Annotated in this window: 124 protein-coding genes and 2 pseudogenes; 63 read left to right on the forward strand and 63 right to left on the reverse strand. The window is 50.8% G+C overall.

Annotated features, from left to right (window positions below; all coding sequences use genetic code 11):
- Positions 1-50: 50 nt before the first annotated feature.
- On the reverse strand, positions 51-257 hold the full coding sequence (locus SIB58_RS09725) for a hypothetical protein (protein ID WP_369813444.1): 207 nt from the start codon (positions 255-257) through the stop codon (positions 51-53).
- On the opposite strand from SIB58_RS09725, the gene SIB58_RS09730 reads away from it, so the two are divergent.
- From SIB58_RS09730 to trxB, 3 genes are all read left to right on the forward strand, one after another.
- Positions 168-1,508 carry a DEAD/DEAH box helicase gene (locus SIB58_RS09730; protein WP_369813446.1) on the forward strand — a complete coding sequence of 447 codons (1,341 nt, stop codon included), beginning with the start codon at positions 168-170 and terminating at the stop codon, positions 1,506-1,508. The two genes, SIB58_RS09725 and SIB58_RS09730, sit on opposite strands and share 90 nt — an antisense overlap.
- A gap of 96 nt (positions 1,509-1,604) precedes the next feature.
- Positions 1,605-1,853, forward strand: a complete 249-nt coding sequence (locus tag SIB58_RS09735; protein WP_066910123.1) for a hypothetical protein — start codon at positions 1,605-1,607, stop codon at positions 1,851-1,853.
- A 161-nt stretch (positions 1,854-2,014) separates the two neighbouring features.
- The gene (gene trxB, locus SIB58_RS09740) at positions 2,015-3,376 is read left to right on the forward strand and encodes a thioredoxin-disulfide reductase (RefSeq protein WP_414494649.1); all 1,362 of its coding nucleotides are present in this window, start codon (positions 2,015-2,017) and stop codon (positions 3,374-3,376) included.
- Positions 3,377-3,379: 3 nt separating this feature from the next.
- Here trxB and infA read toward each other — a convergent pair whose 3' ends face one another.
- On the reverse strand, positions 3,380-3,649 hold the full coding sequence (gene infA, locus SIB58_RS09745) for a translation initiation factor IF-1 (protein ID WP_006041809.1): 270 nt from the start codon (positions 3,647-3,649) through the stop codon (positions 3,380-3,382).
- A gap of 228 nt (positions 3,650-3,877) precedes the next feature.
- Between infA and SIB58_RS09750 the strand changes: the two genes are divergently transcribed.
- Both SIB58_RS09750 and SIB58_RS09755 read left to right on the forward strand, forming a co-directional pair.
- A complete protein-coding gene (locus SIB58_RS09750; RefSeq protein ID WP_074159345.1) occupies positions 3,878-4,126 on the forward strand; it encodes a Nif11-like leader peptide family natural product precursor in 249 nt (82 codons plus the stop codon).
- The gene (locus SIB58_RS09755) at positions 4,105-4,740 is read left to right on the forward strand and encodes a pseudouridine synthase (RefSeq protein ID WP_074159346.1); all 636 of its coding nucleotides are present in this window, start codon (positions 4,105-4,107) and stop codon (positions 4,738-4,740) included. Before SIB58_RS09750 ends, SIB58_RS09755 begins: the two co-directional genes overlap by 22 nt.
- Here SIB58_RS09755 and SIB58_RS09760 read toward each other — a convergent pair.
- From SIB58_RS09760 to SIB58_RS09780, 5 genes are all read right to left on the reverse strand, one after another.
- Positions 4,715-5,494, reverse strand: a complete 780-nt coding sequence (locus SIB58_RS09760; RefSeq protein WP_066910049.1) for a methyltransferase domain-containing protein — start codon at positions 5,492-5,494, stop codon at positions 4,715-4,717. The two genes, SIB58_RS09755 and SIB58_RS09760, sit on opposite strands and share 26 nt — an antisense overlap.
- Complete coding sequence (locus SIB58_RS09765) at positions 5,494-5,709, reverse strand: hypothetical protein (protein ID WP_066910051.1); 216 nt, start codon at positions 5,707-5,709, stop codon at positions 5,494-5,496. Before SIB58_RS09765 ends, SIB58_RS09760 begins: the two co-directional genes overlap by 1 nt.
- 75 nt (positions 5,710-5,784) lie before the next feature.
- Positions 5,785-6,747 (reverse strand): NmrA family NAD(P)-binding protein, encoded by a 963-nt coding sequence (locus SIB58_RS09770; protein WP_066910053.1) that lies wholly within the window; start codon positions 6,745-6,747, stop codon positions 5,785-5,787.
- Positions 6,748-6,801: 54 nt separating this feature from the next.
- Complete coding sequence (gene petM / locus SIB58_RS09775) at positions 6,802-6,900, reverse strand: cytochrome b6-f complex subunit PetM (protein ID WP_011933540.1); 99 nt, start codon at positions 6,898-6,900, stop codon at positions 6,802-6,804.
- Positions 6,901-6,927: 27 nt separating this feature from the next.
- On the reverse strand, positions 6,928-8,163 hold the full coding sequence (locus SIB58_RS09780) for a N2,N2-dimethylguanosine tRNA methyltransferase (RefSeq protein ID WP_369818656.1): 1,236 nt from the start codon (positions 8,161-8,163) through the stop codon (positions 6,928-6,930).
- A gap of 16 nt (positions 8,164-8,179) precedes the next feature.
- Between SIB58_RS09780 and SIB58_RS09785 the strand changes: the two genes are divergently transcribed.
- Together SIB58_RS09785 and ilvN are read left to right on the forward strand one after the other, a co-directional pair.
- Complete coding sequence (locus SIB58_RS09785) at positions 8,180-9,085, forward strand: alpha/beta fold hydrolase (RefSeq protein WP_156486710.1); 906 nt, start codon at positions 8,180-8,182, stop codon at positions 9,083-9,085.
- A complete protein-coding gene (gene ilvN, locus SIB58_RS09790; RefSeq protein WP_066910056.1) occupies positions 9,082-9,612 on the forward strand; it encodes an acetolactate synthase small subunit in 531 nt (176 codons plus the stop codon). Before SIB58_RS09785 ends, ilvN begins: the two co-directional genes overlap by 4 nt.
- 14 nt (positions 9,613-9,626) lie before the next feature.
- Here the strand turns inward: ilvN and SIB58_RS09795 are convergent, their stop codons facing one another.
- Both SIB58_RS09795 and SIB58_RS09800 read right to left on the reverse strand, forming a co-directional pair.
- The gene (locus tag SIB58_RS09795; RefSeq protein ID WP_066910132.1) at positions 9,627-10,316 is read right to left on the reverse strand and encodes a peptidylprolyl isomerase; all 690 of its coding nucleotides are present in this window, start codon (positions 10,314-10,316) and stop codon (positions 9,627-9,629) included.
- A gap of 6 nt (positions 10,317-10,322) precedes the next feature.
- Positions 10,323-10,859 (reverse strand): photosystem I assembly protein Ycf4, encoded by a 537-nt coding sequence (locus SIB58_RS09800; RefSeq protein ID WP_067326691.1) that lies wholly within the window; start codon positions 10,857-10,859, stop codon positions 10,323-10,325.
- Between the two features lie 221 nt (positions 10,860-11,080).
- Here SIB58_RS09800 and psbD point away from each other — a divergent pair, with 221 nt between their 5' ends.
- Both psbD and psbC read left to right on the forward strand, forming a co-directional pair.
- Complete coding sequence (gene psbD / locus SIB58_RS09805; protein ID WP_186538906.1) at positions 11,081-12,136, forward strand: photosystem II D2 protein (photosystem q(a) protein); 1,056 nt, start codon at positions 11,081-11,083, stop codon at positions 12,134-12,136.
- Complete coding sequence (gene psbC, locus SIB58_RS09810; protein ID WP_066911539.1) at positions 12,120-13,508, forward strand: photosystem II reaction center protein CP43; 1,389 nt, start codon at positions 12,120-12,122, stop codon at positions 13,506-13,508. Before psbD ends, psbC begins: the two co-directional genes overlap by 17 nt.
- A gap of 198 nt (positions 13,509-13,706) precedes the next feature.
- Here the strand turns inward: psbC and SIB58_RS09815 are convergent, their stop codons facing one another.
- From SIB58_RS09815 to SIB58_RS09830, 4 genes are all read right to left on the reverse strand, one after another.
- On the reverse strand, positions 13,707-14,123 hold the full coding sequence (locus tag SIB58_RS09815) for a hypothetical protein (RefSeq protein ID WP_156487737.1): 417 nt from the start codon (positions 14,121-14,123) through the stop codon (positions 13,707-13,709).
- A 187-nt stretch (positions 14,124-14,310) separates the two neighbouring features.
- Complete coding sequence (locus SIB58_RS09820) at positions 14,311-14,601, reverse strand: hypothetical protein (RefSeq protein WP_156486797.1); 291 nt, start codon at positions 14,599-14,601, stop codon at positions 14,311-14,313.
- A 573-nt stretch (positions 14,602-15,174) separates the two neighbouring features.
- The gene (locus tag SIB58_RS09825) at positions 15,175-24,036 is read right to left on the reverse strand and encodes a YadA-like family protein (RefSeq protein WP_156486796.1); all 8,862 of its coding nucleotides are present in this window, start codon (positions 24,034-24,036) and stop codon (positions 15,175-15,177) included.
- Positions 24,037-24,098: 62 nt separating this feature from the next.
- A complete protein-coding gene (locus SIB58_RS09830) occupies positions 24,099-24,512 on the reverse strand; it encodes a hypothetical protein (protein ID WP_156486795.1) in 414 nt (137 codons plus the stop codon).
- A gap of 90 nt (positions 24,513-24,602) precedes the next feature.
- Between SIB58_RS09830 and SIB58_RS09835 the strand changes: the two genes are divergently transcribed.
- Both SIB58_RS09835 and SIB58_RS09840 read left to right on the forward strand, forming a co-directional pair.
- Positions 24,603-24,845 (forward strand): hypothetical protein, encoded by a 243-nt coding sequence (locus SIB58_RS09835; RefSeq protein ID WP_066911455.1) that lies wholly within the window; start codon positions 24,603-24,605, stop codon positions 24,843-24,845.
- 283 nt (positions 24,846-25,128) lie between these two features.
- Entirely contained in the window at positions 25,129-25,401 is a 273-nt protein-coding gene (locus SIB58_RS09840) for a hypothetical protein (RefSeq protein ID WP_369813455.1), read from the forward strand.
- Here the strand turns inward: SIB58_RS09840 and SIB58_RS09845 are convergent.
- Positions 25,302-25,592: a hypothetical protein gene (locus SIB58_RS09845; protein WP_156486794.1), complete on the reverse strand. Its 291-nt coding sequence runs from the start codon at positions 25,590-25,592 to the stop codon at positions 25,302-25,304. The two genes, SIB58_RS09840 and SIB58_RS09845, sit on opposite strands and share 100 nt — an antisense overlap.
- A 980-nt stretch (positions 25,593-26,572) precedes the next feature.
- Here SIB58_RS09845 and SIB58_RS09850 point away from each other — a divergent pair.
- Positions 26,573-26,890 (forward strand): hypothetical protein, encoded by a 318-nt coding sequence (locus SIB58_RS09850; RefSeq protein ID WP_156487739.1) that lies wholly within the window; start codon positions 26,573-26,575, stop codon positions 26,888-26,890.
- Here the strand turns inward: SIB58_RS09850 and SIB58_RS09855 are convergent.
- Complete coding sequence (locus SIB58_RS09855; RefSeq protein ID WP_066911467.1) at positions 26,850-27,422, reverse strand: Maf family protein; 573 nt, start codon at positions 27,420-27,422, stop codon at positions 26,850-26,852. The genes SIB58_RS09850 and SIB58_RS09855 overlap by 41 nt on opposite strands.
- 55 nt (positions 27,423-27,477) lie before the next feature.
- On the opposite strand from SIB58_RS09855, the gene SIB58_RS09860 reads away from it, so the two are divergent.
- Positions 27,478-27,858 (forward strand): Npun_F0494 family protein, encoded by a 381-nt coding sequence (locus SIB58_RS09860; protein ID WP_066911470.1) that lies wholly within the window; start codon positions 27,478-27,480, stop codon positions 27,856-27,858.
- A 611-nt stretch (positions 27,859-28,469) separates the two neighbouring features.
- Complete coding sequence (locus SIB58_RS09865; protein ID WP_066911473.1) at positions 28,470-29,525, forward strand: hypothetical protein; 1,056 nt, start codon at positions 28,470-28,472, stop codon at positions 29,523-29,525.
- Between the two features lie 227 nt (positions 29,526-29,752).
- Here SIB58_RS09865 and SIB58_RS09870 read toward each other — a convergent pair whose 3' ends face one another.
- The 6 genes from SIB58_RS09870 to SIB58_RS09895 all read right to left on the reverse strand — a co-directional run bounded on the left by SIB58_RS09870 (position 29,753) and on the right by SIB58_RS09895 (position 41,564).
- The gene (locus SIB58_RS09870) at positions 29,753-30,061 is read right to left on the reverse strand and encodes a Nif11-like leader peptide family natural product precursor (protein ID WP_231857178.1); all 309 of its coding nucleotides are present in this window, start codon (positions 30,059-30,061) and stop codon (positions 29,753-29,755) included.
- Positions 30,062-30,933: 872 nt separating this feature from the next.
- On the reverse strand, positions 30,934-34,278 hold the full coding sequence (locus SIB58_RS09875) for a type 2 lanthipeptide synthetase LanM family protein (protein WP_082823450.1): 3,345 nt from the start codon (positions 34,276-34,278) through the stop codon (positions 30,934-30,936).
- A gap of 45 nt (positions 34,279-34,323) precedes the next feature.
- Positions 34,324-36,312 carry an ATP-binding cassette domain-containing protein gene (locus tag SIB58_RS09880; protein ID WP_231857179.1) on the reverse strand — a complete coding sequence of 663 codons (1,989 nt, stop codon included), beginning with the start codon at positions 36,310-36,312 and terminating at the stop codon, positions 34,324-34,326.
- A 160-nt stretch (positions 36,313-36,472) separates the two neighbouring features.
- Positions 36,473-38,665 (reverse strand): ATP-binding cassette domain-containing protein, encoded by a 2,193-nt coding sequence (locus SIB58_RS09885; protein ID WP_066911485.1) that lies wholly within the window; start codon positions 38,663-38,665, stop codon positions 36,473-36,475.
- A complete protein-coding gene (locus tag SIB58_RS09890) occupies positions 38,665-40,062 on the reverse strand; it encodes a hypothetical protein (protein ID WP_066911488.1) in 1,398 nt (465 codons plus the stop codon). Before SIB58_RS09890 ends, SIB58_RS09885 begins: the two co-directional genes overlap by 1 nt.
- A complete protein-coding gene (locus tag SIB58_RS09895) occupies positions 40,059-41,564 on the reverse strand; it encodes a TolC family protein (RefSeq protein WP_156486792.1) in 1,506 nt (501 codons plus the stop codon). Before SIB58_RS09895 ends, SIB58_RS09890 begins: the two co-directional genes overlap by 4 nt.
- Before the next feature lie 282 nt (positions 41,565-41,846).
- Between SIB58_RS09895 and SIB58_RS09900 the strand changes: the two genes are divergently transcribed.
- The 13 genes from SIB58_RS09900 to SIB58_RS09960 all read left to right on the forward strand — a co-directional run bounded on the left by SIB58_RS09900 (position 41,847) and on the right by SIB58_RS09960 (position 51,588).
- The gene (locus SIB58_RS09900) at positions 41,847-43,328 is read left to right on the forward strand and encodes a cobyric acid synthase (RefSeq protein WP_066911494.1); all 1,482 of its coding nucleotides are present in this window, start codon (positions 41,847-41,849) and stop codon (positions 43,326-43,328) included.
- Positions 43,325-43,576: a 2Fe-2S iron-sulfur cluster-binding protein gene (locus SIB58_RS09905; protein ID WP_066911497.1), complete on the forward strand. Its 252-nt coding sequence runs from the start codon at positions 43,325-43,327 to the stop codon at positions 43,574-43,576. Before SIB58_RS09900 ends, SIB58_RS09905 begins: the two co-directional genes overlap by 4 nt.
- A 17-nt stretch (positions 43,577-43,593) precedes the next feature.
- Entirely contained in the window at positions 43,594-44,775 is a 1,182-nt protein-coding gene (locus SIB58_RS09910; RefSeq protein WP_066911542.1) for a chloride channel protein, read from the forward strand.
- Positions 44,776-45,648 carry a DMT family transporter gene (locus tag SIB58_RS09915; protein WP_066911500.1) on the forward strand — a complete coding sequence of 291 codons (873 nt, stop codon included), beginning with the start codon at positions 44,776-44,778 and terminating at the stop codon, positions 45,646-45,648. It begins immediately after the preceding gene.
- A 63-nt stretch (positions 45,649-45,711) separates the two neighbouring features.
- Complete coding sequence (locus tag SIB58_RS09920) at positions 45,712-46,455, forward strand: MBL fold metallo-hydrolase (RefSeq protein WP_066911545.1); 744 nt, start codon at positions 45,712-45,714, stop codon at positions 46,453-46,455.
- 24 nt (positions 46,456-46,479) lie between these two features.
- A complete protein-coding gene (locus tag SIB58_RS09925) occupies positions 46,480-47,142 on the forward strand; it encodes a secondary thiamine-phosphate synthase enzyme YjbQ (RefSeq protein ID WP_066911503.1) in 663 nt (220 codons plus the stop codon).
- A complete protein-coding gene (locus tag SIB58_RS09930; RefSeq protein ID WP_066911506.1) occupies positions 47,139-48,413 on the forward strand; it encodes an MFS transporter in 1,275 nt (424 codons plus the stop codon). The genes SIB58_RS09925 and SIB58_RS09930 overlap by 4 nt, the downstream gene beginning before the upstream one ends.
- A 156-nt stretch (positions 48,414-48,569) precedes the next feature.
- Positions 48,570-48,857 carry a hypothetical protein gene (locus SIB58_RS09935; RefSeq protein ID WP_066911509.1) on the forward strand — a complete coding sequence of 96 codons (288 nt, stop codon included), beginning with the start codon at positions 48,570-48,572 and terminating at the stop codon, positions 48,855-48,857.
- A gap of 383 nt (positions 48,858-49,240) precedes the next feature.
- Positions 49,241-49,483, forward strand: a complete 243-nt coding sequence (locus SIB58_RS09940) for a hypothetical protein (RefSeq protein ID WP_067327403.1) — start codon at positions 49,241-49,243, stop codon at positions 49,481-49,483.
- A 63-nt stretch (positions 49,484-49,546) separates the two neighbouring features.
- Positions 49,547-49,765 carry a hypothetical protein gene (locus SIB58_RS09945; protein WP_197461205.1) on the forward strand — a complete coding sequence of 73 codons (219 nt, stop codon included), beginning with the start codon at positions 49,547-49,549 and terminating at the stop codon, positions 49,763-49,765.
- Between the two features lie 158 nt (positions 49,766-49,923).
- Complete coding sequence (locus SIB58_RS09950; RefSeq protein ID WP_231857180.1) at positions 49,924-50,091, forward strand: chlorophyll a/b-binding protein; 168 nt, start codon at positions 49,924-49,926, stop codon at positions 50,089-50,091.
- A gap of 814 nt (positions 50,092-50,905) precedes the next feature.
- Positions 50,906-51,136 carry a hypothetical protein gene (locus SIB58_RS09955; RefSeq protein ID WP_156487740.1) on the forward strand — a complete coding sequence of 77 codons (231 nt, stop codon included), beginning with the start codon at positions 50,906-50,908 and terminating at the stop codon, positions 51,134-51,136.
- Positions 51,109-51,588, forward strand: a complete 480-nt coding sequence (locus SIB58_RS09960; protein ID WP_066911521.1) for a hypothetical protein — start codon at positions 51,109-51,111, stop codon at positions 51,586-51,588. Before SIB58_RS09955 ends, SIB58_RS09960 begins: the two co-directional genes overlap by 28 nt.
- An 859-nt stretch (positions 51,589-52,447) precedes the next feature.
- On the opposite strand, the gene SIB58_RS09965 is transcribed toward SIB58_RS09960, so the two are convergent.
- Entirely contained in the window at positions 52,448-54,559 is a 2,112-nt protein-coding gene (locus tag SIB58_RS09965; RefSeq protein WP_231857181.1) for a heavy metal translocating P-type ATPase, read from the reverse strand.
- Positions 54,560-54,702: 143 nt separating this feature from the next.
- Positions 54,703-55,125, reverse strand: a complete 423-nt coding sequence (locus tag SIB58_RS09970; RefSeq protein ID WP_231857182.1) for a YnfA family protein — start codon at positions 55,123-55,125, stop codon at positions 54,703-54,705.
- 290 nt (positions 55,126-55,415) lie between these two features.
- Between SIB58_RS09970 and SIB58_RS09975 the strand changes: the two genes are divergently transcribed.
- The gene (locus SIB58_RS09975) at positions 55,416-56,720 is read left to right on the forward strand and encodes an extracellular solute-binding protein (RefSeq protein ID WP_156486791.1); all 1,305 of its coding nucleotides are present in this window, start codon (positions 55,416-55,418) and stop codon (positions 56,718-56,720) included.
- Positions 56,717-58,057: a mechanosensitive ion channel family protein gene (locus tag SIB58_RS09980; RefSeq protein WP_067327400.1), complete on the forward strand. Its 1,341-nt coding sequence runs from the start codon at positions 56,717-56,719 to the stop codon at positions 58,055-58,057. The genes SIB58_RS09975 and SIB58_RS09980 overlap by 4 nt, the downstream gene beginning before the upstream one ends.
- A 143-nt stretch (positions 58,058-58,200) precedes the next feature.
- On the opposite strand, the gene SIB58_RS09985 is transcribed toward SIB58_RS09980, so the two are convergent.
- Positions 58,201-58,419: a hypothetical protein gene (locus tag SIB58_RS09985; RefSeq protein WP_066911533.1), complete on the reverse strand. Its 219-nt coding sequence runs from the start codon at positions 58,417-58,419 to the stop codon at positions 58,201-58,203.
- 203 nt (positions 58,420-58,622) lie between these two features.
- On the opposite strand from SIB58_RS09985, the gene SIB58_RS09990 reads away from it, so the two are divergent.
- From SIB58_RS09990 to SIB58_RS10025, 8 genes are all read left to right on the forward strand, one after another.
- Positions 58,623-58,829 (forward strand): DUF1651 domain-containing protein, encoded by a 207-nt coding sequence (locus SIB58_RS09990; RefSeq protein WP_255355657.1) that lies wholly within the window; start codon positions 58,623-58,625, stop codon positions 58,827-58,829.
- Positions 58,830-60,105: 1,276 nt separating this feature from the next.
- On the forward strand, positions 60,106-60,687 hold the full coding sequence (locus SIB58_RS09995) for a ferritin (RefSeq protein ID WP_414494650.1): 582 nt from the start codon (positions 60,106-60,108) through the stop codon (positions 60,685-60,687).
- A 158-nt stretch (positions 60,688-60,845) separates the two neighbouring features.
- Positions 60,846-61,379 (forward strand): NfeD family protein, encoded by a 534-nt coding sequence (locus SIB58_RS10000; RefSeq protein ID WP_066911557.1) that lies wholly within the window; start codon positions 60,846-60,848, stop codon positions 61,377-61,379.
- 39 nt (positions 61,380-61,418) lie between these two features.
- A complete protein-coding gene (locus SIB58_RS10005; protein ID WP_067327375.1) occupies positions 61,419-62,741 on the forward strand; it encodes a flotillin family protein in 1,323 nt (440 codons plus the stop codon).
- Complete coding sequence (locus tag SIB58_RS10010) at positions 62,741-64,000, forward strand: flotillin family protein (RefSeq protein ID WP_066911563.1); 1,260 nt, start codon at positions 62,741-62,743, stop codon at positions 63,998-64,000. The genes SIB58_RS10005 and SIB58_RS10010 overlap by 1 nt, the downstream gene beginning before the upstream one ends.
- Complete coding sequence (locus SIB58_RS10015; RefSeq protein WP_066911566.1) at positions 64,000-64,185, forward strand: hypothetical protein; 186 nt, start codon at positions 64,000-64,002, stop codon at positions 64,183-64,185. The genes SIB58_RS10010 and SIB58_RS10015 overlap by 1 nt, the downstream gene beginning before the upstream one ends.
- Positions 64,182-65,450, forward strand: a complete 1,269-nt coding sequence (locus SIB58_RS10020) for an MFS transporter (RefSeq protein ID WP_066911569.1) — start codon at positions 64,182-64,184, stop codon at positions 65,448-65,450. Before SIB58_RS10015 ends, SIB58_RS10020 begins: the two co-directional genes overlap by 4 nt.
- A 230-nt stretch (positions 65,451-65,680) precedes the next feature.
- Complete coding sequence (locus SIB58_RS10025; protein WP_066911572.1) at positions 65,681-65,998, forward strand: DUF3303 domain-containing protein; 318 nt, start codon at positions 65,681-65,683, stop codon at positions 65,996-65,998.
- Between the two features lie 979 nt (positions 65,999-66,977).
- Here SIB58_RS10025 and SIB58_RS10030 read toward each other — a convergent pair.
- The 3 genes from SIB58_RS10030 to SIB58_RS10040 all read right to left on the reverse strand — a co-directional run bounded on the left by SIB58_RS10030 (position 66,978) and on the right by SIB58_RS10040 (position 68,597).
- On the reverse strand, positions 66,978-67,175 hold the full coding sequence (locus tag SIB58_RS10030; RefSeq protein WP_074159383.1) for a hypothetical protein: 198 nt from the start codon (positions 67,173-67,175) through the stop codon (positions 66,978-66,980).
- Positions 67,176-67,245: 70 nt separating this feature from the next.
- Positions 67,246-68,082 (reverse strand): patatin-like phospholipase family protein, encoded by an 837-nt coding sequence (locus SIB58_RS10035; protein WP_369813456.1) that lies wholly within the window; start codon positions 68,080-68,082, stop codon positions 67,246-67,248.
- Positions 68,083-68,090: 8 nt separating this feature from the next.
- Positions 68,091-68,597 (reverse strand): patatin-like phospholipase family protein, encoded by a 507-nt coding sequence (locus tag SIB58_RS10040; RefSeq protein ID WP_197461199.1) that lies wholly within the window; start codon positions 68,595-68,597, stop codon positions 68,091-68,093.
- Positions 68,598-69,605: 1,008 nt separating this feature from the next.
- Here SIB58_RS10040 and SIB58_RS10045 point away from each other — a divergent pair.
- Complete coding sequence (locus tag SIB58_RS10045; protein ID WP_186538088.1) at positions 69,606-69,782, forward strand: hypothetical protein; 177 nt, start codon at positions 69,606-69,608, stop codon at positions 69,780-69,782.
- A 174-nt stretch (positions 69,783-69,956) separates the two neighbouring features.
- Positions 69,957-70,142 carry a hypothetical protein gene (locus SIB58_RS10050; protein ID WP_156486774.1) on the forward strand — a complete coding sequence of 62 codons (186 nt, stop codon included), beginning with the start codon at positions 69,957-69,959 and terminating at the stop codon, positions 70,140-70,142.
- Between the two features lie 1,084 nt (positions 70,143-71,226).
- Here the strand turns inward: SIB58_RS10050 and SIB58_RS10055 are convergent.
- Positions 71,227-71,355: a DUF805 domain-containing protein gene (locus SIB58_RS10055; protein WP_156486790.1), complete on the reverse strand. Its 129-nt coding sequence runs from the start codon at positions 71,353-71,355 to the stop codon at positions 71,227-71,229.
- Between the two features lie 635 nt (positions 71,356-71,990).
- Here SIB58_RS10055 and SIB58_RS10060 point away from each other — a divergent pair.
- Positions 71,991-72,263, forward strand: a complete 273-nt coding sequence (locus SIB58_RS10060; RefSeq protein WP_082823445.1) for a DUF1651 domain-containing protein — start codon at positions 71,991-71,993, stop codon at positions 72,261-72,263.
- A gap of 304 nt (positions 72,264-72,567) precedes the next feature.
- Positions 72,568-72,867 (forward strand): hypothetical protein, encoded by a 300-nt coding sequence (locus SIB58_RS10065; protein ID WP_156486775.1) that lies wholly within the window; start codon positions 72,568-72,570, stop codon positions 72,865-72,867.
- A 104-nt stretch (positions 72,868-72,971) separates the two neighbouring features.
- Here SIB58_RS10065 and SIB58_RS10070 read toward each other — a convergent pair whose 3' ends face one another.
- Positions 72,972-73,979, reverse strand: a complete 1,008-nt coding sequence (locus SIB58_RS10070; protein WP_156486776.1) for a carbamoyl-phosphate synthase subunit L — start codon at positions 73,977-73,979, stop codon at positions 72,972-72,974.
- Between the two features lie 25 nt (positions 73,980-74,004).
- Here SIB58_RS10070 and SIB58_RS10075 point away from each other — a divergent pair, with 25 nt between their 5' ends.
- From SIB58_RS10075 to SIB58_RS10085, 3 genes are all read left to right on the forward strand, one after another.
- On the forward strand, positions 74,005-74,472 hold the full coding sequence (locus tag SIB58_RS10075) for a hypothetical protein (protein ID WP_066911599.1): 468 nt from the start codon (positions 74,005-74,007) through the stop codon (positions 74,470-74,472).
- A gap of 2 nt (positions 74,473-74,474) precedes the next feature.
- Positions 74,475-74,642: a hypothetical protein gene (locus SIB58_RS10080; RefSeq protein WP_197461200.1), complete on the forward strand. Its 168-nt coding sequence runs from the start codon at positions 74,475-74,477 to the stop codon at positions 74,640-74,642.
- A gap of 236 nt (positions 74,643-74,878) precedes the next feature.
- Positions 74,879-75,472 (forward strand): hypothetical protein, encoded by a 594-nt coding sequence (locus SIB58_RS10085; RefSeq protein WP_156486777.1) that lies wholly within the window; start codon positions 74,879-74,881, stop codon positions 75,470-75,472.
- Between the two features lie 105 nt (positions 75,473-75,577).
- Here the strand turns inward: SIB58_RS10085 and SIB58_RS10090 are convergent, their stop codons facing one another.
- The 4 genes from SIB58_RS10090 to SIB58_RS10105 form a co-directional block, all read right to left on the reverse strand.
- Positions 75,578-75,838 carry a hypothetical protein gene (locus SIB58_RS10090; RefSeq protein ID WP_066911605.1) on the reverse strand — a complete coding sequence of 87 codons (261 nt, stop codon included), beginning with the start codon at positions 75,836-75,838 and terminating at the stop codon, positions 75,578-75,580.
- A gap of 105 nt (positions 75,839-75,943) precedes the next feature.
- Complete coding sequence (locus SIB58_RS10095; RefSeq protein ID WP_066911722.1) at positions 75,944-76,237, reverse strand: 2Fe-2S iron-sulfur cluster-binding protein; 294 nt, start codon at positions 76,235-76,237, stop codon at positions 75,944-75,946.
- Positions 76,238-76,780: 543 nt separating this feature from the next.
- The gene (locus SIB58_RS10100) at positions 76,781-77,542 is read right to left on the reverse strand and encodes a hypothetical protein (RefSeq protein WP_066911608.1); all 762 of its coding nucleotides are present in this window, start codon (positions 77,540-77,542) and stop codon (positions 76,781-76,783) included.
- A 753-nt stretch (positions 77,543-78,295) separates the two neighbouring features.
- The gene (locus tag SIB58_RS10105) at positions 78,296-78,559 is read right to left on the reverse strand and encodes a 2TM domain-containing protein (RefSeq protein ID WP_066911611.1); all 264 of its coding nucleotides are present in this window, start codon (positions 78,557-78,559) and stop codon (positions 78,296-78,298) included.
- 213 nt (positions 78,560-78,772) lie between these two features.
- Here SIB58_RS10105 and SIB58_RS10110 point away from each other — a divergent pair, with 213 nt between their 5' ends.
- Entirely contained in the window at positions 78,773-78,976 is a 204-nt protein-coding gene (locus tag SIB58_RS10110) for a hypothetical protein (RefSeq protein WP_074159387.1), read from the forward strand.
- Here the strand turns inward: SIB58_RS10110 and SIB58_RS10115 are convergent.
- Together SIB58_RS10115 and SIB58_RS10120 are read right to left on the reverse strand one after the other, a co-directional pair.
- The gene (locus SIB58_RS10115; RefSeq protein WP_066911614.1) at positions 78,969-79,319 is read right to left on the reverse strand and encodes a hypothetical protein; all 351 of its coding nucleotides are present in this window, start codon (positions 79,317-79,319) and stop codon (positions 78,969-78,971) included. The two genes, SIB58_RS10110 and SIB58_RS10115, sit on opposite strands and share 8 nt — an antisense overlap.
- Positions 79,319-79,534 carry a hypothetical protein gene (locus tag SIB58_RS10120; protein ID WP_066911617.1) on the reverse strand — a complete coding sequence of 72 codons (216 nt, stop codon included), beginning with the start codon at positions 79,532-79,534 and terminating at the stop codon, positions 79,319-79,321. The genes SIB58_RS10115 and SIB58_RS10120 overlap by 1 nt, the downstream gene beginning before the upstream one ends.
- 565 nt (positions 79,535-80,099) lie before the next feature.
- On the opposite strand from SIB58_RS10120, the gene SIB58_RS10125 reads away from it, so the two are divergent.
- Positions 80,100-80,243, forward strand: a complete 144-nt coding sequence (locus tag SIB58_RS10125; RefSeq protein WP_197461572.1) for a hypothetical protein — start codon at positions 80,100-80,102, stop codon at positions 80,241-80,243.
- Positions 80,244-81,330: 1,087 nt separating this feature from the next.
- Positions 81,331-81,591: a hypothetical protein gene (locus SIB58_RS10130; RefSeq protein ID WP_197461203.1), complete on the forward strand. Its 261-nt coding sequence runs from the start codon at positions 81,331-81,333 to the stop codon at positions 81,589-81,591.
- A gap of 54 nt (positions 81,592-81,645) precedes the next feature.
- Here the strand turns inward: SIB58_RS10130 and SIB58_RS10135 are convergent, their stop codons facing one another.
- From SIB58_RS10135 to SIB58_RS10145, 3 genes and pseudogenes are all read right to left on the reverse strand, one after another.
- On the reverse strand, positions 81,646-81,930 hold the full coding sequence (locus SIB58_RS10135) for a hypothetical protein (protein WP_156486780.1): 285 nt from the start codon (positions 81,928-81,930) through the stop codon (positions 81,646-81,648).
- 139 nt (positions 81,931-82,069) lie between these two features.
- Positions 82,070-82,558 (reverse strand): annotated as a pseudogene (locus tag SIB58_RS10140) (esterase/lipase family protein); the annotation flags it as partial.
- A gap of 15 nt (positions 82,559-82,573) precedes the next feature.
- A complete protein-coding gene (locus SIB58_RS10145) occupies positions 82,574-83,059 on the reverse strand; it encodes a hypothetical protein (RefSeq protein ID WP_156486781.1) in 486 nt (161 codons plus the stop codon).
- Between the two features lie 687 nt (positions 83,060-83,746).
- Here SIB58_RS10145 and SIB58_RS10150 point away from each other — a divergent pair.
- The 6 genes and pseudogenes from SIB58_RS10150 (at position 83,747) to SIB58_RS10175 (ending at position 88,480) form a co-directional block, all read left to right on the forward strand.
- Positions 83,747-84,133: a hypothetical protein gene (locus SIB58_RS10150; protein WP_231884220.1), complete on the forward strand. Its 387-nt coding sequence runs from the start codon at positions 83,747-83,749 to the stop codon at positions 84,131-84,133.
- 27 nt (positions 84,134-84,160) lie between these two features.
- Positions 84,161-85,039: pseudogene (locus SIB58_RS10155) on the forward strand (acyltransferase family protein); the annotation flags it as partial.
- A gap of 689 nt (positions 85,040-85,728) precedes the next feature.
- On the forward strand, positions 85,729-86,619 hold the full coding sequence (locus SIB58_RS10160) for an alpha/beta hydrolase (protein WP_197461571.1): 891 nt from the start codon (positions 85,729-85,731) through the stop codon (positions 86,617-86,619).
- Between the two features lie 801 nt (positions 86,620-87,420).
- Positions 87,421-87,678, forward strand: a complete 258-nt coding sequence (locus tag SIB58_RS10165; RefSeq protein WP_066911638.1) for a Nif11-like leader peptide family natural product precursor — start codon at positions 87,421-87,423, stop codon at positions 87,676-87,678.
- Between the two features lie 248 nt (positions 87,679-87,926).
- Positions 87,927-88,079 carry a hypothetical protein gene (locus tag SIB58_RS10170; RefSeq protein ID WP_231884222.1) on the forward strand — a complete coding sequence of 51 codons (153 nt, stop codon included), beginning with the start codon at positions 87,927-87,929 and terminating at the stop codon, positions 88,077-88,079.
- A gap of 95 nt (positions 88,080-88,174) precedes the next feature.
- Positions 88,175-88,480, forward strand: a complete 306-nt coding sequence (locus tag SIB58_RS10175; protein ID WP_066911641.1) for a hypothetical protein — start codon at positions 88,175-88,177, stop codon at positions 88,478-88,480.
- 419 nt (positions 88,481-88,899) lie between these two features.
- On the opposite strand, the gene SIB58_RS10180 is transcribed toward SIB58_RS10175, so the two are convergent.
- The 3 genes from SIB58_RS10180 to SIB58_RS10190 all read right to left on the reverse strand — a co-directional run bounded on the left by SIB58_RS10180 (position 88,900) and on the right by SIB58_RS10190 (position 91,369).
- Entirely contained in the window at positions 88,900-89,622 is a 723-nt protein-coding gene (locus SIB58_RS10180; RefSeq protein ID WP_066911644.1) for a Coq4 family protein, read from the reverse strand.
- A gap of 194 nt (positions 89,623-89,816) precedes the next feature.
- Positions 89,817-90,029, reverse strand: a complete 213-nt coding sequence (locus SIB58_RS10185; RefSeq protein ID WP_066911647.1) for a hypothetical protein — start codon at positions 90,027-90,029, stop codon at positions 89,817-89,819.
- Positions 90,030-90,787: 758 nt separating this feature from the next.
- On the reverse strand, positions 90,788-91,369 hold the full coding sequence (locus SIB58_RS10190) for a ferritin (protein WP_066911650.1): 582 nt from the start codon (positions 91,367-91,369) through the stop codon (positions 90,788-90,790).
- 265 nt (positions 91,370-91,634) lie between these two features.
- On the opposite strand from SIB58_RS10190, the gene SIB58_RS10195 reads away from it, so the two are divergent.
- Together SIB58_RS10195 and SIB58_RS10200 are read left to right on the forward strand one after the other, a co-directional pair.
- Positions 91,635-91,838 carry a hypothetical protein gene (locus SIB58_RS10195; RefSeq protein WP_074159389.1) on the forward strand — a complete coding sequence of 68 codons (204 nt, stop codon included), beginning with the start codon at positions 91,635-91,637 and terminating at the stop codon, positions 91,836-91,838.
- A 664-nt stretch (positions 91,839-92,502) separates the two neighbouring features.
- Positions 92,503-92,646 (forward strand): hypothetical protein, encoded by a 144-nt coding sequence (locus tag SIB58_RS10200; RefSeq protein WP_156486783.1) that lies wholly within the window; start codon positions 92,503-92,505, stop codon positions 92,644-92,646.
- Positions 92,647-93,240: 594 nt separating this feature from the next.
- Here SIB58_RS10200 and SIB58_RS10205 read toward each other — a convergent pair.
- Together SIB58_RS10205 and SIB58_RS10210 are read right to left on the reverse strand one after the other, a co-directional pair.
- Complete coding sequence (locus SIB58_RS10205) at positions 93,241-93,765, reverse strand: hypothetical protein (RefSeq protein WP_066911659.1); 525 nt, start codon at positions 93,763-93,765, stop codon at positions 93,241-93,243.
- A gap of 181 nt (positions 93,766-93,946) precedes the next feature.
- Positions 93,947-94,204 (reverse strand): hypothetical protein, encoded by a 258-nt coding sequence (locus tag SIB58_RS10210; protein WP_066911662.1) that lies wholly within the window; start codon positions 94,202-94,204, stop codon positions 93,947-93,949.
- A gap of 835 nt (positions 94,205-95,039) precedes the next feature.
- Between SIB58_RS10210 and SIB58_RS10215 the strand changes: the two genes are divergently transcribed.
- On the forward strand, positions 95,040-95,234 hold the full coding sequence (locus SIB58_RS10215) for a hypothetical protein (protein WP_066911665.1): 195 nt from the start codon (positions 95,040-95,042) through the stop codon (positions 95,232-95,234).
- A 54-nt stretch (positions 95,235-95,288) separates the two neighbouring features.
- On the forward strand, positions 95,289-95,819 hold the full coding sequence (locus SIB58_RS10220; RefSeq protein ID WP_066911668.1) for a WbuC family cupin fold metalloprotein: 531 nt from the start codon (positions 95,289-95,291) through the stop codon (positions 95,817-95,819).
- 100 nt (positions 95,820-95,919) lie between these two features.
- Here the strand turns inward: SIB58_RS10220 and SIB58_RS10225 are convergent, their stop codons facing one another.
- Together SIB58_RS10225 and SIB58_RS10230 are read right to left on the reverse strand one after the other, a co-directional pair.
- On the reverse strand, positions 95,920-96,282 hold the full coding sequence (locus tag SIB58_RS10225) for a hypothetical protein (protein WP_066911671.1): 363 nt from the start codon (positions 96,280-96,282) through the stop codon (positions 95,920-95,922).
- Between the two features lie 450 nt (positions 96,283-96,732).
- The gene (locus SIB58_RS10230; RefSeq protein ID WP_156486784.1) at positions 96,733-96,870 is read right to left on the reverse strand and encodes a hypothetical protein; all 138 of its coding nucleotides are present in this window, start codon (positions 96,868-96,870) and stop codon (positions 96,733-96,735) included.
- 294 nt (positions 96,871-97,164) lie between these two features.
- Between SIB58_RS10230 and SIB58_RS10235 the strand changes: the two genes are divergently transcribed.
- The 4 genes from SIB58_RS10235 to SIB58_RS10250 all read left to right on the forward strand — a co-directional run bounded on the left by SIB58_RS10235 (position 97,165) and on the right by SIB58_RS10250 (position 100,294).
- The gene (locus SIB58_RS10235; RefSeq protein ID WP_156486785.1) at positions 97,165-97,725 is read left to right on the forward strand and encodes a hypothetical protein; all 561 of its coding nucleotides are present in this window, start codon (positions 97,165-97,167) and stop codon (positions 97,723-97,725) included.
- A complete protein-coding gene (locus tag SIB58_RS10240) occupies positions 97,725-99,059 on the forward strand; it encodes a hypothetical protein (RefSeq protein WP_067327388.1) in 1,335 nt (444 codons plus the stop codon). Before SIB58_RS10235 ends, SIB58_RS10240 begins: the two co-directional genes overlap by 1 nt.
- A 396-nt stretch (positions 99,060-99,455) precedes the next feature.
- Positions 99,456-99,683 (forward strand): hypothetical protein, encoded by a 228-nt coding sequence (locus SIB58_RS10245; RefSeq protein ID WP_156486786.1) that lies wholly within the window; start codon positions 99,456-99,458, stop codon positions 99,681-99,683.
- On the forward strand, positions 99,680-100,294 hold the full coding sequence (locus tag SIB58_RS10250) for a hypothetical protein (RefSeq protein ID WP_156486787.1): 615 nt from the start codon (positions 99,680-99,682) through the stop codon (positions 100,292-100,294). The genes SIB58_RS10245 and SIB58_RS10250 overlap by 4 nt, the downstream gene beginning before the upstream one ends.
- A 517-nt stretch (positions 100,295-100,811) precedes the next feature.
- Here the strand turns inward: SIB58_RS10250 and SIB58_RS10255 are convergent.
- Positions 100,812-101,858: a carbamoyl-phosphate synthase gene (locus SIB58_RS10255; protein ID WP_231857188.1), complete on the reverse strand. Its 1,047-nt coding sequence runs from the start codon at positions 101,856-101,858 to the stop codon at positions 100,812-100,814.
- A 140-nt stretch (positions 101,859-101,998) separates the two neighbouring features.
- On the opposite strand from SIB58_RS10255, the gene SIB58_RS10260 reads away from it, so the two are divergent.
- The gene (locus SIB58_RS10260; protein ID WP_156486788.1) at positions 101,999-102,322 is read left to right on the forward strand and encodes a hypothetical protein; all 324 of its coding nucleotides are present in this window, start codon (positions 101,999-102,001) and stop codon (positions 102,320-102,322) included.
- A gap of 2 nt (positions 102,323-102,324) precedes the next feature.
- Here the strand turns inward: SIB58_RS10260 and SIB58_RS10265 are convergent, their stop codons facing one another.
- The 15 genes from SIB58_RS10265 to SIB58_RS10335 all read right to left on the reverse strand — a co-directional run bounded on the left by SIB58_RS10265 (position 102,325) and on the right by SIB58_RS10335 (position 109,918).
- On the reverse strand, positions 102,325-102,459 hold the full coding sequence (locus SIB58_RS10265) for a hypothetical protein (RefSeq protein ID WP_255355659.1): 135 nt from the start codon (positions 102,457-102,459) through the stop codon (positions 102,325-102,327).
- Positions 102,460-102,703: 244 nt separating this feature from the next.
- Positions 102,704-102,907, reverse strand: a complete 204-nt coding sequence (locus SIB58_RS10270) for a Nif11-like leader peptide family natural product precursor (RefSeq protein ID WP_066911695.1) — start codon at positions 102,905-102,907, stop codon at positions 102,704-102,706.
- A gap of 187 nt (positions 102,908-103,094) precedes the next feature.
- Positions 103,095-103,361 (reverse strand): Nif11-like leader peptide family natural product precursor, encoded by a 267-nt coding sequence (locus tag SIB58_RS10275; RefSeq protein ID WP_074159390.1) that lies wholly within the window; start codon positions 103,359-103,361, stop codon positions 103,095-103,097.
- 191 nt (positions 103,362-103,552) lie between these two features.
- Positions 103,553-103,825: a Nif11-like leader peptide family natural product precursor gene (locus tag SIB58_RS10280; protein WP_066911698.1), complete on the reverse strand. Its 273-nt coding sequence runs from the start codon at positions 103,823-103,825 to the stop codon at positions 103,553-103,555.
- Positions 103,826-104,033: 208 nt separating this feature from the next.
- Entirely contained in the window at positions 104,034-104,258 is a 225-nt protein-coding gene (locus SIB58_RS10285) for a Nif11-like leader peptide family natural product precursor (protein WP_066911701.1), read from the reverse strand.
- A 174-nt stretch (positions 104,259-104,432) separates the two neighbouring features.
- A complete protein-coding gene (locus SIB58_RS10290) occupies positions 104,433-104,726 on the reverse strand; it encodes a Nif11-like leader peptide family natural product precursor (protein ID WP_067327389.1) in 294 nt (97 codons plus the stop codon).
- Positions 104,727-104,891: 165 nt separating this feature from the next.
- Positions 104,892-105,152 (reverse strand): Nif11-like leader peptide family natural product precursor, encoded by a 261-nt coding sequence (locus tag SIB58_RS10295; protein ID WP_067327392.1) that lies wholly within the window; start codon positions 105,150-105,152, stop codon positions 104,892-104,894.
- A 207-nt stretch (positions 105,153-105,359) separates the two neighbouring features.
- Positions 105,360-105,626, reverse strand: coding sequence for a Nif11-like leader peptide family natural product precursor (locus tag SIB58_RS10300; RefSeq protein WP_066911710.1), 267 nt, complete (start codon positions 105,624-105,626; stop codon positions 105,360-105,362).
- Between the two features lie 180 nt (positions 105,627-105,806).
- The gene (locus SIB58_RS10305; RefSeq protein ID WP_066911713.1) at positions 105,807-106,091 is read right to left on the reverse strand and encodes a Nif11-like leader peptide family natural product precursor; all 285 of its coding nucleotides are present in this window, start codon (positions 106,089-106,091) and stop codon (positions 105,807-105,809) included.
- A 36-nt stretch (positions 106,092-106,127) separates the two neighbouring features.
- Positions 106,128-106,364: a Nif11-like leader peptide family natural product precursor gene (locus tag SIB58_RS10310; protein WP_066911716.1), complete on the reverse strand. Its 237-nt coding sequence runs from the start codon at positions 106,362-106,364 to the stop codon at positions 106,128-106,130.
- Positions 106,365-106,586: 222 nt separating this feature from the next.
- Positions 106,587-106,871 (reverse strand): Nif11-like leader peptide family natural product precursor, encoded by a 285-nt coding sequence (locus SIB58_RS10315; protein ID WP_082823446.1) that lies wholly within the window; start codon positions 106,869-106,871, stop codon positions 106,587-106,589.
- Positions 106,872-107,066: 195 nt separating this feature from the next.
- Entirely contained in the window at positions 107,067-107,318 is a 252-nt protein-coding gene (locus SIB58_RS10320; RefSeq protein WP_066911719.1) for a Nif11-like leader peptide family natural product precursor, read from the reverse strand.
- A gap of 169 nt (positions 107,319-107,487) precedes the next feature.
- The gene (locus SIB58_RS10325) at positions 107,488-107,754 is read right to left on the reverse strand and encodes a Nif11-like leader peptide family natural product precursor (protein WP_082823447.1); all 267 of its coding nucleotides are present in this window, start codon (positions 107,752-107,754) and stop codon (positions 107,488-107,490) included.
- A 176-nt stretch (positions 107,755-107,930) separates the two neighbouring features.
- Complete coding sequence (locus SIB58_RS10330; protein WP_082823448.1) at positions 107,931-108,248, reverse strand: Nif11-like leader peptide family natural product precursor; 318 nt, start codon at positions 108,246-108,248, stop codon at positions 107,931-107,933.
- Between the two features lie 110 nt (positions 108,249-108,358).
- Positions 108,359-109,918 (reverse strand): hypothetical protein, encoded by a 1,560-nt coding sequence (locus SIB58_RS10335; protein WP_414494651.1) that lies wholly within the window; start codon positions 109,916-109,918, stop codon positions 108,359-108,361.
- A gap of 64 nt (positions 109,919-109,982) precedes the next feature.
- Here SIB58_RS10335 and SIB58_RS10340 point away from each other — a divergent pair, with 64 nt between their 5' ends.
- The gene (locus SIB58_RS10340) at positions 109,983-110,204 is read left to right on the forward strand and encodes a hypothetical protein (RefSeq protein WP_066907134.1); all 222 of its coding nucleotides are present in this window, start codon (positions 109,983-109,985) and stop codon (positions 110,202-110,204) included.
- A 138-nt stretch (positions 110,205-110,342) separates the two neighbouring features.
- Here SIB58_RS10340 and SIB58_RS10345 read toward each other — a convergent pair whose 3' ends face one another.
- Positions 110,343-110,747: a hypothetical protein gene (locus SIB58_RS10345; protein ID WP_066907131.1), complete on the reverse strand. Its 405-nt coding sequence runs from the start codon at positions 110,745-110,747 to the stop codon at positions 110,343-110,345.
- Positions 110,748-111,163: 416 nt separating this feature from the next.
- The gene (locus SIB58_RS10350; RefSeq protein WP_066907127.1) at positions 111,164-113,344 is read right to left on the reverse strand and encodes an AAA family ATPase; all 2,181 of its coding nucleotides are present in this window, start codon (positions 113,342-113,344) and stop codon (positions 111,164-111,166) included.
- Positions 113,345-113,424 lie beyond the last annotated feature (80 nt).

Consider the following 113,424-nt stretch of genomic DNA (forward strand, 5'->3'; position numbering starts at 1 on the left):
GATGGTCGGAAGTTAAGGGTGGCGCAACCGATTGGAATGGTTAGAAAGACCTATCTTTCCCTGCCACCATCAACACACCGTCCTTCGCTCTTGGTGCCTCGCTTCCATCCCGGGCGATTCGGCCCAGGCAATGGCAGCAGCAGCTGATTCAGCTGCTGCGCAGACGGCTGGATCCAGGCACGGCCGCTGCACGTGATGTTCTGATTCATGCCGGTCCAGGCGCTGGCAAGACTCTTGGCGCCTTGCTGTCCTTCCAAGTGATGCAGTCGGAGGGCAGGCTTCAACGCGCTCTGATTTTCTGTCATCGCACCTCGATTCTCAGCCAGTGGCAGGGTGCTGCAGCCCTGCTGGGCCTGCAGCTTGAGCTCTGGAACGGGCCTAAGAGCGCCTCAGAAGCCGCCGACGGTTGGCTGCTCAGCTATCAGGGTGCAGGGCGTCAGCAGGAGTCTCTGAAAGCCGAACTCGAGCACTGGAACCAGGAACTGCTGCTGGCCATCGCCGACGAAGCGCATCACCTGGGAGTTGACCCCGATGAACCCGACGGACCTGTGTGGGGGCGAACGTTTCTTGAGCTCAGTAGCCATGCCCGTCTGCGACTCGGCTTAACAGGAACACCCTTCCGCGCCGACAACCTCGCGTTCTGTGCCGCCAGACGGGTGCGGGTGGAGGAAGCAGGCCAGCTCGTGGAGCAGATCCATCCGGATCTCTCGGTTGAACCGAGAGAACTGATCGAAGCTGGCGATGTTCGTCCGCTTGAATTTCGTTTCCAGGACGGCTGGGTGGAACACGGCCAGGAAGGACTGCCTGACCGGGAGATTTCCCCACTGTCAGCGGAACAGAGGGAAAGCTGGAGAGCACGGAATCTGCGCCGTGCGATTCGGCTTTCCGACAGCAGCAGCATTGCCCAGCTGCTGCTGCTGAGAGCCCGAACCAAGCTCACCAGCGTTCGCAAACGTCACCCACGTGCCGGCGGGCTGGTGATCGCCCGCGATATCGAGCACGCACGCAGCATCACCCTGCTGCTTGAGGAGGAAGGCGACCTGGTGGATCTGGTGCATTCCCAGGATCCAGGTGCATCAGAACGCCTCAATGGATTTCAGAGCGGTGATGCCGACTGGCTGGTGAGCATTGATATGTGTGCGGAAGGATTCGATGCCTCACGACTCAGGGTGGTCGCTTATCTGACCACGGTTGTGACACGCAGTCGTTTCGTTCAGGGCATCACGAGAGCCGTGCGCATGTGCGGGGAAAGGGCCTCACTGGAAGCGGTGCCACGAGAGCCGTCCTACGTGTTTGCTCCGGCGGATCCATTGCTGATGCAGTACGCCCGCAGCTGGTCCCTGTCTGAGCCCTACCGAATTGCAGCCCCGCAGAGCGCAGAGGACAGCGGCAGCGATTTGGGAGGTGACTGGCGAGGTCCGTCTCTGCCGATGGAAGCGATTGAGGACGGCGCAGGTGCTGTCATTCGCATGCGCACCCCGCAGTTACCCAGATTTTTGCAGCGTTGAAAACATTTTTTCCCAAGAAAAAATGCGACATTCTGCGAAATCCGGCCTGATTTGGACCCATCAACCATCAGCCTGGTCGCCATCTGGGAGACAGACATGGACGCAGCAATTGAACGTCGAGTCAGCGTTGCCACCTGCTGGGCAACAACCCGGATTGCAGTTCTGGACAGCGCAGAGCGCTATGAAGACAGCTATGCACTGACGCAGGAATTCAGAGAATGGATCACCTGCTTGGGGGAGCACCCTGAACTACTTGAAGACTCTGTGTTGAGCGTTCAGCGATCACAAGGCAAGCATCACCACCTGGAACTTGACGAAGCAACTGACGGAGCAATTGAAATCTGAAGAAAGACTTAAATTTGTAATGAATTCTTGAGTCTTTTTGTCCAATTTGTACATCTGGGGAGAACAAATTTCACTCAGATTGTTCGTCTGAGAGTTTCTGGAGCTCCCGCTGACACGACGTTGCGGAGATTAAAGTCAACTCATAGTCATTCCGGATAAGCATGGCGGTTGAAAATCTGGTGATCGTGGGGTCCGGCCCCGCCGGATATACCGCTGCGATCTATGCCGCCCGCGCCAATCTCAACCCCCTGCTGATCACAGGGTTTCAGAGGGGTGGAATCCCCGGTGGCCAGCTGATGACCACCACCCATGTTGAAAACTTTCCCGGATTTCCAGATGGTGTTCTCGGTCCAGACCTGATGGATCTGATGAAAGCCCAGGCCGCGCGCTGGGGTACGAGGCTGCTTGAAGCTGACGCCGATCGCATCGATCTCAGCCAGCGTCCCTACCGGATTGAAGTCGAAGGGCAGATTGTTGAATCACAATCGCTGATCATCGCCACAGGCGCCAGTGCCAATCGCCTCGGACTGCTGAATGAAGAACGCTTCTGGAGCAAGGGCATCAGCGCCTGCGCCATCTGCGATGGCGCCACTCCCCAGTTTCGCAACGAACAATTAGCCGTGGTGGGCGGTGGCGATTCAGCCTGCGAGGAAGCGGTTTATCTCACCAAATACGGCAGCCATGTGCATCTTCTGGTGCGCTCAGACCGTCTGCGCGCCAGTGCCGCCATGCGTGATCGCGTTCAGGCCAATCCTCAGATCAGCGTGCACTGGAACACTCAGGTCAGCGACGTTCAGGGTGACGAGTGGCTGAGCAGCCTCAAGCTGCATCGGCGTGACAGCGGCCTCGATGAAGAGCTGGCTGTGCGGGGCATGTTCTATGCCATCGGACACACACCCAATACAGAGCTGGTCCGTGACCAGCTCGACTGCGATCCAAACGGTTACCTGATCACCCAGCCTGGTCGCCCTGAGACCTCCATGGAAGGAGTTTTCGCGGCAGGCGACGTTGCTGATGGCGAGTGGCGTCAGGGGGTCACAGCCGCCGGCAGCGGCTGTCAGGCTGCCTTCGCCGCCGAACGCTGGCTCAGTCAAAACGATCTAGCCGCACTGATCAGCCGGGAACACGCCGAGCCCGCCAAGGCAGAAACTCCACAGACCACAGCTGAGACAACTGAAGCGACATACAACTCAGACGCGCTCTGGCAGAAGGGCAGCTACGCCTTGAGAAAGCTCTATCACGACAGCCGAAGGCCTCTGCTGGTGGTCTACACCTCTCCCAGTTGTGGCCCCTGCCACGTGCTCAAACCCCAGCTCAAGCGAGTGCTTGATGAACTCCACGGAGAAGCCCAGGGAATTGAAATCGACATCGAAGCCGATCAGGAGATTGCCCAGCAGGCCGGAGTCAAAGGCACACCAACTGTTCAGCTGTTTTTCGACAAGCAACTGAAGCAGCAGTGGCGAGGGGTGAAACAACGCAGTGAATTCATGGACTCAATCCGCTCGGTGCTTACCGAAGCCTGAGCCTCATCGGCGACGAGGGCCACCCGGACGGTTACCACCGGGACGACCTCCTGGCGCTCCCGCGTTGCGCTCCCTGTAGGTGATCCGACCACGAGTCAGGTCGTAAGGGCTGATCTCCACCAGCACTTTGTCTCCAGCCAGCAGTTTGATTCGGAACTTGGTGAGCTTGCCTGCTGCGCGGCAGAGGCACTGATGACCTGCGGGCTGTTCCAGGGTCACCAGGTAAAACCCGTTGCCCTGTTCCTTCTCGATCACACCCGAGGTTTCAATCATGCGCCGGCATTGACCCACAAAACGTTTCCGCATTTTAGAAGGCCGCCTGCTGCCTGAGCAGCCCCAAGGCGGATGACCTCTCCCTAAGGTCGGCTGATTCTGAAACGAGCCGATGATTCTCCCTCCCCTCTCCATGGATCTGGGGCTGCTGATGATTTCCATCGGTGCGGTGAACCTGTGGCGTGCCCGCCAGAAATCCACCTAACCTTTTGGAAACGCCAAATCGCCGTGTCCGAGTCCGCTCTCGCCTCTTTCGCAACCCTTACTCAGTCTGATTCCCAGGTCCGCGAACAGGTGCGTCAGGCCGCGACTCCCATGCATGTGGTGAACCTGGCCAAAGAAAAGGGGCACGTGTTCACCCAGGCCACCATGATGAAAATGCAGGCCGAAAAAATGAAGCACCTGCAGGATGACCACATCAACGATGCCTCCAGCTGGGGCGAAGCGCTGTTGATCTGCTTTGGCAACCACTCCTGACACTTCTGCTTCACAAGCCATACGGAGTCCTGAGCCAGTTCACACCAGAACCTGGCAGTCGTTGGGGCTGCCTATCCGACTGGGTGAATGTCCCTGATGTGTACCCAGCAGGTCGCCTGGACGCCGACAGCGAAGGTTTGCTGCTGCTGACCGCCAATGGTCGTCTGCAACAACGGCTAACAGACCCACGCTTCGGCCATTGGCGCACCTACTGGGTGCAGGTCGAAGGCAGTCCTGATCAAGCTCAGCTGGACGCTCTTCGCAATGGGGTGATGGTCAAGCAGCAGCTCACAAGACCGGCAAGGGCCCAACATCTTGCCGCCGAGCATCAGCAGACACTCACGCAACGCAACCCGCCAATCCGCACCAGGCTGAGCATTCCCACCACGTGGCTTGAACTGAGCCTGAGGGAAGGGCGCAACCGCCAGGTGCGTCACATGACAGCTGCCGTGGGACTCCCCACGCTGAGGCTGATCCGCCAAAGCATTGATCTGATGGATGGAGGTCAGCCTCTCAGCCTCAGCGGCCTCGCATCAGGTCAATGGCGTGAGCTAGCTGCAGGTGAGCATCGACGTCTGGTGACATTGCTCAACCGGCAGCCAAGACGCCGATGAGTGTGACAGCACGGAATTCAATGCCTTCGACAACACGCCAGGGCTGATCGGAGCGGTCGGCATAGCTCACATCTTCAAAACCAAGTGCCCGAAAATCGGCTAGAAAGGCCTGCTCTTCCCATGCACCACTGATACAGCCGCTCCAGAGCTCTGGATCTTGTTGAAGATGCTGTGGAACAGAGCGATCACACACAATGTCGCTGATCGCGACGCGGCCTGAAGGCCGAAGCACTCTGCGGATGTTGGAGAGCAGAGCCGCGCGTGCAGAAGGATTCACCAGATTGAGCACACAGTTGCTCAGCACCACATCGACACTGGCTGAGGGAATCAGCAGCTCACCCGTCGGGGTGGATGCATCCAGGGCTTCGATCGCACCCTCCAGAAACTGAACGTTGCTGAAACCAACTCTTTCAGCCACCACAGGAGCCGCATCGCGAGCAAGCTCCAACATGTCGGCATTGCGATCCACACCGATCACGGCGCCACCCGCCCCCACAACCTGGGCACAGATAAAGGCATTTTTGCCGCTGCCACTGCCCAGATCCAGCACGGTGTCCCCAGAACGAACCCAGCGCGTCGGGTCGCCGCAACCGTAATCACGCTCCACCACCTCTTCAGGAATGACCTCCAGCAAGGAGGCATCAAAACTGACTGGCGTACAAAGACAGGCTTCTTGCTCCAAGGCGGCTGCGCCGTAACGCTCTTCAACGGCCTGGGTCTGATCCAGTGCCGGTCCACAACATCCTTCACTCATCAGCCGAGGGCCTCCTGCAATTCGCGCACAGTCGACCATTGACCGTAGTAGTAATTGGCGCTCGCGCGGCGGTCATTGTCCTCAAGACTGTCGAAGGCATCGAATCCCACACTGCGCCAAAGATCGTGACCACAAGTGCGATCAAGCTCGGTCTCGGCTTCACGGGCGAGGTTCTCGAGACGTCGCTGCAGGTTTTTGACTTGAGCAACAGACATCTCAGAAAGAAAAAACTGGATTCAATATATCGAGACGATTAGTACATATCAACTACACCGGCAGGGGGTCCCTGGTCAGAACGGCAGTTTCTTCTTGGCATCCTTGTCGAGGTCGGCTTCCATCGCCCGTAGACTCTTGAGGATGGTTTCGTAGTACTCCTTGACGTAGTCCTCAAGATGAGTGATTTCGCCGGGGTCAATTCCAAAGCTCTGATAGGTCTTCTCCATCGGCGCATCCATGGAGACACCACCGCCGGATACCTCAGCGAAAGAGAGACGCTCCGCCACATTCACAGCGGGTTCAAAGAAAGAGCACATGCCCTCTGTGAATCGCATGATGAAGGAGGGCACTCGAAACACCCTCGCTGACTTGTCCGCAGCACGCTCACAGAGCTGAACAACCTCACCGCTGTTCCAGGCCTTGGGCCCGACAACAGGGAATGATTTGCGCACCGTCTGCTCGTGGTCGAGTGCAGCCACAGCAAAACGAGCCATGTCCTGCGTATTCATGTAGGCAATGGATGTGGGGCTTCCGCTCACCCAAACCGTCTGACTTTCCAGAACAGGAATGGCGAACTGACTGATCACGCCCTGCATGAAAGCCACTCCCTGAAGGATGGTGTAGTCGATCTCGGATTCCTTGAGAAGTTTTTCTGTGCAGTATTTAATATCCATCAACGGCACATCACGGTGCTGTTCGGAATTAAGTAGTGAGAGAAACACGAAACGGTTGACGCCGGCACGTTCACAAGCCCTCAGAAGATTGAGCTTGCCGTCCCAGTCCGTTTCGTAAACACTTCTGGGATCGTCGGGGCGGCTGGTGGCCGCATCGATCACGGCATCGACGCCATCGAGGGCGTAATCAAGGCTGGCGGAATTCAGCAGATCACCGCGAGTGAGTTCACATCCCCACTCCTGCAGGAAGGACGCTTTTCTTGGCGTTCGCACCATGCAGCGAACGTCATGACCTTGATCAAGAGCCCTGCGGGCGATTTGCCTGCCCAGGGTTCCTGTACCACCGACCACAAGAACCTGCATGGGGCGTTCAAAGTCCAGCGAGGAGCTTAGTTGGCGCTCCCTCGCATTGGTGGATCAGTCCTTCTGGAGCTTCAGCAACAAGGCTCCACCGGCCAGGCCCACGGGAATCAGCACCCAGAACACGGCTGCAATCCCGAAAATCTCCGAAGCCATCGAACAGCGCTGTGAATCAGCTCCTATTTAAGACTCTCCGGTTACGTGTTGAACGCATTGTTGTAATAACTCAGCCAAAGGAGCATCCGTGCGCAGCTGGCCGGTCATCACGGCGCTGGGGCAAGCCTGGTGCCCTGCTCGCAGGAGCGACCCAACCAGCTCATCCAGCGGAGGTGGTCCAGCGAGAGAAAGCCGACTGGCGAGCTCGGCGGTGGACCAGCAGCAGACCGGCAATCCGCAGTCCCTCTGCAGGCGTTGCAGTAGACGCCGCCCAGCAGAAGACAGGGTGATTGGCTGTAAGTCGGCAATGTTGAGCAATTGAACCAGAAGTGCGGGCTTCTGCAGATGACCGATCCAGAGCGGCCCTGTCACCGCCCACCTCCCCTGTCCGTCGCAGCAGCGACAGGACCTCCAGCCCGAGAGCCTCAGGAGGGGTTGCACCGCTTGATCACCACAGCGCTCGCAACGAGCCAGCAGGCCAAGCTGCAATTCCTCATCGGCGGAAACTCGCTGGCGCAGCCGTACCGCGAGCCGAAATGTGCGTCCTTCGCTGAAACAGGCCAGGGGTTCAAGCCCTCGTCCTAATTGCCAGGCTTCTCTGGCCAGCACGGCCAGCTGAAGTCGCAGAGCCAGCTCCCAACTGGCGGGATGTACTCGCGCCGCTGCACCGAAATGACGCACCGCCGCAGGGCGGTCATGGCCGGTGGGCGAACGTCCGTCAGTGCTGGCGAGGATCAGCAGACCGTCTAAGCGCAGTACCGCTAAGGCCGACTGCAACAAGGCGTTCGGACAACCGAAGGCATCGAGATCGATCAGATCGAAAAAGGTCTGATCGAGATAGGCCTGCCGCAGCAGACGCTCCGCCGCCGAACAGGCGGTGATCAAAGACAGACCGTGAACACTCTGTAACGGCTGAAGGTTCGACGCCAGCAAAGAGCTGCGGTCTGGATCGGCATCGTTGGACCACAGCTCCAGATTGGGTCTGGATTGGGGGAGAGCCTCGAGCCCCCAGCGCAGTCCACGAATGCCACAACCGGCCATCAGGTCAAGCCAGCGCAGTGGCCGTTGGGCCTCTGAAGCCTGGTGGGTCGCCAGCAGAACCGAAAGGTCCCTCGATGGTCGCGAATCCTTTCGAAAAAACCCGGATCCTGTCTGCAGGCAGACAGCTCCTTCGCGATAGTGAGAAACCGGTGTTTCCAGGCGCGTGCACGCAACCGCTCTCCAGCCTGCCTCCACCGGTGCCGACTGGGGAGAGGCCCACACATGGCATTGGATGAATATGAGTTGTCACTGGCGCGTTCTGGGGGATATATCAGCTGCACCGATCGTGCTGATTCACGGCTTCGGTGCCAGCAGCAGCCATTGGAGACATAACGCCGGAGCTCTTGCCGCAGCTGGCTACAGGGTGTTCAGTCTCGACCTGATCGGCTTCGGGCGCTCCGACCAGCCGGGCCTGAATCGGCACTTCTCACTCGACAACCAACTCTGGTCCAGGCAACTGGCGGCATTTCTCGAAGAGATCGTGCAGCAGCAAGCGGTGCTTGTGGGCAACTCACTGGGCGGCCTCACTGTTCTGACCACCGCAGCGCTGAGACCCGAGCTTGTGAAAGCGGCAGTTGCAGCACCTCTTCCGGACCCAACCCTGCTGAGGCCGCTGCCAGAACAGCAGTCCCGCTGGCTGAAGCGGTTGCGACGAGTCATCGTGACTGGAATCTGCCGCCTGCTGCCCCTGGAGCTGGTCGTACCTCTGATCGCGCGAACCCCGCTTCTGCGAGTTGGTCTGCAAGGTGCTTATCAGCGATCGATCCGTTGCGACCGGGAGCTGCAGGCCCTGATCGGCCAACCGGCTCGCAGGATCACAGCGGCCCGAAGCCTTCGCGCTATGAGCGTGGGCATGGCTCTGCGTCCCAGAGACGCCACTGCCCCACTGCTGCTGCACCGGCTGAAGAGCATGCGCAATGCCCCTCCGGTGCTGTTGCTCTGGGGGCGCCAGGATCGATTCGTGCCGTTGATGATCGGCGAATTGGTGAGATCCCAACATCCATGGGTGGAGCTCAAGGTGATCGAGAATGCCGGACATTGCCCCCACGACGAAACCCCCGAGCTCTTTCATCGTGAGCTGCTGCACTGGCTGGACCGTAATTTGGGAAGCGCAAGCGCACCAGGGATCGGACACCAGGCATGAAGCACACACTGTCGGTTCTGGTGGAGGACGAATCCGGCGCCCTCAGCCGCATTGCCGGCCTGTTCGCTCGCCGCGGCTTCAACATCGACAGCCTTGCGGTGGGTCCTGCTGAGGCTGTTGGTCGTTCCCGACTGACCATGGTGGTTGAGGGTGATGAGAACACCCTTCAGCAGATGACCAAACAGCTCGACAAGCTGGTCAACGTGCTGCAGGTGCTCGACCTCTCCCAGCGTCCTGCCGTTGAACGGGAACTGATGCTGATGAAGGTCTCTGCGCCGGCGTCTCAGCGCAGCGCGATCCTGGAATTGGTTCAGGTGTTCAGAGCCAAGGTGGTCGATGTGGCGGACGATGCTCTGACCCTGGAGGTCGTGGGTGATCCAGGCAAACTGGTTGCTCTGGAACGGCTGATGGCTCCGTATGGCATCGAGGAAATCGCCCGCACCGGCAAGGTCGCACTGGAAAGAGCTTCAGGGGTGAATACCGAATTGCTCAAGGCCTCAAACAGTGGCGGGCGCGTGCCCGCCTGAGCCTCTCCATCCCTTCAGAGGCCAGGTGTCAACACCTTGGCCGTCTTGATGATGTCGTCCTGACGGATGGCATCCACCACATCAAGGCCCTCAGTCACCCGCCCAAAAACGGCGTAGCGACCATCAAGCTCTGGAAGGGGCTTTAGTGCGATGTAGAACTGCGCACTGGCTGAATCAGGAGCCTGGGACCGAGCCATCGCCAGAGCACCACGTTCATGGCTGAGCTTCAGCTGCAGCAGCTCAGTGGGATTGCTGACGACCCGACCATAACGGGGCTGATCTTCGCCGTTGAAGGACAGCTCAAGAGGCACAAAACGTGCCTGGCCAGTGCTCGGATCCACGAAGCTGCCTTTTCCGTACTGCGCCTTCGGAGTCGCGGGATCGCTGGATGCAGGATCGCCGCCTTGAACCACAAATGGAACCGGGTCTCGCACCACTCGATGAAAAACGGTGTCGTTGTAAGCACCTCTTTTAACCAGATCCAGGAAATTTCCAGCCGTCACAGGGGCGGCGTCTCCATCGAGTTCCAGCGTGATCGAACCCTTGCTGGTGGTGAGCTCAACACTGGCTTTGCCCTGAAGGCAAGGGCTGCTGGCCTGCTCGCAACCAACCGGAATCGAGGCCGTTGTGCTGGATGCACAGCTCACCAGCAAAGGCAGACATAAGGCAAGTGTCAGAAGCGATTGAAGCGATTGACGAATCATGGTCATTCAGAGGCCTTCGAGATTCACATTCAGAAAGCGTGCAAGCTCAGCACCGTCCTGCTCGAGCTGAGCAAGAGGAAGAGGCTCACCCACTCTGGTCAGCGGCATGTCACGTCGACCCTGAACACGCAGAGAGACACGACGTCGGGTGTTGAAGCCATCACGAACCTCAACCTTGACAGCTTTGATGTCCTTGATCGGAATCTCGACACTGATGGGCTTGCGAAAGCCTCTGCGGGAAATGGTGACGACCCCTGATGATTTGTCGAAACGATTGATGCCGGCACCCACGTCAATGGCGATGACCGTCCAGAGATAGGTGGCCAGAAGCGCCGCAGCAATGCTGTAGAGCCCCATCACTAGTCCCTGAGGGATGAAAACAAGTCCTGCCGGGTGACCGAGAGGGAGCAGATCACGCCCGAGGTAACTAGAGAGTGAGGCGAACAGAAAGCCGACACCGCCGATGGTGACCATGCTGGCGACCAGGACATTGGACAGCCGCCGTGAACCGACGACAGGTTGTTCAAGCAGATCAGCGCCCATCACAGCCCGGAAGCAGCGCCCATTGTGACCTCTGAAGCGGCACGGGTGGCGACGTTCTGCGGCACTGCCACAAAGGCTGCGATCAAAGCGGAAGAAACCCCTAAGAAATGTTCCGATACAAGGGGTTTCAGGTGAATGGATTTCCCCCCGCAACCTTCGCTGAAATTGTTAAGGTCGCCTGGTATCCCACAGCCTGCGGATATCCGCACCCGTTCTCTCTCATGACGATCGCTGTAGGACGCGCGCCACAGCGGGGATGGTTTGACGTCCTCGATGACTGGCTCAAGCGCGACCGCTTCGTTTTTGTCGGCTGGTCCGGCATTCTTCTCTTTCCAACGGCCTATCTGGCCATCGGTGGCTGGCTCACAGGCACCACTTTTGTCACCTCTTGGTACACCCACGGCATTGCCTCCTCGTACCTGGAAGGTTGCAACTTCCTCACAGCTGCTGTGTCCACCCCCGCTGATGCGATGGGTCACAGCCTGCTGCTGCTCTGGGGCCCTGAAGCCCAGGGCGACTTTGTTCGCTGGTGTCAGCTCGGCGGCCTCTGGGCCTTCGTGGCCCTGCACGGTGCCTTCTCCCTGATCGGCTTCATGCTGCGTCAGTTCGAGATCGCCCGTCTGGTCGGCATCCGTCCTTACAACGCCATCGCCTTCTCCGGTCCGATCGCGGTGTTCGTCAGTGTCTTCCTGATGTACCCCCTCGGCCAGAGCAGCTGGTTCTTCGCGCCCTCCTTCGGTGTAGCAGCGATCTTCCGTTTCCTGCTCTTCCTGCAGGGCTTCCACAACTGGACCCTCAACCCCTTCCACATGATGGGCGTCGCCGGCATCCTCGGCGGTGCACTGCTCTGCGCCATTCACGGCGCCACCGTGGAAAACACCTTGTTTGAGGATGGTGAACAGGCCAACACCTTCAAGGCGTTCGAACCCACCCAGGAAGAAGAGACCTATTCCATGGTCACCGCCAACCGTTTCTGGAGTCAGATCTTCGGGATCGCCTTCTCCAACAAGCGCTGGCTGCACTTCTTCATGTTGTTCGTGCCTGTGATGGGCCTTTGGACCAGCTCCATCGGCATCATCGGCCTGGCCCTCAACCTGCGCGCCTATGACTTCGTGTCACAGGAAATCCGCGCTGCAGAAGATCCCGAATTCGAGACCTTCTACACCAAGAACATCCTTCTGAATGAAGGTCTGCGTGCCTGGATGGCACCGGCTGACCAGCCACACGAAAACTTCGTCTTCCCTGAAGAGGTTCTACCCCGTGGAAACGCCCTTTAATTCCGGTCTTATCGCCACTGGCGGTAAAGACCTTGACTCCACCGGCTACGCCTGGTGGGCTGGCAATGCTCGTCTGATCAATCTTTCAGGCCGTCTGTTGGGTGCCCACGTGGCTCACGCAGGCCTGATGGTGTTCTGGGCAGGCGCCATGATGCTGTTCGAGGTGAGTCATTTCACCTTTGATAAGCCTATGTACGAGCAGGGCTTGATCCTGTTCCCCCACGTGGCCACCCTTGGCTATGGCGTGGGTCCCGGTGGTGAAGTCACCGATCTGTATCCCTTCTTTGTGGTCGGTGTTCTGCACCTGATCAGTTCCGCTGTGCTCGGCCTCGGCGGTCTGTATCACGCCCTGCGCGGTCCTGAAATTCTGGAGAACTACTCCACGTTCTTCTCCCAGGATTGGCGCGACAAGAATCAGATGACCAACATCATTGGTTATCACCTGATTCTTCTAGGCGTCGGCTGTCTGCTCCTGGTCTTCAAGGCCATGTTCTTCGGCGGGGTTTACGACACCTGGGCTCCGGGTGGTGGAGACGTTCGTCTGATCACCAACCCGACTCTCGACCCTGGAGTGATCTTCGGTTATCTTTTCCGCGCTCCCTTCGGTGGAGAAGGCTGGATCATCGGTGTGAACTCGATGGAAGACATCATCGGTGGCCACATCTGGCTAGGCCTGACCTGCATTTTCGGTGGCATCTGGCACGTCACAACCAAGCCATTCGGCTGGGTGCGTCGCGCCTTTATCTGGAACGGTGAGGCTTACCTCAGCTACAGCCTTGGCGCTCTCAGCTTCATGAGCTTCATCGCCTCGGCCTACATCTGGTTCAACAACACCGCCTATCCCTCGGAGTTCTACGGCCCCACCAACGCCGAATCCTCCCAGGCGCAGAGCTTCACCTTTCTGGTGAGAGATCAGCGTCTCGGCGCCAATATCGGCTCCGCCATGGGCCCCACCGGTCTTGGCAAATACCTGATGCGCTCACCGACCGGTGAAATCATCTTCGGTGGTGAAACGATGCGTTTCTGGGATTTCCGTGGTCCCTGGCTTGAGCCTCTGCGAGGTCCCAATGGTCTGAGTCTCGACAAGCTTCAGAACGACATCCAGCCCTGGCAGGTTCGTCGTGCTGCCGAGTACATGACCCACGCTCCCAACGCTTCACTGAATTCCGTTGGCGGCATCATCACTGAGCCCAACTCAGTGAATTTCGTGAACATCCGCCAGTGGTTGTCTGCGACACAGTTCGTGCTCGCCTTCTTCTTCCTGGTGGGTCACCTCTGGCATGCAGGCCGCGCCCGCGCAGCCGCTGCCGGTTTCGAGAAGGGAATCGACCGTTCGGCAGAGCCTTCACTGGCTATGCCAGACCTCGACTGATCTCTGCAATCAGACCCACTCGAGATCAAAAGTTCCGATCGTCATTCAGCCCCACTGCACAGTGGGGTTTTTTTATTGGGATACAAAAAGAAAGAGGGTTGATACCACCTAACAGGATGGTGCTAACCCAATCATCAACAGTGCAGTTTCAACAATGCCGAGTCAAAGAAGGACCAAGCAATCAGAGACAACTCGCCGTCATGAGGATTGGTTGCCAGCCTCAGAATCCAAGCGCTTCATCAGCCGATCAAGCATGATCCTTTGATCATCCAGGCGAGTCTTCATCTCGGAAAGCATCGTAAGAAGGCGGCGCTCGCTTTCTTTCTTCTCTTCAAGCAGATTTTCCAGAGTTGCAATACGTTGATTAGCCTCACCAATATTTGTGGAATTCAAGCGCTTGATTTCCGCTTCAAGCTCAGCGAGACGATCACGAAGTAGCAGTGGAGTGGTAGGAGACTGGGGAATGAAAAGGCAAAGTCGTGACCTCATCCACCATCCTGATATCGGACAGGCCTTGATAAGGCAAGCCAGGGCGCGCGCTGTTTGCCGTTTCGCAGCGCGTTTTATGACCAACTCGAACACGCTGCTTGAAGTAGCCCGCAGCTCAGCAGCCAAGACAATCGATGGCCATGAGCCGAAAAACGCTCGCTCGCTCAAGCACAAAAGACGATCTGATCTGACTCATTCAAGTGGATGTACTGCGCAGGGAAGTGGATGGGCAAGGGCGCACTGAACGAGTGCGCCTCATTCCAATGGGACGAGTGCTGCTGAAGATTGGCCACAACAACAGCCACCTCTTCACTCAAGCACTAGGCAAGTTTCTCTCAATTTCTGCCAATAGAGACTTCATCCCCAGCTCAGCAAGTACCACAAGCTCCTTCTGCTGGCCAACAATTTCCTGATCAGCGAGATAGATCGACAACAATTTGCGGGCATTTCCGTTGAGGTCAGCGAATTTGTATTCCACAACATTGATCGCCACTGTTTCAGGCAAGCCATCAGCGACCGCAGACCAAGAAACATCAGTGGCTGCGTTGATCCCAAGCCAAGAGGAAGAAACGGAGGAGGAGGATGTCGACGATTGCTGAGCCATGGGTCCCATCCATACCCATTGATTATCGACTGAGCGAGCCAAGATTCAAATAAAGGACGATGAACCAAACACATTGCTCCAACACACCCTTGTCAAGGCCAAGAACACCGTCCTTCCAGGAACAGAAGGAGTTGTTGATCACGATATGAAACTCAAAAAACAAAAAAAGACTTTAAAGCTTAAACTATTTTTTAATAGTCTGAATATACGATTCCACACCTAGCGGCAAGATCTCTTTGCACGATTCAAGCTTAATCTCACTGATTTTGCAGCCGAGAAAACGAATGAAGTGTTGACCTTCCAGTTTTTCATCAATCCCCTCAATATCCATACCGCATTGGAATTTGACCAGCTGAAAAACGGGAGCAGCACTTATATTCAAGACCAATTGATAGTTGATAGCCAATCTTATTAATGCGCAAACAGCAAACACAAGGCACCCAAACAAAAGAAATATGCTGAGCAGCAGTTAAACAATCCAAGAGAATAGATACGAATAGACCCACAAACACTTGAACTTCATCCGAAGAATACCCCGCAGGCATCAGCTCATAAACAGAACATTGACAACGGCTATTTTAGACCAGATTCAGACAACAACTTATCAATCAAAATCTGCTGTTTCTTAAGTATTACCTCTTGGTCTCTAACGCGTGCATCTAACTTTTGCAGCAACATAGACAGCTCCTCCTCTCTTTTTCTCTTTGATTCCAGCAGAGACTCCAGCTCCTGCAAGCGAGCAGAATCCGGATCGTCATCGGATTGCCTTGACAGCTCAGTAATCTTTTCCTGAAGCTTTGAGACCAGATCACGTAAGGCGCTGATCTCCATATCGGCAGAATCGGACAAATCAGAATCAAGCAGCACCGCAGAATCTTTTTGTGAATGAGTGGGTTCAATCGCTGAAATGACAGCTGGTTCTTGCGTCCGATAAGCAATCATCTCTGATGATTGCTCGTCTGCATCAAGGAACGGCACATCCATTCCGGCTTCCATAAACGATGACGCCGATGTTGGTGACGCACTTGGCAATCGCGAGAGTTGCTCGGATTGAGCCTTGGGAGGTCTGCCACCAAAGCCAAAAGAGAATCCAACCCGACCCATCAAAGAACCGCCAAGTGTATTGGTTGTAGTAGAAGCCAGACCAGCATTCAGGAAGAAACGTTCCTGCATTTTCACTGCACATCCAAATGAACCCGCCCACTGATTGGCGTAAGCACCGGCTCCGATTCCACAACGGAGATTTTCATCAGGGAGAAGAGTCGTTTGAGGTATGGCGCCCAATGATGCACTCAGGGCTCCAACAGCACCCACGCTATCTAAGAGAGAATCGATACTGAAACTGGTCGTGCCAAGGTTACCTTTCTGATCTGTCGTCACAAAACGCTTCTCTCCCTGCCCTTGATAGCGATCATTAACAAACCCTGAATCTGGATTCGCCAATCCAGGCAACAAGTATGGGGATTTTTTAGAACCCAACGCGACCTGGTGGTCTTTTTCAGTGCGCGCGTTATTCCCCAACGCCGTTGCTGCATAGTGACCAGCAAATGCAGCATTACCAATTGCCGTTGAGGCAGTGCCAACCGCCTTGGAGGATGATCCAATCGACATCGCATTGGGAGCTGTTGCACGTGAATTAAATCCAACAGCGGTTGAGTAGCGCGATGTGGCACTGGCGCGCTCGCCTAAGGCAATCACACTGGTGCCGTTAGCAAAGGCATCCGTGCCGATTGCAACAACGTTGGTGTTGTAGCCCAGAGCTTGGGCTCCTGTTCCAATCGCGATGACATTGCGACCTTCAGCCATTGCATCAGTGCCCTGAGCAACGGCATTGAAACCGATTGCCCTGGCATTGGTTCCAGAAGCCTGAGTATTACTGCCGCTGGAGTAGGCAGCCACACCGGAAGATTGTGTATTCGTTCCAGTCGCTTCTGCAGATGTACCCACAGCGCTGACATTGGTTCCATTGGCTACAGCAGCAACTCCTTTGGCGAATGAATTAACCCCTGAAGATTGTGCTCCCGATCCTGTGGCTGAAGTATTCACTCCACTTGCAGAAGCCGATGTTCCCTCCGCACGCACATTGGTTCCTGTTGCCGTGGCTCCGACACCTGTTGCGATTGAATTAAAACCTGAAGCAATGGCGCCCGTTCCCTGCGCACGCACGTTGGTGCCACTCGCTGTGGCTCCAACACCCGCTGCGAATGAATTCGTACCTGAAGCAATGGCGCCCGTTCCCTGCGCACGCACGTTGGTGCCACTCGCTGTGGCTCCAACACCCGCTGCGAATGAATTCGTACCTGAAGCGCGGGAACCCGTTCCTGATGCTGACGTGTTTTCACCAATGGCCAAAGACGATGTTCCCTCCGCACGCACATTGGTACCACTCGCTGTGGATCCAACACCGGTTGCAAATGCATTCAACCCTGTTGCACGAGAACCCGTTCCGGATGCTGATGTGTTTTCACCACTGGCTAAAGACGAAGTTCCCTGCGCACGCACATTGATTCCGTTCGCAACCGCACCAACTCCTTTTGCAACTGAATTGACCCCTGAAGCACTCGCACCCGTTCCTGACGCTGAAGTATTGAAACCAGTCGCTGAAGACGATGTTCCCTCAGCGCGCACATTGGTTCCTCTTGCATACGCACCAACTCCTTTTGCGATTGAATTAAACCCTGAAGCGCTGGCACCCGTTCCTGATGCACGCACATTGGTGCCAATGACGCTTGCAGATGTACCTGACGCCATTGCATTCACTCCCGATGCATAGGCTTGCACACCTTGCGCTTTTGTATTCGTTCCAACGGCGAATGCATTCACACCCTGCGCTTTTGTATTCGTTCCAATGGCTCTGGAGCCAGTTCCTGACGCCGTTACATTGACACCATTAGCGTTTGCTTCTGTACCCATTGAATATGCATTCGATCCCTTGGCATAGGCCGATACTCCATAGGCGGAAGAATTAGGAGACTGAGTACCAACGATTGATTCGAGACCAAAGGCCATCGAATTCACACCTCGGCTGAGGCTGTCTGTGCCAAAAGCCGTTGAATTAACAGCCACAGCATGCGAATCGGTGCCATAGGCAAACGCATCATCGGACAAGGCGCGAGACGCGGTCCCGTAGGCATAACCGCGAGTGCCACTTGAGAAAGAGTCGAGACCGAATGCGGATGCATCACCAGCAAAAACACTTGCATTCGCCCCCGTCGACAAAGAGTCGTTGGCAGACGATGCAGCTCGAGCACTATCACCAAAGGCGTAAGAGTCATCGCCGATCGCTCTTGCACCGGGACCAAATGCAAATGCGTTGTTTCCGCGAGCAATCGCCCCCTGTCCAAAAGCAAAGGAATTAAATCCAACAGCATCAGCATTTACGCCAAAAGCAACGGAGTTCACACCAACGGCAGAAGCGTTGGTGGCAATGGCTGTGGAGCGTTCACCACTTGCGACTGCACGGGTGCCAAAAGCAAATGCTTCATTTCCAGTGGAAACACTACTCGTACCGATCGAAAGAGAATCTCGATCGACAGCGTTGGATAAATAGCCAATTGCAATTGAATCGGATCCACTTCCTGTCGCTTGCTGACCAAAGGCAATCGAGCGCAAACCTGTCGCTTTGGAGTTAGAACCAATCGCTGTGCTGTTGTCTTGATTCGCTAGAGACTTATAGCCAATGGCAATCGAATCATCAGCGCTGGCCTGTGACTTAAGACCAAAAGCCATAGCCCCTTGAGAAGTCGCTTTTGATGAAGTACCAAAGGCAATCGTATTATTTGCATTAGCAAAAGACTGCGCGCCGACAGCGACAGAATCGTAAGCCGATGCATTGGCCTTAAAGCCAATCGCAGTGGATTGAAAACCGCTGGCACGTGCGATTGTGCCTAGAGCCAACGTCGATGTATTCGTAGAAGACGACCCTGTGCCAATTGCAACCGAATTGGTATTTGTTGCTTGTGAATTAGCACCAGCCGAGAAGGAACTATTTCCAGACGCTGTGGACTGATCACCAAGAGCTTGAGCATTCTCACCACTGGCCTGAGAATTGGAACCCACAGCAAGAGAATAGTTTCCAGATGCGTTCGCATTAGCGCCGAAAGCTAAAGCCTGATTGGCAACAGCTTGCGATTGCGTACCTGCAGCAAACGATTCATTCTGAGTGGCACTTGCAGAAACTCCCAGCGCAACTGAGTCAAGACCTGTTGCTATTGCATTTGAAGCAATCGCAAAACTATTGACATTGCTTGCTGTTGCATTGGTTCCAAAGGCCGTGGCATTGGTCTCGGTCGCCTTGGACAACAAACCAACGGCATACGATGCAGTCCCACTGGCATTAGCCAATGTTCCAAATGCAGCAGAATTAATTCCAGTGGCACTTGCCTTTAATCCTGCTGCATAGGCACCATCTACTGTTGCACTGGCAGAACTACCCAAGGCCATCGAATTCACGCCTGTGGCTAGGGCGTTAAATCCTGCTGCAAAGGCATCATTCGCATTCGCCAAGGTATTGGTACCAATCGCAATCGCGTTATCGGCAATCGCTTTCGCTCCATAACCAGCGGCGATCGCATCGGTTCCATTCGCTAATGAATAGGCAGCAAGCGCCATCGCCCCACTCTGAAGTGCCTGACTACAGGCTCCAACTGCAAGCGCTTTCTCGTTACTGGCGAAACTATTCACACCAATCGCCGTACTGTTGGCACCAATCGCTTGCGCAAATCCGCCCATTGCGATCGTCTCCACATTCGTGGCATTCGCATAGGCACCAAAGGCAATGGCGCCAGTCTTTGTGGCCTTTGCTTTCACACCAGAGGCAATCGCTTCTGATGCATTCGCAAACGCCTGCGTACCGGTTGCCATCGAATTATTTCCTGTGGCATTGGCCAAGGAGCCATAGGCCAAAGCATTGGTGTTGGTGGCTGATGAACGCATCCCCAAGGCCATGCTGTTCACACCCGTTGCTTTCGCCTCTAGACCAGCGGCAAAAGCATCTTTTGTACTGGCTAACGAATTCGTACCCATCGCCATCGCATTGACAGCTAAGGCATTGGCATTGGTTCCGAAGGCCGTGGCATTCGTTTTGCTCGCATTCGAATAAGCACCAATCGCAATCGTTTCCGTATCAAGCGATCGCGATTTCAAACCCAATGCCATCGACATCGTGCCGCTCGCCTGAGCATCCAGGCCGACCGCAATGCTGTTGGCAGATGAAGCTGCTGCAGCATGTCCAATTGCCATTGCATTATTTTCATTCGCATTGGCACCAACACCAAAGGCCATCGTGTAGTTCGCCGTGGCTGTAGCGTTCGCACCAAACGACAACGCACCGAGTTGATTTGAAATCGCTTGCGTTCCGATCGCCACCGTATTCAGTGCAGTCGCCTGGGCTTCAACGCCGAACGCCAAAGAATTTTCAGCTGTTGATTTTGACTTGGCAGCAATTGCAACGGAATCCTCCCCGCTCGATAGGGAATCAATACCAATGGCAATTGAATTGGGACTTGATGCTGTTGCATTTGCAGAAATGGCAGTGGCGTTAACAGCTGTTGCCTTCGCTGAAACACCAAAGGCCTGAGCATTCGTCTTTGTGGCTTGTGAATCCACACCGATGGAGATGGAATTGTTCCCAATGGCAGAAGAATTAGAACTGATTGCGGTGGAATTCGTGCCAACGGCAATTGATTTCGTGCCAAAAGCCAAGGCATTACCGCCCTGAGAGTTAGCAAAAACACCCAAGGCAACAGAGTTATTTCCTGATGCATTGGCTTGAACCGATAAAGCCGCAGAGTTCACCCCATTCGATGTGGAGAAATAACCAATCGCCATCGAATTCGCGCCCGTTGCCGAGGCATTCACAGCAATGGCAGTGGAGTTCTTCCCGATCGAGGACGCATTTGTTCCCAGAGCTAGGGAACTCGTCTGCTGAGCAAACGATTGAACACCAATCGCCAACGATGAAGTCCCATTGGCATTGGCGCTAGCTCCAATCGCACCCGCATTCACACCACAAGCTGTGGTGTTGGGACCAATCACAAAAGAATTGTTCCGATTCGCAAAAGCCTGAGCACCAATTGCTGTTGAATTGGTTCCTGTTGCACGTGCATTGGCACCAAAGGCCATGGAATTAATCCCATTCGCCGTCGCATTGGTTCCGATGGATGCAGAATTTGTATTAGTTGACGATGAGCTAAAACCAATCGCAATCGAATCCACGCCAGAGGCAACAGACTGAGTGCCAAGGGCTAAAGAATTATTCCCTAACGCGCAAGCCTTAACGCCAACGGCCATCGCGTCTTGGCCCTGCGTGTTCGCCAGATATCCAATCGCTCCTGCACCAATACCGTTGGCTTTAGCTCCTGCACCAATCAAAAAGGAGTTGTTAAACGTGGCCGATGTATTCGTACCAATCGCAATCGCATTGGTACCAGTTGATGATGCATTCGCTCCTAGAGCAATGGATCCGTAATTTGAGGCTTTAGATACGGATCCAATAGCAACGGAATCGACTCCGGAGGCAACAGCTTGAGTACCAATTGCTAAGGAATTAATTCCCAAGGCGCAAGCTTGAACGCCAATCGCCAGTGCATCTACACCCTGTGCGTTAGCTAAATATCCGATTGCACTGGCTCTCGTGCCATTCGCAATCGCCCCGGCACCAAACGCAGAGGAATTGTCTTTATTGGCGAAAGACCCTGCCCCAAATGCCATGGAGTTTTTTGCTAATGCGCGTGCATCCGTACCAAATGCAATTGCATTGGTTTCCGTCGCATTAGTCATATATCCAATGGCTATCGAATTGTCTCCGGAAGCTGTGGCACTCAGCAAAGCAAGTGATTGTGCACCAGTTGCGTTAGTGCTTGCCCCAATACTTACTGCACCATCTTTAGTAGCGCTTACTCCGTAGCCAATAGCGATTGTTGAATCGTCAATAGCCCTAACACCATTACCAATCGCGATTTGATTTGTTCCAACAGCAGTACCTGCACCATTACCAATTGCAATGGCACCAGCGCTACCTGCCGTTCCAGCGCCATTACCCAACGCAATAGCACCAAGAGCCGCGCCAGTGCCTGCACCATTACCAATCGCGATAGCACCGCCATCGGCGGCCGCTCCATCACCCATGGCAATCGAGCCAGCCACATCTGCCGATACGCCATTACCTATCGCAATCGAACCAGCACCAGTTGATCCAGCACCATTACCTATAACGACTTGACCAGCCGCAAGACCAACACCAACTCCTTTACCAATTACTACATTACCTGCACCAAGAGCATTAGTAATATTACTACCAATTAAAATATTAGATTCACCACTAGTATTAGTAACTGTTGAACCAATTAATATATTATCTGCTCCTAGAGTATTTTCTACATCGCTTCCGATTGCGATCGCACTACCTGCCACAACATCGGCTCCTTCCACACCTACGCCGATCGCAATTGATTCAGCAGCAGTTGCACTAGTCTTAGCACTCCCTATGGCGAGAGTACTTTCCTCTAAAGCAATACCACCCAAGTCAAACCTTCCTGTGCCACCACCACAGGCGCTTAGGTTCACTAATTCGTTAGTCCAATTGGCTGAAAACAATCCGCCATTTTCAATCGTTATATTTGCATCATCGATATTGACGTCGGTCATTTCAATTTCACCGCCACCTACGATATTTGTGGCACCATCAACAGAACCTCCACCACCACAAAGCCCTCCACAATCAACTGATCCATCTAAAATAATCGCAGTAACTTCACCAGAAAACTCATCAGTCTCCAGGCTGGTAACTTGCATAAGCCCGATTTCACCTTGAGCAGAGAAAGAACCGTCTCCCGATATCGTTAGAGATGAATCCTCTAAATTAATACATGAGCCATAATATGTGCCAGTATCGATTCCCCCCGGAGCAACAGGTATAGTCGAAGAACTTGACGTTCCACCAAGCAAACTTGCCGCAGCAACAGCAAGACTATCGACCAATCCTGCAGTATTAACATTAAAACTAGATTGAGGACTTGATGAAGATAGTTGGGAAGAAACCGCCGATGAACTTAATGAAGAACTCGTGGAAGAACTCGATGAAGAAGCAGGAAGTGGGATGCAAGAATCACTCGTCTTACCGTTCGCGGCATAAGTCTGATTGCAAACGTATGTGCTAGTGGCAGAATCAGCAGCAGAAGTTAAAGTACCATTATTTAGGTAATAAGTCGCGTTCGAACTTGCAGGGGCAGTTGCGTATACATCTCCGTTTGCATCAAGCATGAACGAACTAGCGTTGAATCCCTTTGCTTGGGCAGTCCATCCATTACCATTAGAATAATTCGTATATTTAATTGTTTGTTTGTAAGCAACATTAGTTGCCGCTATTGATTGAGTATTAGCACCAGATTTTGCATTAGGTTTTCCATAACTGTATTGGGTACCGGTTTGACCATCAATCGTGTAAGAGTAGCGAACACCCGTGAAATCAGTTGCCGAGCTCGATGTAGCACTGGAGGGAATATTGGAAGCGCCTACTGCGTAATAAACGCCATCACTACCGCTTAAGGTATATTGATAAACTGTAGAGTCAGAATCTGGAGCAACAGTTACGTTTTGAACCGACTTTGGAAGATTTTTAAGACTCTTAGATGTAGCCAATCCTGGCAGAGTATAATTAGAATTGCTATCCCCAATAACTATTCCATTGACCTTATTTGCTACGACACCTGCACCAATAGCAATCGATCCATTTGCGTTAGCGATTGCATTAGTGCCAATAGCAATAGCATTAACATTACTTGCTTCAGCATTTGATCCAACACCAAGTGCCGTTGTACCGGCTGCAACAGCATTCGGGCCTACCGCTGTTGATCCATTCGCGGCTGCATTGCTATTCGATCCAACAGCTATCGCAGCTGTTCCGCTTGCATTAGATTCGGATCCTATTGCAATGCTCTGATTCGATTGCGCTGCAGCATTCGATCCAACGCCAAGTGATGTGGTGCCCGCTGCAACTGCATTAGGACCGACGCTTGTTGCTCCATCAGCTGCTGCACTGCTATTCGATCCAACAGCAATCGCAGCTGTTCCGCTTGCATTGGCATCGGCTCCAACCGCAATACTCTGATTCAATTGCGCTGAAGAATTCGATCCAACAGCAATGGCATCAGTACCGTTGCTGATTGCAGCCAAACCTAAAGCTGTGGCGCCTTGATCCAAGGAACGTGAAGCATTACCTATGGCGATAGAGCCAATATTCGTTGCACTAGCAGCAGCACCTAATACTGTTGAATAATTTCCATTTGCGCTGGCGGATTCTCCGATTGCAACAGCATCCTCTCCTCCTGCAGTACCACCTCCAGCGTCATATGAACCTGATCGCGCCGCACCAGAATAAAGAGAAACTGAGACTTGTAAGACCCACAGAAGCAGCAGGCTGTGACGAGACTTCAAGGCTGCTCAGACTAAACGCGCAAATCTTAGAGTTAGCTGAGAAGCGAAAAACTAAAAAATGATTAAGGATTGAGCTTGTCCTTGATTTTTTGAATAGTCAATTCAACATTGGGAGGCAAAATTTCTTTGCATGCTTCGAGCGTGATCTCGCTGATTTTGTAGCCGAGAAAACGAATGAAGCGTTGTTCATCGAGTTTTTCATCATTCCCTTCAATATCCATGCCGTATTGAAATTTGACCAGTTGAAAAACGGGAGTAGCGCTTGTGTTCAAGGCAATTTTATAGTCCATGTCTAATCTCCTTAATGCACAAACAGTCAGGGCTGCCTGCTTGATAGATAGTGCAAAAGCTTCCTTACTCATCGGATCCACGCGATTTTGGATTGACTGAGCGCCAGCTATGGCAGGAAACAAACAACCCAAGAGAACTACAAAGCAAGATCCACTTAAAGCCAAACGCCGCAATTGAAAAAACATTTAAAGGCCAAATTCTCTACCACTAAACAAGGTTCTCCCTTGATTTGTCAAGGCCTCAACTCGAGATTTTTTCAAACCTGAATTCGAAGAATGCCGAAAGCGATCATTTTGATATTGATCTCAACCATCCTTGAGAAGAAGCAAACTCAAGCCAATCACATTTACAAAACAGCCATCCATTGGCTGGACATAATGGCCTCCACTTCCTTCTCAAGCGAAGCCTTCCAAACAGCCCAAAGCCTACCCAACACTTCTCCCTCAAAGGCGAGCATCGAATCACAACCGAGAGCCGCCGTCATCGATGGAGACGCGGATGCCAACAGCAACACATGAAACAAGAAACATCAACCAGTTTGATGCGGGCCATCCCAATACCGCCTGCTTAAAACAAGGGCGACGCAAGGGGTCGATGGTGCGGCAACGATTGCAGTGCAATGGTAAAACTGAAACGTAAAGAAGCGAAGTCGTGACCTCCTCCACCATCCTGGTATCGGACAGGCCTTGATATGGCACCCCAAGCCGCGCGCTGTTTGCCGTTTCGCAGTGCGTTTTATGACCAACTCGAACAGGCTGCTTGAAGTAGCCCGCAGCTCAGCAGCCAAGACAAACGAAAGCCATGAGCCGAAAACCGCTCGCTCGCTCCAGCACAGAAGGCGCTCTGTTCTGGTTCATTCAAATGGCTGTACTGCGCAGGAAAGTGGATGGGCAAGGGCTCACTGAACGGGTACGCCTCACTCCGATTGGACGAGTCCTGCTTGAGATTAGCCGCAACAAAAGCCACCTCTTCACTCAAGCACCAGGCAAGTTGCTCTCAATTTCTGCCAACAGAGACTTCAAACCCAGCTCAGCGAGTGCCACGAGCTCCTTCTGCTCGCCAACAATTTTCTGATCGGCAAGATAAATCGACAACAATTTGCGGGCATTTCCGTTGAGGTCAGCGGATTTGTACTCCACACCATTGATCGTCACCGTTTCAGGCAAGCTATCAGCGACCGCTGACCAAGTTGCATCAGTGGCTGCGTTGATCTCAAGCCCAGAGGAAGAAGCGGAGGAGGAGGATGTCGACGATTGCTGAGCCATGGGTCCCATGCATACCCATTGATTATCGACTGAACGAGCCAAGATTCAAACAAAGGAAAGATAAAACCAATCACATTGCTGTAACACACCCTTTTCAAGGCCAAGAACGCCGCCTTCTAGGAGCAGAAGGAATTGTTGATCATGGAATGAAACTCATACACAATAAAACTTGAGAGCTTAAACTGTTTTTCGGTAGTCTTAATATTCGATTCAACACTTGCTAAAAGACCTCATTGCACGATTCAAGCGTCATCTCACTGATTTTGTAGCCGAGAAAACGATTGAAGCGTTGATCTTCCAGCATTTCATCAATCCACTCAATATCCATACCGTGTGGAAATTTGACCAGTTGAAAAACGGGAGTAGCGCTTGTATTCAAGGCAACTTGATAGTTCATAGTCAATCTTCTTAATGCACAAACAGCAAACACAAGACACCCAAACAAAAGAATCATATTGAACAGCAATTAAACAATCCAAAAGAATAGATACAAACAGACCCACAAAGGCGTGCACTTCGCCCAAAGGATCCCCGCAGGCATCACCTCACAAACAGAACATTGACAACGACTATTTTAACCCAGATTCAGACAACAACTTATCAATCAAAATCTGCTGTATCTCAAGGATTATCTCTAGATCTTTAGGGAAAGGGCCAGCCTTAATTGACCTTAAATCACAACAAAAGCACTAACAAATGCAGCTTGATCAACTGTTGAATATTCCAGCATTAATGAATAGACCATGGACTTCATCAACCAGACCTGGCACACCTCGAGCCCAAAAGATTAAACGTGTAGCATCATTTTTCTTAAGAGTTCGAACCACATCAGGCGAACAGATGACGACTGATGTCCAAAAAATTGATAATCAACCAACTCATATCAATTCAACCTATTCCGTTTTAAAAAACATCAGAAGTTGAGGTCAATCAAGGAATGACCAGATGGAGGCCGTCCTTTCTCTCCTGGTGCAACGGGCATGACTAATGAACCATCAGAATCTCCAAAACGCTTGGAAGACTCACTGAAATGGGTCTGCTCTGATGAAAGATCCAGTGGCTGTGCTGTTGATGCAACTACAGGTGAACTGGCCAAGGAACGTTGCAGAGGCTCAAGCGCGGATGACGGCGGGATCAAGGCCAACGAGACGACAGGAATGACAAGGCCAATCAAACGGGTCATGACCACCCACAAAGCAACTGTCCTTGACTTAGCTACGGCAAGCGAAAAATGGCAACGTCCTGCCTTGCGCTGTATCAAATCTGCGGTAACCAACGGCGCAGCAGCGGCAAGCTGAGCCCGATCACGTTCGAATAACAACCATCGAGACGTTCCACAAAGGAGCTTCCGAGGCCCTCCAAGGCAAAGCCTCCGGCACAGCGAAGCGGTTCGCCACTAGCGACATAAGCTTCAATCTCTTGATTGCTGAGATCGGCAAGCAACACACGTGTGGTCACACATGCAAGCAGCGGCTGCTGCGACGTCACACCCTGCCCTGGCATCAGGCAGTGGCCCGTATGCAGATCACCCCAGGATCCACGCATCTGTTGCCAGCGGTCCACCGCCTGAGCCGAATCAGTGGGCTTTCCGTACACCTGACCAGCAAAAACAAACAACGAATCACAGCCGAGCACAGCTGTAATTTGGGCGTCATTGAGCTGGCTACGGACGGCGATCGCCTTGGCCTGCGCCAGGCGCCTCACCAATTCGATCGGATCGGAATCCTGAATGGCGTCTTCATCGACACCGCTGACCTGTACGCGGTGGGGAATGGCAGCCTGTTCCAGAAGACGACGTCTGGCCGGGGATGCTGAAGCCAGCAGCAACATTGGTGTCTCAGTTTGCGGCATTAAGAACGAGAATGGCACCGACAGCACGTCAGGCGTGACACTTCAGGACCCAAGCGAACTCACAAGGCATGCTCTGGGGCGGGCACGCCAAGCCGTGCGCTGCCTTCCTTTCCAACGCAGCTTCTACCGCAACGTTGAAGAGGCAGCTCTGAGCAGCAGTGAACTGGTCGCTCAATCTGACTGGTCGTCACAGACACGAAGGCGGCTGAATGCAAGGGAGACGGAGGATCTGCTGATCTGGCTGATTCAACTGGGAGTTCTGCGTCGGGAGGTTGACGGTCAGGGGCTGACGGAACGGGTGCGTTTAACCCCTCTTGGCAGGGAGGTCCTGATCCCCTGGCAGGAAACGATCCCTTCAGCCGGCCTTGGAAGCCGTCTGATGCATTGGTGTCGTCGCAATCGTCCCCGCTGGTAAGCGATACCCCCATGGCAGCAAGACGATTACCAGAAAACTTTGTTGTAGCCAACAGGTGAAAAACGCATCACTGACAAGTCACGAGAGTCCAGACGAAGTCGCCGGCTGGGTCGTGCAATGCTGGTTTAGAAACTCACGTGAAAGGCAAGGAACAGAACACCCTGCCTGACTTTGCTGATGCTGCTGGGGACCAGCAGTGGCGGAGGACAGTTGCCAATGACTTCAGTGCTCTAAAGAGCGCTGAAACGCAATGTGATACACCACTGCACTGGAGAACATCTCTCAGGCTTTGACGGAACAATACTTGAGCGACTCTGAGATCAATTAAAGACAACATGCCTGGAAATCAAGATATATCCAACCTTTGAATAAAGACTTTACAGCGGGAGATAATCAACAAAAGATGGCGATAACAACAACAATCGATGACAAAACGAACTTAAGACGAGGCTGCACACAACAACCAAAGAAGAATGGCCATCTGATTAAAGTTCCTAGCGATGACCCTTTGCGACATAGAGACATATTCGAACCACAGAAAGATGTTGCCTTGACAAGCTAAATCATCTATGATTTAAGGAACTAGATCACGGCCGACAGCCACCAACCGAGTGCACAGTCAGGCAGGAAATCTAGTTAAACCACTGAAATGGCTGGAAGGTCAACAATACAAGTTTCTGCCTTCAAAGCTCATCAGAGATAATGATCTGCCACTCATCAAAGCTCACGAGAAACTGCGAAATCATTTAAACCAGAGACAAACAGGATTGATCCTTGAGTGTTCGCTCAATCAATTATGTGCAGACGAAGTTGATTTATCATTTTATGGCAATCGAGAGATCCTGGAGATCAAAGACTCTGGCATTCCCGATTTTGCCCAATCCCTAGGCGCACTCCTAGACAACGAATCACTCAGAAACTTCCTTATTGATCAGTATTTTACTGAGTTTGACCATCATTCAAACGAACTCCAACTAGCGGGAATCTTCCAAACTCTGGACAAAACTTCAACGGTCATCAATGCCTATGCAATTATCACTGAATTGTTGATCAAGAGCAGAGCCTATCCCGATTTTAAATACCAGGAGCATCAACCTTTGCGAGATTTTCTGAGTGTCACAGGATTACCAAGCCAGATTGGAATCATGTGCGGAAGGGGGCAAACGATCAAAGTGATTGGACAAACGACTCAAGCGAAAGCCGCAGAGGATTTCCTGGAAAAGTATTTCAGCAAGGTGGTCAAACACTCATCAGGAGTGATCACACGTCTTGCGAATCAGAATATACACCCCGAAGGGATTCAGCCTCTGAGTTACAGCCTTGATTACGACATTGAACAACAGGCTTTCCTGCCACGATTGTCCATTGAAATCTTTCCATCTGTATGGCCTAGAGCCTGCCATTGTAATGCATTGCCAGTGCTTGATTGGCTATGCAAGCTGAGTCCAGATCAACGCGTGATTATCGAGCAGTTCTGTGCCGGTCTGCCCATCGGAGCGTGCGAATCATATCCTAGCTGGATGGTTGAGACTGGGATTTTTGAACAAGAAGAGATCACTTATCTGGCACTTCCATCCCACTTGAAGTTGTCATTCCAACGTGGCCACACGAGTGTAAAAGGCTATTTCTATGCCATCAGTGACCTGACACCTAATCAGCATCAATAAAGCCTGCAAACACAGCGTCTAGAAACGACAAAAAGCGAAAGGTGAATAATCTCATCTACAAGTTTTAAAAGAAATCAATTCGCTGGAGTGTTCATAGTCACCTGATTAAGCCAGTTACAAAATTCGCTGATTCCCGAACAAGCGATGATCTATAAGCCTTTCAATAAAAACACCCCCCTGTATGAGAAAGGGGGGGGTTAAAGGAAGAACTTCAGCAGCGTGATGATTCAGCAGCCAGTTCCAGCGCCATTGGACCATTTCCAGTTTGTGCAAGCGTTTCCGCACCACCCCCCGGCAACCTCTTCAAGCTCCTCACTACTGAGAGGGCTCAGCTTCGCACTGGCATCGATTTCATGACCATGCTCCTTGGCGATGCCACGAACATCATCCAGTGAATTTGAATCCTTTAACTTGGCTTGAAGATCTGCATTGGTCTTGACCTTGGCCATGAAGGCATCGAGCTGCTCTTTAGACATTGATTTTAAAATAACTAATTCAAAGTAGCGAATCTGATCAAAAATGTCATCTACAAACATTTACGATATTAATCTTGACAGGTCGCAGCGGGGCAAACAGAAATGATCGCAAAAACTGAACGATCAAACAAAGCGATTGTGAGCTCTCTGTTTGGAAAGCGATCAGTCAGCACCCTTCGATATCCAGCTGATCCGTTACGCATGTCCTCGCTGATCTGACCAATAGTCAGCACCCAGTTCACCCCTGCCCTTCCGCTATCTCTGCTCAATCAGGGGCTGAATGGTCTACATGCGGGGGTGGCCTTCAACCACCTGAACATCCCTTATTTCGACTGTTTGCGATTTTATCGAAGACAATATCTCAAACTTTGCAACAACAGCGCGTGACTCTTTTACTGAAAGCAGGTTCGCCTCGGCAAGCCCGGCCCGGGCTCCTGAAAAACAAGCAGCATGCGGGCAAGACATTAGCTGGACTCTTCAGACAGAGAACATTTTCAGACAGAGAACCTTTCACTTATCGGAAAGAACCGCAGCATTCCAATCTCATTGAAACAAAAAAGATCACCTGTATTTCCGAAGCAACTCACTATGGAGTTACTGATCTCTGCTAATTGTTTTTAACAAACATGCGTGAACATTGCCATGGTCTGTTTCCAAGCCATCAAAATATGCACGGCAGTAAAAATTTCGAACCTCCTGGTTGACATCTAAAGTCAAATGGAGCTTTTTCGCTTGTTCAATTTCATCGCTGAGAACATGCCAGCTGATGGGATCAATCATCACTCTTGTGCATTGTCAGTGGGTGCATCCAAGATTGGGTTGGTAGCCGAATGACGCGAAGTTGATGACAGTGTTAGGCGTTCACAGAGCGTGTTGGCTTGCCCCCACTGGCCAGAGACCTGCTTCATCACCTGGCCGGAATCGGGATTCCTTCAGCAGGCCTTGGAAGCCTTCTGATGCACTGGTGTCGTCGCAATCTCCCCCGCGGGTGAAAGCAAGCCAATGGTCAGAAGCGTGCCGAGACGATCATCGCGATTCAGCTGATCACGCAAAGCCAGACCCATCCCGGAGATTCCTGTAAAACAACCCGGCAGCAGCAGGTTGCCGTCGGCCGTGCCGAAACCACGGAAAGCTCCGCCATTTTGATTGGCAATGGAGACCGCCTGAGCAACAAGCTCAGACGATCTTTCGATCGCATCCGCACGGACGGACTCTGCGACGGATTTCGCCCATGGCCCCTCAGCCACAACGCGAAGAATTCCGGCATTTCCGAAGGTGCCGCAGCAGAGATGGTCACACCAGGGCATCTTCAGCGCAGTGAGTGTCTGCAGAGCATTAGCCATTTCATCAACGCAATGCTCATCCCAGAGCGGAGAGCCAAACAGACAAGCCCGGCTTAAGGCGATTCCAGGTGCACCATGGCACCAAGAGGTCATGAACTTGTTCGGCTGATCGGGTTGGTACTCCCGGTAATCGGGCCAGTTGAGGTGTTCCGCATCAAAACGCTCACGTTCATAGCTGAGAGCCTTAGCCGCCGCATCGAGGAAACGCTGCTCACCCAGCTGCTGCCCCAGCTTGACAAGCGCAGCCAGATATCCAGCGGTTCCATGCGAAAAGCCGAGCAAGGGCTCCTTGCCACGACTACCCCAAGCTCCCTGTTCGTTTTGGAGACCCAGAAGATGATCTCCGGCAACGAGAGCCAAGTCCAGAGCTCGTGTCGAACCATCCCTGAGCAGAGGCCCAATCAGACCGGTCACACCAGCGATCACGTCGAGACCGAGGTCGGAGCGAATATGTTCCGGAAGCAATGCCTCGATGAGTCTGGTCTGCAGCTCCTGGAGCATTGGCTGTTGTGATTCCGGTCCCCAGGTCGACAATTCCTGAATCGAGAGCAGAGAACCGCCGCAACCACTCAAGCCAAGCGCCTGGTCACGCCACCAGCGCAGGCGGAGACCATCGCGGTCCTTTTCACCCATCTGCAGCAGAGGTTTCAAACAAGTTTCGACCAGTTCGGCTGGACCAGGCTCGTCGGCGAAATGGGATGCCAGTAAAGCAACACCGATGGATCCACCGTAAAGCGAGGTACCAACAGGGCCGAAGCAGAAACTCTCACCATCACTGCCAAGATCCATTCCTAACCAGTCGATGAGGCCATCTGTATCGCGAATGGCAATCTCTTCGAGCAACTTGAGCTGACGACGGCTCTGCTCGTGGAGCTGTTCAGGCGTAAGCGTCACGACGTCAACATCGGGCGCTACACCATTTCGGGAACTTCGGCCATCTTCAGTGGAGATGCGCGCACGGCTGGTACCGCGGATTAATTGCTCCTGGAAAGCAACGGCTGCTGGATCCAATTCAGCGATACGCTGACGACTCGACTCCAGACCACTGGTTTCCATAAACCCTTCAACGGGCTTCATGCCGTCAACTAAGGGCAAATCCTGCCCATCGATGGAATGCACGAAAAATGGAATATCCAGACGCTCCATCTGACGCAGTTCAGCTTCAAACACAGGCCAGTGCAGCGGTTGTTCGCTGGCCATCAGAAAACTGCGGGTGAGCTGCTCGAGCACCAGTCCCTGGCGGAGAGACGAACGCAGAGCAGCTGGCTCAAGTTGCTGACGCTGCAATGCGAAATAAACACGGGTGGCCCGCAGCACAATGCGACGCGGAAGACCACGGAACTGATCGAGGACCCCACCAGGTTTGGTCCAATCCTCACGCGTCCTCTCAAATTCAGCGCACTGCTCACGGAATCCCTGGCAGAAAATCTCAAGATGGGCATTGAGACCATTGGTTGCACCAACCCCCACTGGAAGACTGGTGGGCAACAGTGATGGACGACTGATCTGGGCGGCCATCATCCCGTCACTGTTCAGCCCCAGCCAACCCGGCCCCTTTGTCAGAGGACTGGAGGGGGGGGCAATGCCTAGAGCGCTGATATCAACAGCGATCTTGGCCTGACCGACAAACAGCCAGTTCGGCATCAGACCTGATCGAAGCACTGAATTCTGAAAACTCTTCTGAAGATCCGACTGAGACAGAGTTGTCTGTTGATCAGAGGCATCAGAAACATGATCAGGCAAATCAGCTTCAAGCAGAGTTTCGGTATCGATCAACAGCAGCTGATCCCCGCAGGCGATTAAGTTCTCGTAATGGCAGTCAGTGCAGCCGAGGAGATGAAGCACGGCTGTCAAACGTCCGGCATTGCGATAGAAGCGCTCCAGTTCATCATCTCCTGCACAGAGACGATGCTCGACATGCTCCATGTATCCGTAGTCGTTTCCGCAGTGAATCCGCAAATTGCGCAGCGGCGTCAGTGTGCTGACGCTGTTGAGATGTTCAAGTGCCTGCTGGTAAGCAAAGTCCACACCCATGTCTTTGGGCTTGTAGACCACTTGCACGGAAGAACTTCCATCAGCTTGAGCAAACTTCAGAATGCTCACAACCTGACCATGGTTGTGGGGATCACTCAGGCCCTGATGGACTCCGGACAACTCCATCTCAGGAGCGACGCCAAAGAGCTGCTGCAAGGGAATCGTGTCAGCATCAATCCGCCGAAGCAGCATTTCATTGGAATGCTGCCAATCACCACAGACCTGCCCCAGATATCGTCCCAGCACTGGGTACGTCTCCAGAAACGATGCCAATCCATCGCATCGGTGCTCCCTGATGAACCGCTCGTAGTACTCCCTGACAGGAGGACCCTGGCCATCACCACCTGAACCAAGATGGGCCAGCAACATCGCTCCCGGAGGCCGCTGCAGATTGAATTGCTCGAACAGGGCCTGTTCAGAAATGTTGCTCAACCTGGTGAGCAGTGACTGACCTAAAGAGCGGTAAACCTGGTCATTGATGCTGCGATCTTGGAGATCGTCCAAGCTGCTACGCAGGCGCGCGACGAAAGCATCAACCGCGGGAATCCACAGGTCGCGGAAAGGGAGCTGATCCGGATTCTCCTCCGAGACTTCCGCGACATAAGGCTCAAGCTCACGTTCAGCATCACTGCGCAGTGCTGCCTGCAGAAAAGTCAGTTCCTGAAACCAGGTCTCCGTGCTCGAGGATTCGTTGGGTTGCTCAAGCTGATCGAGCACTCTGTACAGAGCAGGACGATCAAGTCCAGCCCATGCAAAGCGACGCTCAAGCTTTTCACGTTCCTGAGGTGCGATCGCGTCCAGCCATGCTTCGCCAAGCCCAGGCTGCCGGTCTTCGAGATCGTCGCGAGTAATTGATGGACCAGAGGATGATTCAGAAGGGGAAACCTTTTCGGCGTCCATCAGCTGATGCAAGGAAGAGAGTTTCTTTGGCTCAGCCATCGTCCTTCAGTGTCCCTTCGACAGAATTTCTGCAAGGTAGCCGTGATGCTTAAGTTCGTCCCAAGTTCCATTTTCAGCAGTAACACCATCGCGAATCACGACGATCCTGTCCGCATCGCGGATGGTGGCAAGACGGTGCGCAACGCTGATTCTTGTAATCCCCAGAGACTGCACCGTTTCATTGATGCGCTGTTGTGAAGGTGGATCCAAAGCACTGGTGGCTTCATCCATCAGCAGCACTCGAGGTTGATGGATCAATGCTCTGGCAATCGCGATTCGCTGTGCCTGGCCACCAGACATGTTGCCGGCCCCTTCCATCACAATCGTCTCCAGCTTCATCGGCATGGCTGCCACCTCATCAGCCACAGAAGCAGATTCAAGCGCTGCCCAGATTCGATCTTCTTCGGTTACAAGACCGCCTGAAACAATGTCGTAAATGGAGCCGGCATTGAGATGGGCAGTCTGCAGAACAACACCGAGCTGACGGCGGTAATGGCGGATGGCGAGCTGAGGTAGTGCAAGCCCGTCGATCAATAAATCACCCCCCTGAGGTTCAATAAAACCCAAGAACATATTCATTACTGTGGATTTTCCACAGCCGCTTGGCCCTGTGATCACCGTGTGCTGACCAGGTTTAATTTCGAAATTGAGGTTGCGATAAAGCGGTTCACTAGCATCAGGAAACTGGTAAACAACATCTCTGAAAAGGAAATGCCCCTCCAGGTCATGATGTACCGCATCAGGTTCATAGCCCTTCTCCACTTCGGCATAAATCACCGGTTCGGCACGCTGCCAGAGAACGCTGGCTCGACCTAAAGTATTGGCGGCAAGATTGGCTGCCTGAGAGAGGGATGAGTTGAATCCTGTGAATGCGGCATTGAAGGATATGAAGTTCACCAAAATCAGCTCAAACTCTGCAGAGGTGCTGGCACTGGCCAGCAGTTTGTGGGTCACCACCGCGAACATCATCAAGGAAGCCAATGGACTCACCAGCGTTCCGAACATTTCGATGGCATCGTTATAAAAGTTGCTACGCAATTGCAGCAGCGCATATCGATTGATCTCGCGCAGCCAGCGAAGCATCACAAACGGTTCAGTTGCGGAACTGCGAATCTGCGCCAGTCCCATGACCGATTGCAGTGAGAAGTTTGTAATCTCTGCTCCAGTCTCCAACAATGGTTTCTGCAATTGAATATCGCGAATCGTGAGATAAACCAGAGATGTAAGAGAAACAATTGTGAATAAAGCAGCCCAGATAGCTAGCGAGCGGTCATAGATCACCATCAGAACGAAGTAACCCAGGCTGAAGACTGAAGAGAGCAATGTCGATAGAACACCACTTCCTAGTAACTGACGCAATTGATTGATCGATTCAATACGTGACGCAAGATCACCTGTGGTGTACTTCGAAATGAAACGCATTGGAAGACGCATTACACGATCAAAAACTGCGGTCTGTAATCGCAGGTCCGTAACACTTTCAATCCGCAGCATCATCATGGTCTGCAGATACTGGGCAGCAGCAACACCCACCACCACTACGATCACAATCGTCAGACCCTCAAGCAGTAGTGCACTATCGTTTTCAGGCAGGATCCGATTCACCAGAACATTGGTGAAGATCGGTATGGAAAGATGAAACATCATCACTACTGCAGAGGCAATAACCAGAGCCCAGATTGCATTCAACTCTGTATTGAATGCAAAATTGATCACCGCTAATGGACCAACAATCTTGGCCGGCAATGAGGGGTAGATCTCGTACGCATCACTGTCCAGACGGACATCCTCCGGCACGAGCCAGTGTCGTCCCTGAGCTGCGGAATAGAACCAGTTCCTGCCGCGATCGCGATACAACGCCAAGGGCTCACCAGACGCCTCATCTTTGACGATCAGCATGGGAAATTCAGATTTCCATGGCTCACGCGGGGAGTCCACGCGGCGATGATGAATATCGTTGTGATCGAGCTGAAGACTGATATCAGCATCGGGCATGGCAATCAATGATCGCGCCGGTGCTTTCAGACGCCGAAGACAGAAGCCGATCAATCGAAGATCACGCTGAGGATCGGTTTCTTCCACAACCTCAAAGATGAGGTTTTTCTCTAGTTGATCAACCTGCTGAAGAGCGCGTTTGCGAGAGTCAGTCATGCCATCAAACCTCTACCTGATCGCGCCGTTCAGCGGCCACGAGTTTCGTGAACGCTCCATCCGGATTAGCTAACAAGTCATCAGGATGCCCACGCTCAACAACCTTGCCGTGAGCGAGAACAAGCACCTGTTGACTGCTCAGTGCTGCATCCAGGCGATGAGCGCAACTGACGACAGTAATGCCACGCTTTTGAACGGCATCAATCACATTTCGCTGGGTGACATTATCGAGGTTGCTGGTTGCTTCGTCGAGAAGCAGAATCGACGGCCGACGAATCAGAGCACGGCAGATCTCAAGACGCTGGCGTTCTCCCCCACTGAGATCACTACCGTTATCTCGCAGTTGTCTCTGAAAAGCTTCTGGTTGCGAGTTGACCATCTCCAGCAATTGAGCGTCAGCCGCTGCAGCCTGAAGGTCTTCGTCAGTGAAATCAGGATTCCAGAGAGTGATGTTGTCTCGAATGCTGGCATTGAAAACAAACACCTGCTGCGGCACATAAGCGATACTCCCCCGCACGACCTGATCATCCAGTTGATCCCAGTTCTTACCGTCGAACAGAATCTGACCTTGAAGCGGGTCCACCAGACCTGCAAGCATCCGGATCAAAGTGGTCTTGCCAGATCCACTCGCACCCACCAGAGCCAGCCTTGACCCAGCAGGAACATCCAGATCAATGGCCGGGATAAAGGGAGGATCAACGGCGTTGAATCCATAGGCAACACCTTCGAGTGTGATCCGTCCCTGGAGACGATCTTCCGTATCGATTCCATCCCCGGTATCCTGAAAACTGCGCACATGCGGATCATCCGCCGTCGTCGTGAGGTCCATCAATCGGCCCAGATTGCCGATCAGTCGCTGAAGGGTGGAACTCAACTGAGGAAGTGTGGAAATTGGGGCCACCAACTGGGCTTGAAGGAACTGAAACGAAACAAGCAGACCCAGAGAGATCCTTCCATCAATGATCAACAGACCACCGACAGTGATCACCAGAGCTTGAAGCAACAAAGTTGCACTGCTGGCACTGATGCTGGACCAGGCGAGCTGGGCGCCAAGCAACTGGTTCTGTTCAACGACGGATCCGAAATTTCCCTGCCACTGACTCAGAAAATCAAACTCAAGTCCGGAGGCTTTGAGTGTTTCGATGGAGTTGATGCCCTGCAGGGCACGGCCCTGCGCCTTTCCCTGCTCGATAGCAAGTTTACGGTTGGCGTCATAACGGCGAGCCGTGAGCCACCAATTGAACAAAAGATTGAAGACAAGCAGAGCTGCGACAAGTGCGGTCAGCCAGAACGAAATCAGGCAGGTCACGAGCATCAACAGAAGCGCCGCCCAGATGGTCACGACAAAACGCAGCAACTGTGCAACAACGACCTGAGTGATTCTCATCCCCAGCAACATCCTGGACGCCAGCTCTCCCCCCATACGAACCTGAAAAAACGCCCATGGCACCGAGAAGAGCTTTTCGAACAAATCAACGGTCAGCTTCTTGGAAAGCAACAGTTCAAGCCGACGCAACAAGACAAACTGAACGACCAAAAGAATGAGCCAAAGCACGCAGCTGAATCCCAACAACCAGACGATGGGAATACCGAAATAAAGCCTTTCCTCCTGTAGGAAATCAGAGATGAAAGAGGAGGTCAGTCCTGCAACTAAAATATTCGGAATGAGCAGAATTGAGGCTACGAGGAGCAGACTCAGCACCTGCCTCCGATAAGGCAACAGCAATCCAGGCAGCATCCAGAGCGGAGATTCGTCATGCCCTCCACGTTTAAATTCCGGGCCTGGTGAGAACTCCATCACGACACCGGTGAACTGATCGAAGAACTCCTCTTTCAACATGCGACCCCGACCTTCAGCGGGGTCGCTCACATAGGCGTATTTCTGATCAAATCCCTCAAGTACAAGGAAATGATTGAATCCCCAGAAAACGACACAGGGGAACTGTCCCTGCACAACAAGCTGCTCGCCGGAACAGCGAAAGGCCTTGGTCTCAAGCCCGTAACTGCGAGCAGCCAAAAGCACGCGCTGGGCGTTGGAACCATCGCGATTGACACCACATTCACGACGTAATTGAGGCAGAGGCACAATCCGACCGTAATAACGGAGAATTGTGGCCAGTGATGCTGCACCACACTCGGTCGCTTCGTACTGCAAAACCGTCATGGCCTTGACCCGACGTGAAGCGGAGGAAGCCATCAGCCAAACACCTTTGGACTGCCGTTTGGCAAGGACGATGATTGATCCGATTGACGATCTTGCTTTTGTTTAGGTTCAGGTGGAGCCAGCCCCAGCAATAGTCTCAGTCGTGGAATCACCAAAGAAATGGGCGCTACACGACGGGTTGTGATCGAGACATTGAGCTGATCAGCGGTTTTAGGCGGGAACGGCAAATTACTCTTGGAATTCCAGACATAACCGCCACGGTTGCCTCCCCGATCTTGCGCGGAGCGTTGCAGTTCAACAATCGCAAGCGTGGGACTGGGTTCCCGCTGTTGAATCACCTTCGCCAGGCTACTGGAACCAATACGTGCTTCCAGATCCTTGTCGCCGCTGGGCAATTCAGACATCTGTACAACGCGTCCAAGAATTCCACCCACCTCAGAACGACGCATCCCCACAGGAGTAACAAGCACCGACATGCCAACATTGACCTGCGCAGATTCACGCTCGGAGAGAAATACAGGCACCTGCACTGGATTGCTTAACGACTCACGACTAAGCAGCAAGAGAAGATCACCCTGAGAAACGCCCTCGCCATTGTTGGGAATTACCTGACGGATATATAGGTCGTAATCGGCAAAAACAAAGCCTCTCGAAATCATCTGAGCCAGTGACTTACGCAGCTTGATGAATGACTGCTGCAATTCTGTTTGCAGATGGACCAAAGAGTCACGGTTAGAAAAAACTTGGGATTTGAGATTGTCAACTTCAGCTTGATTTTGAAGAATTGTTGGCTTACTAACGAAGCCCTTTTTCGTCAGTTCGAGCATCGAATTGAGAAAAGTCTGCCGACTCTTAAGCTCTTGTTCAAGAATTGATTGTTTTTGAGTCAGTGTTTTTTGCTGAATACGATTAAGACGACCAATCGAGGCAAGCGTGTCAACCTGGGCCTGCAACGATTCCTGCTCCTGAAGCGACTGCAACCAGATCAGTAGAGTCCCCTCGGGGTAGATCCTTTTATCTGTAAGTACACCATTGGATTGAGAAGGTGCAGAAAACTCTGACGTTGAGTAAGTACGAAGGATGCGACGCGAGAGATCCAGTACAGCTTCATCTGATAGCTGATCGGGCTGACGCTGGAATTTCTGAACATCAGCAACCCAATTATTTTGCTTTTCAGCAAACATCCAACGGGCAATACCATCCACTTGAGCACGTTTTCTGTTGATCTCGCCTACAGGCAACAGAACGCCGGTGCCCTTGACCTCAATGGGTATTTTTGCCAGAAACCCCCATAAAACACCAACAGCAGCCAATGCAACCCCAAGACCCAGAGTAATGCGCAGAGGCGGGGAGAGAACAACAATTGGAGAACTTTTATCTCCGGCCTGATGACGCTTGCGCAGGGCACGTTTTTCGAAGATTTCTCTCATCTCAGACTTTTCTCCTGCTGGCGCACTAATTGATCACTTTCACCCGGCCAGGTTGCCGAGTAGCGGTAAAGCTGAGCCACCGATCTATTGTAATTAAGAATGGAGTCAGACAGTGAGATGGAAGCAGTCCCCAGCTGCTCAATGGTCTGCACAATGGACGTGATGTCTCCAAGGCCAATTTCGTAACGAGCTCTGGCTGCTTCCTGGGCCACTTGAGCTGACTGATACGCCAAACGCGCACTGTCGACGGCAACTCGCGAGGTTTCATATTGCCCAAAGCTGGAGCGAACCTGCTGAACCGCCTGGAGACGATTCATCTCGGCCTTGGAACGCTCCATCTCTTCTTGGGCGTAATCAGAGCGAGCAGCTGCTGCATCAACTCCTCCATCCCAAGTCCATTCAAATCCGAGACCGACGGCGGCATTCCAAACGGTTTGAAGCTGTTCACTTCTAGTATTATCAAGACCTGGGGAGCCATTAATCACGCCGCTTGCCCTCGAAAGAGCACCCTCTCCATACAACAAAACAATGGGCAAATAACTGTTTATCTTGCTGATCCCATCCCAACGCGCTTCTTCTGCGGCAGCAAGACTGGCAAGAATCTCCTCTCGTGATTCGACGGCGCGATCAATCGTTTGAGGCAACGTCATGGACCAGTCACGATAAAGATTGGCTTTCTCGTCAGGCAAGGCAAGCGCTTCAACTGGCAAGCCAAGACGCATCGCAAGAGTTGCTGATTCCTCAATAAATTGCTTGGTGTATCCCAGTAACTGGTTCAGCTGATTATACAGTTGAGTTTGTGTCTGCGCCAGAGCCAGCATGGACACCAAGCGAATTTCGTAACGCGCTCTATTGACTTCAAGGAGCTGACGATTAATATCATAAATATTGTAAAACTCTTCAATCAACTGTCGAGTACTTTGCAGAGCAAAATACGACGTCTGGATATTGAGAATTAAATCGCGAGCACTGACCTCGAAAAGCAACTTTTGTTGGCGAAGGGCTTCGGACGCTGCATTGATATCAGGCTGACGAGTAGGATCAATAAAATTCCATGAAATGGAAGCATTTGGCTGAAAGTTCAAAGTGTTTGTATACTGAGATATTGAGGTAGGCTCAGTACCTATGGCACTGCCTGGAGTTGTACTGACGGACGTTCTAAAGGGATCATTGTAAAACTTAGTTATGTAAGTATTAACATCTAAGCCGAGAGTAGGCGCTCCGTTACTGATTGCAAAAGTGGGATACCATTGACGCTGAGCGGCAATCAATTGCCATTCATAATCTTGAATGGATCGAAAGGCTGAAATCAGCTCGGGGTTATTGCGAATACCCAGCGCAATCGCTTCATCAAGAGATATTTTACGCGCAGACTTATCAATTTTCTCTCGCATGGCATTCAGTCTTGCCAGAAGCTGATCAGCCTGCTGCTCAGCGGAGAGAGAATGTTGCCCGGACAGTTGACCGACTGATGTCCCAGGATTGGCCTGAACAGTAGGCACAAGCTCTGCGGCTTGCGCATCTACCGATGAAAATGGGCAACCGATTGAGAAAAAACCGACAGCGACTCCTAATAAGCACTTGCATTGCCTAGTTCGGAGCAATGATCACCTCATAAAGCAACGTTATCAAATCACAAATTTTTGAATTGTCCACCAAAATCTGAAGCAGAAACGTCACAGGCCTCCAGAATTTCCCTGACGTTATGAACGCCACACTGCAATGGTGCATCTTCTGGACCAGGTCGAAGCGCAGTGAGCAGCACGTCCCGCCCAACTCCGCTGATGGTGCTAGGCACCAGCAGTGGCGCAGGTAAGTCGCTGATGACTGCAGCGCTCTGCAGAGTGCTGAAACGACGAGGGGAAACACCACTGCCTTTCAAGGGCCAAAACATGAGCAACAACGCCTGGGTTGATCAGGGCGGAGGCGAAATGGCTTACTCCCAGGCATTGCAGGCCTGGGCAGCCGGTCTCGAACCAGTGCATGCCATGAACCCTGTATTGCTCAAACCCCAGGGCGACTCAACCAGCGAGGTCATTCACCTCGGGGACTCCGCAGGGACTTGCAAGGCAGAGCATTACTACAGTGATTGGTTCGACTCCGGCTGGGCTGCAATCCGCAGGGGGCTTGAAGATCTGCAGGCCAGCCATCCCGGAGGAAGACTGGTGCTTGAGGGAGCAGGCAGCCCGGTGGAGGTGAACCTGCAATCGCGCGATCTCACCAACCTGCGTTTAGCCAAGTATTTGCAAGCCAATTGCCTGTTGGTTGCCGATATTGAACGGGGAGGCGTCTTTGCCCAGATCGTGGGCACTCTCCAATTGATGAAACCCGACGAACGGCGACTCATCCATGGGCTGCTGATCAACCGGTTCCGAGGCAGAAGAGAACTTTTCGACGGAGGTCGACACTGGCTCGACACCAACACTGGGATTCCGGTACTGGGAGTGATGCCATGGCTTGACGAACTCTTCCCTCCTGAAGACTCACTGGACCTGCTGGAAAGGCGTGGACGCAAGCGCAGTGCCGAGCTGGAGATCGCCGTGTTGAAACTGCCCTCATTAAGCAACTTCTCCGATCTTGACCCCCTGGAGGCGGAGCCCACGGTTGAGCTGCGCTGGATCGCACCGGGTGAACGACTCGGGGCTCCCGATGCCGTGGTGATCCCAGGAAGCAAACAAACCCTTCGGGATCTTGCCTCACTGCGCAGCAGCGGCCTGGCCGCTGATCTGATCCGCTACGCCAAAAATGGCGGTGAGCTGTTCGGCATCTGTGGTGGCATGCAGATGCTCGGGGTGGAACTGCACGATCCGCAAGGACTAGAGGGCAACGATCCTCCGGGGCAATCTGATGACCACGTTGCCGGCCTTGGTCTTCTCCCACTGCGAACGGTGTTCAGCGGCGAAAAAGCTCTGCATCAGCGGCAAGCCCTCGTGCTGTGGCCGGATCAACAACCGAGACTGGAGGTGGAGGGGTTTGAACTGCATCGGGGAATCAGCGAAGCCATCGAGGACTGCAATCCATTCAGTGCGGATCAAGACCTGGGTTGGGTGCGTGAGACCACTTCAGGAACCTATCTCCATGGAATCTTCGAGAACGGACCCTGGCGACGACGGTGGCTGAATCGCCTTCGACACAGACGGGGACTACCGGAGCTCAGTGAGCAACAACCCCACCACAGTCGGCAGAGGGACGCGCTGCTCGACCGCTTGGCCGATGCCTTTGAGCAACATGTGAATCTGGAACCACTGCTGGAAACATCCACGTGACCTCTGGGCACAAAAGGGTGGAAATCTTGTGGCCGGATGGCCAGCGAAGCTTCAGCCACAACGGAGAAGATTGGTTGTCTGCGGCGCGGCAGGCTGGCGTTCATGTGCCCACTGGCTGCATGGGAGGCAGCTGCGGTGCCTGCGAGATCGACGTTGATGGAACCACCGTGAGGGCCTGTATCAGCACCGTGCCCACCTCAGCGTCAGGGAAGCTCAAGGTGGAATTGGCCACTGACCCCTACTGGTGATCAATCCGCCACCAACCATGCCAAAGAGTCTTCTGCAGGGCACTGCTCGCGCCCTGCTGGCTGGAGCAGCAGGTGGAGGGCTCGCAGCGTTGGTGGTGAGCAGCACACTCATGCTGCAGAGATGGATCTGGGGTGCATCGGTGGAGCGAGGGTTGCCCAGCGATCGTTCTTTGCTGTTGTGTCTGGCCTGGTCGGGAACGATCGGCGTGGCTCTCAGCCTGCTGCAGCGGCGACGTTCAGGCAGTGCGTTGCCTGAAATGTCGGAGACGCTCGCTGAACTGAGAAAACCGGAAGGATTGAACACGCGGCACGGCCTAAGGCAAATCATCGGAGGAATGCTGGCCCTCGCCGGCGGAGGAACACTGGGCCCGGAGGCGTTGATGACACGCCTCGTCGCGGTCGCGAGCCACACGGTCTGGAAAGGCGCGGATCGTGACCTTGTGGCTGCCGCGATGGCCGGATCCCTGGGATTGTTCCGTTCACCTCTGGTGGGAGGCGCAGCCTTGGCTGGACGTCAGTGGCAGCTGATCTGGCGATGGCTGCCAGGAACCATCGGGGGATTAGCCGGTTTTGTGGCCTTCAACGGTTTGAGTGACCTGGGCGTTGGGATGCGTGGCGTGTCCTACTCCTGGCCCTCTGATCCCTCACAACGATTGAGCGCGTTGCTGGCATCCCTACTCGCCGGGCTCGCGGGTTGGTTGGCGGGCCAGTTGATCAAACGCTGGCGGCAGTGGCTTCAACAGTTGGAGCTTCTGGAACGCTTCTGGTGGATACCGATCGGCACAGGTCTGCTGATCGGACTCTGCCTGTGGGGTTTACCACTGGCGGGCTTTTCCGGGGAAAACCAGTTGAAACCCCTTGTGCTGAACGAATGGAGGCTGGATACAAACGTGCTGATGTTGTCAGCCCTGGCCAAGTTACTGATGGTCGGCCTTTGTCTGGAGACCGGATGGAGAGGCGGCCAGTTTTTTCCGGTGATCCTGGCCAGCAGCGCGCTGGGGATGGGGCTACACCAATGGATGCCATGGATCGGCAGCATCGACAGCTGGAGTGCTGGTGTTGTCGGGGGGTGCCTTGCGGTGCTGCTCCCCTCGCCACTGCTTGGACTGGTGCTCGGCCTCACTCTGTTGCAGGGCCATGGAGCAGGAGCGCTGGTGATCGGCCTGCTGGTGGGGCTGAGCCTGCAGCGGAGGCACTGAGTGGGAATCCTGGCGGGATTGGTTGCAGCACTGGCATGGACTCTGGCGAGCAGTCTATGGCGAGGTCTATCCACCTCCCTCAGCGCGATTCAACTCAACGGGCTGAAGAATCTGATCGCCTGCGCAGCATTGCTGCCGGTGCTGGTCACACTCCCCTGGAACGGAGAGGTGAAGAGCCTGATGCTGCTGCTGATCAGTGGTGGATTGGGAATCTCACTGGGAGACAGCTTTTATCTCGCTGCATTGCGGCGTCTAGGCACCCGCAGAACACTCACCCTGGAGTCGCTCGCCCCCGTCGCAGCAGCTGCGGGAGGTTGGTTCGCCATGGGAGAACAGCTCTCTGTTCAGGGCTGGGCTGGTGCGCTGCTGGTCACGATCTCCGTGGTGTTGGTTGCCCTGCAGCAACCTCCTGACGCCACACGACTGCTCGACCGAAGCCGCCGTGTTCAGACGCAGGGCTTGTTGCTGGGCTTGCTGGCCGTGGTCTGCGGTGTGGCAGGCGCCGCCGTCTCGCGCACTGTCCTGATCAACAGTGAGCTAACACCTCTGCAAAGTGCTGCCTGCCGTCTGCTGGGAGGACTGCTGCTGCTGCTTCCCTGGCTGCGGTTGGCAGCCAGATTTCCGCGACCACGACCGCGCAGTGTGCGCTGGCCGCGGGTGCTGGCTGCAACAGTGCTGGGAACCGTTCTGGGGATCCTGCTGCAACAGGTGGTGCTGCAGAGGTTGCCTCTTGGCATTGGCATCACGGTGCTGAGCACGGCACCGGTGATGGCCCTGGTGGTGGCCCGTGCCGAGGGGGATCAGCTGAAACCATCGGTGCTCTTGGCCTCGACCCTCGCCGTGACAGGCGTTGGTCTTGCAGTGCTGAGCTGAGCGGTCAAGCGCTCGGCTGAACCAGCACATTGACTAGCGTCGATGCGCCAGGAGCGCTCGAGGATGACAGACGCAGCCACTTATCTCGGGGCCAATGGTTGGCTGCTGGAGATCGCTGGACTGAGGGTGCTGCTGGACCCATGGCTCAGTGGTGCGCTGGTGTTTCCACCGGGTGCCTGGTTGCTGAAAGGTGAGATGCCAAAACTGATGCCAATACCGGATCAACTGGATCTGCTTTTGCTCACGCAGGGGCTTCCGGATCATGCCCATCCGGAAACGCTTCAGGCGCTGTCGAAGCAGATCCCCGTGGTGGCATCAGCAGCTGCCGCTCGTGTGGTCAAGCGTCTGGGATTTGAGGCCATCACCGAGCTGCGACCCGGCGAAACCTCCACCATCGCTGGTCTGAAGATCCGCGCCACCGCAGGTGCAGCAGTCCCGGCGGTGGAAAATGGCTACCTGCTCGATTGGCCCGAGGGATCCCTGTATCTCGAACCACATGGTGTTTTGGATCCTGCGATCGATCAGCGCAGCGTCGACACCCTGATCACCCCGGTGGTGGATCTTGGCTTGCCGATGCTGGGAGCATTCATCACAGGCGCAAGCGTGATGCCTGATCTGATCAGCCGCTTCCAACCCAAGACCGTGCTGGCCAGCACCACAGGTGGCGATGTGAAGTTCAGCGGGATGATCAGCAGCCTGCTGAACGCTGCTGACGCTTCGGCAGATTGTGGCGATCTCCCCGAAGACTGCACACTGATCACACCCACGGTGGGGCGGGCGATCCCATTGCCGTCAGAGACGCGCTAAAGAGAAAGCAGCGAAGGCCATGGCATGGCGTTGGATCAACGGCTGACGCACCTGGAGATCAACACGCAGGGACCGGGCTTCACTCCCCTCAACCAACAACTGAATCACTGCGTGCGCCAAGCCGGATTGATCAACGGCGTGATGCATCTCACCTGCCTGCACACCAGTTGCAGCCTCACCATCAATGAAAACGCGGACCCACGGGTTCTCGAAGATCTGGCGGCCTGGATGAGTGCAATGGTGCCTCAGGACGGGGCTGGGCCTTGCGGACCTGATGGCAGACGTCGCCGTTACTTGCACGACGACGAAGGTGATGACGACATGCCAGCCCATATCCGCACAGCGCTCACCACCCAGACCATGAGCCTCAGCATTGAGAACGGGCGACTGCTGTTGGGAACCTGGCAGGCGGTCTATCTCTGGGAACATCGCTCATCCCCGCATCACAGACGACTGGCCTGTCATCTGATCGGAAACATGGCGGACCCATCAAGCAATCGAAGTCAGCTCTCAGCATCAGGCAGAAACGCCACGGCGACCCTGCTGGCTCGCCGCAACGGCCGAAGACTGAATGATGTCGTTCAAGCGCGCCACGTTCCCGGGGCATGGGCTGAGGACGGTGGGATTGAGACAGATGTGGATTTGCTGATTGACCGGTTGCATGAGATCTCCGATCAAACGCAATGATCACTCAACCCAGCGTCAGAAGCACCAGCAGAGTGCTTCTGGCGGGCCTGATCGGCAACGTGATGGAGTGGTACGACTTCGCCCTCTACGGCTACTTCGCGACCACCATCGGCAGGGAATTCTTCCCCTCCAGTGATCCAGCCGCCTCACTGATCGGCGCCTTCGGGGCCTTTGCTGCTGGATTTCTGGTGCGACCGCTTGGGGGGATGGTGTTCGGTCGAATCGGCGATCTGGCAGGAAGGCAGCGTGCTCTGCAACTATCGGTGATGGTGATGGCCGTACCCACCGTGCTGCTGGGTCTGCTGCCGACGCATCAGCAAATCGGCATCGCTGCTCCGATTGCGGTTGTATTGCTTCGCATTGTTCAGGGGTTGTCGGTGGGGGGCGAGTACACCAGCTCCGTTGTTTTTCTCAGCGAAAACGCCCCATCCCGTCAACGTGGTTTCTATGCGATCTGGGGGCTCTGGGGATCCGTGCTGGGAATGTTGCTCGGCTCCGGCTTCGGTGATCTGCTGGCCCACATACTGAACCCAGCCCAGCTGACAAGCTGGGGATGGCGGCTTCCGTTCCTGCTTGGAGCACTGGTGGCCACAAGCGGGGTCGTGATCCGCAAAGGAATTGGTGCTGAGTTGGACGCACCGCGAACGAACTCGCCGATTCGGGAAACCTTTGGTCGCTACCGCCTGCAGGTGCTGCGCGTCATGGCTCTGAACATCGCTAGCAGCGTCGGGTATTACGCCGTGTTCGTCTACTCGGTGAGCTACATGGAAGAGGTCGATCACCTCAGCACCGCAACATCCCTGAGCCTGAACACCGGCGTCCTCGCTGTACTGCTGATGCTGTATCCGGTTTCAGCGTGGCTCTCCGACCGCATCGGACGCAAACCCATGCTGATCAGCGGAGCATCACTGCTCTGTTTTGGAGCCCTGCCATTGTTCAAGCTCATGCACAGCGGTGATCCTCAGCGAGTGCTTTGGGGAGAACTGGGGCTGACGTTGGCTGTGGCTCTGCTTGCAGGCGGCAAAAATCCCGCCAACGTGGAACTCATGCCTGCCGCGGTTCGCTGCACCGGCCTGGCCGTGGCATTCAATGTTGCAGAAGGTTATTTCGGCGGAACCACCCCACTGATTGCAACCTGGTTGATTGCTCAAACCGGGAATCCTCTGTTACCGGGGGCATGGGTCGCCTTCAGCGGACTGTGCACGCTCATCACGGCATGCGCCTTCACACGCGAAACCGCATTTCGTCCGCTGTCGACTGAGACAGTCTGATAAGAGCTTGCTACAAGAGGGCAGAAGCCGTTCAGCTGCCATGAATCCAGAAGGGGAAATCTGGCCTGTCGTGCTGATTGCAGCGAGTGTTGTGATGCTCTGGTTGATCCTCTCTGTCACCAGCTCGGGAAGCTTCGAAGTTGTGGGTGCAGGTTGATGTGTCTTCTTGCGGGGCTTGGACTGATTGCGCCACGCCTGATCCTTATTCTGCTCTGGCTGTTCAGTCCTGAAGTTGTGCTTGGGCCCTTCGCTGACCTGGCGATACCCAATCCAATCATTCCAATTCTGGGCCTTGTGTTTCTGCCCACAACCACTCTGGGCATCTGCTGGGCAACCGTTTCATTCGGAGGAGTGCAATCGTTCAGTGGATTGCTGATTGTTCTGATCGGCCTTGTGATCGATGCGGGGCTGATCGGCAATGGCAGAGGCATCGCCAGACGTTGACGGTCAGCGGTCCTGCCCACCGTCCATCGTGCGACGAACAAGATATTGAGTGAGCGCCAGAAAAGCCAGAAAGCCACCAGCAACAATCAGGAGCAGCACGCGTTGTCGATCAGAAACGTTGCTGCAAAAGCCTATTGAGCCTGCCCCTCATCCGATTGAGCTGTGCACGTTCCTTCTCATTGCGGTCAATCTGGCGAAATGACACGACAAACACGGTGGTTGTGAAAGCCACCCCAACAGCGAACATGCTGAGCAGCAGGGGATCGAACGTTTCCATGGGAGGGCAAAGGAACGTTGGAAGAAAGATTAAATGAAGCCAGCACACCGATGCCTGGCTCAAATCCAAGCTCTGTCGAACACAATGGATCCCATTGGATTGAACAATGCCACCTGAAAGCTTCCTGGACAGCAAGGCCCTGCATCTGAAGGCGGCGAGCGATGCCAGAGTCGCTGAAAGAGTGGCGGGCCACCTTCGCAGACGAATCGCGGAAGATGACTGGCGCCCCTACAGATCAAAAGAGGAAGCGCTGCACGCCTGGAGTCGACTCGGCGGCATTCGCTTGCAGGTCATGCAGGCCCTAGGCCTGCTGAAAACTCCAGACAGTGGGTCACTGGGTGATCGCTGACATACAAGAAGTGACAACAGCACCCAAGTGATGCCATGACATGTATTGCTGGCGAGCCATGGCTTGAACTCAACACAGGTGCTGATCCAACAACCTAAGGAAGACACCTTGATCGATGCCCTGCGGGGCTGCAAAAGCGTTGCTGAACAAGAGACGCTCGAACAACGACTGGCCAGCACTGATTCAGTCCCACTGTTCGACTGGATCTGCGATCTGCTGGTGCAGCGTCGGATCTCCAGAGGACTAGCGGCAAGGCTGCTTGGCCAACTGCACAACCGGTGATCTCAGCCGAAAAGCTGATCTCAGAGGCGAACGCCACGGGCAGAAACACCTGAAACACAAAGACACGCTCCGGCAGCCAGACGAAGCATGCCGTTGTGCTTTTTGCCGCAACCTCACGCGAACATGTTTGCAAAAATAGATGAAGTTACGTAAAGACCATGACAGACCAGCAAGCTGAACCCAAAAGCGCCATGGAAGAAACCTTCGGGATGGAAACCTGGGTAGACGGCGAAACCTGGAATGGCCGACTAGCGATGCTCGGATTTGTGGTGGCGATCGCCATTGAGGTGGCTGCTGGACAGTCACTGCTGCCAAAAGTCTGGTGAGGACAAACGTGCATCAGATCCAGGCGTCCTGACCCTTTAAGCGCAACGCCGACTCAAGACGAAACAAGAAATTCGACTGACAAAATCTTGGCGCATAGCCAAGGGTTTTGTTTTTTGTTTTGCAAAAGACTGGGTTGACCCCACCGAGTGTCGACAAGCAATCAAATCATGGACGCAAGTGAGCTGAAATGAAGTTTCTGAATAAGGAGTTGTAAAAACAGCTTGATCATCCTCGAAAGATCAACCAAAGCAATCAGTCCAGACCGTCGTAAACGAATGTAACCATTCAAGAGCCAGTTCCACGCGAAGACAACAAGATAGTTTAACTCTTACAACAAAAAATGGAAAACAGCTTAAGCAATCATCTTGCAAAACTATTACACTCTTCTAAGGAGTATTCCACGGAAGAATGCAATGGAGGTGCCGTCATAGAACTTCTTTTTGATCTGCAAGCCATGAAGATCAATAACCTTGAGGACTTCAAAAAAAGACAATCAGAAGAAAGCGTACAAGAGTTAATTCAGGAATATCAAAATAGATAGCGTGATCTAGGAACCATCAAAGCCTTCACAGCGTTGGCCAACAGAAAACGGACCTCTGATCGATGGTCAAAATGAATCGCTACAGCTAAAGTCGAGAAAATCAAGATCAATACTTGACCAGAAAGAGCATCATTCACAAAATCTCAAAGAACAGACCTGATCTGGCCACAGTCAACGGCGACGATCAAAGTTACTTTTATACAAGTCGAAGACTGAGAAAAGACTTGGGGCCCGTACAAGGCAATCACTACATTTTTATAACCTTCCACGAGATGGCTAGGGCGCTCATGCTGCCTAAAAAATGGAATAAACTGGAGGTGCAAAGTTCAATAGCTTTTTTACTCGGTTCAATTTTATTTGTCGCTGGCTCGATCACTGAGTTACATAACCAGTGGATATTTAAAACATTATTTATGCTTGGGTCAGTCCTGTTCTTAACAGGAAGCCTAACTCAGCTTTGGCAAACCTTTAGAGCATGGCGACGCAAAAAAAGTACATTCTGATTTCGCTCAGCTTGGTCCTGGTCGGAGTGATTGGAGCCAAAGTTGGAACCCTCTTTTTTAATGCAGACAGCATCAGCGATTGGCTGAATCTGAATCTGGCCACAAGAACGCGAAAACTTTTGGGTCCAGATGCATACATGGCAGGATCATTTATGTTTCTGATTTCGGGAATTGCTCACTACGCAGAAATCGGCCATGGAAGATTAGTATTTGTCGAAAAAAATCACTTAGGATGGTGGTTAAGCTTCAGCTTTTTGGTTGGGTCAGCACTGTACTGCCTGTCAGCACTGCATGGTTATAACACTGCGATCAACCTTCCATTCGAATTGTCATCAGAAAAAAATTCCATATTGCTCTGCCTCATAGCGTCAGCTATCTTTATTTTCATGTCACTGTGTTCACTAGAGGAATGCAGTGAAAATGAAATAAACGATTCGGCATGCAATCAATGACAAACAAAGCCTAAAACAGCATGAATTCATTTAAATAAATTCATCAACGCCATCAGTGAACACAAAACAGAAAAACTGAACCATAGGTACCGTACCAATGAAAGATTCAACTCTTCACTACTTCTGGCGAGTTTGGGTGAATGAAAAGGGTGAAAGTTGTCAGAATAGGAATTTATTCAAAAACCACGAGAAAACTATCTTTGCTGTGGGAACAAGTCCAATATGGAGTGCGGTGCACTACAGCGGCGCTGCGACAATCATCACGCTCCTGTTAATGCCGAAAGAAGTCAAGAATTGGCACGAAAATCCCAAGCCTCAATGGATCATTCCCCTGAAGGGCAGGTAGGGCGTAGAAACAATGGATGGAATGGTTGTTGAAATGGGACCGGGAGACATCAGTTTCGGTAGAGATCAAGGAACACGAGGATGTCAAGATCACCACTCATGGGCCATCGAGGACAAACCGACTGGGTTGTTATTAATTCAGGTATCTGAGCCACCTCCATGGAATCCTTGCATCTGATAGTGTTAACGGCCTGATAAGGCAACAGCGCAAACAAATCGGTAGCTGATGAGGACATCCGATGCATGCAACGCATCTAAATACAAAGACCCAGAATCAATCAAAACTCTATAGGCACAAAGAGTAATGAGTCAATACCCCACAGAATGGCATCTCGATGAGGCTGCTCTCGATTGGCTGGATCAGCTTCTCGACCAAAAATATCGCAATGGTGTGAGCACAAATGATCTGTCTGCACACGCACGAGCAAGAGAAATGGTTGATTTATGGAGAGCTCAGATGGGATCACGACGCCATCAAGTAGATCCTTAAACGATCAACAAAACAAGTGAACTGTCAGGAAAAAGAAGGGGAAATAGCAGAAGACGAATTAGCAAGAAGACGCAAACTATTAAACACGACAATCAAGCTGGTGCCCATATCGGCGAAAACGGCCTGCCACATTGTTGCGTACCCAAACAAAGCCAACAAAAGAAACGAACCTTTGATAAGCACAATTATCGCGATATTTTGCCAAAGAACATGCAAAGTCTGACGAGAAATCTGAATGACATCAACGAGCCGCTTTGGGTCGTCATCCATGATCACAACATCAGCAGCCTCCATCGCCGCATCGCTACCAGCTGCACCCATGGCAAAGCCAATCTGTGCTCCTGCCAAAGCAGGTGCGTCGTTGATGCCGTCTCCTACCATTCCCGTTGGTGATTCAGCCTGCAATTCTTTTAAGGCGAGTAATTTCTGTTCAGGGAGAAGATCGCTTAGAACTTGATCAATACCAATCTGAGTTGCAATTAATTTGGCACTAATTTTATTGTCACCGCTTAGCATAACTGTTCTAATCTTCATTCGATGAAGGAGATCAATTGCTCGTGCTGATGTTGGACGAGGTTGATCAGCAACAGCCAACAAAGCCAGAATATGCTCACTATCGGCAAGTAGAGACACACTTCGACCTGCGCTCTCGTGACTCATAATCAACGATTGAATATGCGCATCAATGGGAACGATCTCTTTAAGCCAGCGTCGATTACCAAGGTAGAACCGTTGATTATTGATCAAAGCTGTCAAACCCTTACCAATCAGAGCCTCAAATTGTTCCACCTGGAGTGGCTCCGCATCGATACCTGCAGCGATTGCACGCGAGACAGGATGTTTTGATTGCAGAGCCAGTGATACACAACACTGCTTCAGCTGAACTAATTGATCATCCTCAATCAATGATTGCATTGCAACCAATACAGGATGTCCAATAGTAAGGGTTCCAGTCTTGTCAAATGCAATAGTCTTAAGTCTTGGAACTTGTTCAAGGAAAAGTCCACCCTTGATCACGATTCCTCTTCTCGCTGCAGCCGTTAATCCACTGACAAGAGTGACAGGGGTGGCGATAACAAGCGCACATGGACATGCAATCACAAGCAAAACCAATGACCTATAGATAGCGTTGAGAACAGTAATATCAAAGAAAACAGGAGACAGAACAGCAACAGCAATGGCTAAATAAAAAACAGCAGGTGTATATTTGGCCGCAAATCGATCTACAAAACGTTCCATCGGAGCCCGAGAAGCCTGCGCTTCCTCAACTCCACGTATGATTCGAGCAATGGTACTTTCAGACTCAAGAGATGAAACACGGAAAACAAAAGAGCCTGTTGTGTTAAGAGTTCCAGCAAATACTTGATCACCAACAAGCTTTTCTACAGGCAAGCTTTCACCGGTAACGGATGACTGATCAACTGAACTTTGACCTGCCTGAATAACTCCATCAAGTGGAATCCTGTCACCAGCATCGACTCTGACCAGATTGGCAACCCTGATGTTCTTTACAGCAACACTCTTCCAGCTACGGTCACTCATTTGCACATGAGCAAAATCAGGAGCTAGTTCTCCAAGCCTGGAGATAGCATTTCTTGCTCGATTAGAAGCCTGAGATTCCAACTCCTCAGCAATTGAGAATAAGGACATGACCATTGCCGCCTCAGGCCAATACCCAATAAGACATGCACCAGTCACTGCGACTGACATCAAAGAGTTCATATTCAGTTTGATCCTTCGCAAAGCTGAAATGCCCTGAAGGTATACAGGCAAACCAGCCAAAAAAATGGCGATTAAAGAGCTTAAAACGACCAGCGCTCGCTCACCTGTTGCACCAGAGGATAGAAGTTCTAGGATTTCAGCAAGAACAGCAAAAAAGAGTGACAATAACAAACGATTCCAAGAAATCTTTTGAACACTTCTCGCCTGATCAACATCAGCAATCACCTCAACCCTATAGCCTATTTTTTGAATCAAAACTCGTGCTGTTGTCAGAGCTTTAGGCTTACCCGATAGAACCAAGGTGCGCTTGGAAAGGTTGAAGAGTTGGTTGCTGATGCCTTCCATCCCATCAAGAGCAGCCTCAATTTCATGCTGCTCACTGGTACAATCCATTCCAGGGATGGACAAAATCATTTCTGAACCAGGATCTGAACAAGCCGTAGAGCCAGAATTCATATCAACCATAAAAATTACACTTACAAATAATTCAAGAAAAGAAAATTATTAGAACAATTGTCCAATTAAAAGGTTGTTCAATAAGCAGAATAATCTCGCGATCAACGTGGCCAAAGCATAATAACAAGAACTCCAGATAGAGCAATACCAGCTCCTATCAAGTCACCCAGATCAGGCAAGTATCCATCAAATTGTTTAGCCCAGGCAAAGGCTAAAACAATGAAAAAACCGCCATAAATAGCATAAACTCTGCCGAAATCCGAAGTAGGCTGTAAGCAAGGTACGAATCCATAGCCAATCAGTGCAATGACTCCGGCAGCGGCATAAGTCCAATTTTTGTCTTCTCTGACTGTTTGCCAAACGAGCCAACCACCTCCGACTTCAAGAAGCCCAGCAGCAATGAACAGGAGGATCGATAAAGCAATCGTCTGAGGCGTCCAGACTAATGAAGTCTCCAAGGACTGTTGACTGACTGCATCGCCGACAGATTGATTTTCAAGACCATCGAGTTCTTCACTTGTCACTAGTCAGCTAAATCTCTATATTCTATGTAGCCATCAACTTCAGAACTGTCAGCACCAAATGACACATTGAATGAAAATTATGAAAGTATTCGAGCATGGTCAAACAAATCAAATCAAATCAATGACTAAATCAAAAGATTACAAATTTGAATAGGATTTAAACTCAGTGAAAAAAGCAAGAAGAGAGCTCATTAACGCTGTGGTCTAATACATCACAACCGAAAATAAATAAGTGATTCATGGCTGTCGCGCCATAACCGAGCAAACTTTAGGTGGAGATCTGAAGTACCGTGCTTCGAAACTCAGCTCTATCGACAACAACTCTACTGGCCGCTGGCTTACTGCTACAGGGTTGCATTCAAAAAAAATCAGCAACAACTCCCAACATTTCCGCCTATGGAAGCCAGGTCAGGAGAGGACCATGGCTTGAATTGGTCTCCAGAGAGAAAGACAATCAAAAGCCTCCGGCAGGCACAATCTTGATCTGGACTCCAGACTATGAGGGAATGAACCCACTCGTCCAGAAAAGAATAGATCAGACCCTAAAAAACCTAATTCAACGATTTCAAGAAAGGTACAACATGGTCAATGTAATCTGGAGAAAATATTCAGACTCAAATATCTACAAGAAGTATTCAGAAAAAGTCAAAGAAGGATTAGGTCCAGACTTGTTATTAGCTCATAATTTCATGATCCCAGCGCTCCGCAAAAAGAATGAAATTGCGGCCATACCAGCCAACAGCGTAAGGGTTGGAGAATTACGTCCAAAACTTTTAAAAACCGCGGGGGCTAATGGCACACTCTATGCCATACCATTCATCATTAATCTTCAATTACTTTGCATCAACAAGCAAAAAGCAAGAACTACACCTAAAACATTTAATGAGCTGCTTGAACTTTCCAGATCAGGCATTTCGATCGCAATAGGGGGAAATTTCCTTGAAACAATATGGGGACTGCCAGGATTTAACGCGAGATTATTTGGAGCCAACAAGAGCTCTGCTCAGGACCTCAAAGAGGGTCTGAATAATTGGATCAAGACACTCAAAAAAAGTGACGAGGAGCCCAATGTAGCCCTATTCAAAAACTCGGCATTAATGAAAAAATATTTTGCAGAAGGTAAAATTAGTATCATTAATTGTGAATCAATTGACCTGCCATTCCTAAGGAATAAGCTTGGTAGCGAAAATCTTGGAATCAGTGAACTACCAAGCATTAATGGTAAAAACTCCGAGCCAAGACTGACTGGAGCATCCTTTGTATTGAATCCATTCGCAAGCAAGAGCCAAACAAAACTTGCCTTGCGATTCAGCAATTACGCAATCAGCGTTGACCAGCAACAACAAATTGCAATCAATTGGAACTCACTTTTACCAGTCAACAAAAATAGTGACTTTAATCAAGAGCTTCTTCCTGTTCGGACTGTATCAGAAAAGGCTTTCGCTAAATCATCGAAGTTGACAGACAGAGAACTAGAAACAATGATCTTGAACTACAACGCCATTCAGGAGATCTATCAAGATGCAACAGCGGGATTAATCGACCCAGTTAAAGCCAGTAATGAAATCATTGAACTATTTGAGAGTCCGCAATGACCACAGCAAGTCAAATCAATTTAGAACCCATTACTCAATTCTGTAACGAGCTTTGGCATGCTGTGAGTCGACCAGCTGTAAGCATCCAGATTCTAATTATTATCATCAGCATATCTATTGGTTTCATTGTTGCATCAAAAGTCAGAATCAATATTAAACGTCTTAAAGCCCCGATCAAGCCGAGGGCCACAGCAGCCTCAATAGCACTTATTGTGTTAACAATAATCTACGCAATAATGGAAATCACACGACGTCCCAATGGACTTATTCAACATGCATGGGCAATATTACTGGCTTATATAATACTCAATATTTTATTTCAATCGCTAACTCATTCGGTCAACAAAGATAAAGCCGAAAAATTAAATCAGTACAAAATGAGGCTTTTCATGCCTGCTTTGATTGGATATCTTCTCTTTGTCATAATTCAAACATTTGGAGATCCATCATCATTGCTTGGCGCGCCGATCATCCAACTCTTTGGAACCCCTTTTAATATTGGCGATGGATTATCGATAACAATTGGTCTATATTTATGGGTTAACCTTTCGTCATTCATGACGCAAATACTTGAATGGTTTTTGGGGTCGAATAAAACAGAAAACAGGGAGGTATCGAAAGCCATTTTCATCTTAATTCGTTATGGCCTGGTTGGCTTTGGTATATTTGTCATCATTGGGACAATTGGCATTAATCCAACAGTATTTGGCTTAATTACTGGCGGACTCTCTGTGGGTATTGGTCTTGGGCTCAAGGAGATTATTAGTAACTTCGTTAGTGGCATTTGGTTACTCATGGAAGGTTCGACCAAACCAGGGGATGTGATTAATCTCAACCTTCTGGACAGCTCGGGGGAAGCGTTTCAAATCGCTGAAGTCACAGATTGCGGCTTAAGGGCAGTCACTGTGACAAATCAAAGTGACCATTGCGAAAGAATCATTCCTAACAACCTATTTTTCACCAATCAAATCACTACGTATACCAAAAACCACAACATTATTGCCAGAAAATCTTATTTTGGAGTGAGCTACGGGAGTGACCCAAATCAAGTGATCGAGTTAATTACAGAGGTTGTGACATCACACCCAGAAGTTCTTGCAAATCCAGCACCATCAACCGTGTTTGTTGCCTATGGCGATTCAAGCCTGGATTTTTATGTAAAATTCTTTATTCAGGATGTGAAGGGAGGCATTCGCGTTACAAGCGATATCAATCTAAGGATTTGGAAAAAATTGAAAGAAAACTCGATCGAGATACCATTTCCCCAGCGCACCCTTCATATCCCAAACCCGCTTGATATTAAATACAAAGATTCTGAGCAAGACTCATTACCATAATCTTTCTGCGAATCCACAACTTTCGTTGAATCAACAAATCAAATCAAAACATTGACAGCCTTTTGTTATTTGATCAGATCCTAAAAGTCGAGCTTAAAACAGCAAACAGATCTTCCTTGACCCACTGATCCTCACCGCATCCGTCACCTGAGCTCAGGCTGACGCTGATCCAACAGGTCATCGGCAGCCTGATTCCCACCACCAGTCCACATGTTGACCTCTGGACCACCGGTCCACACGGAAGCACTCGGACTGGGGTCTTCAGGTAGTTTTCCATTCCGGATGTCTTGACTGAGTTCTGAAGGAGTGACAGGCCCATCAACAGCAACCATCAAAAGGGTAATCAGCAGAAGGGTTTCCATCTCTTCATGGCAATTACACACTTGATAGCTGGAAATAGCAGCTGATCCGATCGATGAAATAGAAGCACAAGCCAAGATCGTCCGCTACGACCAATGGTCCCGCGCGTGCTGACCTGATGACCTACAACAACTGCTGTGAAGCAGTCGAGGGCATACTCTGCTTCATGTTGAATTGCAGCTCAAGCCCCGTTGAATCACACGAGATGCCTCGTGGAGAAATCTGGCTTGTGAATGGCGACCAACTACTGATTGTTCAGTTCAAACCTGATTCTTCGATGACCCATGGGCATTGGGTGGAGTTGAGAACATACGTTTGGAGTCGTCCCCAACCGCCTGTGCCTCGGTCCAGACGCAAGCTGTCAAACCAGAACGCCAGTGAAATCTGGAAGCACATGATTAAAGTTGGATGACGTCGATGCGCTTTACCAGTGCGCTAAAAAAATTCAGGCGATGAATCATCGCGGAATGTAGTCCATAGGATCATCAACATTACCGAAACTGCAAGGTGTTTCGGCACGGCCTCCTGGCAACATGTTGGCGGGAATCAAGCCGTCTCTGTAAATTTCACAGAGCTCCTCAGGTGTACGGCTGTCAACCCAAGCTTGAAAAGTTGAATCATCCGAGGCAATCAGCTGAGCAATCAGCAAAACTTCGTACACGACTTGTGGGAGTTATTGATCAAGCAACTCTGCAACAGATCGGCTCAACCAGCAGACTTTCATTCAATAGCTCAACACGCTGACACGCGTTGAATTAAGTAATCTGCATTGCAACGCGGAAGCACTCCTGGATTGGGAATAAACCTTGCAAGGATTGCCCCTATGAGCGATCAAGACAGTGTTGACAAGAACATGATCACCCCAGAGCTTCACAGCACCGACGACAGGTCACCCTGAACAATGGGTCGACTCATAGCGACGTCCATGCAGGCTTGGAGATCAGAGTAGACAACATGTGGTCAAGCGCTGGTGAGCATCTGAACAACGCCGAACACAAACAGAGCCAAAACGATCGAAGCAAGAAATGACTTGCCTCGATTAGCGATACCACTTTGAATCCTCTCAATCATGTGTTCCCTATCACTTAATACAACATCAATAAATATCAGCAGGCTTTTCGTGATTACGCCACGCATTCGAGTTACTCATCTAGCACAAAAGATACCCAGGCTTTTACTATTGGAGCCGAACAAGTGGCAACTGAACCCTTACCAAGCGGAAATGATTCAGCAGGTGAGGAACCATGAGCATCTTTACCCATGACCGAAGCGAAAGCCCGTAAACCCCAACAGGGCTCTGACCATCTGCACCAAGCGGGCAGCACAGGCCCGACTGATGGTCTGAAACGTCGATGAATGCACTCTGACGACCCTGCTCTGCGGAGATGAACAGTCGAAGCCGGAATTCACTGCAGCAGCAGCTGACGCTGATGCAGTTGGGGCTGAACCGACTCGGTCTCAAGCGATTGAGCGCCGCAGGCCGCCGGCCGCCATCCGTCCCGCCCCGCAAACGAAACTGATTCTCAGCAGCAGATTTGCACTGCTGAATGTGATTCTCAAAAGCATATTTGAGGCTCTTGAATGTGATTCTCAAAAGCATATTTTGATCCACTAATGTTCGGTTTTTACGCATATCTTTCGCTGTTTTGTGATGTAGAACTGATGCATCCCTCCCAGAGGACAACGCAATGACAAATTCCGTCACCCAGGCCACCATCACCATTCCCGTCGGTCCTGCAGGCCGGGCCATGGCCGAACCCATGTCCAGCGAACTGCTCGACCTGATGGAAGCCCATCTCAACCTTGAGCGTCAGTCAGCTGCTGATTACTTCGCTGCTGCTGTCTGGTTTGCTGAACGTGAACTGACCGGCTTTGCCGAGCATCTGCGTGATGAAGCCAAGCAGGAGCAGGAGCACGCCGCCAAGTTTGCTGACTATCTGATCTCCAGAGGTCAGCGCCCTGTGCTCGACACGATCGAACCACCCCGCCAGCAATGGCCTGATGTGGAGCAGGTGATCGCCAATGTCTTCCGCATGGAAGCTGATGTGACCGCCTCGGTGCTGCAGCTTTACGGCACTGCTGAAAAGGACATTGACCGCCGCACGACTGTGTTCCTCGACGCAATCGTTGATGCTCAGCGTCTTTCTGAGCACGAAGCCGCCTATCTGCTGGGCCGCGTCAAGTTCGCTGCCGGCAACCCTGCTGCTGTGATGATCATCGACGCCGAACTGAGGGAAGGCGAGGCCGAGCCCGCCAAACTCGAAGGCTGATCAGCTGATCAATCTCCAACTCAGCAACAAGCCCCGCTTGAGGCGGGGCTTTTGATTGCCCTGGCAGGATTTTTCAACAAAAACTCTGAAATGAACAACAGGCTGCTGTTCCCGAACAGCAATCATGCCCATGATGAAACTTCTTCCAGTCGACGCCGATGACCTGGACCTATCTCTTTTGCCTCATCGCAGGCGGAGTGTTGATCACGCTTTCGATCGCTGGTGAATCGGACAGCATCATGGATGGCGATGCTGCGAGCGGAATCGCTGAAGGTGGCAATCCTGCTGTTGTTTTCAGCACATCGTTCTGGTCTTTTTCACTGGCCGGGTTTGGGCTCTGTGGGTTATTGCTGCAGTTGTTCGCAGGAACAACAGCTTCCCGCTTCAATCTGCCCATCGCACTGCTGATTGGAGTCGGCCTGGGGTTGTGTGCTTCGCTTACGCTGCGCGTTCTGGCTCGGCGTGATGCCAATACGGTCGTGCTTTCCGGAGACCTGATCGGACTGGAAGCCAAAGTGACCCTGCCGCTGAATGAACGTCAGCGTGGGTTTGTGGAGACATCGGTGCGTGGCAGTCTGGTGCGACGAGCAGCTCGCAGTGCCTGTGGTCCTTTGGAGCGAGGCCAGAACGTGGTGATTTTGCGTTGTGAGGGCAACACATTGATTGTGGATGCCATGGACATGGTCAGCTGATTGGAGCCTGGCTAGGGAAGGTCAGTCGCCTTCCCAGGCATGCACAACAGCCTGGCAATCGAACCGGTGCCGGTTCTTGCCCAACGACAACCCAGCAGTAACCCTGCCGCGGCAGTGGTAACGATCGGTTCCAGCGTTTTTGTGGTGATCGTCGCACTCACCCTGATCAGCCGCTGGATGATCCGCATCTGCAGGCCCAATGAAATGCTGGTGGTGACCGGCTCCAAATCCAATCAGGGCAATCAGGGGGTCAAGGGCTACCGCGTCGTAGCCAATGGCGGCTGCACCTTTGTGAAACCGATTCTTGAAACAGCACGTCGCATGGACGTCACCTTGCTGCCAGTACTGGTGGAGGTGAATAACGCCTATTCCAAGGGCGGTACTCCTCTCAATATTCAGGCGATCGCCAATGTCAAAGTCAGCACTGACCCGGAGGTCCGCAACAACGCGATCGAACGATTTCTCGGCCGTGATAACAAGGAGATCGTGCAGGTCGCCAAGGAAAATCTGGAGGGCAACCTTCGCAGTGTTCTGGCGCAGCTGACCCCTGAGCAGGTCAATGAAGACCGCCTGCGTTTTGCTGAGCAGATCGCCGATGAAGTCGGCGAGGATCTGCGCAGGCTGGGGCTGCAGCTCGACACCCTGAAGATTCAGAGTGTCTATGACGATGTCGACTACCTCAATTCGATCAGCCGAAGGCGAGTAGCCCAGATCGTGCGAGACGCTGAAATCGCTGAAGCAGAAGCCATCGGTCAAGCCGAACGGATTGAAGCCGAGATGGAGGAGGTGGCTGAGGTGGTCCGCACAGAAGCTGACACTGTGGTGCTTGAAAAAGACAACGAGGTTCGCACCAAAGTCGCCCAGATGGAGAAACAGGCCCGCTCGGAGGAGGAGCGGACTGAAGCCGCCGAATTGGAGGCCAGAGCTCGTGCTGAGCAACAACTACAGAAGGTACGCGCTGAGCTGGAGCGTCTGCGTCTGAAAGCTGAAGCAGTTCTTCCATCGAAGGCTCAGCAAAAAGCACAGGAACTGCGGGCTCGTGGTCAGGCGGCTGCCACTGCAGAGGATGTCAAAGCCAGCGCCCTGGTCAACGACATGCTCACTCAGGTCTGGGAAGATGCCGGCAACACAGCTGAGCTTGTCTTCCTGCTGCAACAGATTGAGATGGTGCTTCAGCAAGCAACACGACTGCCCGCCCAGTTGCAGCTCAAACGCATCACGTCGCTCGATGGCAATGACGCGTCGAGCCTGGCCAGCCTGGTGGCCTTGAACCACAAAGTGGTTCGTCAATTCTTCGAGCAGGTCAAGGAGATCCTTGGCGTTGATCTGATTGGAACCTTGTCCTCAACTGGAGTGAAGTGATGTTTTTTGCAGTTGGTCTCACTGGAGCCGCAGGAGTTTGGGCGTTTGTCGTGCTTTTGCGTCAGCTCTATTACATCTGTCAGCCCAGCGAGGTACTGATCTTTGCTGGCTTGGGCAAAACAACCGGAGATGGGCGCAAGGTGGGCTATCGCACCGTGAGGGGAGGCAGTGCTTTGCGCATCCCCGTTCTTGAAGAGGTGATGCGACTCGACCTCAGCAACATGATCATCGAGTTGCGTGTGGAGAACGCCTACTCCAAAGGAGGGATCCCATTGAATGTCGCCGGAGTCGCCAACATCAAGATTTCGGGTGATGAACCTGGAATCCACAACGCGATCGAACGCCTGATTGGCAAAACTCAGGATGAAATTCGTCACATTGCCAAAGAAACACTGGAAGGGAATCTGCGAGGTGTGATGGCAAGCCTAACTCCGGAACAACTCAATGAAGACAAGATCACATTTGCCAGAACCTTATTGGAAGAGGCAGAGGATGATCTCCAGAAGCTAGGACTGGTCCTCGACACTCTCCAGATCCAAAACATCTCAGATGATGTGCGCTACCTGGATTCAATCGGTCGCAAACAACTGGTCGAACTGAAACGGGACTCTCGGATCGCAGAAGCGGAAGCCACCTCTCAATCAGCGGTAAAGCAAGCTGAAAATGAACGCATCACATCGCTGCGTCGCCTCGACAAAGAGCTCGCTGTAGCGACTGCTAATGCTCAGAAGCGCATCAAGGATGCACTCACTCGCCGAGATGCTCTGGTTGCCGAAGTCGATGCAAAGGTGGGCGCTGAACTGGCTCGTGCTGAAGCTGAATTACCGGTCCAGGAAGAACGGATCAAGCAGGTGATGCAGCAGCTCGAAGCCGATGTGATTGCACCTGCAGAATCTGAATGCGAAACAATGATGGCGGATGCAAAGGGTGCAGCAGCTTCCATTGTTGAGCAGGGAAGATCGCAAGCAGAGGGCCTTAAGGAACTCGTGACCTCACTCAAACGGTCCGGCTCTGATGCCAAACGTCTGTTCCTGCTGCAGAAGCTGGAGCCACTACTCACGATGCTGAGCGGTACGGTACAGCCCATCGAAGTGGAAGAGGTTTCCTTGATAGGAGAGCGTGATGGACAAATGAACCTCTCGATCGCCACCTTGCTGCGCCAACTTCAAGACAGCACGGGATTACACCTAACCGATACCAGCAACAAAACATCAATAAATCAGGCTCCAAACACTGGATCCGACCCTGCTTCCAGCTGATGACACACCACATCAATCAGTCACATGAGCCGAAGGTGAAACAAAGCAAATCGAACATGAACCTCTTTGCTGCACAAAATCAAAATTTTGCTGCACAGACAGTCGCCAATACAGCAGCTGCTGTTGACATTCGCAAACCAAGCCAAACAACTCAGGCTTGGGATCTGATCAGCACCAATGAATGATTCAGGGTTCACATCACTGCAACTATGAGCATCAACAAATGAAAATCAATTGGGAGCATTGGTGGTTTGATCTGCTTGGAGGATGCTTCGGAATTGCAATCGCGCTTGGTCTGGTTCGATTTGACTTTGGAATCATTGGAAGTCTGATGGCAGACGCAAAATGGATCACTGTCGAAGACATCGGCAAACTTGCCGCCATCAATATGTTCGGCTATCTAGCAGGATGCATTCAACAGTCGTACGTGAAAAGTCGAGAAGCATCAATCAGATATGTGTTGACAGCGATAATCACAATTATCGCTTCAATTATTCTGGAAGGAAGATTGATTAATTTCACCAGTCAATCAATCCTCAGACTGACTTGCGGCTGGGGCGCTGCCCATGTTGTCTCTGGCCTTCCAACGCTGGCATTGGAGCATGTCCCAGATCAGTTGAGAAGAAAGTCGACGGGCCTGATCATGTGTGGAGGTGGTGTCGGATCATTACTAGGAGCTATTGCAATCGGCTTATTTTCTCCAACATCTGCGCCCTCATCCTGGAATGTTCTTGCCATATTAACGATTATTCTCAGTCTGCCGACACTGAAGCTGGTTACAAGAAACAGACGACAGCCAGCATCTGTTAGCACAACCACTTCAGAATTAAGCCAAAACGAACAAAAAAAGATCAGCAAATTGAGATCAAAACCACTCATACTGGTGATCATCCTGGGCTTTGCAATGATGCAGGTTGGCCAGGTACCTGCAATTCTTTATGAGCCATTGGTGGCGATCAAGCAAGTCGGGCTGACACCCATGATATCAAGCAGTGTAGACAGTTTATTCGGAATTGGCTTAATCATTGGCGGATTAATTCCGTCAATAGTCCCCTCAAAATTAACAACAAGACTATTCCTGGCTTTGATCTCAATTATTGGGTTGCTGGGAGTCATCCTTTTCGGAGCTTCAGAGAATGTCTTCATACTCTCCGCCTCCATTTTCCTGATCGGAGTCTGGGACATGATGACAGGTACGCTCACATTTGATCGACTTGGACAACTCTGCAACGAGGACGATCAACGTCGATCGTGGTCGACTGCCACATCAATAGGTGCATTAGGCTTCATCATTTTCTCGTCTGCGACAGCAAGCCTTGCAAAACAAAATATTGATATCATTTTGATCCTGGGAATAGCAGCTGTAGCCATTCAGTTTACCCTTGAATGGATTCAATACTCAATATCTAGAAAGCAAGAATGGCAGCAAAACAGCAATTCAAGCGTTTAATTTTTCATCGGGACATCCAAAGAGTGGTCACCGTGTCAAGATGAACATTTAACAACCAATGATCTCCTTGCCAAACTGATTAAGTTAATACATAAGATTTAAAGTGTTAAACCTGACCTTGGGGGGTGCGCGAGTGTCAATAGCCTGATGCGGAGCACACAAGAATGAATCAACCGCAACTCTGTATGATGATGGTTTCTGCTACGAAGGGCTGCCTTTAACAGAACCTCGTGCAGCACTATCTGATTGTCTGGAACTTCCCAACCGTTGCAGGCTCCTGGGAAGCTTGCCCTCCTTTTGCCGAATACATCAATTCAGGTGGTCCAGGCGACAAATTTGAAGGCTTTGAACTGAAGTATCGCGTATGTGATCCCATTGCTGGCAGAGGAATGGCCATTGCCGTGGCAAGCGATATTGGCAAAGTCTGGGCTCATCTCTCCCCTTGGATCAAAGAATTCGGTATCAAATTTGAGATAACACCGGTTGTCTCTGACTCTGAGTTTGCAGCAATGTGGCCAGGGGTCCAAGCCGCGGCTAACGCTGAATAAGCAAACGCTCTCCATCATGGACAAAGCAGAATTTCTACGTATTCAAAGATCTTCCTTTTGCGTTTCATAGGTTGAGACCAGCTCCTATCAATACCTCTGACGAGCCAACAACAAGAACCAGCTTGTCCGATGGCTGAGCACTAACCCATCGACCCGATCCAAAACAGAGGTTAACGAGAGTCGTTCTTGTCAATAGAGGGATGAAGGCCGGAGAAATCCGGCCTTTTACTTTAATTTCATTCTGGATCACGTGTAAAAAGTCTCATCGGTGACGGATTAAAAATCAATGCAGTCGCACCATAAACAAGTTCAGACAAAGCTCCATGGAACCTCTTGTCCTGCTTGCAATCCTATTCGCTGCATTCTACCTATCAACAAAAGATTATTAATTGAATTGCACTGAGAGCAGATCAATTGATTACTTTTATTCGATCTTTATAAGACTGTTTGACTGCAGATTTTAGATTGATTGACAGCGTGTCAGAAAGCCAGCTGAGGTCGTGAAATTCGTGTCATGGTGGACATTTCAACAGCCCTATCAATGAACTGCTAGCTAAGCCACGACAACGAGGATATGAAAGCAAATGTTTTATACAAGCTTTGGATTAATCAATACACCACACCGCGACTACCTGTCTCTTAAGGAAGGTGATCGCCGCAAGTCAGCGACAACTTTGGATTGTATTGTTTTAAGTTGGAAGAATGGCAGTCGAATGAATCTTGAATCAGCAATAGCTTACTGGAATCGATAGATGTTTATAGCGCATCACACCTGCCACGCTGTCTTTCCTGATGATATCGACTCAGGAGAAAAAGGGAGAGCCTGATCTTTCAACAGCGGCTGATCGGAAATGCACCAGAAGTCAATTGACAAGGAGGTCTTTGTTTTTTACCAAAATGAGAGCAGCCAGAAACTCAGATCCTGGCGAACCCTCGCCTTGACATAGCCCAAATCACCAGGTCAACCAGTTTGCTGCTCTTAATGCATGATCTCATGAAAACCTGAAGAATATGGATAATCAAATCCATCATCTAATTCACGAACCAACTCTTCAGCTATGTATAAATCAACACAAAAATTGCATTGCCCGTCAGGATCACAAACCAAAAAACCATCATTGCATTTGTGCAGCGCAGTTCCCCTGGTAGTTCTTGCAAGAAGGGTTTGAGAGTCCATTGAGATCTAGCGATGACATTTTTGTCGTGGCAGTAGCGAACCTGGCCATGTCGTAACGATTCCTACCGTTTTAGGAATTCATCAGCTGCTTATTGCTCATACGATTGGAGAACAAGAGGAGTCCGCTCACAGCGCTTAAAATCATCATCAAAAGAAAAGATCGCATTGTCAAGACGTCAAGGTGAGGTTGAGTTCCAGGAATTCGGATCGCGACCAAGCGTTCACCAAGATCAGACAATCGCTGCATCTGCTTATTATCAGATATTTTCGGGAAAACACCATCTTTGAGAGGTTCATTGATCGCTATCCAACGCACCTCGACTTGACCAAGACCACGAAGTTGGGTGAGATCTGCAATTGAGTAAAGTTGTCTCAGCGCTACAACTTGGTCTGAGCCAACAGAAACTTCAAGACTTCGCGAAGCAATACTTGCCCATCCAGTTTCACTGGTTTTAGGCGACTCCCTGAGGTTACCGTTGATGATCACCCAGTAACGGGTCTTAGGAATTGGAATATCAGGATGCTTTCGTTTCCAAATACCGCCAAAAGTGTTCACAGGTTTTGAGGGATGACTTCCATAATAAAAATTTCCTTCCACTCCTCCATCCACATATAGAAAACCGTTCATTTCGCGAGGGGGAAACATCCCTGGGATGGCGGCTGAAGCCAGAACAACATCAGTCATTGACTCCGTATTGTTTTCAGCCAAAGACTTCTTAGCTGCTGTTACAAAATTAAAAACAGCTGGAAATGCCCAATCTAAGTTTGTTGACTGAATGAGCAGGAGCCTACCAGGGCTGGTTTTGTCGACAATTTGCTGAGCGGTTGATTGGTCAAATGCTTCGCCGACCGCCCTTTCCAAGCCTGGAACTCGAGCCAAACTCATGTTGCTTGGCAATGAGTAAATCGGCTTTCTTAGGACAACAAAATCCTCAGTAGTATTCCGAAAAAATAATTAATATTTTCAAGACTTTCTTTTGTACCAATATAAGCAAAGGGTGCAATAAGAGAACCGGCACTAACTCCGGTCACACCATCAAATACCGGCATTAATCCAGCCTTATCCGTATCGCTTGACCAGCCAACAAGGAACCCTGATCCGAAGGCTCCGTTTTCTCCCCCTCCAGATATCACCGAAAAATCCATCGTTGCATTTGGATTATCTAAATATCTGTTGTACATTCGATCAACCAAGTTCTCTGCCGATCTTCGCTTACGTTCCAGAAGTTCGGTCATCTCCTGCTTACGCCGCTGAATAAGTTCAGCCTGAGCGATGTTGACTCGCTTTGCCAACCGATTCTTGGCATTAAATGCGCCTGCACCGAAGTAAGCCAACACAGCAAAAACAAGTATCGAAATAGCACCAAGACTAAAGGAGGCTGAGATCCACAACCAGAAGTGCCAGGAATGTCTATTTTTCATCAGTTTCCGTTAAGCATTTTTATTCTATACAAGACAATAAGTTGTCACACAAAAGAAGCTATACATAGTTTCACGCAAGCAATAGTTCTTTTTGCCAGGTCGTCTCATCTCATCATTCAGGATAGATGAGAGATCCTTATGAGACATCATTCATCTAGATGATCATTTCGACTTTTATCCTTGGATGTCTAAGCATTACTGAACACTGACTTACGCAGCGAGAATTTAAAAATCGCCTGCGCTGAGGCTGAGAACCCTCAGCTTTACTGACGTGAAGAGACACTTCATCTCCACCCGCTGAAACGGCGAAACATTCATTGACATCCATTGATCCCGCTACTTTGGTCGTGTAACTGAACATCAGATGGTCTGCAGGACCTCAACATCTGGTCGCAAAAGTGAGGAGAAAATCAGGTCCGTTGGTCTTGGCTAACAGGCCTGACGGAGTCAGCCGCTGAGAGCCAAAGGCTTGCGACCTGATCGGTATAACTGACTACTATCTGCTCAAGACAACAATGACTACAAGCATGGCCTGATTGATATAGAAACTGATCTTAGCTGTTCAAGACGGAACCTCAAAACCAGAAGTCATGGACAACACTCCACAAATGAGCATGCATTGACGTTTAACTGAGGCCGATTTCCCGACAAGTACTGCTTACTGACGACCGCATCTCATACATCAAGAGATCCTTAGCAAGAATCGTGAGCGCAATTCCCATAAGAGCGAGACCAATGCCACTATCTTTGTCTGCAGCATTCGATACAACCCTGGAAAGTTCAAGATGTTTCTGCCAGGAATAATGCATCGAAGTCAGATGGGGTAATCCTTTTTAAGCGAGTCAGCAGATCGAATGGCAATGATTAGCTCATTCAGGCAACGCTTTGTAATCAACACAATGGATTCACTCGAGCATCGATCTGCCGAAATGGTTGCAACGACTACGTTTGAGATTTGCTCCCCAAGAACATCTGGGTTAACTTCTGTGCGCCAAGCCAAAAGCTGTTATGGAACCGATTGCTTTGACTCTGGGCCAAAAGTTTGAAATTGAAAAATTCTCCAGGGAAATCGACAGCTCAAAAGATGTACAGCAACTTCGTTCGATTGCCAAAGATCTATTGATGGCATGGCAGCAACAGCAAGCTGCAAGTGCATGGGCAATCCGCCAATCACAAGGCTTGTAGTCAGTGCAGATGGGTAGGCCGTCTCAAGAAGACGGAGCCAACTGAAATATCAGGGGAAGCACGCATCTCCAGTCGAACAAGCAAACAGTGCTCCGCACAAACTCACCAGAGTGAATGGCTCAACCAAACTGATAGCACCTGCCATGAAATGCCCATGATATGTGCTTGCGGCTCATGATCCTTGACACGCCGTACACCACAGCCATCCAGGATCGCTTCACGACAACAGCGAAACAAGGTGATCAAGCTACGCTTGATCACGTCTGGCTCTCTACCAAGCTGGAAATGACACGAAGCATGTATTCAGACCAGATCAATAAGGATTACAATGCCATCAGCAGCTCAACCAACTTTTTCTGACATCTTTCCCAGAGCTAGCCCGCACTGCATGGCCTGTTACATCGATGATCCCAACAAGAAGCTGTGAATTTCACCCATTTGCTTCGTTCATTGTAAAGATGAATGATGTAGCGATAATTTCATGTATACCATCGAGCGATTGAAGGATGCATCTTCCGAGCAAAAAGTATGGATTCCAGAGATTCAATATAAAACGGAATTCAAAGCATTTGTCAGTGCTCGCACAAAATGCATGGCCACAGGAAAAACCTATCGAGTCTTTGACACGCATTCAAAAAATGTACAATGCGTCGTCACTTTACGAGACTGTAGGAAAATATTTAATCTCTAAAGCAATGATTAATCAGGGCTATAAAGAAGAAAATCAATGCAAACAAGCGCGGATTAATATTTATCAGCAACCTAGTATCTCAATGCGTCTAAACTCTGAACCCATCATTGTCCAGCCTGGCTATTCCTATTCGCATCAACATTAGATGGAAATTGAGGGATGATTTATCCCAATCATAACAACACTGAAAGCCATTGGAAGATGTTAGGGACAAGAGAAGTTCTTGGTATCAGCGACGACAACCCGGCTGCTCTTGATATCTATCAATGCTAGAAAGATGAGCAGCTGCTTAAAGGCAATGGAAAAATCAGAGAAAAGTGCACTGGTTAAAATTGCACTACTAGCTTTTGGCTGGCCTCTGGCTCTCAATCATTTCTAAGAGGGAAACCCTGGAATGGGCTTTACCGCCCTCCTAGGAACCTGGCTCGCCTGGGGGACAGTTTTTGGAATCGTGGTCTGGCTTTTCCCCTACTTCAATGCACTTTTCAAAGCCTTACGGCAGTTCGAAGGTGAGCCTCCCCAGCTTGAGGAAAGGCCCTCCTTAGACCCCAAACGCCAATGAAGTTGGTCATGCAGAGCATATCAACAAGGTATCGAGTCCTGATCCAGTTGAGAAAGTCTGTCAATTGACGCACTCCGAACAAATTACAGACATCTTGTTGTTGATCAAAACGCAATGGCATACTGCGCTTCGCCCAAAAGGAAATCCTTAGAATGCATTTATTCTTTCACATTTAAAAACCATAACTTGGATCATACCAAAACACTGGGTTGAAGCATCAAACAAAGAAGCCATAGACCACCAATCAAGGGAATAAAGCTAATGAAGAGCCATAGCCAACTCTTTCCTGAATCACGAAGCCTGCGAATAAAAAGAGAAATCTACGTGAAGATCCCAGCGATCGAATAGATGATTGAAAAAACATCAAAAAAATTGGTATTCAGGAGATTCAGTTCAAGAGTCCCAATCCCCCATAACACGATCGAGACAATCGTTGTTAGAAATGTGAACCACCAAAACTCAGATCTCGTCGCTCCACCGCCATTTGTCAAAGACTTAAACCAGACAGTGTTATGAGCCTCAATTGGGGCCTTGGTTTTTGGTGCCGTGAGCGTTGACACAGTTTTAGCCAACACGCCGAATTGATCTGTAAAGGCAATGAGAACAGCCCATCGGGAGCGATTCAGTCTGAAATGCTGATCATTTGCTCGGGTGCATCAAGCCAGCGACTCTGTCCTTGTAGGCCACTTCAGGAAAGGTCCTGAAACCGAACGACAGAGGACGGTTGACCCCCTTCCAGGGGTGATTGAACGGGCATAGACCGAGTGAGGTTCACTCGGAGACACCAATGGCATCAACCAAGTTTCGGCCGAGACCAGAGATTGACTACGCGCAGCTGCTCAAAGAGATGAGCAGACTCGATCTGGCCGACCGTTTGCTGATTAACCGCAAGGGCGACCTCCCCTGAGGACTTTCTCTGCCCCGGATCAAACCTCCTGACCGTCAGACTGCAGACATGCCGAATCGTTATCGTGCCACTCACGAATCCCCACCAAAGCCTGAAGGGGAAGGGTGGCTGGTGAATGGTGATGAACAGCTACTGGTGAGGTTCAGCAATGACAACCCAACTGGTCATGGCCAGTGGGTCATCTTGAGTACTTACCGCTGGGTGAGACCCCATCCACCGGTCCCGCAGAGCCAGAGGCGCATGCTCCGGCATAACGCCGTGGAAGCCTGGAAAAACATGCAAATGGTCGGCTGGCGTCGATGCCATCCACCGGTGCGCTGAGTTGGTGGCTCCGGGTGGTGGCATGAATGATTCATCGATCTGTTCAACGATCAGGATGAGCGTCATCCAGACGACGTCTCAGACCATGTCTACCCCCATGATCATGATCCTCCACTGGCTGAGAAGATTGCCGGAGTTATGGCATGGGTGATCGTAAAACCATCTTCCTAATTGAACGGAATAAAACCATTCAGATCCACTCCTGTAGCTTGCATCAGAAGCTGACAGAGTTGGGTAGAACTATTAGGCGACGACCTCAGAACCCTCTCCAGAAATCATCGGATGCTGTCTTCCATGCACTTCTATGGGTTCAGAGAAGTACCGCGAGCGCAGCAAGATGAGAAGCCTGACTCGCTATCGAACGACCCATACGGCTGACGACATCAGCCTGAATGAACGGGATGTCTGCCTGCTCATCGGCAACAATCGCATGACCGATGTGCTGCATCACGTTAACGATGCAGGCCAACCTGAACTGATCGCTGCCGCTGACCGAGTATTGATTGGCCGCAATCGCCAATTTAAAACGCGCCTGAATTTCAATATGGTTTTATCTATCTCTGCTTTAGTGTGCTCACTGCTGAATGGACCCTATACCTGTTAGACATGCCTGAAAAATTTTAAAACATGTGAAAGATGCAAACGCCATATGTGCCAAGTGATTAATAAACTTATTTACGTAATCAATGATTTCAATGCACAGAACAGTTAATCGCCACACTGCTCATCTTCTGCACGACTTGGATTTGCTTCAGAGCAGTTAACTCTCACATATCGATAATCAGGAGAAGAATTGACAAACTCTACGAGGCCATTATTCTTACTTTGATCGCCCTCTTTACCAAATCTAACAATAAATCCTGCTGAATACCTTGTCTTAAAATTCAAGTCGCGTGTCATTCTTGCATAAATACTGGAATAATCGTTGACGTCTCCTGTAAGTTGTGCCTTGAACCCAAAACCCGAGACGGGGTCAACATAGAGTGGCGGCTCTGATTCATTTGATTGATAGTAAAAGCCTGTTAAAACCTTGATTGAGGGGAACACCTCATATTCGACATCAACCCCAGTCGTCATGAGTGGTGATGCTCCGTAAAAGCCGTAAATAGCTGCGACCTTATTAGATCCAATTCCATATTCACCAATTGGAAATAAGCCATACGCTGAAACTTTCGATTTCTCCCCTGCTGTTACTGCACTTAGCGCAAGCTGTTGAAAAAACTGTGTCTGCGGTCCTCCTCGGAAAGCAGTTGATTCTTTGATGAATTCATCCATCGGAAAACCAGCGATCAAGGGTCTGCTGTCGTATCCAGCCGAAATACCAAAGCCACGATTCAAATGACGATCAATCCATCTATATCCGAGCCGAGTTGATGTTGATATTGAAACCCCCTGAACCTGCACGTCATTAATACTGGAACTAAGATATTCAGGGTTTATATTGTAATCGCCTAAATTCAGATCAAATCTACTGTCTAAAAACCAGACTTTATTGGGCTTGACATAGAAAGGATAGAAAAAACCAGCACCTATTCGATTTGTCACTCCAGCATCCTGCAATGCACCTTGGAACCCCCAGTTGAACCTGACGACATCCTTGAAGTTGATGCTGATCGCATCGCCTCGATCCTCAGGCATGCCGTCCTGTGCTTTCAAGGGGAGCGGAGCGATGGCAACCGCAGAAACCAGCAGTCCAATGGAGATGCGACGGAGCATTGGACTGGCATAAAGTCTGCGCATCATGCCTCACCCTGGTCCAGGCAGCTTCCATCTGGCCCGGTTCTGCCAGGAAGGGGCTCCAGTGGCGGCAGCGGTGCTTCAGGTGATCACCCTGCTGGAGCTGCTGCTGAAGGAAGTTGCCGGCCGCATTTTTCCCCAGTACTGGCAAGTCAGACAGATCCGACTCCTGTCCAGTTCCGAGGCTCCCACTCAGTCCATCAAATCCCACTCCTTCGTCACTCCTCTCTGCTGTAGTTCATCCGCACTACGACAGATGGGGGCTAATCAAGTCAGGTCAGCAAAGCTTCCTCCTGGCAAGAAGTCACCGGAGGATCAGAGAGAACGCCAATTGCTTGCAGAAAAGACACCTCGATGGATCAATGCCCGACCAGTGTTTGCCAGGATGTTCAGAGATCTGTTGCGACAGGCAGAGTCGTGTCGAGGGCCTCCTCCAAGACTTGAGGGCGAGGTCCAATCACGAGAGAGGTGACCATGGAGTGGACAGATGAATTCATCGCCAGCGCGCAGCATGAGCTGACCGCAATGGTGAACGACTGGAAATACGACTACGGAGCCGATGACAGAGCCTGTATCGCGATGTTGCTATGGATGGTTCTCAAACTGAATCCTGAAGCTGAGATTGATCCTGCCCTTTTCTGAAATCAACAAGCTGCTGCAATCCACCATGGCTTCCTTACAGCCGTGGTCTCCTTACAGCCGTGGCTTCCTTACAGCCGTGGCTTCCTTAGAGCGATGGGGCTGACAACATGTCTGATAAGGGAAAGTCTTCGCGGGTGCGGTACCGATCAGCACCGCCTTTAACCAGAACATCTCAAACTCACTACGTTTTGAACAAAACAACTTCAAGGATGTCAATGCAATCGCTGAGCCTTTGTATGGGATCAGCCGCTTTGCTGATCACGACAGCGCAAACCGCGCAGAGCGATGTGATGAACTATCAATGCTTCGAGAGAGACACTCGACGCCCTGTGGCAGCAAGTTTGATCGATCTCAGTACGCCAGAGGTGAGTTGTGAACGCATCACCCTGACAGAACCCACGATCACCTCGCCTGATCAAGCCCCTGAAGACGGTGCTGAACAGCCATTCACAGATCCGGAAATCAGCAGTGGACCAAGCCCGTACGCCGAACTGTCTCCCGATCCAGAAGTCGTGAATCGCTATGTACGCAATGATCCATTTGCCGCACGGCGAGCGATGAATCTTGCCCGAGGTGCTGCGACCCGGAGAAATGGCGGCCTGAGAATTTATCGCCCTGGAATCTGCATGTATGAAAGTGCATCCAATAATCCCTGCCTGGTCCACGCGGGGCCTGAAGGATTTGAATTCAAGATTCCTGGCGGTGCTCCTGGCTGGGAACAGTCCGCAGGCTCTCCTTCAGTGATGACAAGGATTCTTGTGGGTTCAGACGGACGCTCGCTGCTGCAGATCGATCAGACACTGATCACCGCCCCTGAGACGTCCGACTGAATCATTCAGCGTGAACATGAGCCCTGTCATTCCACCCTTTGCAGAGTGTTCCTGCTGTGGAAAATCGTGACCTGGTCCTTAACGAGCAGCCAGCCTCCAGCTCCGTCAGTCTTGATACAGCCTTCTTGTTCCGCTGATCGATTCGCAGTCACTGGGAGGCAATTCGCGCGCTGCACAAGCTTCTTGCACCACTTCCATGCGCTTTGCTCTGGTTGTGGCACCACGACGATTAAGAAGCTCATACATGGCCGGACTGATCAGACGCTCTTGCAGGAGGCGTTCGTTGGTTTGAGCAGATGCATGCAGCCCATACAGCGTGAAGACGGCTAGCGAGCAGTACAGAACAGAGTGATGGATTCGGGTCATTCCTACAAGCTAGAACTCATTCCACCTCGGATGACATCGCCTCCAGGCCATCTTCTGAATCGTTGGCCACATTGGCCTTCGCCGAACGCAACAGTTGCCTTTCAGCTATGCGAGAACTTCTTCAGCCTCAGCCTGGATTTTGCAATCGCTTCTGGGATAAGCGACACAAAGAAGGCTGAAGCCCGCCTCCGTCTGCTCCTCATCAAGAAAGCTCTGATCACTTTGATCAAGCGTCCCCTCCGAGACCCTGCCTGCACAGGTTGAGCATGCGCCTGCTTTGCAGGAGTAAGGCAGATCAAGACCTGCTTCCTCTGCTGCATCGAGGATGTATTGATCGTCATCACAAGCGAAGGCCTGCTCACCCGCACCCGTGACCATCGTGACAGTAGAAGCAGCCATTTGATACCAATGCACTGCCTGCAGCATCAACCGACCAAGCCAATCAATCAACAAAGATTTGGGTTTGTTTTGGGATCAAACGCATAAAAGCAAACATCAACCAACCACCAAACCCGACACATCGCTTCAGCTAACAAGCAGTTTTAGTATCAAATGCGACAAAAATCTCTGCATAGGATGTTCGGCAAAATACATAAAGGGCACACTTTTTAAATTGAGTTAAGCATGCCCTTAGCACTGGAGTCTTTCAATTAGTTTTCATATAAATAAAGGCTTATCCATGACTCGCCAATCCGCAGCCAACCTCCGCAAATTAAATGGACACCTCGTGCATCTTGCTCTAGAAGTCGAGGAGAAAGTTAATCATTCTCGCAGAGATAACAAACTTGAGCTGATACTGGATCAACACAATAAGGTCTTCAAAACTCTTGAGACCACGTAAGCAGCTGGAGGAAACCTCGTTAAACTGGTCAATGGAATCTATTCGAGGGAAGGGGGCAAGCCAGTGATCTAATCACCTACTTTTGGATTAAAAGCATGAGATTAAGCCGGCATTGATGCGTGACGCACATTTTCGACAAACTGACGAGTTCTATCCATGCATTTCTGAAAGCGAATGGGTTTGTCATTGGCATCTCGAGCGTTTGTTTGCATGCAGCTGTCGACGCCAGCAGGCATGACTTCATGAATAGCGCGTTGGACATTCGAAGGAGATAGTCCGCCCGCCAGAATCACTGGTATTCGACTTTGCTGGACAACGCAACGGGCTGTCGTCCAATAACTGACAAGGCCTGTAATACCAATAAAGCCTTCCCCAGGTGGTTGATCACTCTGCGCCTCAGCTTTGTCGGCAACGATGCAAGTATCCAGCAGAAAATAATCGGAAATGGGTTCAAACAGCTTTGCGACCTTAAGGCTGGGCAAGAACCGACCTCGACCTGCCTGAGCGACTGGGATAGCACGCATGACAGCAAGACCTGGATACTTATCTCTAACTTTGGATTGCAGCTCTAGATGATTTTCACACACAGGCAAAATCCCAGACGAGTCACACAAGCAGTCAGAAAAATACAATATATCTGGCCGATAGTAGTCAATAACATTACAAATCACCTCGAAATCGACAAACAAAGGAATGATTGACGATTTGGAGCTGCTGTCCCTAATCGCATTAACTGTATCCAAAAGCTCCGGCTGTCGACAGTCATCAGCACTCAATATCACACTGCCGATATGTTCAACGCCAAGCTCTATCATTGCCTCAGCTTCTTCAGGTGTTTGAATTTCATATATTTGAGTGAGCATATTGAACTCCTGTCGTTGCGAGGTCTATGCAGAAGTGATAGCAACGACCTTCAAATGCCATGAGTACCCGACCGACAGCTCATGTCCAGTCGCTGGTCCGTAGCATCACTCCTGCCCTGCGTAGGCGTTATCAAAGACTGACAGGAGTCTCACCTTCAGGCCAAATGCTCAACGTTTGAGAAAAGCCAATCCCAACTGTCAAAGATCATCCAAGCACCAACCGGTCATACAAGATCAATTTGGAATCGTAATTCCTTACTCGAGGACCAAAAGCTTTGATCGCACTGGTCATCGCGCCATATGCGTTCACGTCCATTGATCAGGCGAGGGCGGGTAGCTTTCAGAAGCTTGTCAATCAATGAAGGCTCGCTTTGCACTGATCGGCTGTGACCCTGAGTTAGCCAACCCATGCGTCAGCACTGCCTGGTGAGGCACAAAGCCAGTGCGGCATGCCAAAGCATGAGAAAACAGAAGTGCAAGACCAATCCGAAAGCCAGGCAAAAGCAGCATTGGCTTAGAAGTTGATCAGCCCTGAGCCGATCAATCGGAGTAGCCCGTGTAATGCTTCTTTTTCAGTGGCTTGTCGGTCTAGTGGTGGTCAGCGTTTGGATGGTTGCAGCACATGGGGTTCTATCGTTCGCCTTCCATCAGCCTCGGATTTGTGCTGGTTCGGGTCATCCCCCGTCCGAGTGAATTCTCCAAAGTGGCGAGGCGCCGATAGTGTCTTACCGCAAAATGAACCCCGATTGCTGGTCAGGAGTCCAATCTCCGCATTTCAATTTGGATCTCATCCTCTGTAATCGGCTTTGGTCGATAGTTATAGGAAATGGCTTGCCAGATCAACGCCAGACCCCAAAAAGCGATCGGCCAAATTGGCCAGAAATCACCACGACCCGACAGCGCCCAGATCACCACAAGCGTGATGTTGGTGATGGCATAAATCCTGAGCTGTCTCTCTAGTCCCCTCCGATGCTTGAGGCTTGCGAGGGCAGCTTCTCTGCGTTCTTGGTCCGTCATCAATTGAGTCAGACTTGTTTTCAGACGTATAGCAAGGATCAGTTCACCCGTTCAATTGTTTGTGAACCAGACTCCACCAAGACCGAACAGGGACCTCACACAGGTCAACCGCCAGACTCCAGACAGCCAACAGTTCGGGAAGTTCGGATAACCGCTAGAGAAATGGTGCAGTGGATGTCGTAGACCGAATCAATCGTTTTCGAGAGTTTTGAGATGACTGAAACTCTGCTTTTATGCGACTGCTCGCTGTGCAAGTGCAGCGTTGAAGAATCGCTATCGATCAGGATTGGTGGTCAGCACTTCTGCTCTGAGGCTTGCGCCAAAGGACATCCAATCATGGAGCCCTGCCACGGTGAGCAGGAAGGTTGTCACTGTGGGACCGGAGAGTTGGCACTTCTGCTAGCTGCTCCTAGCTAGCCCAGAACCAGCACATACTCTCGACATCTCCTGCTCGTGGGTTGAAGAGCTCACGGCTGCAGCTCCCAAGCATGGCGATGAAAGACCCTGATCGGCTAGCAACACCGATGTCATCGATGTCAGTGCTGAACTGGATGACTTCATGAGCAACCGAGTGGACCTCATGCGAAAGATTGGAGCGAATCGCCAGGAGCTCGGCGATCGCAGGCGGAAGCACTGCCAGCGCAGCAGCAGTTGGCGTCATCTCTTGTGAGTCATGTTGATCGGACATCAACGGGCCAATCCGGATGTCAACCTCATACGGACTATCTCGATCGGCTCGTTGGCGGAAGCGAAATGCCATCAGTAGTCAAATTTGCCGATGTACAGCCCTCTCTCGCAGTTACGGAGCAGGGGTGGACCGGCCATCAATCCGTGTGCTTCGGCCGCCTCAACACACCGATCCATCTTTGCCTCATAAGCCAGACCCCCGAGGATGGGGCTGATCACCTCACCTACCCCTGCCGCGAACACGACAGAACACGCGAAAACCACAAAACGTTTGGTGCACTTGTCCATCAGCCATTCCTCCCATCACAACCTCTTTCGGAATGGCAGCGGCGCGCATCACCCGAAAGGGGGATTGCGTTAATCCAGGTCCTGCATTCAGAGCTACGCACGGTCCTCAACAAGCACCTTGCAGAGGGCTCGTTATCCATGTTCAACAATCTGATCTAGCCAGATCCAAAGGCCTCAGAACGAGCACATACAAGCGCCTACCCGCTGAGAAACATAGGGTTGACGCAAAATAGGCAAAGAGAGAGACACACGAACTGCTACCCCTGAATGCCATCGAAAAGATCAAGCAGCCATCAATCTGATCCGGTTATGTGCCATAACGATTGGCCCGGAGGAGCCGGCAGACAGACACGTTGTCTCCCGTTCAACCGCCTACTGGTGTCGCGGCGAGATGTTGGCGGTCCATTTGGGACTGCTCGCTATTGCTGTGATCGCTGCTGAAGTTCAGGTGGCTTTAGCTCCGATCTGATCTCAGTGACGGTCATCACGACCTGGAGAGCTCGCAGCACCATCATCAGGTCTCCAGCATTGGCTGGTATCTAAAACCTCCATGGATCAAAACGAAATGACCAACTGGAAAGCTATCGCCCAGAAAATGGAGGCTGATGGAAACACCAGCAGTTGGTTTTATCTACGCGCCAGAGCCATCGCTGATGGAAAGCCAGACCCGATGCCCAAGGTCGCTGAGTTAATGCCTAAGTCGATTTGATCTAAGATCATGCAGCTTAAAACGCTCTGGTGATATGCAGCGCAAGCATGCTCATCCAGCAAGACGTCTGCTGAAATGGATATGGATCCCTTCATCCTCTTTCCCTAAGCTTCAAGACCACTCATGAATATTTGATTGATTCTTAGAGAAGACTTCCAGAATTAACAATGGTCCTGGAAAGGCCAGAGGAAGCCAAGCTGATCTCAACAACTGTAGTTCTCGATAGTCCTTCTAATAGAACGGGTAGGGGATGAATACTGAATTTCATATCAGCCTATTTTCCAAGATGCCGCTGATTGATGTCTAAACCTTGAAGGACTTCCTTAGATGCTGCTTCCTGACCAGACCTGAACATAGAAACCTTTATGCATCAACATAGTATCTGAGCGTAGTCTTTAACTATCAGCTGGGCCGTAGAGCTTGGAGCCAACAGACATCAACAGTAGAAAAGAGATGCTGATAGACAAAACAACAAGGCTTTGGATGACGTTCAACCACTATAAGCAGCTATTATGACAGAGATTTCAGCTTCACTGGCCACCTTGAGATGAACGGTCATCCAAACAGCACAACGGTGGTCATAACCGTGTAAAACTCCAGATCAGGCGGCCCATAAGACGCGCCCGACGATCAACCGCAAGACAGCGAAGAGTGCGAACGGCTGGAAGATGAATGCCAAGGAACACCAGTTTTATGTCTTAAGTCATGACATACAGAGCTTGCAGAGTCGTCACTAAAGCTTGAAAGGCGCCTCTGCCTTAGGCCAGCGACTCAATTTTTGGGAAAGACCAATCCCAACCATACAAGGAGCGATCAAAGCGCAAATCACGGCGTAGCAAGTCAACTGGGTAGTTTGATGTTTTTTTGATGGACCAAAGCCTTTGATCGCACTGGTCATGGCTTATCTTCGTATCCACCCATTTGATGTGGGCATGACGTCGAAGATCTTGTAAATCAATGAGAGGTCGCTGAGCACTTAGGGTTGTGCCGCTTTGAGGAACACAAGCATCAGCGATTCATGGATCGGAAAGGAACCCTTGAGGCAGAGCCCGCCCCGGAGAGGGCAAGCTGCTGCTATGGATACGCCATGGCAACGACTATCGCTGGCTTGAGCCCAGACATATTGAAGCCCGGTAAAACGATGACGACTAACAAGTTTCAAATTCTGCAGAATGCTTCTGAGAATCTGGCCAGTGATATGTACAAATTAAGCGCGAAAACGCTTTACCATGCAAAAATCTCTACATCGATGAAGCAATATGATGTCAGAAAAGTCGCATTAAAGAAGGCTATTGATCGCATAAAGATTACGCAAGCGACGAACAGTCAACTCTATCTCGCGACATAATCACCGCGTTAAAGAAAGAACTGTCGAGAAATAAACAACTCATTTGACATAACGTTAACCATCCGCTGGAATGAACTTGCGCCAGAACAAAGTATAATAAAAGTTAACAAGAAAGTCATTACTCTTGACCAATTTCATGTGTGGAAGATAGAAAAACATTGCATTATTCCAATCAATCAAAGAACCTTCTCCTGGATATTCAGTGTTCTTCATGGCATAAGCACTTTCCCTGAGAACGCTTCCATCTCCGCCGTTACTCATAAGCTTAAAATATGTACGATTGGATGTATTAAGCATAATTTTTGAAACAGTAGGAGTGCCTACACCTGCGAAAGCCAAAACTTCAAACCTTCTGGCGGACTAGCGGTGGCATCAATCAAAGAATGAAATAAGAATGCATTTTGCAACAATTGCCTCTGAAGTTCTTTCGCCCCATTGTATCGATAAGAATCAGTATTATATTCAGAGGCAATCTGCCTTAATACATCCTTCTGTCTTGGATCAACAAGACCCCTTGCATCTGTTGCCACAATTTAGGGTCGAAAAGATCAACGGACAAACCATCCTGGTTGACAGCATTAAAAATATCTCTTCGCGGAAGCAACTCATACACTGAAAGCATCGTTCCGACGACAGCAGATGGATATTTGAAATATTTAAATGGAGCAACATGGAAACCATGAATAAGATAGTTCAATGCATTGATAGAACCTTTATTTGGTGGTGCAACCATGACTAGATTTTCTATCTTACTTGCACCTCTCCAATCAAGAACTGGTGGGTTATCAAAGGAACCTAAATCCTGCCCGCCGTAACGAAGATAATACCTAGCCATCAGGCACCCCATCGAGTGGCAGACAATGTCAACCTTTTGGCTTCCGCTTAAACCTCCTTTATCGACCAATTGTCTTGAGACAGTTGCAATATATGCATCCAAGCGCTTAGCATTGACAGCATTAGATTTTCTCCAGTCATAAGCAAACTAAAAAACGGGCTTTCCCTTAAAAGATGGAATTTGCAGGTGATCATCACGTTCCTCGGCCGGCACAAAACCAGCCATAGTGAGAGATTTGAAAATATTCAAATAAACTGAATATTCAATAGACACAAAAGGCGGAGGCAGAAACTCGAACTTAACTGTATCTAACACAGATTGGGTAATAAGATTTTTATCGGCTAATCGTATATTTTTAGCTGATTGGTTCAGAGGAAGAGCGAGCAACTTGTTCTCCTGCTCTGTTGCTGGCCAATAGGAGTTGTACCCAAAAGCACCCCAAACAACTTTTCCATTTTTTGAATCAATAAACTTTGATCCCCCAATACCAGGAATAATGATAATTGGATTTGCAAAGGCGAGGTCCTGAGTAAGTGCCTTTCTCATTGGACCAGCACTTGGGGAATAGATATTTTGACGACTCGAGCAAGATGCTAGTAAAAACAATACAATAAACAAGCCAACTTTTTTCATGGCAAGGCCCATAGAGTAGTTATCGCACTAAAGCCGTTAATGTGAGCAGACTAGCAAAGACAAGTCTTGAAAACATTAGGAATAAAAGTCAAGTAGTCAGACGAATTGTAGGTATAAAATCATTATCGGCCTCGTATTTTAAAATCAAATCAAGGAAAGCAACAGAGGTAACCGTCCACTGAATGTAACGCAATTTATGCAGCAGATGAACAAGCCACATCCGCACAGCAGCTTCGCTGATTAACTGATCCCGCAGACAAGACCTACGGTTAGCAGTTGAAAGGCTGCACTGAGAGCTCACGGTCAGTGGGCTGGAGACTCATGAAACAGTTGTTGTGGCAGGCAAACAGTAGAAACATGGTTTATGTCCGAACGATGCGAAAGCTGATGGGTGACCTTGCCTGAATGCATCAGTGATGCTCGCAATCCAGAAGGAATGGTGGAGCTGCACCTGATCACAGTGCTGATGCCGTCAAATATGTATTGGCTGCTGCCAATCAAAACCAGCCCAGTAATCAGGCATCACAGAAGAATGGGCAGCGTTCGCTGATGTAGGTGAAAGAAAAGAAGCCGCGTCGGCATGTGGGAGAGGTACCGACGTTCAAGACCATGACAATTCGTTGAAGGGATCAGAGAGCCACCCAACCGGGGGAGGCAGGCGCCTGGAGAACCACCTGATCGGGTGATGTGAATCCAATTGATTCCGGACATGTTGAATACAGCAAAACAATAGCTTTGTTGACTCACACCAAATTTTCAGCATTGTCTTACTGCCCTGAAAACAGTGCATCAATTTCGGATGACAAGAATCTAGAAATATCTGATAAAGCTGGAACGATGGGTGACCAACAAACCAGATCCAGCAAGCGTGTGCTCTTCTTTGATCAGATCAAAGCACTGATGATCGCACTGGTCATTGCCATCCATGTTCTAAGCACGTTTATATTTAGCTTCATGGGAGTGCACTTTACCTTGAGCGAATCTCTGCACCCTGTCTTCGGTGGAATAGCTATCTGGTTACTTTTATTCTGTAATGCCTTCTTCATGTACATGTTATTTCTACTCTCGGGCTAGTTCGTCCCTGCCTCAGTACATAAGAAAGGTGTGATGAGATACATCAAAGATCGCATGCTGCGAATTGGCATTCCTTTCATGGCTGACTTACTACTGATTAACAACGCGTCGGTACTCATCGCGAGGCTCTCGCCAACACGCCCCTTGGCAGAATTGTCTTGGAATGAGATACCTTTCAACCGGGTAGGGGTACTGTGGTTTCTTGTAGTTCTGTTTGTCTTTGATTTGCTCTATTGCGCATGGCGTGCACTGCATGGAGATCACTTTTCTATCGATACCTCTATTCCCACTCCGCAACTAAAATCTTGGCTCGTCAGTGCCGTCGTCCTAGCGATCATTGAGGTGATGATGACAACACGTACAGACCTATGGGCTGCGTTGACACGTTCACCACTCGATGGCCTGGGTGCTCAAGGAATGCACGTATTTACCTATGCCTTTTTGTTTTCATTGGGATGCAAGGCTTCAAACTATCGCTGGTTGGAACGCCTTGATAGCCATCTGGTAATACGGTGGTTTCGTTTCTCCATTGTATTAGCGCTCAGCCTTCTAGCGATCTGTCTTGTGCTGACCTTCAACGGCAGCATGTCGGATGAGTTTGGCAGGCTATACCTTCTGACGGCTTTCTTGAATCCCCTCATCGGCTGGGGAGTAATCGCCTATCTCTTGCTATGGTTCCAGCGTAATGAGAAAAACTGCGGCAATTGGCTTGCCGCAGCTGGAGTTGATAGCTTCGGGACCTACATAGTCCATCCAATTGTGCTGGTAGTGCTGCTTAAGACGATTAGTTTATTCAGTCTTAATCCATGGCTGATTGCTCTATCTGCGATACCTATCGGGATCATTATCTCCTTTGGACTCACCCATCAGCTCAGGCGTATTCCAACTGTTGCCAAGATCATCTAGTTCTTCAATCACTTGCCTTCAACAGAAGATTTGCAGTACCTACTTTGAGCGGAGTTGGTGGGTTGACGCTCTCAATCTGCTGAAAAAACAAGCTCACACCAATCACGCCTCGCCAAGAGCAGGACTTTTCATATTGATTCTTTCGATCCAGCGTTGCAAGTGAATATGACTGAACTTTTGACCAAAGTCGGCAACGATGTGGGATGCGTTCAGTGGCTAGCCCGAGTGCACCAACGACACAACCCATTTTCTGGAGCAGTTAGACGCTGAACCAGGCCTGAGATCAGCAGCAATGCTGCGTTCTCTTGGTCGTCTCTGAGAAGAACTGGAGACGACGCCAGAGCAGTCAGCGCTTGATACTCGAGCACAAGCGGAGGCGGAAATTCTGGTGCGTAGCCGCTGGAGCAAGCTGCGAGCAAACGAGATGTTCCAGTCAGTTGAAGAGACCGCAACAGCCCTTGAGCGATGCATTCAGCTCCTCAGCGGCAGAGACGACGCACTGGATTGAGTGAAGCTTTACGAGCAGAAGTGATGCTGTTGCTGCAGGACGTAAGACGCCGGTTCAAACCAGCACTGCTACAGCGCTGATAGGAGAACACTCGCTCACCACACCAGGTCACTTCAAGATGCACCCACTGATTTCAAAGGCACTGCATGAAGGTCCAGCAAGTGATCTATATGCGGCACTAGTGCCTGACCAGCCACTCAGCAGAGGCTGGCTGCATGAGATCCGGGAAGCCTGGGGGCGGCCCGATCATCCCAGCCTCGCGCTGTTTGCGGATGTTGACGAGCGGTCACTGAAACTGGATTCACTGGAATTCGGGGTCTCCGTGAAGGTCCAGGTCTTCACCCCCTCGACAACCACTAGCGGAGCCCTGCTCTATCTGCATGGAGGAGGATGGATCGCCCCGATGTCGGGCAAACATCTCGGCTGGGCAAAACGAATAGCCGCGCTGAGTGAGCGCACGGTATACGCAGTGGATTACCGGTTGGCACCAGAGCATCCGTACCCAGCAGCATTCCAGGACTGCATCGGGGTGCTCAAACACGTTTTCAAGACCCATCAGAACAATGTGGCCATTGCCGGGGATTCAGCGGGTGCCAATCTCGCTGCTGCTTGTGATCAATGGCAGCTCCAGCAACAGGCAAGGAGGCCTGATGGAATGGTGCTGATCTGCGGCGTGCTCGATCTTGAACTGGAACGTCATCAGTCCATGATCGAATTCGGGATCGGGCATCCCTACAACGGCATTGAACTGCTGGCATACCAACGGGCCCTCTATGCCCCCAGGGTTGACCAATGGAGCCAGCCCCTCACAAGTCCAGCCCATGGCGATCTCAGCACCCTGCCTCCTACCTTGGTGATTGTGGGCGAACACGATCCACTCAGGGACGATGGCCTTGATTTCGCGACTAGAGCCAACAGCCAGGGCTCAAGGGTGAAAGTCCATATCGGCTCCGGTATGCCCCATGGTTTTGTCATGCAGCACTCTCTTGTCGGGGAAGCGGCTGCAGCCGCGGAAGAGCAGATTCTGGCGTTCCTCCATGCAGGCAAAACGCCTCAAAGATCCAAGCGATGATCCCTGCCTGAACTGCCAACCGACCCACACCACCGGCAGAGCAATGACAACTCTGCAAGCGCCGATCACAAAGGTTTTGGTTGCCTTATCCCTAAGACAATTACAACCATCAAAACCTCACCACGATTGATCGGGGACACATCACCCATTCGGGCCATTTCCCTCTAAGACGCCTGAATCCTGAAGGCGATGCCGTTCGATTAAGTACAGGGCTCCTAGAACGCTGCCGCACCAGAAACCGAGGATCAACAGAAACAGCCCAATGCTTTTCAGAAAGTTCATCAGCCGAGCCTCAGTGAACTGCTGTCTGCAGGTTTTGCAATTACTGCAGAAGACATTCAGCAATATACAGACTTATCAAATGATGAGCTGGAGGCAGTTGCTGAAGGCAATTGCACCTTTAGTCTGAATCAACCTAAGGATGGGATGATTATTTGTCTGATGACTTACGAGAAAGGGCCAGAACTCATATTAAAACCATGATGCGCGCTAAAACGAAGAAGCATAATCACTATTAATACTCATCAAAACCCCATTTATTGCAAGGAGCCGGGGTTTTTATTTCTTCAATAGCCTGAATAATCCCATAAATTAGACTTCCATACCTAGCACGATTGAGCGCAGTTGAGTAGCAATCAGGCAGGTGAAAGCGTTGCCCGACCAGGTAGTGAATGAATCACCAGAAGCTCACCAGAACCTCTTGGGCTCTGCACCATAGCTGTGCAGTGAAGTTCACCAGAAGAGCTGTGATCTTGAAAGAGTCCAGGGGGATAAATCCCCGACAATTCATTCCTTAGAACCATGACACAAGAACAACTCACAGCTTTCATCACAAACGCCAAAGGCAACACCAGCCTGCAGGAAAGGCTCAAAGTAGCGGCTGATACCAATACTGTTGCTTCCATTGCCAAAGAAGCAGGATTTAGCATTTCCACTGATGACCTAAACAATAAGGCTCAAGCAGAGATTTCCGAAGGGGAACTGGAAGGCGCAACTGGAGGGAGAATTGTATGCGTTAGTTTTGGTAGTTTATTTATAAGACGAGGCAAATTATCATAGTTGTTTTATAGTTTTCCAATACTCGGCTAGCTGTACTCATTCAAAGCCCCTGCCGCCGCAGGGGCTTTTTATTTCTTCAATCACCCCAAACAGCCCACAAATCAGCCTTCAATACCTGGCACGATTGAGCGCAGTTGAGCAGAGATAGATCAAACCAAATTGCTATTTATGTTCGCCTAAGTTGTGCTGGTGTAACTCCCCTTGCGACGGCGACACCTGCACCACCAGCCCAGGAGAAAAAATCAGGCTTGCTTGCATCGATACTCCAGAACTGCGGGGTCGGCGCGCTGACCCAGTGCCCGCCAAGGCTGTACGTAGTTACCTCAGGGGGGCTTGTTGTAGGCCGTCAGGCGTCATTGCGCCAGATCACCCGTGATCACTACGGCAAGACCGAGGGCTAGTTATTCCTGAATGGCTCCAACGTCCAACAACAGATGGTGGCTTCTGGTCATGCCTCCATCTACTGGATATACCCCCACCAATCCCCCTGGACACGATGATTCGCACCACAATCACCACTGCAGCACTCGCCATCACCGCACTGGCAGTACCAGCTCAAGCCGATAGCACCAGCGCTTATTGCATGCTGACGTGGGATGACAGCAGCAAGGACTCGATCAAAGGCCCTTGCACCTTCAGCCAATACGGCGGCAACGCTTACATCGACGACTTCAACTACTACAAATTCGCCTTCCCCTCTGCCGAGCAGGACAAGACCTACGAACGCGACAACAAAGAATCGGGCATCTCCTTCAAACGCAAAGGCCAGTACACCCTGGGCGTGTTCTGGTATGTCCCATAACGTGAGCCCGGCGGCTGGTGATTAATCGCGCTGACTGATCAAACGAAGTTCAAGTGCATGTGTTGCTTCCCTCTCATCCATCAGGTCCAGGGCAGCGCCACACATGAATGAATGGCTCTATGAAAGGAGATAACAGCTGAAGGCCCTCAGTGCAATGGCAATGGCCTCAGGGTCCTTGGCTGCAAAGACACCCAGAAAGGCTTCCTCGAACTAATCCAGCTCAGCTGTCCCTTGAACAGCAACCTTTCTGGCGTGGCTCATGCAGGCTCAGTGTGATGACTCCCGGGTACATTCTGATCAAAACTGTCAGAGAAAACACCGTTCTAGTGGCAGTCATAAGCAGAGAGCTTGGCTACTACATGGGGTCCTTATCTGCATGAAGCATAGGGTTTGATTGCCTAATCATTAGTGGTGACTCTTTAAGTAGAAGGAGTTTCCCAGCGATGTATTTCATCCTGAAAAGGAGAGTTCTCCAGCAAGGGAGTAAGTCCAAGTTCAGATCGCCATTCAGCTAAAGGTCGCTCCCATCCCTCTTCCCAACGACACCCTTCCAGGAAGACTCCAGCGAGACCGACTTGAGCGCCAAAGCTAATAGCCTCCCAGATCATGCGATGTTCATCGGGGTATAAGAAACTATGTGTCATTGAAGCGGAAAGAATCGCAATTACTGCCGGTAGCTGTTGTGAAACAGCAACATAGGTTTGTACAGCCGCTTCCCCAGCCACTGAAGTATCAACGCCAAGAACTAAATGGAAAATGTCATGAAATTTTCTAAGCCTGCGGGATAGATAATCTTCCTTTTCATTGGTCTCGACAACCTTTCTAAGATTTTTATTTACCGGTGCTAATGGCTCAATTTCAAGTTTGCTAAACATTTGCTGAGCGCAGAATCCAAGGCTTCCCACTGGCATCGCACGCATCGCATCAAATGATGGCCATGGAATGTCAAACTGCTCATCGATCAGAGGCTGAAGCTTGGGATGAGTTACAAACCTGTTGAGACATTCTTTTTGCAGATCCCATTTAAAAATTGAGGAGAAGTGCCTGCTGTGCTTGAATCCATGTTCAGGATCCCTGGCTAACTGAAGAACTCCTAAGGCTAAATCAAGAGAGTCCTCTTTTAATTCAGAACGAGAAACCATGCCGTGAATTCCCTGGGCTTTTTTGTTTTAGACCTACCGAGTATTCCAGTCATTACTCAAAACCGAACAAGGAAGATCGGTTTACCAGGCAAAGCATCAAATGTGAAATGCATTTTCATAAAGCAGATCTGAGCGACTCCCCCGATGGTTCGACACCGTTGATCAGCGACAAGGAGAGAGGGTCTGCAGCTAAGTCAGCCCGAGAAAAGCGCTTCCGGATAGCCCTCCTCCGGCTCAGTAAACGAAGCAATCCAGCACAAGGATTCCGCGCCGCTATTTCGGAGCACCTCGCAGGCCGCGACTAGTCGGATCTCATTGCCCTCTGCTGCAGCACTTGCGGCCAGCTCGTTGATGCTGAGGAGCAGTCCCTGGATGTTCTCACTCATGAGCAGATTGAAGGGGTGCATCTAACAATCAGCTAGCTCGCCACCGGCTGACCGGGTGTTCCGTGCAATACCTCCTCAGGGGCGTCTTACTGGCTGGCTGTTGTGATGCCCTGTCACCCCCTGTCACCGCTGCATTTGAAAGCATCGAAGCTAGGGGGAACGCAGAAAGGAGCTGGAGCTGAATCTCATGGCACAAAAAAAGCCACCGGATTGGCAGTGGCTCAATTCTTGACTCGGATAATCCCCATCACCCGACCCTGACAGGGCAAGAGTAGGGATCAAATTCTTGAAATAGGTATTCGGGAACACCCTGTCATCAATTTCAGATGAGGTGCACCATATGTAGCGTTGACGAGACGTATTGGTGATACCAAGATGTGTCTCCCCATCACCCTGGCCCGGCTGCACTAGCAGTGGGGTCTTTTTTATTATTGGGTACACTGCAGTTCCAACATCTGAGTCCAGACGTCAAGACCAGTCGCGAAGGTCGCCACAGACCTCGTTGGTTCTTCGTCGTACGACTCCTGAATCCAATCCAGTGCCGACAATCCCAGAGACAACGACAGTTCGAATTGCTCTGCTGAGACCGTCTGCATCAGGCTGCGTGTGATTCAACTCTCAGAGTCTGATCCCGGTCATCTGAAAAGTGAATCACCGTTCCGGTCGGTAACTGCAGCAGCTGACCATGGTCCGACTCAGCAATCAAAAGCCCCGCACTGGGCGGGGCTGCAGGGATGGTGCACTGGATTGGCAGGTTGGGCTTTGAGCTAAGCGATTGATCAGCCTTCGAGTTTGGCGGGCTCGGCCTCGCCTTCTCTCAGTTCAGCGTCGATGATCATCACGGCAGCAGGGTTTTCTGCGGCGAACTTGACGCGACCCAGCAGGTAAGCGGCCTCGTGCTCAGAGAGACGTTGGGCGTCAACGATGGCATCGAGGAACACCGTGGTGCGGCGGTCAATGTCCTTTTCTGCAGTGTTGTAAAGCTGCAGCACCGAGGCGGTCACATCAGCTTCCATGCGGAAGACGTTGGCGATCACCTGCTCCACGCCAGTCCACTGCTGACGAGGTGGCTCGATGGTATCGAGCACAGGGCGCTGACCTCTGGAGATCAGATAGTCAGCGAACTTGGCAGCGTGCTGCTCTTCTTGCTTGGCTTCATCACGCAGATGCTCGGCAAAGCCGGTCAGTTCACGTTCAGCAAACCAGACAGCAGCAGCGAAGTAATCAGCAGCTGACTGACGCTCAAGGTTGAGATGCGCTTCCATCAGATCGAGCATTTCAGCCGACATGGGCTCGGCCATGGCCCGGCCTGCAGGACCGGTGGGGACATTGATGGGGGCTTGGATTTGTGAAGCTGTCATTTGTCTTCCTCTGGGAGGGATGCATCAGTTCTACATCACAAAACAGCGAAAGATATGCGTAAAAACCGAACATTAGTGGGTCAAAATATGCTTTTGAGAATCACATTCAAGAACCCCAAATATGCTTTTGAGAATCACATTCAAGAGCGCGGGCCTGCTGCTGAGAATCATTTTTGATAGATCGATATTGAGTGTTCGGTTAGCCGCCAAAGAAATGACGTTCTGAATGCAATAGACCAGATGAGTTGTTACCGAGAGTTGTGTGATGACTGCAGTTTTACTTTTATGCGACTGCTCACTTTGCAAGCGCAGCGTTGAGGAATCGCGATCAATCAGGGTTGGCGGGCAGCATTTCTGCTCTAAGTCCTGTGCCAAGGGGCATCCCAACATGGAGCCATGTGATGGCGAGCGGAACGGCTGTAACTGCGGAATTGGAGAGTTGGAGCTACTTTTTGCGGCTACCGATTAGTTCAGAACCAGCTTTGGGTCGTTCCGAGGCAACAAAACTCACCAAGAATTCACCAAACCTTTGCTGGAAACTAATAACAATGCTAAGATCTAGAGGCCAATAATTAAACAGAGACTTAAAAATATTTCTATGGTTTCTATTGCAATTCTCATATCAATCCCATTTGTTGTGGGGTTTATATTCGACTTCATCGTCGAAGCCTTAGAGACCACGAAGAGTCAGCCCACAAGTGAAACCTCCATGGAAGAAGACAGCAGGGCCAGGTTGGTACCGATGGATCAGAGACGACCTGGCTCGAACCGGTTTGCTGTCAAAGCTCATCTCCATGACGACTTGAATCCTTGTTCTGATAAGCCGCCAGCGCGAGTGAACTGATGACTGTCAACAGTTCAATGACATGAGCCCAATCGCTGTCCCACCACATAGCTCTGCCTCAGAGTTGTTCAGTATTCATCAGAAGTCGGTGGAGAAGTAGTCACCAGAGGGGAGAACCGAATGATTCAGTGGGGCTTACGCGCCATCAGCCAGGATTGGCAGGTGACCTTCAAAGAGCCGCTAGACATGAAGGTAGGACTTGAGATGTCTGCTGATGCTCAGTGGGATCGGCTGGTGCCCGTCGATCCCAGATGAACCAGATGGACTTCAGATTATTAAGGCTCGACTGATGAAATTTCTGAAAACCATGGGGCAAATCCTGCTCATCACCGGTGTGTGGTGCGGCAGCGTCTTGGCTGCCTTGTACCTAATCGAACGCGATCGCATGCGGGAGACAGGCTTGCTGGGAAGCCCTGACCAACCATCACAATAGAGTTTTTTCGCCATGAGCTCACAAAGCATCTCAATAAAAAACATCTCGCTAGGCAGCGAGTGATTAATGTGAGTTTTTTGCTGGGAGATCGATAGCGACTACTCAACGCCCCCTGCTTTTCGCTTCAAAGGTTTTGCATTGCTTTCAGCCACATCGCAATGGCTTCAGGCTTTCCAACGAAGAAGCTAATAAACAACTACTAACGATTGCTTCCCGAGAAGCCAGTCCATGAAATACGCGAGCGCGTTGAAGACAATGCCAGCAATTTTCTAAACGGAAGAGTCAATAATTTTCAACCCTTCTTCGATCCAATCCACCACGACATTTAAAACTGACCAAATCTTAGACAAGACCATAGACACGAAACTTAAAGCCTTAGCACTAAAATCAAATACTTTGGATAAAATAGTATTTTTATTTGGGTCGACGTAATTTACGACCGAAGAAAGAAGTTCTACTCCTAATCGGGCTAATCCCTCCATGGCCCCGGTAACGATTAAATATTTAAATACTGGCAGCGCCGCACAAATGAAAGCTATCAAAAACGCTAATGATGCACCCCTGATCCCTTGCCAATTAGCCTCTTTGAGTGTGTTAAGTAAAAGCTCTTCTAAATTCCCTTAACTTGACCAACTGAATTTGATGTTTAAAGATATTTCTGCCTACTCGAAAAGCAAAAGCTACTGCATAGCCAGCAACCCCAGCCATACCAATCCCTGTGAATGCTTGCTCCAATGATCCGCTCCATGGAGCTTCAGCAGCAATCGCTGATTCGTCAAAAGAGACATCTTTTGAATACATATTATCAATTTGCTGAGACTTCAGCTCATTCTGTCTAAGTATCTCTTGTAGCTCTTCAAGAGTCATGTTTTTGTCGCCTCTAACTTGATTCGGGAATCCTTTATTCGTATCACATACAGCATATGTACCACCATCAGATTTTGGCGTGACATGTGACCATTGATGAGAATCCAACCACTCCTGAATTTCATTGGGATTATCTCTCAATCTTGAAGGGATGGTCTCATACATATGCTTGGCTGAGGTGCCTGCATGAGTAGCAGCTCTTGAGGTCAGTCGGTGCTTGATGCTTTGCGGCAGATCATTAAAATCAATCATTTCACTTCACCTCTAGTTTATTGGCCAGCTCTTCAATCTGATCCTAGAGAAGTGAATCCATCTTCAATAATTTTTGCAAACGCTATAGGCTTTAGCTCTCTCGACTTGATTTGAATTCACCTGCGCGCATAAACCGTCAATTAATTTTCTGGTCTTTTGCTTCATCTCAATGTCTATCATTTCAACACGCTGTTTTTTCTTTGGCTGATCTCCAGCCCATTACTCCCCCTTTAGCCGCAGCTCTTGCTGCAGCAGCACCCCCTACAACCGCTGGAGCTGCTGCACCGAATGACAAAAGAATTGCAGATATACCCACGCCTACTCCCAAGCCAATTCCAGCCCATTTCAGTGTGTCATTGGCGACACCGTCCATTAATTTTTCTTTCTCAAGGCTGATGTCTTCGATCTCTTTTATGCGTTTTTCGAGAATAACATTCACTGCTATTTGATTTAGGTAGTTGAGTTCATCACCCCGACGTATTCACCATCGCTGAACTAAACAGAATCCACATCACCCGTTCCGGTAGTCTTCCAGCAGCCTGACTTCCCCGTTTGGGGTCAAACCCTCAGCACAACTTCAATAGCTGCTGTTTTGCTACTTACAGCAACCCTCGGCTACAACTTCAGCAGGTCAGAGGCTTGGTGGAAAATAGAGGGCGGCAGATTCACTCCTCGCAGGGATGTGGATCCGCTGTGTCTAATCAACAAGGCAGCAATTGGGACAAACCTAAGGCTGGACGTCCAACCCTCAATCACCACTAAAACCACAATCGGGTTTTGCCAGAGAACTCACCGATGGAACGTTGCCCGCCTAAGTGGTGAGAGTTATTAGTTGGCGTATCGCCCCACAAACTCGCCTCCACTGAGATTTACATCGATACTTCTGTCCGATTTCACCGTAATCCCATCCTTCACTGCTGAATACATCCCTCTCTTGATTCCTTCTATCCGCCCTACAACGAGCCCCCCACGCTACAACTATGCAGACACCTAGGAATGCAATTGCGAGAGGAGTTCCTGCCGCAGCGAAGAATTTTTGTAGTTCTCTTTCTATTCCTCCCAAGAAATTGCTTCACAATTGCTCATGGTCGTCAGGGGCAGGTAGAACTTCCTGTTTCGCACCGACGGCAGGTGGTGTGCAACCCCCGAATGGGGGACACCCGATCAGCAGGGCATCACAGCAGCCAGCCAGCAAAGGGCCAAGTTCTGTAACTGACCACTAGGACCGATCCCCTGTTATGTGGGCTCATGGCGCGTGCCAACGACTTTCAGGCATGAACCATCGTCGCGAATGTGAACGCATTGACCGTGTCATGACACTCAACACCGCATCGCAACACCTGGGCATCAAGCAATATCAGCTAGCCCCTGACCGAATCAACCTTGCGTCTTTTATTACTTTGAACTCCTTTAGGATTTTGCTGAAAAACCTTGCCGTTGCTACCAAAATGGGGCAACTGTTAAATTAGCCCTTTAAAAGGTTTAAGATACGTCGAAAATGGTTAGCCAATACCTTGATCGTCATGGCCAATGAGGCTTTAATTCCAATCTCTGAGAGTCTCTTTGCGCAAGTCGCGCAACAAGCCGCGATCAGCCCAAGACTGCGCAAAAACCACAACCTGCACCAGGAAAGCGACTTGGTGCAGCGCTTTCTTAATGTGCTACAGCCGGGAACCTACGTGCGTCCACATCGGCACCTGCGTGAGCAAGCGGGGGCAGGTTTCGAATGTTTCGTGGTGCTAAAAGGCAGCATCGGTTTGCTTGTCCTGAACAAAGCTGGTGAGGTGCTGCAGCGCGAACGACTTGAAGCCAACGGAGAGGTCCGGGGGGTGCAATTGGCAGAAGGAGAATTTCACACCTTGGTAGCCCTAGAAACTGATTCAGTGATGTTTGAGATCAAGCAGGGGCCCTACCAACCTCTGGTAGACAAAGATTTTTTGACAATCTTCCCCCGGGAGGGGACACCTGAAGCTCAGCAGCAGGAGTGGCTATGGCGCTGTTACTTCGATAAAACACCCAAAGATCAAAGCGACAAAACACCAGCGCCAACCTGACTCCAGATCGCCGCAAACGATCCAAATGGGCTCACCAGCAACTTCGGCATTCCCAAATTGGTTTCCAGATCACTGATGTAATGACCGCAATACTCGATCCTCATAACTCAGCCCAAAATGGTGATTCCCGGGGTTGACTCACATCTTTCCCAGCACGCTTACGCAATATCTTTCGCACCAAAGACTGCGCCCATACATTGATGCCTTCATAAGGCTCTAAATCACTTTCATTCACCCACGTAATCGTCCCCAACATCGGTCCACCACGACTGCCGATTCCTTTATTCCCCACATGCAGCAGCACACACACTCGTGCATGTGTTCCACTGATCGCTTCAATTAATCCATCCAACTGCACTGTCTGACCCAGTTCATCCCTGAAATCAGCAATATTCCGCCTCACTTCACGGCTCAACAACACACCGTTCCGCACTCCATAACGCTGCAGTTCACCAGGAGTCATGAGAACCTCGGGCCACGGCCGACTCGGTATGGCTTGTGAACAGAGTTCGCCGCATATCGCCAAGTGTCAATGCAGTGCGTGATTGCAGTGGGATCCAGCAATTCACGCTTCTTCTGATCCCTTGCCAGTAATGGGGTCAACTCCCAGAACGCACGGCATCTCCTGCTCGCCTTCAGCCATAGATGACGCTCATCCCTATCGGTCGCCCACATCATTGATCGCAGTCGGGCAAGTCCTGCTTCCTCGGTCATTGCTGCCTTCCCTGCTCGGATAAACGGCACCCCGCCCTTCCGGAACTCATCGCCGATTGTCATTGCATGACCAGTCCGATTCCAACACGCGTCATCTGCAATCCACTTGATGTTGTGCAGCGCAATCGGCCAACGATCAATCCACTCACGCAGGATCTCTGCCTGCTGCAGGTTGCTCGCTCCTAACCCTGCATTCCAATCAGGCTCTCCTGCCCTCGTCACCCAGCCAGTCGCGCAGTGGCCCGGCGTAGGCCTCATCACGCACCAGTGATTGGCTCAGGATGAAGCGGGTGTGGGTCGCCCAGGGGTTGATGCCCCAGCCGCGCTGTTGGCGCATTCGCGCCAGCTACTTGCGATCCATATGCGTAATGCACAGGTAAGAACTGCTCAGATGAAAGCTCAAGAGGTCAGAGAAGTTGACGCCAGGGAGAGAAGTCAGCGCCAGGTATTGAAAGAGCTTGGCAATGTGGCTGAAGACCCATGGCGTAATTGATAGACGCAACGAAATACCAAACCATCCCTACGCTTGGTAGTCCGTCTGCAGCGGGTTGTAACCTTTTGCTGCCTGCTCAGTGTAAGTAAAAAAGGGTAATTTAAGTAGCCTTAGCAGGAGCTAATAGCCCTATTAAACATGAATCCAGAGCAGGTTGAACTGCTATTTCAGGCGAACCAATCACCTGAATTAAGTGGCGAGCAGCGTAACAGGCTGACGTTGTCTAATCCATGGACACAGAAGGGTTCAATTGCGCAGTTTATGCAGCGTAGGGTTGCGCAGCTGAATCCAATTCAGGCCAAGGCATGGATTGCAGAAGCAGGTGCATCAATGTCACTGCAAGCTGCAGCAGCTCAACAAGGTTTGGCACCAATAACGCCTGCAATTCAGGCTGAATTGGAACGGATGAATCTTCTTACTGAAAAGGATATCAGACAAGCCAAGGTGGCTGAAATCCTCAGCCAAGGTAATCCGTATGGGAGCGCCGCACATTATGTGGACGGTCCTAATGGTGAGCCAGTTCTGATGCCAGAAACCAAGGGTAATTTCACTAACGCATCAATGCTTGAGCAGCTCTGTCCCAAGACAGCGGCCGAGCAAAAAGCTGCATCGCAACCTGCAGCACCTGCCCATTCATTCACAGACCGTGAAGTTGCAATTCTGCGTGCTCACGGTTACGCAATACCAGGGGAAGCCTGATGCTTGTCGGATACGAAGGCAACGATGTAGCGGTCAGGGAATACCTGGCACGCAACGGCAACAAGGTCGAAGTACCTGATGATGTTGTCAAGCAACAGCGTGGCGGTGCCTTTATTGAAAAGAAGGTGCGCTCACAAATTGCCAAGGAACAGGCTGATGCAGAACGTGAGGCTGCAGACCAGGAAGTTCTGAGCGCCAGGATTGCGACGGTTGAAGCTGCAGAAGCACCTGAGCCTGTTGAAGAGCAAACGGCGCTGGTGACACCTGACCAGGCCGCGATGTTGGCCAATGCTGCATTACATGATGCTGGAGCTATTGCCAGTCACTCCGTACGGTCGGAGGAGGCACAGCTGCAGCTTGAGCAGGCCACTGCACGACTCAAGCAAGAGTCAGAAGCAACGTTAACGTCATTGCAAAAACACAAGGCCGTTCTGCTTGAAGAGGTGAAGGCAGCTACTGAGCGAGCCAATCAAGCAACAGCAGAACTCGAGGCATACAAAGAGTCAACTCGTGATGAGTTGTGGTCTGAGATTGCCAAGGATGAATACAAAGGCGCCAAAGGTGACAAGGGTGACCAAGGACTGAGAGGTAGTGGCTTTGCATATTGCGATTCAGACCCGACACGGACTGACCCCAAATCAGGCGCTCGCAAGTGGTTTGGCTTTGATGAATACGCTCCTGGCGACAACCTCGTAAGAGGAGTTGAGGGTGGCCTTGAGTTCTGGCTTACGCCTGATGCCCAATCATTCCAAAGGGTCGACTTCAGGACCAACAAGCAGGATTTGGTAAGTAAGCACCTGAACATTCAGGACGCATCAACCAAGGTGAATGCACCTGTCACCAACACCACAATCAAAAGTGGTGGAGGTGGTTCAACTCCATTGGCAAACCAGCTGGTCAGCGGTGTCGCTGGTGGTGCAGCACAGCGGATTGGTGATGGTGCTGCCTATGGCGCAGAACTTGAACGCACTGGTCAATATGCCCGTGCCTGTGAAGTGATTCTCAGAGTGTCGGCACTGGATGGTCCTCAGGCTGGGCGCTCTGATTACGTCCGATATGACCTGCTGGTTGAGAACAACACGGCTGCGTCTGAGACAGTTTCAGCAATGTTGGGAAGATTGAATCTGGGCATCAGCCTCAGGTTGCCCCCTGCAGGGTCTGGCACTGTTCCTGCTTGGGCTCCTAATGGTGCAGCGACCTCAGCAACGCATACGCCCGTCATTGAGATGCAAGTCGACTCCAACGCTTCTGGAGTAACACAGCTCGCTGTTGAAGGTTCCATCAATTGGGTGCTGCCAACTGACGGCGGTAAACCCCTGAAGGCTACGTGGTGACGACATGCGTGTAAATCACGGAGGCAGGCTCACTACCACCAGCAAGCGCGACCGTCATGACCCCAACAATAAGCGCAATTCAGCTCAGGCTAAACGTCATCTCGATGTTGTGTTTGAGCAGTTCAAGAAGAAGATGCAGGAGCGTTGCAATGGCTAAGCAAAATCCATGCACGGCTGGGCAACACCAGCCAAAGCAAAGGCAGTCAGTGGACCTCAAATTCGCAGGATTGAGTCTGAAAAGCAATCAGCACGAAAGCAGTCCGATCAGGCAGAGCTGAACAGGTGGATTGACCACGCCAAACAGCAACGTGCTGCCAATGAACGGCGAGCTGAGCGTGTGGAAGAGTTGCAGAAAAACCGTCAAGCCAAACGTCAAATCCTTCGGAGATACAGCTAATGGCACGTCGTAAAGCAATGCGCCGCGACGTTTCACCTGGCGTCACTTTGGGCCGTGACCTTACGAGGCCAGAACTCAGCGCCACCACCTTCCAAAACGACCATTCCGATATGCCTTACGGCAGTTACTTGGATGGCAATTCTGCGCTTGGTGTGGTCCCACATCCCAGCGATGCCTACACCAACCAGGAGTTGACCCCTGTACGTCCTAGGGAGCAGTTCGATTGACAGCAACCGTTGATTCATTACTGCTGCGCATGCAGCTAATGCCTGAAGACCAGCGTCTGCAGCTGGTATCTCAAAACCTGGATGCGTTTACGGAATTTGACCCAATCATCGGCGAACAGCTGAAGGAGCAGATTGCAGAACGACGAGCACTAGAAGAAGCAAAGAGAAAGCTGCTCAAGAGTCGCCGTAGGGCATTTGTAGCGCTGCGAGTTGTTGAGAAAGCAGCCAAGAAGCAAGCACGAATTGCATTACGTCAACGTCAGGCCGATATCACCAGAGCTGCCACTGAGGCGCGAAAAGCTAAGGCACAACGCAAGCGCAACTTCATCACAGCCCGCAAGGGATTAAGAGCTGAACTCAGCTCTCAGCGCAAATCTATGCGGGCGTTGGGTGCCAAGCAGAGGCGTATCTACAGGCAATTGGGGTATGCAAAACTACGCCATCAACAACCAAAACCGAAGTCCTACAGACGCAGCAGTGCCATTGCTGAAGCCCGTAGAGAACTCAGGGCTGAACTCAAGCCACTCAAGGCTGCAATGAGGCGTCTGCGCATCAAGCAGCAGCAGGGCCAAGGCTGTTCTGGGAGGAGGCAGCCCCTGGGCATCGCCTGATGAGCAGGTGACGGTGGCAGTCGGTGATCTGTTGCTGCTTCTTCGATCAGTGCTGAGAAGCGTTCGCTGATGCCCAAGCGGAAGCCACGGCAAACCAAAGCACGGGCTGAAACAGAAAACGAGATCTTGGACAAGGGCCGTTGGAGTCAACTCCTACACAACCAGTCCCTCCACACGCCTGCGGAAAACAAGGCGGCACAGCAACGATGCAGGCAACTGCTTGATGGCGGCGCTGATACTGTCGATTGGTTAGAGCTTTATGGGCAGAAGTGACTTTGGTCCTCTTGGGCGATGCGCATTCACCACCCTTTCAGCAACATTAGTTTGTCTTTAACTAATAATTAATGCGCTCAATCGTTCAAGGTGTTGGATGGCATTTAGGCGTGATTAGGCAGTGATTAAAGAAACAAAAAACCTCTGCTGTGACAATAGATTGGGCGCTTAGTTTCCTTCTAAGGTATTCGCAAGGCCTAAATATAGCATCTCGAGGTTCATATTTAAACTTTGGTATTTTCGGTTATTTCGACTTCATATAAAGCGAAGCGTCCCCTTTACCCACCTCCACTTCCGCTTGGCTTTTTGGTATTTTTAATTTTGGCACTTTCACATAAACCGCATCGTCCGCTTTGCCTACGTCCACTTCCGCTCCCGAGTTGAATTCAAATATTGTATTTGCCTCGTCGTGCACTCTCACATCCCTATGGCTTGGTGTTGATGTTAAGGCATTTATTACAGGTAACTGTTGAACTTCTTTGCGTTGCGCTGTTGCACTAGGACCACCAAAGCGAACTTTAATATCCGCTGAAACTCTTGTATCAAAAGCCTCGTCGTAGGAGATATTGACGCCTGCTATGACTCCATTAATCATTTCATAAGCCAAGCGTCCACGCACACCAGAACCATCAACATTTTCTTGATTACGATGTTGGTAGTAATAACCAGCTGATGCTTTCAAGACTGGAGTGATGAAATAACCAATATCAAGCCCGTAGGTATCAAGCGCGCCGCCTTGGTAGTACCAGTTAAGGTTCTGCTCGATATCTCCAACAGGAATCAAGGCATAGGCATTGAAGTTCCAGTCATTAGAAACAGCTTCTGCATTGACTGCGACCTGCTGGAAGAAAGCACTCTTCTCTGTGCCACTGACACTGATGCCTGTATCGGTTCCGCCTGTATTCATCGGGCGGCTGTCACAACCAGCGTTAAGCCCATACATCCAGCTGCGGTCACCATTCAGCCAACGATAACCAAGTCGGGTAGACGTGCTGACGGTGGTACCTGCCACATCGGTGTTGATGATGCTGCTCTCACCCTCACGGTCAGCGAAGTTGGCGTTGATCAGGGCATCAACGAACCACACGCTGTTATCGCCAATAGAGAGGGGCAAGAATCCGCCGATGCCTCCTTGATTCGGTGTTCCAGCACCTTGCAATGCACCCTGGAAGCCAAAGGTGGGCTTGACCACATCCTTGAGGCTGATGCTCATCACATCACCCAGATCTTCAGCACTGCCGTCCTGTGCCTTCAAAGGAAGCAGGGCGACAGCAACAGCAGAAGCCAGCAATCACCAGATGCAGTAACCAAAGGCGGAGCATGAAATAAAACTCACAGAAATTCTCACGTTTGAAGCTTCCAACATGTGGGATGAATTCCACACATTGCCTGATGAGGATCGCTAAGAAGCATCAGCGACTGGAGTGAACCATGACTGAACCCACGAATGATGAGTTCGTCTACACGATTCACAGCACGGTCGGAGCTTCTCAGCGCGAGGACATTCAGATTATTCTCGATCGCCTGAATCGTGCCGCTCAGGGTCATAGCGGTTTCCTCGGGCAAGACGTTGTTTTTGATGATTCCGTTGGTGGCGAAACGCTCAAGGTGACCACCCATGTTCGCTTTAAGGAACTAGAGCAGTGTCTTCGCTGGATTGATAGCCCAGAGAGGAGAGAATTAATCACAGAGGCAGAAAAATTGGTCGGCTATCGCTTTCGCTTCCATCTGGATGCAAGCTTTTTCGATCAGTAGATTCAGACCAGGGGAACATCGCGAACTCCTATCTGGAAGGTCAACCTGCTGGTCTGGCTGGCTTTGTATCCGTCGGTGATGCTGCTGATGTGGCTCGGAGGGTCAACGCTGAGCCAGTTGTCATTGCCCCTCAACATGCTGATCAGCAACTTGATCACCGTTTTACTCACCGGCTACTTACTAGTGCCTTGGCTCAGTCGCCTTTACTCCAAATGGTTGGCTACAACATCCAGGCGTTGGACTCTGGCCGGGTGCAGCACCATTTTTGTAGCGCAGGGACTTCTACTGATTCTGTTCTCAATCGTGCCAGGTATTGAAGGCTGATTTGTGGGATTAGTCAGGACAGCAGCTTAAATCCCATATATCACATCCAGTCTCCCATTAACCCCCAGCTGTGCCTTCCAGCTCCACGTCTGACACTTCTACCGATTGCATTGATTGAATATCTTCTGCGGTAATTGCAAACCCAGCTTCTTTGGCAATGTCTATAGCAGCTTCAGGTGAGGCTGCTGCTTTTAGCTTCTCCTGAAGGCTGGTGTCGCTTTTGACCTTCTCTAAGAAGGCTTTGAGTTGTTCTGCTGACATGTCAATCAGGAGTCTTTAATGGTTATAGCAATGATATCATCTAGTGTCTTCAGACAACAATTAATGCGCTCAATCGCGCCAGGTATTGAAGGCTAATTTGTGGGATTAGTCAGGCTATTGAAGAAATAAAAAACACCCGTCACTGCAGTGGCTTACAGTGTATAAAGTTACTCTTAAGTCTCACCACTTATAAATCTTTAGGATTGCAGCCAGTAGCAGCACAGGCGTCGATCGTAAAAGTGCTAGGACAAGCCCCACCCCCAGCAACTCCTTCTAGCTCTTGATTTGAAAGCTTTGATTGAGCGTTCTCTAATTCGTCAGCAGAAATGCTAAATCCTGCTTCTTTTGCAATTGAAAGAACTGCATCTGCATCAGCAGCTGCTTTGAGCTTCTCCTGAAGAATGGTGTCAGCTTTGACTTTTTCAAGGAAGGCTTGGAGTTGTTCTTCTGACATAGCTTGCATCAAGTCTGTTGAGTAGTTGTAACAATGGTCTGCTGCAGTGTCTTTGACTAATAATTACTGTGCTCAATCGTGCCAGGTATTGAAGGTGTATTTATGGGTTTAGTTGAGCTAATGAAGCAAGATCTCTGTGATAAAAGAGACTTCAGGTTTGATATAACTAGTAATTCAACTAGACCAGCAGGCTACCTTTTACCACACACAACCTCGCCCTCACTGAAACATACATGCCCTTCCTGAGACTGACAATCCCCCACAATCGCACTCGCCGCGCCACCCGAAACACCTTCTAGCTCACTTTCACTGAGCTGACTGATTTTATCAGCAGTGAATTCATGACCGTGTTCTTTAGCGATAGACACGACTTCATCAGGTGTCTTTGCTGCTTTTAGTTTTTCCTGAAGTGTGGTGTCTGCTTTGGCCTTTTCGAGGAAGGCTTGGAGTTGTTCTTCTGACATGGGTATGAGGTCAGTTCAACATTTATAGCAACATTCTGCTGCAGTGTCTTTGGCTAACAATTACTGCAGTCAATCGTGCCAGGCATTGGGGGCTGATTTATGAGATTATTGGAATAAATGAGGTAATAAAAAGCCCCCTAATGCTCTTGAATTTGTATGCTTTGCTGGGTAAAGGCTCAGTCTGTCGTCAGCATTGTCTAGACAATTTTCAGTAACAACTATTGCTCCAGGCTGTGCCCCCAGTCACGTTTTCCAGCTCTTCAACCGTTAACTCCGCGTTAGTTGTCTTCAAATCTTCAGCAGAAACACTAAACCCTGCTTCTTTTGCAATTGCTACCACTGCATCAGAGTTCGCTGCAGCTTTGAGCTTCTCCTGAAGGCTAGTGTCAGCTTTGACTTTTTCGAGGAATCCTTTGAGTTGTGCTTCTGGCATGGGTGGTAGGTCTTTTCAGCAGTCATAGCAGCGGTCGGCTGCAGCGTCTTTGGTTAATACTTACTGCAGTCAATCGTGCCAGGTATTGAAGGCTGATTTATGGGATTAGTCAGACTATTGAAGCAATAAAAACCCCTGCGGCGGCAGGGGCTTTTGCCCCTGTAGCCGGGATAGTTATGCAATACAGCTAAAGGTTTGCCCGCACCGCACCGGACAACACAAGGTGTCGGCCCCACCAGCCGCGCCTTCCAGCTCCCCGTCAGAAATCTCTGATTGCTTAAACCCAGCCTCTTTCAAGTCGTCAACAGAAACACTAAACCCAGCCTCTTTCGCAATCGCAAGAACTGCATCAGCATCAGCAGCTGCTTTGAGCTTCTCCTGCAGGCTGGTGTCGCTTTTGACTTTTTCAAGGAACGCTTTGAGTTGCTCTTCTGACTGGCTATCGGGAGTTTTTAACGGTTGTAGCAATAATGTCTTGAAGTGTCTTTGGCTAATACTTATAGCGCTCAATCATGCCAGTTATTGGAGGCTGGTTGCTGATCTTTTTGGGGTGATTGAAGAAATAAAAAGCCCCTGCTAATGCAAGGGCTTTGAGTGTGTAAATACAGCCTTTCCAGAAACAGTTTAAATCTTTCAGCATTTCGGTCCGTAGCTAGGCTCTACCCAGTCAGTCCCAGTCCAGCAGGTAACATAACAACCCCCAGCCACTCTCTCCAGCTCTTCTTCAGAAAGCTTTGATCGAACTTCCTTTAAGTCGTCAGCAGAGATGCTAAAGCCAGCATCTTTCGCAATCGCCACAACACCATCAGCATCGGAAGCTGCTTTCAGATTCTCCTGAAGCGTGGTGTCGCCTTTGACCTTTTCGAGGAAGGCTTTGAGTTGCTCTTCTGACATGAGTAGCAGGTCTTTTCAGCAGTCATAGCCACGATGCTTTGAAGTGTCTTTGATTAATACTTACTGCGCTCAATCGTGACGAGTTTTAATATATATATGATAATTATAAGAGTATTTTCCTTGACAAGGTGTCTGGAGAACACAAATTCAGGCCGTGCATTCATTTCCAATGTTTTGCAGCACTAAATTGTGTACTTGAGATGTTAATTAAAATAGATTTGACAAATCGCATCTCTTGCAGTGAAAAGTTCCATCTACGCATTCTGTGCATCCCCATATGCTAAGCCCTCCGCCTGCCAGACCTTCTAGCTCATCTTCCCTGAGTCGACTGATCTTGTCACAAGTGAATTCATGACCGTGTTCTTTAGCGATGCCCACAACATCTTCAGGTGACTTAGCTGCTTTTAGTTTCTCCTGAAGATTGGAATCAGCTTTGACCTTTTCGAGGAAGGACTTGAGTTGCTCTTCTGACATGGTGCTCCTGCTAATAGAGCTGTTGTAGCACTGGTTCAATCGTTAAGCCGCTGGTGGCTCGACTAAGTATTAATTAGTGTCAGGTATTGAAGGCTGATTGATGGTATTTTTGGGGTGATTGAAGAAATAAAAACCCCTGCGGCGTCAGGGGCTTTGGAATGAGTAGGCTTTTAGGCTTTTTCAGCGGGTCTGTCGACCGTGGCAGAACCGATTGCACCAGGCAGAACAGCCCTCCAGCCCCGTAAACCCGCGGCACCAGCCCCAGGAATTCCCTCCAGCCGCGCCTTCTAACTCCTCCTCAGAAATCTCAGATTGAGTTCTTAAGTCGTCAGCAGAAATAGTAAACCCTACGTCCTTGGCTATTGCAACTACTGCATCAGAATCAGCAGCTGCTTTAAGTTTCTCTTGCAAACTGTCGTCTCCCTGGACTTTCTCAATAAATGCTTTGAGCTGTTCTTCTGACATGGGAATTTGATGATTAAGACTAAACAATATGTTCAGCTACGGACTAAGCAGTGAATTCTTATCATAGGGGGGAAAAGGGATACAGCCACCACCAGCCACGCCTTCCAGCTCCTCTTCACTGAGCTGACTCAGCTTATCAGTAGTGAATTCATGACCATGTTCTTCGGCGATAGACACGACTTCATCAGGTGACTTTGCTGCTTTTAGTTTCTCCTGAAGATTGGAATCACCTTTGACTTTGGCGAGGAATGCCTTGAGTTGTTCTAGGGACATGGGTATCGAGAGTCTTTAATGGTTATAGCAACACCCTGCTGCAATATTTTTGGCTAATAATTACTGTGCTCAATCGTGCCAGGTATTGGGAACTATTTAATGGGATTAGTCAGGCTATTGAAGAAGTCAAAGCCATTGCGGCAGGGGCTTTGATAAGTAGATGGGTCAGGATATTTACAGTTTAGTATTCGATGATTAGGCTGGGATGTTTAGGCGAGGTATTCAGCCTTTAGAGGCAGCCCATTCTGGACATTTAGGAATATGACATACTCCATACATGTTCGTGGGACCCGTGTCATTTCCTGTGTATTCACCCCCAGAAATAGCTTCCAATTCCTCTTCAGCGAGCTCTATCTTTTCAATTAAGTCATCAGCATAAATACTAAACCCAGCCTCCTTGGCAATCATAAGAACTGCATCAGAATCAGCTGCAGCTTTGAGTTTCTCCTGAAGGCTGGTGTCGCCTTTGACCTTCTCTAGAAAGGCTTTGAGCTGCTCTTCTGACATGGGTATGAGATCAGTTCAACATTTATAGCAACATTCTGCTGCAGTGTCTTTGGCTAACAATTACTGCAGTCAATCGTGCCAAGGATTGAAGGCTAATATGTGGAGTTATTGGCGTGAATGAATAAATAAAAAATCCTTGGCAATCTTATCAGTAAACTTATTCTGCCTAGCCAAACTTTTCGTAGAGTAAACTTATCAACAAAGTACATTGTGAGTTTTGCTGCACAAACTTACCAACTCAATATCACATCCACCAGCCACTGCTTCCAGTTCTTCTTCTGATGTCTCGGATTGATTCTGGTTTAGGTCGTCAACAGAAAGACTAAATCCCGCCTTTTTTGCAATCGCAAGAAAAGTATCGGAATCACCGGCTGCTTTGAGCTTCTCCTGAAGATTGGTGTCTTCTTTGAGCTTGTCCAGGAAAGCTTTGAGTTGTTCTTCTGACATGGGTATCTGAAGTCTTTAACGGTTATAGCAACGGTCTGTTGCAGTGTCTTTGGCTAATACTTACTGCGCTCAATCGTGCCAGGTATTGAAGGCTGATTTGTGGGATTAGTCAGGCTACTGAAGCAATAAGAAACCCCTGTTTTGGCAGAGGTTTTGATGATGGGTTAGTTCAAAATTCTCCTGGAGAAGGTGGTGCCATAGTGTCTACTCCCAGGCAAGCCTGTCCAGGCTTATAACCGGCCCACCCAGAGCCACCAGCCACGCCTTCCAGCTCATCTTCACTGAGTTGAGTAATCTTATCAGCAGTGAATTCGTGACCGCATTCTTTAGCGATTCCCACAACTTCCTCAGGAATCTTCGCTGACTTTAGTTTCGCCTGAATGGACTGGTCATCCTTGGCTTTGGCAACGAAGGCTTTGAGCTGTTCTTCTGACATGAGTATCAAGTCCGTTGAATAGTTATAGCAATGGTCTGCTGCGGTGTCTTTGACTAACAATTAAAGTGCTCTATCACGCCAGGTATTAAAGGCTGATTTATGGGGTCAGTCAGACCATTGAAGCAATAAAAAACCCCTGTCAATGCAGGGGCTTTCGCGGGTGTGTAGGCTTTAATTTATCTAAGCTTATTGTCCCGACATTCACCCCCACCTATTTTCGTCGGCGGCTCCACCCAACCACACCCTTTACCCCCACAACCAAAAGTACGTCCGCTCCCATCGTAAGACAGGTACCCTCCAGCTGCGCCCTCCAATTCCTCATCTGAAAGCTCTGTGACTTGAGCGGTCTTCAAGTCTTCAGCAGAAATCTTAAACCCAGCCTCTTTTGCAATCGCAAGAACTGCGTTTGAATCAGCAGCTGCTTTGAGCTTCTCCTGAAGGCTGGTGTCGCCTTTCACTTTTTCCAGGAACGCTTTAAGTTGCTCTTCTGACATGGGTATCAGGTCTGTTCAGCAGTCATAGCAACGGTCTAAATCACCATCTAGGCGGGCACCGCTTCCACCCGCCTACCTCCTCCGTATGGGTAGCCCTCTGTTTTATCCCCTCAGCGAATCAACATTGGCTTATACGTCCGCATACCTCCTACATATCGTCTCCGCTTCTCTTCAGCGCCCCACATCAGTGGATGCGCCCCACTTCGCTGTGATTGCCGATAGCTGTGCTGAGCTTGATTTGCGGCAGTCAATACATATCTCACAGCATCAGCAGAATGATCCGGTGCTGTTTTCTCCATATCCTCTGGATTGCGATCATCACTGATGCAATAAGGCAACGTCGCCCACAAGCTTTCGCACCGCTCTGAGATGTACAACCCAGGCTCATCACTGCCTGCCTGATACAGCAACGATTTCATCAGTTGCCAACCCACTGCACGGCTTGATTTAGGTGAACCAGTAACCTCCCAGCCGTATTTCTTGAATTCAGTGCTCAATGTCACTGGATCACTTGCACCGCCAAAACCAAGCTGAGCGGTAACTGCAGAATCCATAATTACCCTGCGATGAGGAATCACCCAATTCGTGAATCCATTGCGCATGTAGAGGTTTTTCACACGCTCCACAAACTGCGGTGCAGTCAATGAACGATCGCCGCGGTTCCATTCCTTTGATCCGTCTGGCTGAATCGAACAGACGTATTCCTCATCGACACACACCCAACTGCCCCTGGCGATATGGCGATCACCGTCCATCATTGGCTCTTGGATCTGACACATCAACACGACGCATGCAGGGCTTGCCGTGCCCCAGTCGCCACCGATCCAGCACCAATGTGCCTTGGTCTTTTCAGTAAACGATCCGCTCTTGTCGGGATACCAAGGGATCTGAAAATCACCCGGCAGCATTGACCGCTCAATGCTCAGGCACGATCCAAAGAATCCAGCAGTAACTTGCCCCCATTCGCCAAGCACTTCAGCGGCAATCTTTGATTCATCGCCAAAGCAACTGGCCCGCAGCTCCTTTTCATACTGATCCGGGTTGCTCAGATACGGGTTATCTCTGAGCGTGGACTTGATCCAAACCGCAGGCTGAGCACCAAAGACCTCACAAGTGAAGATGCGGTTCGGCATCGACTTGGTGACCAGATAATCCCTGATCCACCAGCTGCCAGGGCCAAGCGGGTTGGCCGTTGCGATGAACTTCGGCGGACACGTTGGATCTGTACTCCGCATGCTTGATCTCACCCTCAACACCATCTGCGGATCAGCTTCCTGCCCGAGCTCATCCCATCCGCAGAAATTCAAGTCCTCACCCTGGATCTTGTTAAACCCGTCGTTGCCATCCATGTGGATCAGCTGCAACGTCGCTCCATTGCTCGCTGTCCAACGCCTCTTGGCCTTCAGATACCTGCTGCCAGGCATCATCCGCATGATCTGCTCTATCAGCAGTGTCTCCAGCTTCTGTAAGCCAGCAAGGTCAGCCCTGATCAAGACACCGTTGAACTTCTCCCCATACAGCAACATGTAATAAACAATGATCCACACAAGCAGGATCGACTTGCCACCACCTCGACCGCCTGCCAATACGAGCGTGTTGAGCTCATCAACGCTCTGCAGTAATCCAGCAACTTTTCTCTGCCATGGGCTTAGCTGTATCCCGTTATCCACCTTGAGCTCTCTCTTTGTTTAATGTTAATTGGGCGCTACTGTTCAACGTACACACGCTGATCGCATGAGTCGTGATCCTGAACGCCAGCCAGAACAATTACGTGAATTCAACTTCACCGTAAAGGGAGATGAGCCCTTATCAAGTAAACCTGCTTCCGTACGGCTATATCAGAGTGATGATGATGAGCTCCGCCCGTTAGGCAAACAAATGGCTGAATTCATCCGTGATGCTGTCAGAGAAAAGCTAGATCGACAGCGTGAAGGGCATGCCGCTCGTAAGAGGTAGGCAACACTGAGGCTTCCAAAATGGCAGCGGTGAGCTCAGGCGAAATCGGAGCTTTGCTCTAGGTCTTGCTCTATTTAGCTGCCCTATATCCGTACGACTACAAGCTGGGACAGCTATATGACGCGACTGACCCCCTGCTTAACCAGCAGGAGTGACGTCGACGGTCTCGTTCCACTGCTGAGCAGAGAGCTTGCCTTGTGCATCGCCCTGGCCCAGAAAATCCTTGATCAGGTTGACGTTGACCGCCTGAACGCTCGTATCGGGTGCCAACTGGTTCTGGAGTTGTCGAGCTCTTCGATCGGTGTGTGTGCTCCAGGCGCGCAGCAGGGCTGGATCAACACGGTGCTCCACCGTCTCTTCAATCTGGACACGGCCAACAGGATCAATGATCTGTCTGGTGGTCTTAAAGCCCTCGCCCGTCTGTTTCAGGATCTCCGCTCTGATTGCATCTTCAGCCAACTGCCAACGGCCCTCGCTGACCGCCATCCGCTCTTCGATGCTCAGCTTGTTGACGGGATGAGCCTTGGCTGCCTGCTGGATCATCTGCGTCACCCTCGCTGATGTAACTCCGAGCTCGGCGGCGATTACGTAATGCGGGCGCCCGTTTATATGCATCTCCCAGGCTCTATTCCTCTTGGCTTCAGTCTCTTTTTGTATTGCTCTTGATGCTGGCATTATTAATAAGAACTGGTGTGCTACACACAAATTTAAGACGTTGTAAACCGTTGCGTGAATTCTATCCGCCTCAGTAGGGGGGAGGGGTATACCTATGTATATGCGGGAATGCGGGAAAAAACGGCTGAGAACCATTGGCAGCGCTTAATGGTGACCAAAAAAGCAGAGGTAATCCCGACAAATCCTGCGTAATCCCTAGATATTCCCGATGATGGAGACAAGAGAAAACTAGTAATAGCAATGCTTTATAAAGATATTTTCCTAATTCCTTTTTATATATACTCCTATACGTGTGTCTTAGTGAGCTCGGTAACAGTGCGCTTGCCTTTGGCTGTGAGATGCCAGCTAGAGCCTGTCTTTTTAAGGAAACCGTCTTGACGGAGCTTGGTGAGGTTGTTGCGGATAGTGGATTCATTCCGCGTAGAGAGCAGGTTATGAATGGCGTAACTGGTGGTTGCGGTCCCCATCTGCTCAAGGTCAGAGACGGTGATCAGGATGTCGTCGCGGCAGTTACGGACCAGTTCACCCTCGACAATCTGAAAGCCATCGGGTGCAAGTCGATAAAGAAACTCTCTGGAGACGTATCCACGAAGCTTGTGAGCAATCCAGCGAACGCATTTGGCTCTGTCATCAGAGACAGGTTCAACGCGGAGCTCATGAACGGCGTAGGGAATCTGATTGATGTTCTGGTTGCCGCCTGCCCCGCTGATGCCCTTGCCCTTTGTATTGCCTGAGGGGTGATGGAGATAAAGACCGCTGCAGTGTTTAGCGATCAGGGCTTGAATCAATCGAACGATGGTGTCGACAGGTCCGATACCGAAATCAACGCCAGCAAGGCTCAGGACAGCTTTCCAGCTATCGATGATGACCAGTGCGTAGTTGTTCTCTTCAAGCTCGGTCTTGAGCTCTTGGAGACCTGCTGGCGTGACAGACCATGCACCGATGCCGTCGTGTTCATCAGCACCCCAATGAGTGCAGCCATTAATCCAGCGTGGATCGTTGGCAATGCCGAGATCTTCAGCGGCGTTCTGCCACATGTCGTAGGCACCTGTGCCGCCATCAGAGCCAATGAATAGGACCTTGCCTGTGATGTCTCCAGGGATTTCGAAATCAAGGAGCGGTTCACCTGTAATGGCAGACCATGCGATCCGTACGGCTGCAGTGGTCTTACCGACACCACCAGCACCGAAGAGAACTGCATCACGTTTCCAGGGGAGAAAACCGTGAACGAGCATTTGTTGCTGTTCTCCTTCACGGGTCTGGTTTGGTGATCGACCGCGACGTTTCTTGTTATGGGATTGGCTGATGGCTAGTTTCCAGCGATTAGCCAGAGCGGCGTACATCCGTTCTTCAATGTCGTGTCGCTTCAAGCCACGCCATCCGAGCTCAGCGATCAGTGCCATTTCTTTGGCCCAGGTGTCTTGCGTCAGCAGGCGGAGATCGAGCAGTTCACCGACCTTGCGAGAAATGAGCTCTTCGAGGGGTTCATCGTCATCAACGTGGCTGCGCTGTTGTGAAGACTTGCCATTTCTGGCTGCGGTCTGATCAGCAGTTGAATCAGTGACGTTGAAATCATTCTTGGCGACCTCGAAGAACGTGCCGTCAGTGATGGTGCCGTTAGCTTCACGGGCTTTCTCGACTAAGTCCTCTTCAGCTGCCCAGGCAGGGGAGTGAACCGCCATGGCAGCACCTGCACGATCAGGGCCAAGGATGTGAGCCAACCCCCAGAGCAATCGGAGATATTCATCTCTGGTGTTGGAGCCTGGAGTGCGTGAAGGGATGCGATAGAGCTGATCTAGAGCTCGTTCAGCAGTGCGATCGTTAGCGGGTTGTGGTGATGATTGCTCCAGCAGTGGAGTCGGATCATTTGGCAGCGCACTGATGATGTCTTCACGGGTGTACCTGCCATCGCCGACGTGGATGGTTTCCACCAGAGCGATCGGTTGTTGATCAGGTCCCATGTAGAGGGATCCAGGCAGCCGCATCACGCGTGAAGGGTCATTTACTGACTTATCGCTGCCGAGATAACCAGCGAGCCGCTTCATGTCGGACTGCCAAAGAGCTTTATTGGCAATCGGCGTATCGAGCAGCCAATAGAAGTGGAGGGAGCCACCGCCAGTGCGATTGATGATTGATGGCTCTGGCAATCCTGAGTCGTTTACACGCTGCAGCTGATCGGCTTCTGCGGTGCCATCGAATTCCGCGAAGTAGGCGATGCATTCAGTGATGGATGCTTTGTCATCACCACCGCGATTGATGACGAGATAAATGCCTAAACCATCGCTCCGAGCTTTCAGGACACGATCACCAGAGCCTTCACCGTTGATCTTGCGAGCTCTTAGCTGCCTCTTGATTTCTGGTGGCGTGTGTTTATGGGGGAACGCGCGGAAGCGAGCATCACCGTTCTTGCCAAGCAAGTCGAGAAATGTCTTAGCTGCGTTTAGATCAGGCTTGAGCTCAGACATTAGTAATCGGATCCAATACGTTCAGCGGCCAGGACAAATCGATCCACTTGATATGAAGCCGTACGGCTACATTCAGGACT

The organism is Synechococcus sp. MIT S9504 (genome assembly GCF_047497135.1).
In the GTDB taxonomy this organism is placed as follows: domain Bacteria; phylum Cyanobacteriota; class Cyanobacteriia; order PCC-6307; family Cyanobiaceae; genus Synechococcus_C.

Bases quoted from the DNA above. Each gene is read 5' to 3' on its own strand.
- SIB58_RS09940 (WP_067327403.1), top strand. From the start codon at position 49,241: ATGCCACCTGAAAGCTTCCTGGACAGCAAGGCCCTGCATCTGAAGGCG.
- SIB58_RS09960 (WP_066911521.1), top strand. From the start codon at position 51,109: ATGGCGACGCAAAAAAAGTACATTCTGATTTCGCTCAGCTTGGTCCTG.
- SIB58_RS09770 (WP_066910053.1), bottom strand. From the start codon at position 6,747: ATGCAGGTTCTTGTGGTCGGTGGTACAGGAACCCTGGGCAGGCAAATC.
- SIB58_RS09835 (WP_066911455.1), top strand. From the start codon at position 24,603: ATGCCGAAAGCGATCATTTTGATATTGATCTCAACCATCCTTGAGAAG.
- SIB58_RS10060 (WP_082823445.1), top strand. From the start codon at position 71,991: ATGCCGAATCGTTATCGTGCCACTCACGAATCCCCACCAAAGCCTGAA.
- SIB58_RS10050 (WP_156486774.1), top strand. From the start codon at position 69,957: ATGATCCTTGACACGCCGTACACCACAGCCATCCAGGATCGCTTCACG.
- SIB58_RS10280 (WP_066911698.1), bottom strand. From the start codon at position 103,825: ATGTCAGAAGAACAACTCCAAGCCTTCCTCGAAAAGGCCAAAGCAGAC.
- SIB58_RS10125 (WP_197461572.1), top strand. From the start codon at position 80,100: ATGACCAACTGGAAAGCTATCGCCCAGAAAATGGAGGCTGATGGAAAC.
- SIB58_RS10315 (WP_082823446.1), bottom strand. From the start codon at position 106,871: ATGTCAGAAGAGCAGCTCAAAGCCTTTCTAGAGAAGGTCAAAGGCGAC.
- SIB58_RS10325 (WP_082823447.1), bottom strand. From the start codon at position 107,754: ATGTCAGAAGAACAGCTCAAAGCCTTCGTTGCCAAAGCCAAGGATGAC.
- SIB58_RS10075 (WP_066911599.1), top strand. From the start codon at position 74,005: ATGCCTCACCCTGGTCCAGGCAGCTTCCATCTGGCCCGGTTCTGCCAG.
- SIB58_RS09875 (WP_082823450.1), bottom strand. From the start codon at position 34,278: ATGGACGCCGAAAAGGTTTCCCCTTCTGAATCATCCTCTGGTCCATCA.
- SIB58_RS09985 (WP_066911533.1), bottom strand. From the start codon at position 58,419: ATGGAAACCCTTCTGCTGATTACCCTTTTGATGGTTGCTGTTGATGGG.
- SIB58_RS10030 (WP_074159383.1), bottom strand. From the start codon at position 67,175: ATGGACTCTCAAACCCTTCTTGCAAGAACTACCAGGGGAACTGCGCTG.
- SIB58_RS10260 (WP_156486788.1), top strand. From the start codon at position 101,999: ATGACTGAACCCACGAATGATGAGTTCGTCTACACGATTCACAGCACG.
- SIB58_RS09735 (WP_066910123.1), top strand. From the start codon at position 1,605: ATGGACGCAGCAATTGAACGTCGAGTCAGCGTTGCCACCTGCTGGGCA.
- SIB58_RS09885 (WP_066911485.1), bottom strand. From the start codon at position 38,665: ATGGCTTCCTCCGCTTCACGTCGGGTCAAGGCCATGACGGTTTTGCAG.
- SIB58_RS10085 (WP_156486777.1), top strand. From the start codon at position 74,879: ATGGGATCAGCCGCTTTGCTGATCACGACAGCGCAAACCGCGCAGAGC.
- SIB58_RS10065 (WP_156486775.1), top strand. From the start codon at position 72,568: ATGGGTTCAGAGAAGTACCGCGAGCGCAGCAAGATGAGAAGCCTGACT.
- SIB58_RS10195 (WP_074159389.1), top strand. From the start codon at position 91,635: ATGACTGCAGTTTTACTTTTATGCGACTGCTCACTTTGCAAGCGCAGC.
- SIB58_RS10080 (WP_197461200.1), top strand. From the start codon at position 74,475: ATGGAGTGGACAGATGAATTCATCGCCAGCGCGCAGCATGAGCTGACC.
- SIB58_RS10235 (WP_156486785.1), top strand. From the start codon at position 97,165: ATGAATCCAGAGCAGGTTGAACTGCTATTTCAGGCGAACCAATCACCT.
- SIB58_RS10120 (WP_066911617.1), bottom strand. From the start codon at position 79,534: ATGGACAAGTGCACCAAACGTTTTGTGGTTTTCGCGTGTTCTGTCGTG.
- SIB58_RS10190 (WP_066911650.1), bottom strand. From the start codon at position 91,369: ATGACAGCTTCACAAATCCAAGCCCCCATCAATGTCCCCACCGGTCCT.
- SIB58_RS10010 (WP_066911563.1), top strand. From the start codon at position 62,741: ATGTTTTTTGCAGTTGGTCTCACTGGAGCCGCAGGAGTTTGGGCGTTT.
- SIB58_RS09765 (WP_066910051.1), bottom strand. From the start codon at position 5,709: ATGTCTGTTGCTCAAGTCAAAAACCTGCAGCGACGTCTCGAGAACCTC.
- SIB58_RS10340 (WP_066907134.1), top strand. From the start codon at position 109,983: ATGAGTCGTGATCCTGAACGCCAGCCAGAACAATTACGTGAATTCAAC.
- SIB58_RS10095 (WP_066911722.1), bottom strand. From the start codon at position 76,237: ATGGCTGCTTCTACTGTCACGATGGTCACGGGTGCGGGTGAGCAGGCC.
- SIB58_RS10145 (WP_156486781.1), bottom strand. From the start codon at position 83,059: ATGAAAAAAGTTGGCTTGTTTATTGTATTGTTTTTACTAGCATCTTGC.
- SIB58_RS10110 (WP_074159387.1), top strand. From the start codon at position 78,773: ATGACTGAAACTCTGCTTTTATGCGACTGCTCGCTGTGCAAGTGCAGC.
- SIB58_RS10230 (WP_156486784.1), bottom strand. From the start codon at position 96,870: ATGCGCCAACAGCGCGGCTGGGGCATCAACCCCTGGGCGACCCACACC.
- SIB58_RS09980 (WP_067327400.1), top strand. From the start codon at position 56,717: ATGACCACAGCAAGTCAAATCAATTTAGAACCCATTACTCAATTCTGT.
- SIB58_RS10245 (WP_156486786.1), top strand. From the start codon at position 99,456: ATGGCACGTCGTAAAGCAATGCGCCGCGACGTTTCACCTGGCGTCACT.
- SIB58_RS10320 (WP_066911719.1), bottom strand. From the start codon at position 107,318: ATGTCAGAAGAACAACTCAAAGCTTTCCTGGACAAGCTCAAAGAAGAC.
- SIB58_RS10175 (WP_066911641.1), top strand. From the start codon at position 88,175: ATGATTCGCACCACAATCACCACTGCAGCACTCGCCATCACCGCACTG.
- SIB58_RS10285 (WP_066911701.1), bottom strand. From the start codon at position 104,258: ATGCCAGAAGCACAACTCAAAGGATTCCTCGAAAAAGTCAAAGCTGAC.
- SIB58_RS09855 (WP_066911467.1), bottom strand. From the start codon at position 27,422: ATGTTGCTGCTGGCTTCAGCATCCCCGGCCAGACGTCGTCTTCTGGAA.
- SIB58_RS10020 (WP_066911569.1), top strand. From the start codon at position 64,182: ATGATTCAGGGTTCACATCACTGCAACTATGAGCATCAACAAATGAAA.
- SIB58_RS10090 (WP_066911605.1), bottom strand. From the start codon at position 75,838: ATGACCCGAATCCATCACTCTGTTCTGTACTGCTCGCTAGCCGTCTTC.
- infA (WP_006041809.1), bottom strand. From the start codon at position 3,649: ATGATTGAAACCTCGGGTGTGATCGAGAAGGAACAGGGCAACGGGTTT.
- SIB58_RS10165 (WP_066911638.1), top strand. From the start codon at position 87,421: ATGACACAAGAACAACTCACAGCTTTCATCACAAACGCCAAAGGCAAC.
- SIB58_RS09930 (WP_066911506.1), top strand. From the start codon at position 47,139: ATGATCACTCAACCCAGCGTCAGAAGCACCAGCAGAGTGCTTCTGGCG.
- SIB58_RS09830 (WP_156486795.1), bottom strand. From the start codon at position 24,512: ATGTTTTTTCAATTGCGGCGTTTGGCTTTAAGTGGATCTTGCTTTGTA.
- SIB58_RS10040 (WP_197461199.1), bottom strand. From the start codon at position 68,597: ATGAAAAATAGACATTCCTGGCACTTCTGGTTGTGGATCTCAGCCTCC.
- ilvN (WP_066910056.1), top strand. From the start codon at position 9,082: ATGAAGCACACACTGTCGGTTCTGGTGGAGGACGAATCCGGCGCCCTC.
- SIB58_RS09910 (WP_066911542.1), top strand. From the start codon at position 43,594: ATGCCAAAGAGTCTTCTGCAGGGCACTGCTCGCGCCCTGCTGGCTGGA.
- SIB58_RS09800 (WP_067326691.1), bottom strand. From the start codon at position 10,859: ATGGGCGCTGATCTGCTTGAACAACCTGTCGTCGGTTCACGGCGGCTG.
- SIB58_RS09840 (WP_369813455.1), top strand. From the start codon at position 25,129: ATGAGCCGAAAACCGCTCGCTCGCTCCAGCACAGAAGGCGCTCTGTTC.
- SIB58_RS09955 (WP_156487740.1), top strand. From the start codon at position 50,906: ATGGCTAGGGCGCTCATGCTGCCTAAAAAATGGAATAAACTGGAGGTG.
- SIB58_RS10200 (WP_156486783.1), top strand. From the start codon at position 92,503: ATGAAATTTCTGAAAACCATGGGGCAAATCCTGCTCATCACCGGTGTG.
- SIB58_RS09890 (WP_066911488.1), bottom strand. From the start codon at position 40,062: ATGAGAGAAATCTTCGAAAAACGTGCCCTGCGCAAGCGTCATCAGGCC.
- SIB58_RS10220 (WP_066911668.1), top strand. From the start codon at position 95,289: ATGGCCAATGAGGCTTTAATTCCAATCTCTGAGAGTCTCTTTGCGCAA.
- SIB58_RS10000 (WP_066911557.1), top strand. From the start codon at position 60,846: ATGACCTGGACCTATCTCTTTTGCCTCATCGCAGGCGGAGTGTTGATC.
- SIB58_RS10130 (WP_197461203.1), top strand. From the start codon at position 81,331: ATGGCAACGACTATCGCTGGCTTGAGCCCAGACATATTGAAGCCCGGT.
- SIB58_RS10205 (WP_066911659.1), bottom strand. From the start codon at position 93,765: ATGATTGATTTTAATGATCTGCCGCAAAGCATCAAGCACCGACTGACC.
- SIB58_RS10310 (WP_066911716.1), bottom strand. From the start codon at position 106,364: ATGTCCCTAGAACAACTCAAGGCATTCCTCGCCAAAGTCAAAGGTGAT.
- SIB58_RS09820 (WP_156486797.1), bottom strand. From the start codon at position 14,601: ATGGCTCAGCAATCGTCGACATCCTCCTCCTCCGTTTCTTCCTCTTGG.
- SIB58_RS09990 (WP_255355657.1), top strand. From the start codon at position 58,623: ATGCCTCGTGGAGAAATCTGGCTTGTGAATGGCGACCAACTACTGATT.
- SIB58_RS10045 (WP_186538088.1), top strand. From the start codon at position 69,606: ATGGAACCGATTGCTTTGACTCTGGGCCAAAAGTTTGAAATTGAAAAA.
- SIB58_RS10105 (WP_066911611.1), bottom strand. From the start codon at position 78,559: ATGACGGACCAAGAACGCAGAGAAGCTGCCCTCGCAAGCCTCAAGCAT.
- SIB58_RS09880 (WP_231857179.1), bottom strand. From the start codon at position 36,312: ATGCCCGATGCTGATATCAGTCTTCAGCTCGATCACAACGATATTCAT.
- SIB58_RS09900 (WP_066911494.1), top strand. From the start codon at position 41,847: ATGGTGCTAGGCACCAGCAGTGGCGCAGGTAAGTCGCTGATGACTGCA.
- SIB58_RS09870 (WP_231857178.1), bottom strand. From the start codon at position 30,061: ATGTTTGTAGATGACATTTTTGATCAGATTCGCTACTTTGAATTAGTT.
- SIB58_RS10015 (WP_066911566.1), top strand. From the start codon at position 64,000: ATGACACACCACATCAATCAGTCACATGAGCCGAAGGTGAAACAAAGC.
- SIB58_RS10240 (WP_067327388.1), top strand. From the start codon at position 97,725: ATGCTTGTCGGATACGAAGGCAACGATGTAGCGGTCAGGGAATACCTG.
- SIB58_RS09935 (WP_066911509.1), top strand. From the start codon at position 48,570: ATGTGTCTTCTTGCGGGGCTTGGACTGATTGCGCCACGCCTGATCCTT.
- SIB58_RS09950 (WP_231857180.1), top strand. From the start codon at position 49,924: ATGACAGACCAGCAAGCTGAACCCAAAAGCGCCATGGAAGAAACCTTC.
- SIB58_RS09920 (WP_066911545.1), top strand. From the start codon at position 45,712: ATGACAGACGCAGCCACTTATCTCGGGGCCAATGGTTGGCTGCTGGAG.
- SIB58_RS10185 (WP_066911647.1), bottom strand. From the start codon at position 90,029: ATGCACCCCTTCAATCTGCTCATGAGTGAGAACATCCAGGGACTGCTC.
- SIB58_RS10345 (WP_066907131.1), bottom strand. From the start codon at position 110,747: ATGATCCAGCAGGCAGCCAAGGCTCATCCCGTCAACAAGCTGAGCATC.
- SIB58_RS09850 (WP_156487739.1), top strand. From the start codon at position 26,573: ATGACTAATGAACCATCAGAATCTCCAAAACGCTTGGAAGACTCACTG.
- SIB58_RS09965 (WP_231857181.1), bottom strand. From the start codon at position 54,559: ATGATTTTGTCCATCCCTGGAATGGATTGTACCAGTGAGCAGCATGAA.
- SIB58_RS10180 (WP_066911644.1), bottom strand. From the start codon at position 89,622: ATGGTTTCTCGTTCTGAATTAAAAGAGGACTCTCTTGATTTAGCCTTA.
- SIB58_RS09995 (WP_414494650.1), top strand. From the start codon at position 60,106: ATGACAAATTCCGTCACCCAGGCCACCATCACCATTCCCGTCGGTCCT.
- SIB58_RS10100 (WP_066911608.1), bottom strand. From the start codon at position 77,542: ATGCTCACTCAAATATATGAAATTCAAACACCTGAAGAAGCTGAGGCA.
- SIB58_RS10305 (WP_066911713.1), bottom strand. From the start codon at position 106,091: ATGTCAGAAGAACAGCTCAAAGCATTTATTGAGAAAGTCCAGGGAGAC.
- SIB58_RS10330 (WP_082823448.1), bottom strand. From the start codon at position 108,248: ATGTCAGAAGAGCAACTTAAAGCGTTCCTGGAAAAAGTGAAAGGCGAC.
- SIB58_RS09785 (WP_156486710.1), top strand. From the start codon at position 8,180: ATGAGTTGTCACTGGCGCGTTCTGGGGGATATATCAGCTGCACCGATC.
- trxB (WP_414494649.1), top strand. From the start codon at position 2,015: ATGGCGGTTGAAAATCTGGTGATCGTGGGGTCCGGCCCCGCCGGATAT.
- SIB58_RS10225 (WP_066911671.1), bottom strand. From the start codon at position 96,282: ATGACTCCTGGTGAACTGCAGCGTTATGGAGTGCGGAACGGTGTGTTG.
- SIB58_RS10070 (WP_156486776.1), bottom strand. From the start codon at position 73,979: ATGCTCCGTCGCATCTCCATTGGACTGCTGGTTTCTGCGGTTGCCATC.
- SIB58_RS10215 (WP_066911665.1), top strand. From the start codon at position 95,040: ATGAACCATCGTCGCGAATGTGAACGCATTGACCGTGTCATGACACTC.
- SIB58_RS10300 (WP_066911710.1), bottom strand. From the start codon at position 105,626: ATGTCAGAAGAGCAACTCAAGTCCTTCCTCGAAAAGGTCAAAGCTGAT.
- SIB58_RS09795 (WP_066910132.1), bottom strand. From the start codon at position 10,316: ATGATTCGTCAATCGCTTCAATCGCTTCTGACACTTGCCTTATGTCTG.
- SIB58_RS09845 (WP_156486794.1), bottom strand. From the start codon at position 25,592: ATGGCTCAGCAATCGTCGACATCCTCCTCCTCCGCTTCTTCCTCTGGG.
- SIB58_RS10115 (WP_066911614.1), bottom strand. From the start codon at position 79,319: ATGGCATTTCGCTTCCGCCAACGAGCCGATCGAGATAGTCCGTATGAG.
- SIB58_RS09760 (WP_066910049.1), bottom strand. From the start codon at position 5,494: ATGAGTGAAGGATGTTGTGGACCGGCACTGGATCAGACCCAGGCCGTT.
- psbD (WP_186538906.1), top strand. From the start codon at position 11,081: ATGACGATCGCTGTAGGACGCGCGCCACAGCGGGGATGGTTTGACGTC.
- SIB58_RS09925 (WP_066911503.1), top strand. From the start codon at position 46,480: ATGGCGTTGGATCAACGGCTGACGCACCTGGAGATCAACACGCAGGGA.
- SIB58_RS10270 (WP_066911695.1), bottom strand. From the start codon at position 102,907: ATGTCAGCAGAACAACTCAAAGCCTTCTTAGAGAAGGTCAAAAGCGAC.
- SIB58_RS10275 (WP_074159390.1), bottom strand. From the start codon at position 103,361: ATGTCAGAAGAACAACTCCAAGCCTTCCTTGAAAAAGTCAAAGCTGAC.
- petM (WP_011933540.1), bottom strand. From the start codon at position 6,900: ATGGCTTCGGAGATTTTCGGGATTGCAGCCGTGTTCTGGGTGCTGATT.
- SIB58_RS10295 (WP_067327392.1), bottom strand. From the start codon at position 105,152: ATGTCAGAAGAGCAACTCAAAGCCTTCCTCGAAAAGGTCAAAGGCGAC.
- SIB58_RS10265 (WP_255355659.1), bottom strand. From the start codon at position 102,459: ATGTTGAGGGGCAATGACAACTGGCTCAGCGTTGACCCTCCGAGCCAC.
- SIB58_RS10005 (WP_067327375.1), top strand. From the start codon at position 61,419: ATGCACAACAGCCTGGCAATCGAACCGGTGCCGGTTCTTGCCCAACGA.
- SIB58_RS10350 (WP_066907127.1), bottom strand. From the start codon at position 113,344: ATGTCTGAGCTCAAGCCTGATCTAAACGCAGCTAAGACATTTCTCGAC.